Genomic DNA, 115,343 nt, shown 5'->3' with positions numbered 1-115,343 from the left:
TAATGAAGAAATTCAAATAAACAAAAAACAAGAAAAATATCATCAGCAAAATTTATTTGAATTTTAAAAGCGGTTTTAGGGGATTGTAACCCCGCAGAGTCCCGCAAACTCTTTATTTTAGTCCCTTTTTAAATTTCTTATGAGATTATAGCATAATTTTTGCTATTTTTCATGAAAAAACCCCGAAATTTTCATTATCTGGTAAATATCTATTTTACCATAAAGAAATTTAAAAAGGGACTAAAACTAATCACTTGGCGGTTGTGGATAGGGGTAGATTTTACCATAAAGAAATTTAAAAAGGGACTAAAACTGAGTTACCAAGATTAAAACTTCCTATGAATTTTACCATAAAGAAATTTAAAAAGGGACTAAAACGAAAAAGGGTATAAAACTGATGGAGCAAGTATTTTACCATAAAGAAATTTAAAAAGGGACTAAAACGAATTTCCAGCATTTACATTTCCTATTTCAATTTTACCATAAAGAAATTTAAAAAGGGACTAAAACAATTAATCCATATAAATTCCCTACCATCAAATTTTACCATAAAGAAATTTAAAAAGGGACTAAAACTCTCTTGCTATTGTCTTGGCTCTACGATTTATTTTACCATAAAGAAATTTAAAAAGGGACTAAAACCTGGAAATACATCTATCCCTGGAGTAACTAATTTTACCATAAAGAAATTTAAAAAGGGACTAAAACAACCGCCAAGCTCTTTTAAAAACTGCCATAATTTTACCATAAAGAAATTTAAAAAGGGACTAAAATAAACCCTAGTGGATTGAAACTCCGCTAGGGCTAATTACTCCACTAAAAGGAGGTTGCAAATTTGAAACTTATTGAAATTTAGGGTTGATTAAAATCGAAATAAAATTATTTAAATAATTTTAAGGCATAAAGATAATATCCACTAAACTTTCATTTTCTAAAATTTCACATTCTTTTGGCACCACCATAAGGGCAGCTTTATTGTTAAGATTGTTTATAATCGCACTAGAGCCTTCTTTTTTGCCTTCAAGATTGGCTAAAATGCGTCCATTTTCAAACTTTATGTTACAAGCGACAAATTCCAAATAAGGTGTTTTTTTCTTGTAACTTCCTTGTAAAAAGGCTTTGCAAATATAGTCTTTAGGCTGAAGTAACCAAGAGTTTAAAATCTCTCTTGCGTAAAGATTAAACATTACCATAGCCGAGTAAGGAAAACCTGGTAAGGCGATGATGAATTTTTCATTAGCCTTAGCTATTTTGATATGTCTACCTGGTTTTATGTCGGCTTTATCGATGATGATTTCGTATTCTTTGATGGCTTTTTTTAAAAAGTCAAAATCTCCCATAGAAACCCCACCCGTTGTAACCAAAATATCACAACTTTGCAAAGCACTTTCAAGGGTGGAAAAAGTGGCTTTCTCATCATCTTTTAAAAGAGGAAAAACCCTTGTATCGCAATTTAAATTTTTAGCTAAATTAGCTATGGCGATATGATTTGAAGAGCGGATTTGAGCAGGATTTTCCAAGGCTTCTCCTAGATCTTTGATCTCACTTCCACTACTTAAAACCCCTACAATAGGCTTTATAAACACACTAATGTGAAAAAATCCAAGTTCAGCTAAAAGAGCTATCTCGCTATAATTTAACCTTGTGCCTTTTTTGAGCAAAATTTCATCTTTTTTATAGTTTTCTCCTACTGCACGCACGGCAAAAGCTTGGGGAACTTTTTTTTCTATAAAAAGAGTATCATTTTCTACGCGTACATTTTCAACAGGGACTAAAGTATCACTTCCCTCGCTCATGAGTGAGCCCGTAAAGGTTTTTACACAAGTACCATTTTGCACGCTAAATTGTGGCATAGTACCCGCAGGTGTGAGGCCTAAAATTTTTAAAGGCTTGTCTTGATCTTCAAATTTGATCGCATAACCATCCATAGCCGAGGTTGGAAATTCAGGCTGATTTTTAAGGGCTTTTATATCTTGAGCTAAAATGCGTCCTAAACACTCTGTAAGAGCTATTTTTTCAATCTTTTCATAAGTTTTGATATGAGAATGTAAAATTTTTAAACTTTCTTCATAAGACATTAGCATTTTTTATCCTTTTAAAAGTCCTGCACCGCAAAGCTTGGTTGATCTTTCTTTGGCATAAATTCTTTCTTTGTTTATCACATCATACTTCCAAATGGGCGCACTTGCTTTAAAATCTTCAACAAATTCATTAAGAAGTTTAAGTCCTAATTTTCTTTGTTTGCTTAAAATTCCTGCAAAATACGAGCTTTCATGAACCGCCACATCGCCTATAGAGTGAGCAAAAAGCAAGCTAATACCATCAAAATCTACTCTTTTTTGCCACTCATCAAACCATTTTTTTAAAAGCGATTCATAAATATCAAAACTAAGTGCCTCAATACCTCCTTCTTCACGCACAATACCACAAAAAGTCAGTAAAGCACCGCAGTTTTTATCCTTGGAAAATTCATACCATTGGCTATAAATTTTAGGAATATCTAAAGAGCCTTGATAAAGTGTAAAATGTTTCATTTAGCCTCCACAAACTGGCGGTAAAAGTGCTATTTTATCACCATCTTTTAACTTGGTGTTTTCATCAAAAATGATTTCATCATTTAAAGATATGGCACAAAGTTCTAGCCATTCTTTTAAACTCTCATCTTTTTGCAAAATTTCTTTTAATTCTTTTAAATTTTTTACTTCAAGTTCTAAATTTTCTTTATTTATAGGGCCTAAAAATTCCACTTTTACCATTTTATTCCTTTACTTCTAAATTTCCCATCATTCCTAAATCTTCATGTTCTAAAATATGGCAATGATACATTCTAAGTCCTTTAAAATCTTGTTTCATTCTAAGTCTTAACTCTTCATTAGGACGCACATTTATAGTATCTCTTAAGGCTCTAAATTCGGCTTTTTGAACTTTGCCATTGAGTTTTGATGAGATGAGTTCAAATTGCGTGCCATGTATATGGAAAGGATGATCCATGTGAGATTTGTTTATCACTATCCAGTCTTCAACTACTCCAAGTTTGGAGCTTAAATCAATGCGTTTTAAATCATAGCTTTTGCCATTGATTAAAAACATAGACGCAAGAGCGATTTTTAATTCGCCTTCACTTTTTCCCATCATACCATGCATTTGCATATGATCTTCACTCATGATTATTTCTTTAAATTCCTTAGGTTCTTCTGAAGGTTTGAAAATTTTTAAATTTTTTGGAAGTTCTACATTTTCTTTTTTTAGGTTAATATTGGCTAGAAATAGGGTATTAGGTTCTTCTTTTACCATCATTTTATCCCTATCATAATAAGCACTTTCTAGTCTAAATTCCCCATCTTTTGGAGCATCGATTAAAACTTCTACACGAGAAGCAGGACTTAAGAAAAGTTCTTCTTTATAAATAGCTTTTTCTATAAGTCCACCATCAGTACCAACAAGTATAAACTTAGCTCCTTGTATGCGTAAATTTAAATATCTTGCCGCAGTAGCATTATAAATGCGTATGCGTTCGTTTGTGGCGAGTTTAATTTTAGGTTTAAATTGTCCATTAATGAGTACAAATTCTCCTTCTCTACCATTAAGCCAATCATTTAGGTTGTTGTTTGGAATTTGAGCGTTTTCATCAAGACGTAAATCGCTAATCATCAAATCTCTTTCTTTTAAATGACTTAAAGCATCTTTTTTCGCTTTGATCACAAAAGCCCCAGCTAAACCCATAAAGACTTGTTTAGAAGTGGTATAATGAGGATGCGGATGATACCAGTAAGTTCCTGCGCTATCTTGAGGAATTTCAAAACGATATATTCTTTCTTCTCCTGCTAAGATAGGATCATGTGGGCTTCCATCTTGATCAGGTGGTACAGGAACGCCATGCCAATGTATAGTTGTAGCTTCTTTGAGTTTGTTTTTGACTAAAATTTCAAGTTTATCTCCTTCAAAAACTTCTATTTTTGGAGCAGGCACGAGGCCATTGTAAGTATAAAATAAGGTTTTTTTACCTTTGATAAGTTCTATATGATTTTCTTTGATTTCTAGGGTAGCACGAAAAATATTTTTTTCTTTACTTTCATTTTTGAGTAAAGGCAAGGCTTTTAAAATTTCTCCTTGGGGGAATTGTTTTGGATCTAAAAGCTTTAAATTTTTTGGAGCAAAGTTTATAAAAGAAGTATCTAAGTCATGATTTATAGAATGATTTTTATGCATGGAGTGCATATCGTGCATAGGATTTGCATAGGCTACACCCATACTTGCTAGAGTAAGTGCATTAAATTTTAAAAAATTTCTTCTATTCATTAGTTTTTCCTTTTGCTTGATTTTTTGTATTATAGTCATTATTTTTTAACTTTTAGTAAATATTTATTTTGAAAATTTGGTTTAATTTTGTTATGATTTTAGCAATTTAATCAAGGAAAAATAATGTTTTATGAAAAAATTCAAACTCCAGCTTATATTTTAGAAGAAGATAAATTAAGAAAAAATTGTGAGCTTTTAGCAAGTGTTGGCGAAAAAAGCGGAGCTAAAGTGCTTTTAGCTTTAAAAGGTTTTGCTTTTTCAGGAGCTATGAAAATTGTCGGAGAATACCTAAAAGGTTGCACTTGTAGCGGACTTTGGGAAGCAAAATTTGCTAAAGAATACATGGATAAAGAAATTCATACTTATTCGCCTGCTTTTAAAGAAGATGAAATAGGTGAAATAGCCAGTTTATCTCATCATATAGTGTTTAACTCTTTAGCTCAATTTCATAAATTTCAAGCTAAAACACAAAAAAATTCCTTAGGTCTTCGTTGTAATGTTGAATTTTCTCTAGCCCCAAAAGAACTTTACAATCCTTGTGGAAGATACTCAAGACTTGGAATTCGTGCTAAAGATTTTGAAAATGTGGATTTAAATGCTATAGAAGGACTTCATTTTCACGCACTTTGCGAAGAAAGTGCTGATGCTTTAGAGGCTGTTTTAAAGGCTTTTGAGGAGAAATTTGGTAAATGGATAGGGCAAATGAAATGGGTGAATTTTGGAGGAGGACATCACATCACCAAAAAAGGCTATGATGTTGAAAAACTTATTGCTTTGTGTAAAAATTTCAGCGATAAATACGGTGTGCAAGTTTATCTTGAACCAGGTGAAGCAGTGGGTTGGCAAACAGGAAATTTGGTTGCTAGTGTAGTAGATATCATAGAAAATGAAAAACAAATTGCTATTTTAGATACTTCAAGCGAAGCACATATGCCAGATACTATCATCATGCCTTATACAAGTGAAGTTTTAAATGCTAGAATTTTGGCCACAAGAGAAAATGAAAAAATTTCAGACTTAAAAGAAAACGAATTTGCCTATTTACTTACTGGAAATACTTGTTTAGCAGGTGATGTAATGGGAGAATATGCCTTTGATAAAAAGCTTAAAATCGGCGATAAAATTGTTTTTTTAGATCAAATTCATTACACCATTGTGAAAAACACAACTTTTAATGGCATAAGACTTCCAAATCTCATGTTTTTAGACCGTAAAAATGAACTTCAAATGATAAGAGAATTTTCTTATAAGGATTATTCTTTAAGAAATTAGTATTATTTATAATTTGCATAAAATGTTAATTTTATTTGGAAGAGAATCAAAGATATAAATTTTTATGCAAAGTATTTTATTTTTTCAAATATAAAATCAACTCAAATATCTAATTTTCAATACTTTGGTATGATTTTTTTAAGATTTTAAATCCTTGTGGAATTTTATTGAAATTCAGTGATTTTTAAATCAAATAGTATTAAGATAAATCGATTTAAAAATCGGCTTTAAAATGAATATTAGGTATATTTTGCATAATATTCATTCAAGCAAAATTTAAAGCTATTTTTGAAAATTTTGAATGCATGGGGGCTTTAATGGATTTGGAAAAATTAAGATTAGCTAGAAGTCTTTATTATCAATGTCTAGGAGAGCTTTTTGTTTTTTCATTTTCTGAAGAAAGATTGTCAAAATTACAAGAGTATTTAAAGACAATGCAAGAATGTTTATTTGATGAAAATTTAAAATCAAATTTTGATATCTTGCTTAAGCATTTAGATGATGAAAATTCTATACAAGCATTTTTTAAAGAATATGATTTGCTTTTTTTAAGTCTTAAAAATAGCATTCCAACGACTTTTTCTTACATAGAAGAAGGTTTTGAAAATTCAAATCCTTTACTTTGCGTGCGTCAAATTTTAGTCAAAAGTAAAATAAGACGCAATGAAAAATTTTTTAAAGAAAGTGAAGATAGTGTTGGATTTTGTTTATTGTTGATGAGTGAATTTTTAAGGCAAAATGAAGATGATTTAGCCAAAGAGCTTTTTGAAAAAGTGATCAATAAAAGCATTGATGAGTTTTTAGGCGATGTTTTCATGAATAAAAATGCGAATTTATATAAGGAAATTGCAAGTATTGCATCGGCTTTTATGGAATTTGAAAGACTTTGCTTTGAAGTGGAAAAACCTGCAAAAATAAATTCTAAAAAAGTGCAAAACGATCTATCGCGTTCAGAATTTTTAAGAAGAGAAGCAAATAAACAAAGGAGGACTCGTGAAAAATCGCAGGGAATTTCTTAAAAAATCCGCTTTTGCCTTAGGGGCTGCTGGAGTGCTTGGTAGCACAACTTTAGCTCTAGCTAAAGATGAAGAAAGAAAAGATTTAGTTAAAGGTAAAAGTAAGAAAAAAGAAGTGCTTTTTCAAAGAAGTGCTAATTGGGAAAATTATTATATAAAGGCTGAGTAATGTCAAGTGTAGGTGAAAATATCAAGCTTACGCGTCGTTCTTTTCTTAAAATGGCAGCACTTTCAAGCCTAGCAACACCGTTGCTTGCTAGAAGTGAAACTTTAAGAGAAGCGAGTGCTGATGAGCTTAAAGAAGCTTATGAAGGTAGTAAAAAAGTAAAAACAGTTTGTACAGCCTGTTCTGTAGGCTGTGGGATTATTGCAGAAGTGCAAAATGGTGTTTGGGTGCGTCAAGAAATCGCTCAAGATCATCCTGTGAGTTCAGGTGGACATTGCTGCAAGGGATCTGATATGATCGATATGGTGCGTTCACATGTGCGTTTAAAATATCCTATGAAAAAAGAAAATGGAGAATGGAAACGCATAAGTTATGAGCAAGCTTTAAGTGAGATCGGAGAAAAACTAGCTGCTTATCGTAAAGAAAATCCTGAAAGTGTTATGTTTTTAGGTTCTGCAAAACTTAATAATGAACAAGCTTATTATATAAGAAAATTTGCAGCATTTTTTGGAACGAACAATGTAGATCATCAAGCTAGAATTTGACACAGCGCAACAGTCGCCGGTGTGGCGAATACATTTGGTTATGGCGCTATGACAAACCATCTTGGAGACATCCAAAGAAGTAAATGTATCATTATCATTGGAGCAAATCCAGCGGTAAATCACCCTGTGGGTTTTAGACATTTCTTAAAAGCAAAAGAAAAAGGTGCAAAGCTTATCGTTGTAGATCCTAGATTTACAAAAAGTGCAGCAAAAGCGGATATTTATGCAAGAATTCGTCCAGGAACTGACATTGCTTTCATGTATGGAATGTTAAAAATCATTTTTGATGAAGGCTTGGAAGATACAAAATATCTTGATGAAAGAGTTTTTGGAATTGATAAAATTCGTGAAGAAGCAGCAAAATGGACAGCTGAAGAAGTGGAAAATGTTACAGGGATCTCTAAAGAACTTTTGGTGCAAATCACTCACGAAGTAGCTAAAAACAAACCAACTACGCTTATTTGGGCTATGGGTTTAACTCAACATACTGTAGGAACTTCAAATACACGTTTAGCACCTATTGTGCAAATGGTACTTGGAAATATAGGTAAATTTGGTGGTGGAGTTAATATCTTACGCGGACACGATAATGTTCAAGGTGCTTCAGATATGGCTTGTTTGAGCGAAAATTTACCAGGTTATTATCCTTTAAATGAAGCGACTTGGAGATACTATGCCAAAATTTGGGGTGTGGATTATGAGTGGCTTTTAGGAAATTTTGTAAGCAAAGATTGGATGCATAAAACTGGGCTTTCACTTGCTAGATGGTGGGCAGCGGCTTTAAATGGAAAAGATGGAAATGATGCTATCGATAATGCAGGAACGCCTTTAAAAGCTTTAGTAGTTATGGGAAATGGTATTACTTCGACTGCACAACAAGTAAAAGTTAAAGAAGGTTTGGAAGCTTTAGAGCTTTTAGTTTTAGCCGATCCTTTTGTAAATGAAGCAGGGATTATTGCAGAAAGAAAAGATGGAATTTATCTTTTACCTGCAGCAACACAGTTTGAAACAAGCGGAAGTGTAACAGCAACAAATCGTAGCGGACAATGGAGATTTAAAGTTGTAGATCCACTTTATGAAAGCATGGAAGATCAAGAAATTTTATTTGAGCTTGCTAAAAAATTAGGTTTTTATGAAGACTTTACCAAGACTTTACGCGATGAAAAAGGTGAGATTGTTTGGCCTGAAAATGCAACAAGAGAAATTGCAAAAGCAGTTAGAAGTATAGGGCTTAATGGTTGGAGTCCTGAAAGGCTTAAAAAGCATACTTTATACTGGGATAAATTTGATGAGGTAACTTTAGAAGGAAAAGACGAAGTTGCTGGCGAGTATTACGGGCTTCCTTGGCCTTGTTGGAGTGATAAGCACCCAGGTTCTCCTGTGCTTTATAATACCGACATTGAAGTAGCAAAAGGTGGTATGGGCTTTAGAAACAATTTTGGACTTGAATATGAAGGAGAGAGTTTACTTGCTAAAAATGCACCTTTAAATTCACCTATTGATACAGGTTATCCACAAATTACTAAAGATAATATAGAAAAAGTTTTAGGTATTACTTTAAGTGCTCAAGAAAAAGAAAAAATGGGATCAACTTGGTCTTATGATGATAGCAATATCATAGCAACTAAATGTATAGAAAAAGGCATAGTTCCTTATGGAAATGCTAAAGCTAGAGCTGTAGTTTGGACTTTTAAAGATAAAATTCCACTCCACCGTGAGCCTTTACATTCTCCAAGAAACGATTTGGTGCAAAAATATCCAAGTTTTGAAGATCAAAAAGCGCTTTACCGCGTGGATACTAAATTTGTTTCTGTGCAACAAGCTAAGGATTATTCTAAAGAATTCCCGCTTAATCTTGTTACTGCAAGACTTGTGAATTTAAATGGTGCAGGTATGGAAAATAGAGCATCTATGTATCTAACGCGTTTAACGCCTGAAATGTTTTGTGAGATCAATCCTCAATTAGCAAAAGAGCAAGACATTAAAGCAGGAGATATGATTTGGGTGCATTCTCCAGAAGGTACTAAAATTCATGTAAGAGTGAAGGTTAATCCAGGTGTAGCAAAAGATATGATTTTCTTGCCTTTCCATTTTACAGGAGTTATGCAAGGCGTGGATTTAACGCACAATTTCCCAGAAGGAACTAAGCCTTATGCAAGCGGAGAAAGTGCTAATACGGTAACAAATTATGGTTATGATATCATGTGTCAGATTCCAGAGACTAAAGGTGGACTTTGTAGAATCAGTAAGGATGGAAAATGAGTAAGGTAAATTTTGCAAATTTAGAAAAAGAACGCTTGAAATTCTTTTGTGATAATGAGCGTTGTATTGATTGTAATGGTTGCGCGGTAGCTTGTGATGAAGCACATGAGCTTCCTATTCATATTCGCCGCCGCCGTGTGATTACTTTAAATGAAGGAATTCAAGGAAAAGAAGTTTCAACTTCTATTTCTTGTATGCATTGTGATGATGCTCCTTGTTCTATCGTTTGTCCTGTGGATTGTTTTTACATCCGTGCTGATGGTATTGTTTTGCATGATAAAGAAATTTGCATAGGTTGTGGATATTGTCTTTATGCTTGTCCTTTTGGTGCACCACAATTTCCAAAAGATAGTGTTTTTGGAAATAAAGGCATTATGGATAAATGTACTATGTGTGCAGGTGGCCCTGAAGCAACGAATTCAGAAAAAGAAAGAGAACTTTATGGTCAAAATCGTATCGCAGAAGGAAAAGTCCCTGTATGTGCTGCGATGTGTTCGACAAAAGCACTTTTAGTAGGTGAAAGTTCTAAAATAGAAGAGATTTATCATAATAGACTTATGAATAGAAATTATGGCATTCCAAATCCTTCGGAAAGTTTGGAATGGAAGATTGCTTACACAGGAAAGGAACGCTTATGAGAAAAGTATTTGTAACGCTTTTATTAAGCGTAGTGAGTTTATTTGCTTATGGTAGCGAGAGAATGGGACAAGATACTCAAATTTGGGATTTTCATCGTATTACAAATATCCCAAATTATGATACTTTTGGCAAACTTTGGACAACTTTGCAAGGTGAATATATAGCTACTATAGCTTTAATCGCTGTTATTGCGGTATTGTCTGCATTTGCTTTGCATTATATGGTTATAGGACCTAAGCAATTTTCACACGATGGAAAGAAAATTTATGCTTTTACATTATTTGAAAGACTTTTTCATTTTATCGCGGCAATTTCTTGGGTGATTTTAGTGCCAACTGGTTTTGTGATGATGTTTGGGGCGACTTTTGGAGGCGGACTTTTTGTAAGGGTTTGTAAAAATTTACATGCTTTTGCAACGGTTTTATTTATCATCTCTATAATCCCTATGTTTTTATGGTGGATTAAAAGAATGCTTCCTGCAAGTTATGATATCAGATGGATGATGATAGTAGGTGGTTATTTAAGCAAAGTAAAACGTCCTGTACCTGCAGGTAAGTTTAATTTTGGTCAAAAATCTTGGTATTATATAGCTGTATTTGGTGGATTTTTGATGATAATTACAGGTGGATTTATGTATTTTCTTGATTTTAATTCCACGGCAATTCAAGGTCTTTTTGGTTTAACTCACATTGAACTTTTAAGAATTTCAGCTATAGTGCATAATTTCTTGGGTATAGTGTGTGCAGTGTTTTTTGGTGTGCATATTTATATGGCAGTATTTGCAATCAAAGGCAGTATCCATTCTATGATTAGTGGTTATAAAGAAGAAGAAGAGGTTTATATTTTACATTCTTATTGGTATAAAGAATTAAGCAATAAAAAGCAAATTGAACCTAGTTTTTCTTATGATCCTAATGTAAAAATTTAATCTTTAACCGCTATGTTATTACATAGCGGTAGTTTTAAGCTTTTTTGAAATAAATAGAACGAATTTTCTTTTATAAGTTGAATCTAAAATCTATTTTTCCATATGTGAATTTGTTATTTATGTTTTTTTGATATAATATTATTTAAAGATATTTAAAGGATAAGGTATGGATCCGTTATTTACAACTCAAATTTTAAAATATAAAGGCAATGAATCTTTTACATGCGATGATACTTTAGTGCGTGAAATTAAGCTTGAAATTTTTATTAATGATGAAAAAGTAGGTGCTTTAATGGCAACTCCTGTAGATGAACAGGCATTAGCAATAGGATATTTAATGAGTGAAAATATCATTGCGAAAGTAAGCGATATTGAGAGCATAGAAACAAAAGATGATGGTATGAGTGTGCATATTAAAGCAAAGATTGATAAAGAAAATTTAGCAAAGCTTAATGCTGAAGGTGTAGTTATAAGTGGTTGCGGTAGAGCACATACTGCAAATATCGATCCAGAAGCCATTGAAGCGAGTAAAATTAGTTCTGATGCAAAATTTAGCAAAGGTGAAATTTTAAAACAAATGAGTACTTTTTATACTCAATGCGAGCTTTACGAGAAAACAGGCTGTGTGCATACGGCTAAGCTTTTTGTAGATGAGAAAACTTTTTTTATAGGTGAAGATATAGCTCAACATAATACCATAGATAAAGCTTTAGGAAAAGCACGTTTAGCTGGGGTTGATTTAAGTCAATGTTTTTTAATGGTTAGTGGAAGGCTAAGTTCTGAAATGGTAGCTAAAGCAGTTATGCATAAAATTCCAGTGCTTGTTTCACGCACGGCTCCTACTTGTTTAGGGGTTATGATAGCAAGAAAATTTGATTTAACGCTTTGTGGTTTTGCTAGAGAAAATAAGATCAATATTTATAGTGGAGAATTTAGAATTCATGGATAAAAATCAAGAAAAAGAAATCATCTCATATATGAGAGAATTGTTAAATAGCAATGAAAAATTAGATTGTGGTACGGCTTTTAAAATTGCAAAGAAATTTAATATAAATATAGAAAAAATCGGACAATTAGCCGATGAAAATCACATGAGAATTGATAATTGCGAGTTGGGGCAATTTGGACATTTAGATTTTGAAAAAGCAAAGATTGAAGTGCTTAAAAAAATAGAACCTAGTTTAGATGAAAAGCGTAGAATTTTTTGTAAAGATGCAAGAGATATTGCTAAAGAAGGTTGTGGACTTAAAAGTATGCGTTCAGCTTTAAAAACTTATAAGGTTGATGTAAAGTATTGTCAACTTGGTTGTTTTAAAGAAAAAAAAGGTAAGCAATTTATAGTAAGAACAAAAACTTGGATTGAAAATGCGGATGGAGATTTGCTTTTTGGTCGAGGAAAAACAGAACTTTTAGAACTTATCGGACAAACAGGTAGTTTATTACATGCTTCTAAACTTATGGGGATTAATTATAAAAAAGCTTGGATGCATTTACAAACCTTACAAAAAAATTCTCAAGAAATTTTAGTTAGCACAAGACAAGGACGCTCTAAAGAATCAGGAACAAAACTTACTCCTAGAGCTATGGAATTGATGGAAAATTACTCTATTTTGCAAAAAGACATAGAAGAATACGCTAATAAACGCTTTAAAGAATTGTTTTTAAAAGGAAAAAAATAAATCTTCTATCAAAAAATACTAATACATAATTTTTTTATAATTAATTAATATTATTTTTTTAAAAATATGTTAAAATTAGAATCTAAATTTTTTATTTTAGGAGTTATAAGATGTTTAAATCTTTAAATATAGGTTTAAAACTTATTTTTTCTGTGGCAGCTGTTGTTGTTATTGGACTTGTTATTTTAATTTCATTAATCACAAAACAAGTAAGTCAAAATATTACCAAAAATACAGAAGATATTCTTGCTTCTATCACGAAAGAATATGCTACTCAAACTCAAGGAATTTTTGGGGAAATGATCGCTTTAAATAAAAGTATTTCAGGTACTTTAACAGAAATGTTTAGATCAACCTCTAAAGAAGATTTAGATATAGACAATATAACAAATATTATAACCAATACTTTTGATAATAGTGCTTATTCTAATTTTACTTATTTATATCTTATTGATCCGCCAGAATACTTTAAAGAAGAGAGTAAATTTTTTAATACTCAAAGTGGAAAATTTGTTATGCTTTACGCTGATGAAGAAAAGGATAATAAAGGCGGAATAAAAGCAATACAAGCTAGTGATGAAATAGCTAATCTGCAAGTTGTGCAAGATATATTAAAAAAAGCAAAATATGGGGAAAATAAAGTATATATAGGCCGTCCTATTAAGATGAATTTAGAAGGTCAAGATTTTGATGCTGTAAATGTTGCTATGCCTATTTTTGATCGAAAAAATCAAGTTGTAGGTGTCATAGGCATGACTTTAGATTTTTCAGATATTGCTACTTATCTTTTAGACCCTAAAGGTCAAAAATATGATGGTGAATTAAGAGTTCTTTTAAATTCAGATGGTTTTATGGCGATACATCCAAATAAAAATCTAGTTTTAAAAAATTTAAAAGATATCAATCCTAATAAAGGTGCACAAGAAACTTATAAGGCCATAAGTGAAGGAAAAAATGGAGTTTTTAACTATATAGCTTCTGATGGTGATGATTCTTATGCTGCGATTAATAGTTTTAAAGTGCAAGATAGTTCTTGGGCAGTTTTGGTAACTGCTCCTAAATATTCAGTATTTAAACCCTTAAAAAAATTACAATTAATTATTCTTGGTGCATCTTTTATTTTTATTTTTGTTGTTTTAGGAGTGGTTTATTATTGCGTAAGAAAAATTGTCGCATCTAGATTGCCTGTGATTCTTAGTTCTTTAGAATCATTTTTCCGTTTTTTAAATCATGAAAAAATTGAACCTAAGGCTATTGAAATTCGTGCTAATGATGAGCTAGGAGCAATGGGAAGAATCATAAATGAAAATATTGAAAAGATTCAAATATCTTTAGAACAAGATCAAAATGCTGTAGATGAATCGGTGCAAACTGCTAGAGAAATCGAAAAGGGTAATTTAACTGCAAGAATTACTAAAAATCCTATAAATCCTCAATTAGTAGAACTTAAAAATGTTCTTAATAGGATGCTTGATGTTTTACAAAGTAAAATTGGTTCTAATATGAATGAAATTAATAGAGTTTTTGATAGTTATAAGGCTCTTGATTTTAGTACAGAAGTATTTAATGCTAAAGGTGAAGTTGAGATTACAACTAATATTTTAGGCAAAGAAATTAAAAAGATGCTTTTGGCTTCTTCAAATTTTGCTAAAGATTTAGCCAATCAGTCAGAAGAGTTAAAAAATTCTATGCAAAAACTTGCTGATGGCTCTAATGCACAAGCGAGTTCTTTAGAACAATCGGCTGCAGCTGTGGAGGAGATTAATTCTTCTATGCAAAATGTAAGTGGAAAAACAGTTGAGGTTGCTTCACAAGCTGATGATATAAAAAATATTGTCAATGTGATTAAAGATATCGCTGAGCAAACGAATCTTCTTGCTTTAAATGCAGCTATTGAAGCTGCACGTGCTGGAGAACATGGGCGTGGTTTTGCAGTTGTTGCAGATGAGGTAAGACAGCTTGCGGAAAGAACAGGAAAATCCTTATCTGAAATCGAGGCAAATATTAATATACTTGTTCAAAGCGTAAATGAAGTAGCAGAATCTGTAAAAGAACAAACAGCAGGAATCACACAGATTAACGATGCTATAGCACAACTTGAAACTGTAACTAAGGAAAATGTCGAAGTTGCAAATGTTACCAATAATATAACAAATGAAGTCAATCAAATTGCTGCGGCAATTCTTGAAGATGTGGATAAAAAAAGATTTTAAAAAAAGCTCATTTTTGAGCTTTTAAATTTTTTCTATATTATTTAAAATTTTTAAACACAAAACAAGTAATAAAATAATATTATTTTTCAAAGCTAATATCAAGGAAAAATAATGAAAATTGATTGTCGCAATCTTTCTTGTCCTCAGCCTATAGTTGAAACAAAAAACGCTCTTGAAAAACTTCAAGAAAATGAAATTTTAGAAATTGTTTTAAATTCTATTATTTCAAAAAATAATGTTGTAAAATTTCTTAGCTCTTTAAGTTTAAACCCTGTTGTAGATGAAAATGCACAAGAGTTTTGCATCAAAGTACAAAAAAAGAATTTTAATTCTAGTGAAGTAAATATTCACGATTATAATGTTTTATTTTTAAAAACCGACAAAGTGGGTGAGGGTGAATTGGGACAAAATTTACTTGTAGGATTTTTAAGTACCTTAAAAAATTTAGATCATGCTCCAAGTAAAATTCTTTGCGTAAATGAAAGTGTTTTAATCAATGTTGATGAAAATCATAAAGCACATTTAGCTATGAAAGAACTTGAAAATTTAGGTATTGAGATCATAAGTTGTGGAGCTTGTCTAGAATTTTTTAATAAAAGCAAAGAACTTAAAATAGGAAATATAGGCAATGCTTATGAAATTTTAAACGAGCTTTTTGGTAAAGCAAAAATCATTACTCTATAAGGAAAAACACTGCAATATAAAAATCAAAATTTAACTCATTTTGTTAAAGCAGCAGGTTGAGCAGCGAAATTAAGCCCGGGTGGTCTTAAAACAATTTTAAATTTCATGCAAAAAACTCCTGCTTTACTTAGTGATATCGGAAATAATGAAGATGCAAGCGTATATCAAATCAGCCGCGATTTAGCTTTGGTGCAAACGCTTGATTTTATCACTCCTATAGTAGATAGTGCTTATCATTTTGGTGCTATTGCTGCAGCAAATGCTTTAAGCGATGTTTTTGCTATGGGTGCAGAGGTAATTAATGCCTTAAATATAGTAGGTTTTGATACTTGCAATCATGATTTAAACATCTTAAAAGAGCTTTTAGAAGGTGCAAATGATAAGGTTCAAGAATGCAATGCTTTAGTTGTGGGTGGCCATACTATAGAAAGCACTGAGCTTTTTTTTGGACTTAGTGTTACAGGAAAAGTACATCCTAGTAAATTTATTGCTAATAATACGGCTAAAGTTGGAGATTGTATCATTTTAACCAAGCCTTTAGGAACAGGAATTTTAAGTACAGCTTTAAAGGCACAAATGTTAAATCAAAAACATTTAGATATAATGCTTAAAAGTATGATGGAGTTAAATTATAAAGCCAGTCAAATTGCTCTTAAATTTCATCCAAATGCCATGAGTGATGTCACAGGTTTTGGACTTTTAGGACATTTAAAAGAAATGCTAAATAAAAATATTTCTTTTGAAATTTTTGAAAGTGAACTTCCTTTTTTAGATGGAGTAAAAGAGTATTTTAATATGGGTTTAATTCCTGCTGGAGCTTATAAAAATTTAGAATTTATAAAAGAACTTATCCCTGATTTAAATGAAGAAAAATTATTACTTTGTGATCCGCAAACTTCAGGAGGACTTTTAATTTCTATAAGTGAAAAAGAATCCTTAGAATGTTTAAAAAAACTAGAAGATGAAAATATTCAAGCTAAAATTATTGCCAAGGTTGTAAATAAGCAAGAAAATGATATTATCATTTCTTAATTTTTGTTACTTATATACCCATTAAAATTTTTTTTTATCATTTTTTATACATTTTCTATGATTTAAAATATTATTTTTTATCTTATTTATATATTATTTATTAAAATTTATTTTATCTTAGGAGATACGAAATGATACAAAAAGCTTTAGCTTTAGCTGAAGAATTGCAAGGACAAATAGAAGCCAATATTTCAAATTCTGAAAAAGAATTTCATGCTAAAATGCAAAAACTTCTTAATAATCCCAAAAATAAAGTTATGCTTATAGAACTTTTAGATCGTTCTTTTAGATGTAAAGATAAAAATGCAAGTTTTGAGCTTATAGAATATACTTTGAGTAAATATGGCATAGCGGATTTTTTTAGCACTTTTGAAAAATTCCTACTTTTTAGCTTTTTAAATTTTGGCAAATTTGCTCCTAATTTAAGTGTACCTTTTTTTGTCAAATATTTAAGAGAAGATACTAAAGCTATGGTTCTAGATGCAAATCCTAGTGTTTTAGAACCACATATTAAGAAAAGAAAAGAGCAAGATAAAATTACCTTAAATGTGAATTTAATCGGCGAAGAGGTTTTAGGTGAAGCTGAGAGTAAATATCGTATGCAAAAATACGAAGAAGCCTTAAAATCAAGCTATATCACTTATATTTCCATAAAAATTACTACTATTTTTTCACAAATTAATATTATAGATTTTAATTATTCCAAAGAAGAGGTCGTAAAAAGACTAGATTATCTTTATGCTTTAGCCTTAGAAGAAGAGAAAAAACAAGGTGTATCTAAATTTATCAATCTTGATATGGAAGAATTTAGGGATTTAGAGCTCACCGTTGCAGCTTTTATGGAAAGTGTGGCTAAATTTGATATTAAAGCAGGGATTGTTTTGCAAGCTTATATTCCTGATTCTTATAAGTATCTTAAAAAACTTTTTGCTTTTTCAAAAGAGAGGGTTTTAAAAGGTATGAAGCCTATTAAGATCCGTTTTGTTAAGGGTGCTAATATGGAAAGTGAAGAAACCATTGCGTCTCAAAAGGGTTGGGAGCTTCCTACTTTTTACAAAAAAATAGATACTGATAGTAATTATAATAAAATGCTTGATTTTATTCTTGAAGGAGACAATTATAAATACATCAACATAGGAATTGCAAGTCATAATATCTTTGAGATTGCTTATGCTTATACACGTATAAGTGAAGTGGGTGCTTTGGATTCTTTTACTTTTGAAATGCTTGAAGGTATGAGTTTGCAATGTTCTTATGAATTATCTAAAATGCATGATCTAATCCTTTATGCCCCAGTTTGCGATGAAGCACATTTTAACAATGCCATTGCTTATCTTGTAAGACGCCTTGATGAAAATACAAGTGAAGATAATTTTATGCGTTATTTTTTCAATCTTAAAGTAGGAGATAAAAACTGGAATATCCAAAAAGAACTTTTTTTAAAATCTTTAGAAGGCATAAAAACTCTTGATAATACTACACATCGTAAGCAAGATAGAAATAAAGAATCAAATATCATAAGTTCTTATGAAAGTAAAAAATTTAGCAATGAAAGCGATACGGATTTTATTTTAGCACAAAATAGAGCGTGGGCTAAAGAAATTAAAACTAAATATGAAAATTTAAAAGATTATGATGTTTATCCTGTTATAGGCGAACTTGATTTTAAAGCAGAAAATTTAAATGTTTTAGAAGTTAAAGATAAGATCGAAGATAGAGTTATAGGAAAGGCTTATTTAGCAGGAGAAAAAGAAATCAAACAAGCTTTAGAAGTAGCTAAAAATTCCAAATTTACACAAAAAAGTCATGATGAAATTTATCAAATTTTAGCCAAAAGTGCAAAACTGATGAGAGAAAGAAGAGGGGATTTGATAGGTTTGGCAGCTTTAGAAGTGGGCAAAACCTTTTTAGAGATCGATCCTGAAGTAAGTGAGGCTATTGATTTTATAGAGTTTTATCCGCACTCTTTAGAAGAGCTTAAAAAACAAAATCCAAAAGTTACATTCACACCTAAAGGTATAGGGGTTACCATAGCTCCTTGGAATTTTCCTATAGGAATTTCAGTAGGTACTATAGCTGCACCACTAGCCGCAGGTAATGTGGTGATTTACAAACCTTCTTCACTTTCAACTCTAACAGGTTATATGCTTTGTAAGTGTTTTTGGGATTCGGGTATTCCAAAAGATGCTTTGATTTTCTTACCTTCAAAAGGAAGTGATATTTCTAAATATTTACTTATTGATGAAGCGATTAAATTTTCAATTCTTACAGGAGGAGAGGATACTGCTTATGCTATGTTAAAAGCTAATCCAACCTTGCTTTTAAGTGCTGAAACTGGCGGAAAGAATGCGACTATAGTTTCTAAATTTGCTGATCGTGATAGTGCGATTAAAAATATCATTCATTCTGCTTTTAGCAATAGCGGTCAAAAATGTTCAGCTACTTCTTTGCTAGTCTTAGAAGAAGAGGTTTATCATGATGAAGAATTTAAAAAGACTTTAGTGGATGCTGCGAGTTCTATGGCAGTGGGCAATCCTTTTGAATTTAAAAATAAATTAGGTACTTTAGCTGATAAGCCAAGTTCTAAAGTTCAAAAGGCCTTAGATGAATTACAACCTTATGAAGAATGGGCATTAAAACCTAAGTTTTTAGAGGATAATCCTTATTTGATGACTCCAGGCATAAAATATGGCACTAAAAAGGGTGATTTTACTCATATGAATGAACTTTTTGTACCGATTTTAAGTGTGATGAAGGCTAAAGACTTAAAAGAAGCTATTGATATAGTAAATTCCACAGGTTATGGTTTAACTGCAGGTTTTGAAAGCTTAGATGAAAGAGAATGGGAGTATTTTCACACTCACATAGAAGCAGGAAATATTTATATCAATAAACCAACCACAGGGGCTATAGTGCTGCGTCAACCTTTTGGTGGGATTAAAAAATCAGCTATAGGTTTGGGTAGAAAAGTTGGAATTTATAATTATATCACTCAATTTTTAGAGATTAAGCAAGAAGATTTTGATGATCATTTAATTGAAGATAAATTTTCAAAAAAATTAGCACAAATAGATTTAAAAGAAGCACAAGATTTTATAAACAATTTAATTAAAATGTCTCAATCTTATGCTTATCATTATAAAAACGAGTTTAGTGTTTCAAAAGATTATGTCAATATTCGTGGAGAAGATAATCTTTTTTCTTATACTAAAATAAAGAATATGGTTTTAAGACTTTGTGGAAATGAAAGCTTAAAAGATGTTTTAGGTGTGGTTTTAGGTGCAAATATTGCAAATATTGATCTAAGTATCAGTTATGATGAACAAGATGTTAGTATGATAGAACGAATTGTTCAAAGCATAGGAGCAAAAGTATTGTTTTTAAAAGAAAATAAAGAAAATTTTATCAAGAGTATTAAAGAATATGAAAGAGTGCGTTATTTAGCAAAGCCAGATGTAAATGATGAGATTTACAAAGAGGCTGCAAAGCTTGCTAAAATCATTATAAGAGAAAAGCCATTATTAAATGGTCGTTTTGAACTTTTAAATTATTTTAATGAAAAAGCTTTAAGTATATCTTTTCATCGTTATGGAAATTTAGGCATTAGAGCAATATCTTAATGATCAAGGAGAGATTGATGGAAGTGGTTCAAATTAATACCCCAATAGCAGTGATGTTTGTAGCTTATGCCTTATTAATGCTTTATATAGGTTTTTATTTTTATAAGCAAAATAAAAATTCAGAGGATTATTTTCTAGGTGGGCGTACTATGGGGCCTGTGATATCTGCACTTAGCGCAGGGGCTTCTGATATGAGTGGTTGGCTTTTAATGGGTTTACCGGGAGCTTTATATGTAAGTGGTTTTATAGATTCTTATATTGCAATTGGGCTTACTATAGGAGCTAGTTTAAATTGGATTTTTGTGGCAAAAAGACTTAGAATTTATACCAGTGTGATTGCAAATTCTTTGACTATTCCTGATTATTTTGAAACTCGTTTTGATGATGATAAACATATACTGCGCATCGTATGTGCGGTGGTAATTTTGATATTTTTTACCTTTTATGTTTCATCAGGGCTTGTAAGCGGAGCAAAACTTTTTGAAAGTACTTTTGGTATCAGATACGATTATGCTTTAACTACTGGAACGATTATTATTGTTGCTTATACTTTTTTAGGTGGATATAAGGCGGTTTGTTGGACGGATATGATACAAGGGCTTTTAATGATGATGGCTTTAATTATTGTACCTTTGGTTATGCTTTATCATTTAGGTGGTTTTGGTGAAGCGATGAATATAGTAAGAGAAATAAAGCCACAAGCTTTATCTATGGGCGAAGGAGTAGGAATTGTAAGCATTATATCTGCACTTGCTTGGGGTTTGGGTTATTTTGGTCAACCACATATTTTAGTGCGTTTTATGTCGATTCGTTCTACTAAAGATATTCCTATGGCCACTTTTATAGGTATTGCTTGGATGGCGGTTTGTCTTTTAAGTGCTTGTATGATAGGTATTTTAGGTATAGCTTATGTGCATAAATTTGAATTAAGTTTGCAAGATCCTGAAAAGATTTTCATCGTGATGTCGCAGCTTTTATTTAATCCTTGGATAGCAGGTATTTTACTCAGTGCTATTTTAGCAGCTATTATGAGTACAGCAAGTTCACAATTGCTGGTTTCAAGTTCTACTATAGCGGAAGATTTTTATAAAAAGATTTTTAGAGAAGATGCGCCAAGTCATGTTGTATTAAATTTAGGTAAATTAGGTGTTTTATTGGTAGCTGTAATAGCGTTTTTGATTTCTACTGATAAAAACTCAAGTGTTTTGAGTATAGTTTCTTATGCATGGGCCGGATTTGGAGCTTCTTTTGGTTCTGTAATGCTTTTTTCTTTATTTTGGAGTAGGATGACAAGAGTAGGAGCAATCTTAGGTATGATAACAGGAGCTGCTACTGTGGTACTTTGGAAGAATTTTGCAAATTCGGGTCTTTATGAAATAGTTCCAGGGTTTTTAGCAGCTTCGGCGGTGATTATTATTGCAAGTTTGTTTACAAATGTAAGATCTGGAACTAAAGCAGCTTATGAAAAGATGTTAAAAGAGCTTTGAGAACAAAAGCCTTTTTTAAGGCTTTTGTATTAAAAATCTTAGCGTGGGTCCACTTTGATCGATTTCAAGCACTTTAAAACCACGGTTTTTTGCATCTTGAGGTATGGAATTGATACTTTGTGGACAATCACAAAGTACTTCTAAAATTTCTCCACTTTTAAGCTTAGGTAAGACATCAAGTGTTGCTATAGCAGGATAAGGGCAAGCTTCACCTTGCAAATTTAAACTATAAGTAATTTTCATTGTTTATCCTTTAAGTTGATTTTTAAAGAAGTGTTTTTTGTAAAATACTACAAAAACAAACATTAAGATGAATAAAATAAGGTTGATAAAAAATCCATTTAAATTGCCAAATTCAGTTAAAAGATTGATTTTTATACCTTCTTTAAAAGCTTTTGGTAAAAAGTCATAACTTAAAGCTAAAATCATAGTTCCTATTATATTTGCAATTCCTACTATTATAAAATGACTTTGTCCTTCAAAGGCACGATAAGTCCAACCACACTCGCAACCTCCGGCAAAAACTATACCAAAACCAAACAAAAATGCTCCCACAGCTACAGCAGGAGAAAGTTCTATGAGTTTGCTAGTATGACCTTGCAAGATAAAAGCAAAAGCGATTAAAGAGGCGATAATCATACCGATTAATGCGCCTTTTATAGCATTATCTCTACCAAATAAAAATAAATCTCTAAAGCAAGAAGTAAAACAAATTTGCCCTCTAGAAATAACAAAGCCAAAAACAAAACCAAAAATCAGTGCTAAAGCTAGAAGACTTTGTTTGTTTTGTGTGCTGATATTGCCATTTGTAAAAACAAGATAAAACACCCAAACTAAAAAGGCTATGAAAAGCAATATGCCTAAGTTAAAATATAATTTTGTACGCAAACTTTGCTTGTTTAACGGCAAGTTTTCTTTATTTACACGTTCTAATTTAGCTTTAGGTTTAAAAAAGGAAGTGTTGCAAATTTTCACTCCTAGATAAATTCCTAAAACCATAAAAACAGTAAAAAGCCAAGTGTGTAAAGAAAAATAAGGTAAACCTGTAAAAAAATTAGCTAAATTGCATCCAAATGCAAGTCTTGCTCCATATCCTGAAAGAATTCCACCTACTATTGCTTGAAAAATTCTTATATTGCTAGCAGGTAGACGAAATTTGACTTTGTTAGCTAAAAGTGCGGCTACTAAACAACCTATAAACATACCTATGAGCATAATACCATCAGTTCTTGTTAAAGGGGTTCCATTTAAATTTTGCTTTTGGTAATAAGAATATCCATCTAAATTCATACCTAAAAGCTCTAAAAACTCGCCACCCCAACGTGTCATTTCTCCAGTAACAGCCCAAACGCCACCAAAAATCCCAAAATACACTGCACTTAAAATTCCAAGTGCAATCATAGAACGGGAATTGTCCCAAAAATTGATTAAATATTTTTGTTTAAAAGAATTCAAAGAAAGATCCTAAAAATGTAATCATCAAAACTTGATGCTAAAAAAGAGTGAGATTATAGCTTAAATTTAATATGAAGTCAAAAAGAATATTGATAAATTTATTTTGTTTTTCATTAAAAATCGCTATAATTATCACTTTGGAAGATTAGCGTATCTGGTGATCGCCACTGACTTCAAATCAGATGAAAGGATAGTTGACTATTCTTTGGGGAGTTCGATTCTCTCATCTTCTCGCCAATATTAAGTAAAATCAAGGAAATTTTTATGAGCAAAGCAGATATTATTGTCGGCATTCAATGGGGCGATGAAGGAAAAGGTAAGGTAGTTGATAAATTATGTGAAAATTATGATTTTGTTTGCAGAAGTGCAGGTGGACACAATGCAGGACATACGATTTGGGTAAATGGTGTAAGATATGCGCTTCATCTTATGCCAAGTGGAGTTTTGCATCCAAGATGTATTAATATTATCGGAAATGGAGTTGTGGTTTCTCCTGAAGTATTGATTGCTGAAATGGCTCAATTTGAAAATTTAAAAGGTAGATTATATATCAGCGATAGAGCTCATTTAAATTTAAAACATCATTCTTTAATAGACATTGCAAAAGAAAAGCTCAAAGGCAAAAATGCCATAGGAACAACAGGTAAGGGTATAGGACCTTCTTATGCAGATAAGATTAATCGTACAGGACATAGAGTTGGAGAGCTTTTAGAACCACAAAGACTTTGTGAGGCTTTGATAAAAGATTTTGAAGCTAATAAAACTTTTTTTGAAATGCTTGAAATTGAAATTCCAAGTGCTGAAGAATTGCTTGCTGATTTAAAACGCTTTAATGAAATTTTAACTCCTTATATTACAGATACTACAAGAATGCTTTGGAAGGCTTTAGATGAAGATAAAAGAGTACTTTTAGAAGGAGCTCAGGGCTCTATGCTTGATATTGATCATGGAACTTATCCTTATGTTACAAGCTCAAGTACTATTTCAGCAGGCGCTTTAACAGGACTTGGGTTAAATCCTAAAGAAGCGGGAAATATTATAGGTATTGTAAAAGCTTATACAACGCGTGTGGGAAATGGAGCTTTTCCTACTGAGGATAAGGGTGAAGATGGAGAAAAAATTGCGCAAATTGGAAAAGAAATTGGCGTAAGCACGGGACGTAAAAGACGCTGTGGATGGTTTGATGCAGTTGCTGTAAGATATACAGCAAGACTTAATGGTCTTGATGCTTTATCTTTGATGAAGCTTGATGTTTTAGATGGTTTTGAAAAGATAAAAATTTGTCGTGCTTATGAATATAAGGGCATGGAAATCGACTATATACCAAGCGATTTAGAAAATGTTCAACCTATTTATGAAGAAATGGATGGTTGGGATAAAGTTTTTGGTATAAAAGATTATGATTTATTGCCAGAAAATGCTAAAAAATATATAGCAAGACTTGAAGAGCTTGCAGGGGTTAAGGTAAAGTATATTTCTACTAGCCCTGAAAGAGATGATACTATCATCTTATGAAAAGTAAATATAATTCTGTTGTAAAGGTAAGAAAACAACAACTTGATAAAGCAGAATCAAATCTTAATCAAGCCAAACAAAGACAGCTTGAACATGAAAAAGCTTATGAACTTTCACGCCAAGAGTGTGAAAGTTTAGGCGTATTGCCAAAATCAGGATCTATAGCAGAGTTAAGATCGAATTTAAGTATGGCACAAGTAGGACGCGAGGCTTTGGCAAGAGCTAAGGAGAAAGTAGAACTTTCTAAAAAAGAAATGAATCATTATCAGTTTTTATATCAAAAAGCACATTTAGATTATGAAAAAATGAAGGTTTTAGAAGCCGAGGAAATTAAACAAAAGCAAAAAGAACTTGCCAAGGCTGAAGAAAAATTTTTAGATGAAATTGCAATCAGTCGTTTTTTCAAAGGAGAAAAAGATGATTAAAAAATTTATATTGTTAGTTTTTATTTCAAGTGTAGTTTTTGGAGCTGAACAAGATTGTGAGCAGTATTTTGAAGCTAGAAAAGCTCAAATTGAATTGCAAACTAGAGAATTTGATGAAGCAAGACAATCTTTAGAAGCTTATAAAGCCTCTTTTGAAGCTTTGCAAAAAGAAAGGCTTGAAAATTTAGAAAAAAAAGAGGCTGAGGTTAATGCAACTTTGGCAAAAATTGAAGAATTAAAGCTTGAAAACGCAAGGCTTGTAGAAAAACAACAAAAGATTTTAAATTCAATCAATGATAAAACTCAAGGTAGGGTTAAAGAAATTTATTCCCAAATGAAAGATGCAGCCATTGCAGATGTTTTAAGTCAAATGGATGCAGAGGATGCAAGCAAAATAATGCTTTCTTTGGAATCGCGTAAAATTTCAGGTGTTTTATCTAAAATGGATCCAAAAAAAGCTAGCGAGCTTACTTTGCTTTTGAAAAATTTAGATAATAATGCTAGTAATTAGGTGATTAAAATAATGAAAATTTTTCATTTTTAACATTCTTTTACCAAAAATAAGCTATTATTTCAAACATTATCAAATAAAAGGTTTTTAAGATGCGTATAAAATTACCACATACTCCTTATATCGCAAATAAAATGATGTTAGATATAGCTAATTCTTCTTTTGTAGAAATTAAAGATCAATTAGAAAAGCTTAAGGTATGTATAATAGAAGTTTTAGAGAAAGATATTCTAAATGAAAGAAAATTAGATGAAAGAGTAAAAGAGCTTTTGGAGCAACAAGAAGATGAAATGGAGCTTATGCAAGTAGATCGTAAAAATATGTTTTGGCTTGTGAAGAAAAAGTTAGCTCCTGAATTTAATGTGATTTTAGATTCTGAAGATAGACATAATCATCTAGCGCATCAAATTTTAGAAGAACTTGTAGAGAATGATTATATTAATTTTATAGTGAGTGAAAATAGAGTTAAGAATTTAATCTTTTCAAGCATAGAGTCTTATCTTAAAATTTATGAAAAACTTGAAGATGAGGTTTATGAGAAAATTAGCAATTATAAAACAAAACCTATTCCAGGTAGCGAAGAATACGATCTTATCTTTGAAAAACTCTATCAAGAAGAGCTTAGAAAAAAAGGTATGTTTTAATGAAGGCTTATATTTATTTAGAAAATGATATTTTTTTAAGTGCCAAGGCTTTTGGAAAGAGCGGTACTTTTTTTGGAGAGCTTGTATTTAACACTTCTTTAACAGGGTATCAAGAAATTATTTCAGATCCTTCTTATGCAGGGCAATTTATCGTATTTTCCATGCCAGAAATTGGTATAGTGGGAACCAATGAAAATGATAATGAAAGTAAGGAAATTTTTGCAAGTGGTGTTTTAATGCGTGAATTAAGTTCCAGTTTTTCAAATTTTCGCGCTAAAGAAAGTCTGCAAGATTATCTTGAAAAACATGGAAAAATAGGAATTTATGAACTTGATACGAGATATCTAGTAAAAATGATAAGAAATAATGGCAATTTAAGAGCTGTAATTTCAACTGAAATTTCAGATAAAGAAGATTTAAAAATCGCCTTAGAAAAATCAGCAAAAATTGATGAAGTAAATTTTGTAAAAGAAGTTAGCACTAAGAAAAATTATTCTCATAAACAAGGCGTTTGGAACGCTAGTTTTCAAAAATTTAATGATGCTAAAAGAAGTGAGAAAAAAGTTGCTGTTATAGATTATGGTGTTAAAACAAATATCTTAAATGAACTTGTAGAAGTAGGTTTTGAAGTAGAAGTTTATCCATATAATGTTAAAGCAGATGAGTTGATTACTCTGTATAAAAAAGGTGAAATTCAAGGCGTGTTTCTTTCTAATGGTCCAGGTGAGCCAAGGATTTTAAAACAAGAGATTGCAGAGATTAAAAAACTTGCAGAAGCTAAAATTCCTATGCTTGGAATTTGCTTAGGTCACCAGCTTTTAAGTAATGCTTTTGGATATGAAACTTATAAAATGAAATTTGGACAACATGGAGCAAATCATCCTGTGATCAATCTTGATACAAAAACGGTAGAAATTACCGCACAAAATCATAATTATAATGTTCCAGAAGAATTAGCTCAAGTGGCTCATATCACTCATAGAAATTTATTTGGCGATAATGTTGAAGGAGTAAGATATAAAGACTATCCTATTATTTCAGTGCAACATCATCCAGAAAGTTCTTCAGGTCCTCATGAAAGTAAGTATATTTTTAAAGAATTTATGAATTTGATGTGAGTATAGATTTTTTAGCTATTATCAGCGTTGCTTTTTTATCTAGTTTTGGACACTGCTATTCTATGTGTGGTGGTTTTAATTTACTTTTTATAAATTTGAATTCAAAAAGCAATAATTTATTTTTATTAACTTTTATTTATAATTTGTTTAGAATTTTTGCTTATATTGTTTTAGGGATAATTTTTGGGACTTTTGGGAATATCTTGGCAATCAATGCTAAGGTTCAAAGTTTGTCATTTTTTATTCTTGGTATATTTATGATGATTTTGGGTTTCGCTCTTATTTTTAGAGGCAATATGTTATCTTTTATTGAAAATAATGTTTTTTTTGATAGTTTTGTAAAGAAAATTATTAAAAAATCTAAAAATTTTAAAGGATTAAAATCAGCCATATTTTTAGGATTTTCAAATGGTTTTGTTCCTTGTGGATTGGTGTATTTTTTTATAGCCAATGCAATGAGTAAGCAAAATATTTTTGAAGGTATTTTGGTAATGATGATTTTTGGAATATCAACTTTACCTGCGATGTTATTTTTTTCTAAAATTTCACAGTTTTTTAGTGATTTTTTGAAAAATTTATTTAATTATTTATCGTATGGCGTTATTGTTTGTTACGGTATAAATCTTGCCTATATAGGTTTTAAGGCTTTTCAATGAAAGATTTTTTTAAAGATCAGTTTTTTAAAGCTCTTGAAAAAAATACAATTTTTTCAAGAGCTGATGTTCAAGGAAATTTAATTTTTGTCAGTGATAAACTTTGTCAAATAAGTGGATATAGTAAAAAAGAGCTTATAGGAAAAAAACATTCAATATTTAAACATCCAGATGTTGAGGAATGTTATATTGAAGAACTTTTAAAAAAACTTTCATATAAAAAACCTTATCAAGTTATTTTTAAAAATATTGATAAATTAGGCAAAACTTTCTATCTTGAAACTTTATTAATCCCCATATTGGATAAAAATAATGAATTAATAGAAATAGTAGCATTCTCTCATAATGTTAGTAATTCTTTTAAGCTTAATGAAGAGCTTGCTCTAAATCACGCTAAATTAAGAGAATTAAGTATTAATCTTGAAAATACAGTTAAAAATCACCAACAAGAATTTATACAGTTAGGTAAAAAATTTGAGAAAAAAATGCAAATTGCCTTGGAAAAAAATGAAAAAGATATTAAAATAGCATATGAAGAGATTTTGAAATCTTCATTAGAACAAATGATTAGCGATATAGCACATCAATGGAGACAACCGTTAAATGAGCTCGGTATTGCCATGTTTCAAATGAAGCAAAATCTTAAAGATGAAAAAGGATTTGCTGAAATTTACTCACAATCAAAAGATATGATTAAAAATATGTCAGAAACAATTGATGTGTTTAGAACTTTGTTTAACAAAGGAGTAGAGCAGTGTGTATTTATAAAAGAGACTTTAAATAAAGCCTTGGAAATTGCTTTTGAAACTATAGAAAAAAATCATGTAAATATTAATATTGTTTCGAAAAGTGATTATGAAGTTTTGGCATATGAGAATGGTTTAATAAGAGTTTTTCTTAATTTGATTTTAAATTCAATAGAAGCATTTAAAAACAAAAAAAGAAAAATCATAACAATAAATTTTTCAAAATTTGGAAAAAATTATCTGAAAATTACAATAAAAGATAATGCTGGTGGGATTGATAAAGAAAATTTAGATAAAATTTTTCAACCTTATTTTACAACAAAACATCCTAGTCAAGGTATAGGAGTAGGACTTTATATAAGTAGACAAATTATCGAAAGTTTCCAAGGAAAAATAAAAGTTAAAAATGGAAAAGACGGGGCTTGTTTTGAGATATTTTTAAAACTAAAAGAGAGGGTAGAGTAGAAATGTCACAAGAATGTAAAGAATTGATAATATTAGTAGTTGAAGATGAGGTTAAGGCTAGAGAATCAATGATTAATATATTAAGCGAACGCTTTAGTAAAGTAATCGGAGCTCAAAATGGAGATGAGGGGCTTAAAAAATTTAAAAAATTTAAGCCAGATTTAGTTATCACAGATATTGCTATGCCTATTATGGATGGACTGGATATGGCAAGAGAGATTAAAGAAATTTCAGATGATGTCCCAATTGTTGTTCTTAGTGCGTATTCAGAGAAAGAGAGACTTTTGCGTTCTATTGATATTGGTATAGATAAATATTTGATTAAACCTGTTGATATAGAAGAGTTGTTTAAAGTTTTAGATTATCTGATAGGTGAAAAAATTGAAGCAAATATGCTTGTAAAAATTTCCGAAGAATATCAATTTAACAAAACTAAACGAACTTTGATTTACAATGGTGGAGAAATTGTTTTAACTAAAAAAGAATTAGCTTTTATTTCTTTGCTTTTAAAGCAACCTGGGGCTTTGGTTTTGCATGAAGATATTAAGAAAAATGTTTGGATAGGTGAACATGTGAGTGATACTGCTGTTAGAACTTTTATAAAAAGAGTAAGAGATAAAGTGGGTGAAGATTTTATAAAAAATGTGCCAAGTTTAGGTTATAAGATAAATATCAATAAATAAGACTGATTTAGCCTTAAAATATAAAACATAACAAATGATTAACAAAATTATCATTTTTAAGAAAAAATGTATAATTAATATTCTATAATATTCTCTTGTTATCAAAAATTTTAAGGAGAAAGTCGATGCATCCAGGTAATGTATTAAATTACGACTATACGGTTGCAAGATATTTTATGTTTGCGACCATATTGTTTGGCATTGTTGGTATGGCTATAGGAACTCTTATAGCTTTTCAAATGGCATATCCTAATTTAAATTATTTAGCAGGAGAATATGCCACTTTTTCAAGACTTAGACCACTTCATACTTCAGGTGTGATTTTTGGTTTTATGCTTTCAGGGATTTGGGCAACTTGGTATTATATAGGTCAGCGTGTTCTTAAAGTGAGTATGGCTGAGTCAAGATTTTTAATGGCTGTTGGTAAGCTTCATTTTTGGCTTTATATGCTTACTATGGTTTTAGCTGTTATATCTTTGTTTATGGGTGTGACTACATCTAAAGAATATGCAGAGCTTGAGTGGCCTTTAGATATTCTTGTTGTTCTTGTTTGGGTTTTATGGGGTGTAAGTATTTTTGGACTTATTGGAATTCGCCGTGAAAAAACCCTTTATATTTCTCTATGGTATTATATAGCTACATTTTTAGGTATAGCTATGCTTTATCTTTTTAACAACATGGAAGTACCAACTTATTTTGTTACTGGAATAGGTAAATGGTGGCATAGTGTATCAATGTATGCAGGAACAAATGATGCTTTAGTACAATGGTGGTATGGACATAATGCTGTGGCATTTGTATTTACTGTGGGTATTATTGCTCAAATTTATTACTTCTTGCCAAAAGAAAGTGGTCAGCCGATTTTCTCTTATAAACTCTCTTTATTTGCATTTTGGGGCTTAATGTTTGTTTATCTTTGGGCAGGTGGTCACCATTTGATTTATTCAACTGTACCCGATTGGATGCAAACTATGGGTTCGGTTTTCTCTGTAGTATTGATTTTACCTTCTTGGGGTTCAGCGATTAATATCTTGCTTACTATGAAAGGTGAGTGGAGCCAGCTTCGCGAGAGTCCGTTGATTAAATTTATGATTTTGGCATCAACTTTCTATATGTTCTCAACACTTGAAGGGCCAATTCTTTCAATTAAATCTGTTAATGCTTTAGCACACTTTACAGATTGGATTCCAGGACATGTTCATGATGGAACATTAGGTTGGGTAGGATTTATGACTATGGCTGCGCTTTATCATATGACTCCTAGAGTTTTCAAAAGAGAGCTTTATAGCAAATCTTTAATGGAAGCTCAATTTTGGATCCAAACTACAGGTATAGTTCTTTATTTTGCTTCAATGTGGATTGCAGGTATTACTCAAGGTATGATGTGGAGAGCGACAGATGAGTATGGTAACTTGCTTTATAGCTTTATTGATACCGTTGTGGCTATTGTTCCTTATTATTGGATTAGAGCGATTGGTGGATTGTTGTATCTTATCGGTTTCTTTATGTTTACTTATAATATTTACAAAACAATTGCTTGTGGAAGAGTGCTTGATAAAGAACCAAAAAGCGCTTCGCCTATGGCAGCATAAAAAGGAGAAAATATGTTTAGTTGGTTAGAAAAAAATCCATTCTTTTTTGCTGTAGCTGTTTTTGTAGTGATTGCTTATGCAGGCATAGTTGAAGTTTTACCAAATTTTGCAGAAAATGCAAGACCAATTGAAGGTAAAAAACCTTATACGGTTTTACAACTTGCAGGGCGTGCAGTATATATTAAAGATAGTTGTAATGCTTGTCATTCACAGCTTATTCGTCCATTTAAATCAGAAACAGACCGTTATGGTATGTATTCTGTAAGTGGTGAATTTGCTTATGATAGACCTTTTCTTTGGGGTTCAAAAAGAACAGGACCTGATCTTGCTCGTGTAGGAAATTATAGAACGGCTGATTGGCATGAAAATCATATGTGGGATCCTACTTCTGTTGTTCCAGATTCTATTATGCCTTCATATAAGCATATGTTTAAAAATAATGCAGATATTGAAACTGCTTATGCTGAGGCTTTAACTGTGAAAAAAGTTTTCAATGTTCCTTATGATGCAGAAAATGGAACAAAACTTGGTTCTTGGGAGGATGCACAAGCTGAAGTAAAAGCTGAAGCTCAGGCTATAGTTGATCAAATGAAAAATCAAGAAGTAAAAGATGCTTTTGCTAAAGGTGAAATCAAAGAAATAGTTGCTTTGATCGCTTATTTAAATAGTTTAAAGTAAGATGATGGAACATTTATCAATAGTTTTTGATGTGATTAAAAATTTAATCACATTTGATTTAGCAACAGTTCAAAAACATGAGTGGGAGATTTTCCAAGGTTATGGTTTTTTTGCACTCGTGATGTTTTTGTCAATAGTATTATATGCGTATTTGTATCATTTATATAGAACAGAAAAAAAAGGCGAGAGAAATTATGAAAATTATGCAAACCTTGCCTTAAAAGATGATATTGATGATAGTGTATTAGAAAGTAAAAGGAGTGCTTAATGCAATGGTTAAATTTAGAAGATAATGTTAATCTCTTATCTTTAATTGGAGCTATTCTTATCATTTTAATCACACTGGTTATTGTGGGTAGAATGTTTAAGCAAATGAAAGAAAAGAAAGGCGAGTCAGAGCTTAGTGAACATAGTTGGGATGGAATAGGAGAGTATAAAAATGCTGTTCCTACTGGTTGGGCTGTGGTATTTTTCCTGACTATTGTTTGGGCTATTTGGTATTTTCTATGGGGATATCCTTTAAATTCTTTTTCAAGTATAGGTCAATATAATGAAGAAGTAGCAACTCATAATACAAAATTTGAAGAAAAATTTAAAAATTTATCTCCTGAAGATAAAATAGCAATGGGTCAAAATATCTTTTTAGTTCAGTGTTCGGCTTGTCATGGAATTACAGGAGATGGTATCAATGGTAAAGCTCAAAATTTAAATATTTGGGGTAGTGAAGAAGGTATAATCAATGTAATTAAACATGGTTCAAAAGGTATGAATTTTCCAGGTGGAGAAATGCTTGGTGCTGCTGATTTAGGTGTAGCAGAAGAAGATATCCCTGCTATTGCTGCTTATGTAGCAAAAGATCTTTCAGCTATTAAGAAAACTGCAAATGAAAATTTAGTAGCAAAAGGTAAAGAAGCTTATGCAACTTGTGCAGCATGCCATGGAGAAGATGGAAAAGGTCAAGATGGAATGTTCCCAGATCTTACAAAATACGGTTCTGCAGCTTTTGTAGTAGATGTTTTACATAGTGGTAAGGCTGGTTTTATAGGAACAATGCCGAGTTTTCCAACACTTAATGATATTCAAAAAGAAGCTGTTGGCGAGTATGTAATTTCTCTTTCAAGGAGTGAATGATGGAAAATAATAATAGATGCGTGTTTTCTCTTTCAGGTGTTACAGGTATGTTAATTGCTACGGTTTTGTTGCTTGCTATCTTAGCAGTTTTAACTATTTGGGGTCTTAAAGCTCAGCAAGAAGTGATGCAAAAGCCATATAGTCTTAAAGATGTACAAAGTGTAAAGATGTTTGGTTCAAAAGAACAAGATCATAGAAGTATAAAGGAAGCACAATGAGTAAGGCTTTGGAATATTTAATTGTTATTGGTTTAGTTGTTGCTGCTGCAATCACCGCTTGGTCGGTTTTGACCGTAAATCATCTTCATATAGGATGAAAAAAATATTACAAGATGGCTTTTTTTTAGCTATCTTCTTCTTTGTTTTATTGCCTTCTAGGGTTTTTGCTCTTGATGCTGTACTTTTTAATGAAAATATTTTAAGTCAAAAAGTAAGTAACGAGATTAATCTTATAGGAAAAGAGCTTTACCAAAAAAGTAATATTTTTATCGGCGTTATGGTTGGTGATAAAACTGAAATTGAAACTTTATTAAATAAACAAAAAGAACTTCCTCAATCTTATATATTGCTTCTTTTGTCAAAAAATTCTCACAAAGTTGATATAGTGGGCTCAAAAGGTGCTTTAGCTTTGATTGATAAAGAAGCTGTGCTTAGTCCTTATCCTGGAACAGGATCTATTTTGCCGATATTAGCTACAAATAAAGGTGATATTTATAATGCTGCTATACTTAATGGTTATGCAGATATTGTAGATCGTGTGGCAAAATCCTTGGGATTACAATTAGAACATTCTATAGGTAATGCAAATCGTGATACTATCAATATTTTAAGAATACTTATCTATGGATTTATTTGCTTTGCATTGTTATACTATGCACAAAGAAGAATAAAGAGGAAAAAAAATGTTAGAAACTAAAAAAAGTTTTTGGCCTTATGGTATTTTGCTTTCACTTTTGGCTATAATTATTGCTTGTATTGTAACGATTTTTATAGCAAGTCACCATCCTGTGTATGAGGATGATTTTTATTTTGACTCTTATCAAAATGTTGAAAATAATTACAATCAAATACAAAAACAACAAGTAAATTTTGATAAATTTTTTAAAGTAAATTTTCAAAATGATAAAATCACTTTTATAGGTAAAAGAAAAATTCCTAGTTATGAAGTGGATCAAAATTCCTATGTTGCAAATTTTAAAATTTCTGCATTACAAAATATAAATTCTAATGATTTAAAAGTTCAAGTTCTTCTTACAAGACCATTCACTAAAAATTTTGATCAAAAGTTAGAAGGACAAGTTAAAAATGGAATTTTAAGTATCGCTTTACCTAAATTAGATAAAGGTAGATGGGAGCTTAAGCTAAAGTTTTATGCAAATCAAGAAACAGTGGGTTTTTTTAGCTACGAATTAAATGCTCAATGAAATTAAGAATTTTTAGCTCTTCAAGGCAAATTAGAGAATATTATAATCAAAAAAAACAGCAAAATGCTTTATTAGATAGTGCTATTCATATAGGTGAATTTTTAGATAAAGTTTGTTTGAGCAATTTTCATAAAGCAAGTTCTTATGAAAGTTTGCTTTTAATGCAAGAAGCTTGTCTAAAAAGTAAGGATTTAGAAAAAAAACTAGGAATTTCGGTAGAATTTTTTGCTTTTTTGAAAAATAACGAATATCTTTTTTCTTTTTTTAAAGAACTGAGTTTGGAAAAAAAAAGCATAGAAGATCTTAAAAACAATGATTATTATGCCACCTATAATGAACATTTGGAAATTTTAGATGAGGTATATAAGAATTATCTTGCTTTGCTTGAAAAGAATTCTTTTTATGATGATCTTTCTTTACCTAAAAATTACACTCTTAATAAAGATTTTTTAGATGAGTATGAAGCTATAGTTTATGATTTGCAAGGTTTTTTAAGTAAATTTGAAGAAAATTTATTAAGTGAAATTTCTCAGATTAAAGAAGTGGTTTTAAGTTTTAAAACGAGTAAATTTAATCTTGAATATCTTTTAAAACTTGATTTTTTAAAAATATTTGATTTAAAAATAAACACTCATTATGAAATCAATCTTTCAAAACAAGAGATCTTAAAAGAAGAAATTTTTAAAACAAAAAATTCAAAAATGAAACTCAAATCTTTTGAATTAAGGGCTTTGCAATGTGCTTTTGTTATGGATGAAATTTCACATTTTGTACGCAAAGGTTTAAAGCCTGAAAATATTGCAGTTATAACTCCAGATGAAAGTTTTTGTGAGTTTTTAAGACTTTTTGATAAAGACAATATGCTTAACTTTGCAAGTGGAATTAGTATTAAAGAGAGTTTGTTTTATCAAAAATTTCAAGCACTTTATGAAAGTGCTAGTAGTGCTTCTTTTGTCTATAAAAATCAAGAGGATTATTTTGAAGACACGCGGATGATGTTTGATTATCACAATACGCTTTTACATTCTTTAAAACTTGATTTTATAGAGTTTAAAAAGTATTTTGATGAGAAATGTGATTTTGAATATTTTGAAAAATTACTTGCTTTGTTTTTAGAAAATGAAAAGCAAGAGCTTATTTATTTGATACGAAAAGAACTTTATTTTATTAAAGATTTATTGAAAAATCAGTCTTTAACTCTTAAAGAGTTGATCCATCTTTTTTTCATGCAAATTTCACAACTTTCCCTTAGTGATGTAGGTGGAGGTAAGGTTACGGTAATGGGACTTTTAGAAAGTCGTGGGCTTTGTTTTGATGGAGTGATTTTGGTTGATTTTAATGAAGAATTTATTCCTAAAAGAAGTGTTAATGAGCTTTTTTTAAACAATGAAGTGCGTAAAAAAGCAGGATTGATTAGCTATGATAGAAGAGAAAATTTACAAAGATTTTATTATGAAAGCTTGATGAAGAATGCTTTAGAAGTAAGTATTTGCTTTGTGGAAAATGAAGAAAAAAGCAAATCACGTTTTTTAGATGAACTTGATTTTGACTTTTTTTATGAAACTCATATCCACCAAAAAGCTTATCTTAATGCTTTAAAATTAGACTATGAAGGCATAAAACCTAATCTAACTCCTATAAAAGCTCCTATTTTAAAGCATAATCCTTTCGAGTTTCCGCTTTCTTTTAGTCGTTTTAATTTATTGGAAAATCAAAAAAGAACTTATTATTATCGTTATATTTTAAATTTAGCAGAACCTAGGGTTTTAAGCGAGGAAAGCAAAGCGAAAAATCAAGGAAATTTTATCCATAAAATGCTTGAAATTTATTATAAAAATTATGCAAATAATGATTTTGATATAAACGTTTTTGCAAATTTATTGGATAAAGAATATCAAAAATACAATATCAGTGAACTTGATCTTGAAGTATTTAAATTAAAATTTATACAATTTGCTAAAAATGAAAAAGAGCATTTTTCAAAAGGCTTTTATGTCGCACATACAGAGCTTGAGTTAAACAATATTTTAAAGCTCGGAACAGATAGTATAAAACTTAAGGGTACTATAGATCGTATCGATAGTTCAAAAGAAGGTAATTTGATTATTGATTATAAAAGTGGAAAAGTGCCAAGTAATTCTTATCAACTTGCTTTTTACCAAGCTTTATATGATGGAAATGCAAGCGTGGGTTTTTATGATTTAAATAGTATGCAAATATTGCATCAAAAAGCCAAAAGTTTAGATGAGCTAAGAGAAAGACTTAAAGATTTAGTTCTTATGAGTAAGGAAGAAATAGAGTTTGAAAATGAACAAGATGAGTATTGTCCTTATAAACTCATTTATAAAAAGGAATTAAAATGAGTCAATTTGAGCCTTTTTTAGCATTAGAAGCGAGTGCAGGAAGCGGAAAAACCTTTGCCCTGAGTGTGCGTTTTGTAGCACTTATTTTAAAAGGAGCTAGGATTAATGAAATTTTAGCTTTGACTTTTACCAAAAAAGCTGCTAATGAAATGCAAAAAAGAATTATTGAGACTTTTTTAAACTTAGAAAAAGAAAATAAAACCAGTGAATGCAATGAACTTTGCAAGCTTTTAGGTAAAGATAAAGAAGAGCTTATTTCTTTAAGAGATGCTAAAAAAGAAGAATTTTTAAGAACAGAGTTAAAAATCAGTACTTTTGATGCTTTTTTCGGAAAAATTTTGCGTGTTTTTGCTTTAAATTTGGGCTTAAGTAGTGATTTTACAATGAGTGAAGAGAGGCTTGATGTAAGAGAGATTTTTTTAAAACTTCTTAAAAAAGATGAATTAAAAGATTTGGCTTATTATATTAATTTAGTTGATGAGAAAGAAAATTTTTTTAACGAGCTTGAAAAATTTTATGAGAATGCTTATTTTCAAAATCGTCCTAAAATTCTAAATCCAACTAAAGCTTATATCAATAAAGCTTATAGTGAGTTAAGAAGTTATTGTTTGGGTCTTACTCATGTAAAAAATTATAAAAATTTGTGTGACAATTTCAAAAGTGAAGTTTTAGATTTATCCGTGTTTATGCAATCAAGTTTTATGACAAAATTTGAAAGTACAAAATATTTACAAGATTTAGAAAGTACTAACCTGCATTTTAGTGCAAAAAGAATGGAGCTTATAAATGCTTTAAATACCTATGCCATAGAGCTTGAAAATTATAAAATTGCTAATTTAATGAATCTTTTAAATCATTATAGTGAAGCTAAAAATATATTTCATAAAGATAAAAATACCTTAAATTTCCAAGATGTGAGTAAAAAAGTTTATGAGTTAATAACCAGTGAATTTAAGGATATGATTTATTTTCGTTTAGATGGTTTTATTTCGCATTTGCTTATTGATGAATTTCAAGATACAAGCGTGATCCAATATCAAATTTTACGCCCTTTGATCGCTGAGCTTGTTTCAGGAGAAGGGGTTAAGAAAAATCGCACTTTTTTTTATGTAGGAGATAAAAAACAAAGTATTTATCGCTTTCGTAAAGGAAAAAAAGAATTATTTGATTTGTTAAAACAAGAATTTAGTCAAATTAAAAGTGATAATTTAAATACTAATTATCGTTCTAAAGAGCTTTTGGTTGATTTTGTTAATGAAACTTTTAAAGAAAAAATCAAAGATTATAAAGAACAATTTGCCTTAGAAAGTAAAAAAGGCGGTTTTGTGCGTATTGTGGAGTCTAAGGAACAAAAGGTTAAAAACCAAGCCCAAGAAATTAAGGAAAAGACTTTAGAAACTTTATTTGAGCAAATTAATTTTTTAAGATCTAAAAATATTTCTTATGATGATATTTGTATTTTGTGTTGGAAAAATAGTGATGCAGATATGGTTTTGGATTTTTTAAGAGAGCAAAATATTCCTGCATTTACTCAAAGCAATGTTTTACTTGAAAATAAAGCAAGTGTAAGACTTGTTTTAGAATATGCTAAATATTGTATTTTTGGTGATGAGTTTTACTTGGTATTTTTAAAGGAACTTTTAGGTTTTGAGCCGAGAAAAATCACCCTTGATTTTTCAAAAAATGCTATGGAAAATGTACTTTTTTTAATAAAAGAATTAAAACTTGATTTAAATGATATCGCTTTAATACAATTTATCGAATATGCTAAAACTAAGGAGAATTTTTTAAAGCTTTTATTTGAGCCTTGTGCTTTGAAAATAGTAAGCGAACAAAATATGGGAATTAGTATTATGAGTGTGCATAAATCTAAGGGTTTGGAATTTGATCATGTGATTTTACTTGATAGTTTATCTAAAAACAATTCAAACAATGAAGATATCATGCTTGAATATGATATCAATCAAGGTTGGCAACTCCATATTAAAGATAAAATTCGAGAGCTTACTAAAGAGCCTATTTATACTCTTTTTAAAGAAAATATTACAAGAGCAAATTATGAAGATGATATTAATAAACTTTATGTGGCTTTTACAAGAGCTAAGGAAAGTTTGATCATCATAAAAAGAAATGAAGAAAGTGTAAATGGAAATTATCCAAGTTATTTTAAGGGGGGATTTTTAAATATACATTCTCAAGAGAGAGGTTTTTTAGAAAGCAAAGAACAAATTTTAAGCGTTAAAAAAGAAAGCATTCAAACTTTGCAAAAATTTGAAAAAATTACCTTGCAAGAAATTCAAAGTGAAGAAAGGCTTGATAGTAAAGAACTATATTTTGGAAATGCTTTTCACTTTTTTATGCAAAATTTAAAACTTCCTAAGGGTGAAAATTTTCAAATACTTACTCAAAGATGCAAGAGTAAATTTAGACATTTTTTAGATGAGAGTGATTTTGAAAAGCTTTTTAAAAGAATTGAAATTTTACTTAAAAATATTCAATTTCAAAATTTGATTGGTGATGGAAAGCTTTTAAAAGAACAAGCTTTGAGTTTTAATGGAGAAATTAAACAATTAGACTTGCTTGCTTTAAAAGATGAAGAAGCTTTTATAATTGATTATAAAACAGGTCTTGCTATGCAAGATAAACATAAAGAGCAGGTAGGAACTTATAAGATCGCCATTAGTGAAATTTTGCAAAAAGATAAAGTGCGTGCTTTTATAGTTTATTGTTTGGAAAATGAAATTCAAATTTTGGAAATATAAACTTTATTTTTACTTAAATTAAGTAAAAATTAATATTATTTTTTATACAATCACATTTTAAATTTTTGGCAAAGGTAAAAATTATGACAAAGATAACAAAGCCAAACGAAGTAAAACGAGAATGGATTGTTTTAGACGCAGAAGGCAAACGCTTTGGTCGTCTTTTAACTGAAGTAGCAACAATTTTGAGAGGTAAAAACAAACCTTGCTTTACTCCAAATGTTGATTGTGGTGATTATGTAATTATCATCAATGCTTCAAAAGCTGTATTTACAGGTGCTAATAAAGCAGAAGATAAGCTTTATCATAGACATTCAGGATATTTTGGAAGTGTAAAAAGCGAAAAATTTGGTGATTTACTTGAAAAAAATCCTGCAAAATTATATAAATTAGCAGTTAGAGGTATGCTTCCTAAAACAAATTTGGGCAGAGCTATGCTTAAAAAATTAAAAATCTATGCGGGTAGTGAGCACCCACACACTGCACAAATTGCTAAAGAAGGAAAATAATCATGGCAACAACATACGCAACAGGTAAGAGAAAAACTGCTATCGCAAAGGTATGGGTAAAACCAGGTAGTGGTAAAATTAGTGTTAATGGTGTTGATTTAAACACTTGGCTTGGTGGACACGAGGCGATTAAGCTTAAAGTGGTTCAACCTTTACTTGTGACTAAACAAGAAACTTCAATGGATATTAAAGCAACTACTTTAGGCGGGGGCTATAGTGCTCAAGCTGAAGCTTTAAGACATGGAATTTCAAGAGCTTTAGCAGCTATGGATGCTGATTTTAGAGCCTTATTAAAACCTAAAGGACTTCTTACTAGAGATAGTAGAACTGTTGAGCGTAAAAAATATGGACGCCGCAAAGCAAGAAGAAGCCCACAATTCTCTAAACGTTAATATTTTTGGTGGGATTTTCCCACCTTTCTACAATTTTTTATAAAACTCATCCTTTTTTCTATCATTTATGTTATAATTGCAAAATTTAAATTTTTATTTTATAACACAATGAAAGGTTTTTTCTATGAAAAAAATATTCTTATGTTTAGGTTTGGCAAGTGTTTTATTTGGTGCTGATAACAATGTAAAATTTGAAATCACTCCAACTTTAAACTATAATTACTTTGAAGGTAATTTAGATATGGATAATCGTTATGCACCAGGGATTAGACTTGGTTATCATTTTGACGATTTTTGGCTTGATCAATTAGAATTTGGGTTAGAGCATTATTCTGATGTTAAATATACAAATACAAATAAAACTACAGATATTACAAGAACTTATTTGAGTGCTATTAAAGGTATTGATGTAGGTGAGAAATTTTATTTCTATGGTTTAGCAGGTGGAGGATATGAGGATTTTTCAAATGCTGCTTATGATAATAAAAGCGGTGGATTTGGACATTATGGCGCGGGTGTAAAATTCCGTCTTAGTGATTCTTTGGCTTTAAGACTTGAAACTAGAGATCAAATTAATTTCAATCATGCAAACCATAATTGGGTTTCAACTTTAGGTATTAGTTTTGGTTTTGGTGGCAAAAAGGAAAAAGCTGTAGAAGAAGTTGCTGATACTCGTGTAACTCCACAAGCAAAATGTCCTGTTGAACCAAGAGAAGGTGCTTTGTTAGATGAAAATGGTTGCGAAAAAACTATTTCTTTGGAAGGTCATTTTGGTTTTGATAAAACTACTATAAATCCAACTTTTCAAGAAAAAATCAAAGAAATTGCAAAAGTTTTAGATGAAAATGAAAGATATGATACTATTCTTGAAGGACATACAGATAATATCGGTTCAAGAGCTTATAATCAAAAGCTTTCTGAAAGACGTGCTAAAAGTGTTGCTAATGAACTTGAAAAATATGGTGTAGAAAAAAGTCGCATCAAAACAGTAGGTTATGGTCAAGATAATCCTCGCTCAAGCAATGACACTAAAGAAGGTAGAGCGGATAATAGAAGAGTGGATGCTAAATTTATTTTAAGATAATGAATAAAACTATTTTATTTGATTTAGATGGCACTTTAATTGATTCTACTGATGCTATTTTAAATTCTTTCCAAGGAGCTTTTAAAGCCCTTGGATTAACTTCTAAAAATAATGAAGAAATCAAAAATCTCATAGGTTATCCTTTAGAGCAAATGTTTAGAATGCTTTATCCAGATAAAGTAAATTTAAGTAAAGAATTTGTATTAGCTTATCGTGAAATTTATGCACAAATTTATTTAGAACAAACCACTCTTTTGCCTAAAGCAAAAGAAGCATTAGAACTTGGAAGCGAAATTGCAGATCTTGGTATAGTTACAACAAAAGGAGGTAAATTTACTCCGATTCTGCTTGATTATTTGGGAGTTAAAAAATTCTTTAAAACTTTAATTACTCTTGAAGATGTCACAAATCCAAAGCCAAGTTCCGAACCTATAATTTTAGCCTTAAAAGGACTCAATAAAACTCAAGAAAATGCCTATATGATAGGCGATACAATATTAGATATTCAAGCTGCAATTTCTGCTAATATCACTCCTTTGGCCTTAACTTGTGGCTATGGCAATGAAAATGAATTAAAAGCTCATTCTATGGTATTTTTAAATGCATATGAGGCTGTTAATTATATAGCTAGATTAAACTAATTTCAAGTTTTCGTTAAACGCCTTTTAAGAGAATTTATAGTAAATTGATAGTTAAAAAATTATAAAAATTATCAATATAAAGGAAGGTCTCAATGGGTAAAATTATGAAAACTATGGACGGAAATGAGGCTGCTGCATACGCTGCGTATGCTTTTACTGAAGTTGCTGGAATTTATCCTATTACACCTAGTTCTCCTATGGCTGATTATACCGATATGTGGGCAGCTGCAGGAAAAAAAAATCTTTTTGGAGTTCCTGTAAAAATCGTAGAAATGCAAAGTGAAGCAGGAGCTGCAGGTAGTGTGCATGGATCTTTACAAGCTGGGGCTTTGACTACAACTTATACGGCTTCTCAAGGATTACTCCTTAAAATTCCAAATATGTATAAAATAGCAGGTCAATTACTCCCCTGTGTAATCCATGTAGCAGCGCGTTCTTTGGCTGCTCAAGCTTTGTCTATCTTTGGTGATCATCAAGATATTTATGCAGCAAGACAAATTGGTTTTGCTATGCTTTGTTCGCATTCTGTGCAAGAAACCATGGACTTAGCTGGTGTAGCACATTTAGCTGCAATTAAGGGAAGAGTGCCATTTTTACATTTTTTTGATGGTTTTAGAACAAGCCATGAAATTCAAAAAGTTGAAGTAATGGATTATGCGCATTTTGATAGATTATTAGATAGAGAAGCTTTGCTTGAATTTAGAAATAATGCTTTAAATCCAGAAAATCCAAAAACACGTGGAACAGCACAAAATGATGATATTTATTTTCAAACTAGAGAAGTAAGCAATCGTTTTTACAATGCTTTACCTGATGTTGTTAATGAATATATGCAAGAAATTTCAAAAATTACAGGTAGAGAATACAAACCATTTACTTATTATGGTCACAAAGAGCCAGAGTGTGTGATTGTTGCTATGGGTTCTGTAACTCAAGCACTTGAAGAAGTGGTGGACTATCTTAATGCCAAGGGTGAAAAGGTAGGGATTTTAAAAGTTTATCTTTATCGCCCATTTAGTTTAAAATATTTCTTTGATGTTATGCCAAAATCAGTGAAAAAAATCGCGGTTTTAGATAGAACCAAAGAACCAGGAAGTCTCGGAGAACCACTTTATCTTGATGTAAAATCAGCTTTCTATGGAAGAGAAAATGCTCCTGTTATAGTGGGTGGAAGATACGGACTTTCTTCAAAGGATGTTGATCCTGCTCAAATGATAGCAGTATTTGAAAATCTTAAACTTGATAATCCAAAAGATGGCTTTACTGTAGGTATAATTGATGATGTAACTCATACTTCACTGAGTACTGGAGAGAAAATTTCACTTGGAGATGAAAGTACGATCGAATGTTTATTTTACGGACTTGGTGCTGATGGAACTGTGGGCGCAAATAAAAACTCGATTAAAATCATCGGAGATAAAACGGATTTTTACGCTCAAGCTTATTTTGCTTATGATTCTAAAAAATCAGGGGGTTATACAAGAAGCCATTTAAGATTTTCTAAAAAACCTATCCGTTCAACTTATCTTGTTTCAACTCCGCATTTTATCGCTTGTTCGGTAGCGGCTTATTTGGAAATTTATGATGTTTTAGCAGGAATTCGCAAAGGAGGAACTTTCCTTTTAAATAGTATTTGGAATGCTGAAGAAACCATAAGACAACTTCCAGATGCAGTAAAGAAAACTTTAGCTGAAAAAGAAGTAAATTTTTATATCATCAATGCAACCAAACTAGCTCGTGATATAGGTTTGGGAAATCGTACAAATACCATTATGCAATCAGCCTTTTTCAAACTTGCAAAAATCATTCCTTATGAAGACGCACAAAAATACATGAAAGAGCTTGCGTATAAATCTTATAGTAAAAAAGGCGATGCTATTGTAGAAATGAATTACAAGGCTATTGATGTGGGTGCTGATGGACTTGTAAAAGTTGAAGTGGATCCAAATTGGAAAAATTTAGAGCTTAAAGAAAAAGAACAAACCAATGCCTATAAAGGTACTGAATTTGTTGAAAAAATCGTAAAACCTATGAATGCGGCTAAGGGTGATGATTTACCTGTTTCAGCCTTTTTAGGTTATGAAGATGGAAGTTTTGAACACGGCACAACCGAATACGAAAAACGCGGTGTTGGGGTTATGGTACCAAGATGGATAGAGGCAAATTGTATCCAATGTAATCAATGTGCTTCAGTTTGTCCGCATGCTGTTATCAGGCCATTTTTGATTAATGATGAAGAAATGGCAAATGCACCTCGCGGTGTAAAAGATCATGCTTTAGAAGCTAAAGGAACCAAAGGAGAAAAATTAAGCTTTAAAATTCAAGTTTCTCCACTTGATTGTACAGGCTGTGAGCTTTGTGTTCATGAGTGTCCTACTAAAGAAAAATCTTTGGTTATGGTACCACTTCAAGAAGAGATGGATTTTGGTGAGCAAGAAAATGCGGATTATTTATTTAAAGAAATCACATACAAAGATGATATTTTAAATAAAGAAACTACAAAAGGAGCACAATTTGCCCAACCTTTATTTGAATTCCATGGAGCTTGTCCTGGATGTGGAGAAACTCCTTATATTACTTTAATTACAAGATTGTTCGGTGAAAGAATGATTGTGGCTAATGCGACAGGTTGTAGTTCTATTTATGGGGGTTCAGCTCCATCAACTCCTTATAGAAAAAGTGTGAAAAATGGACACGGTCCTGCTTGGGGAAATTCACTTTTTGAAGACAATGCTGAGTTTGGTTTGGGTATGAAAATTGCAACTGAAAATACAAGACACCGCATTGAACATATCATGAATGAAAGTATGCAAGAAGTTCCAAATGCTTTATCAGCTCTTTTTAAAGATTGGATTGCAAATAAAGACAATGGTGCTATGTCTGTGGAAATTAAAGATAAAATGATCCCTATTTTAGAGCAAAATAAAAATATTAAAGCCGTACAAGATATATTAGAGCTTAAACAGTATTTAAGTAAAAAATCTCACTGGATTTTTGGTGGTGATGGTTGGGCTTATGATATAGGCTATGGTGGACTTGATCATGTTTTAGCAAGTGGAGAAAATGTAAATATTTTAGTGCTTGATACAGAAGTTTATTCTAATACAGGCGGTCAAAGTTCAAAATCTTCTAGAACAGGAGCTGTAGCACAGTTTGCAGCAGCAGGCAAACCTATACAGAAAAAAGATCTAGGTCAAATTGCTATGACTTATGGTTATATTTTTGTAGCGCAAGTAAACTCAACGGCAAATTATACTCATCTTATCAAAGCTATCACTGCAGCTGAGGCCTATGATGGACCATCTTTGGTGATTTGTTATTCTCCTTGTATAGCTCATGGTATTAAAGGTGGGCTGGGTTACTCAGGAGAGCAAGGTGAGCTTGCTACAAAATGTGGTTATTGGCCACTTTATACCTTTGATCCTCGTTTAGAAGAGCAAGGAAAAAATCCTTTAACTCTAACAGGAAAAGAACCTGATTGGGATTTATATGAGCAATTTTTGATGAATGAAGTGCGTTATAATTCACTTAAAAAAGCAAATCCTGAACACGCTGCTGAGCTTTTTGAACGCAATAAAAAAGACGCTCAACGTCGCTATAGACAGCTTAAGCGTATCGCTATGGCTGATTATAGCAATGAGGTCGAAAGCTGATAAAATATATTTTTAGTGCTACATTGTGTTTTAGCACTTTGTTTGCACAAGATAATTTTGAAGAGTATTTTAAACTTATAGATAAAGAAAATCGTATAAATTTTAATACTCTTCAAAACCCATTTGTGAATCCTACTTTTGAAAAATTAAGACATATTAAAATTACTGCAATTATGCTTGATAAAGTAAAAATTTATGATCGATGGTATAAAAAAGGTGATATGATTGATGATGCTATAATATATGAAATAAATACTAAAGAGATTAAATTCCAATATGATAATTTAGAAATTGCAATCCAAATAAATAAAAATGATAAGATTAATATTAATTAACATTCTTTTTTGCCATTATCTTTATGCTTTAGATTGTCAAAAGCGTCTTTTTGATATCAGTATTAATGAAAAATTAAGCATACAAGAAAGTCTTGATGAGCTTGCAAAATATTGTTCTTTTAGTATTATTGTTAAAGATAAAATTGCCAAAGAAAAATTAGAAATATTGCAAAACTCTGTCAATATTCATCAAATGAGTTTAGACGAAATTTTTAATTTTTTTATCAAAGAGCATGATCTTAGCTATGATTTTGATGGTAAAATTTTAAGAATTTCAGGCATTAATACGAAGATTTTTAAGATAAGTTATATCACTTCTATCAGAGAAGGACAAAGTATAACTAAAGCGTCTGTAGACGCTAAACCAAGGCAAAGTGAATATAGCGGTAGTTTTGATGACGCAGAAGACAATATGATTAAAAGTATGGAAAAATTTGATTTTTGGCAAAATATAGAAAAAGAGATTATTGTATTATTAAAAAATTCTCATGAAGATTATGAGGCTAAAACTCCCATTATAAATCCCAATGCAGGTCTTATTATAGTAACTGGAACAAATTCTCAGTTAAAAAGTGTGAAAAATTATTTGCAAAAACTAGAAAATCGTCTTAAAAAACAAGTTATTATCGATGTTAGCATACTTGCTGTGAGTTTAAATGAAAACCATTCTAGTGGGATTAATTGGCAAAATTTTAATATAGGTTTAAATTCGCAAGTAAATAATGAAAATTCTTTTATTCAGTTTCAAAATGGGCAAGGTTTTGTTAAGAATTTGGGTTTAAGGGCGAATTTAAATTTTGATTCTATTATTAACTTTCTTTCTCAAAATGGAAAAACTAGCGTGCTTTCTAATCCAAAGCTTATGGCTTTAAATAACCAACAAGCCATTATTTCTGTAGGTGATACTATAAATTATCAAGTTAAAGAAAGTTCTAAAGGCACTGAAAATGGGACTACTGTTAGTGAAAGTTATAACAATTATTCTATTTTTGTAGGCATTTTACTCAATATCTTGCCTGAAATTTCTGATGATGGAAAAATAATGCTCAGGATTAATCCAAGCTTAAGTGATTTTAAGTATCCAGAAGATAATAAACGACAAAAAGAACCAAGAACTATTGCTCCTGATACCATACAAAAAAAGCTTTCTAGTGTTGTGCAAGTAGAGAATAATCAAACTTTAATTTTAGGTGGATTGATTTCTCACGATAAATCTAATGAGAAAAATTCTATCAATTTTCTATCAAAAATTCCAATCCTAGGTTCTTTGTTTAAAGGAGAAGTTTTAAATTCTAAAGCAACTGAAATTGTTTTTATTATCACTCCAAGTATAGTAGATAGTGTAAATGCTCCAAGTCTTAAAGATCTAGGATTTAAGCATTATGAGTAAAATTATTCCATTTAGAGAAGAAATTTTTCATCAAATCAATCAAATTTTAGAAAGCCAAAAAGCTTTTATTTTTTTATGGGGAAAAAGTGGTAGTGGTAAAAGTGTATTGTTGCAAAGATTGGCAAAAAAATATAATGTTGATTTTATTAATGAAAATTTTAAAGATCAGAGTTTCTTAAAAGAAAAAATTGAGTTTTTGATTTCACAAGGTCAGAGTTTAATCATTCTTGATGAAGTGGGAATGTATGATTACGCAATGCTAGAAAGCATCAGGATTTATAGTGATTCTATAAGTTTTGTTTTAAGTTCTCATAAAAAGTTAAATATACTTAAAAAAGAGCATTTTAAAAGTCGTTTAAGTGCTTGTTTTAAATTGAAAAATATTAGTCTTTTAGAACTTGATGATTATATTAAATTGAAATTCGGAATGAATTTTTCAAATAAATGTCTTAAGTTTTTACAAAAAATTTCTCAAGGAAATTTAAGATATATTGATAAAACTTTAAAAAGTTTTTATGAGATAAATAGTTTTTTTGATAAAAACAAAAGTCAAGAGTATATTTTAAAGCTTAGTGCTTTAGAGAATGGCTTATTAAGGTAAGATATGCAAGAAAGAATTAAAGAGCTTGAGCTTAGGTATAAATACTTTTTACTTAAAAAATATTTAAAATATTTATTATTAATTATTCTAATATCAGTAATAGCATTTTGTTTTTTTGTGCTAATGCAAAAATATAATAAGCAAAAAAATATTTATTTGCAAGCTATTGAACATAAAAAGCATTTGGAGCAAAAGATTCTTCAAGCGCAAATTTTACAAGAAAAAAATAAGATTTCTAGGGAAAAGTTATATAAAGAACTAGAAGAAGTTAAAGCGGTGCAGGAAAATACACATATTAGCAAGATAGAAATTGATTCTAAAATTTTAAATATTTCTGATTTAAAAAAATCTTTTTATCAAAATCCAAGCTATGAAAAGGCATTAAATTTAGCTAAGAAGTATTTTGATATTAAAGCTTATCAAAAGACAATATTTTGGGCTTTAAAAGCCAATGAACTTGACAAGCAAAAACAAGATTCTTGGCTGATTTTTGCTCAGGCTAAAAGAGCTTTAGGCGAAGAAAAAGAAGCTCAAAGTGCTTTAGATGCTTATATAAATTATTATGGTTTAATGGAATTAGATGGAAAGTAGAATGGATAAAATTTTTCAAGCTTATATTGATAATGAAATAAGTCTTGATGAAATTTGCACTAAATTTAATATCACTTCTTGGGATTTTTTTAAAAAATTAGCAAATTTTTGTAATTTGCATTTTGTTGATTTAGATGAAGATAATGATTTTATTTATGAAGGTATACCTTTTTCTTTACTTTTAAAATTTAAATTTCTGCTTATTAAAAACAATGACGGCTTTATGATTATTAGATCCAAACCTTGTTCTTTAGAGCTTTTAGAGCAAGTTAAGACTTTTATGATTTGTGAAAAAATCGACACTGCAATTGCCGATGAATTAAAGATAGCTAAAATTTTAAATCAAATTCGCATTCAAGAGGAGATTAAAAGATTAAGCATTAAGCTTAGACTTGAATGGCAAGAAAATCACAAAAGAGATGATCAAAGTTGCATCAGTCAAATTTTTGATTTTTTATTACATGAAATTTTATCTTTTCATGCGAGTGATATTCATATAGAAGCAAGGAATGATGATGCTTTGATTAGGTTTAGGGTTGATGGAATTTTGCGTGAATTTGCTATTTTTGAGAAGGATATTTATGAAGCTTTGGTTTTTCATGTCAAATTTTTAGCTTGTTTGAATTTAGCTGAATCAAGAAAAACGCAAGATGGAAGTTTTGAATTAGATTTTGAAAATGAAAGATATGATTTTCGTGTTTCATGTTTGCCTTTGATTTATGGCGAAAGTGTTGTTATAAGAATTTTAAAACATGATAAAGAAATTTTGGATTTGCATAAACTAAATCTTGGAGATAAAAATTTAAAAATTTTAAAAAAGATTTTACATCGTCCCAATGGAATGATTTTATTAACCGGTCCTACAGGTAGTGGTAAAAGCACAACTTTATACGCGTGTTTAAATGAGTTGAAAAGTATTGAAAAAAAGATTATCTCCGCAGAAGATCCTATAGAATATAAAATTCCTTTAGTGCAGCAAATTTTGCTTAATTCAAAAGTTGGAGTCGAGTTTAATAGTGTTTTAAGAGCAATTTTAAGGCAAGATCCTGATATTATCATGATAGGAGAAATTCGCGATGAAGAAAGTTTAGATATTGCACTTAAAGCTTCTTTAACAGGTCATTTGCTTTTAAGCACCTTGCATACTAATGATGCTTTTAGTACCATTGATAGGCTTTTGGATATGCAAGCAAAAAGTTACTTGATAGCATCGGCTTTGAGTCTTGTTATAGCACAGCGTTTGGTTAGAAAACTTTGTCCTTGGTGTAAGCAAAAAAGCAAAAAACATTATATTGAATTTGAAGGTGAATTTTTTGAACCAAAAGGATGTGAGCGTTGTCATCATAGTGGATTTTTTGGCAGAGAATTAATCGCTGAGTGCTTAGAGATCAATGAAGATTTATCTTGTGCAATTAGGGAAAATCAAGATAAAACGATTTTAATGGAGCTTGCAAAAAAATATGGCTTTCAAACTATGTTTGAACAAGGTTTAAAAAAAGCCAAAGAAGGTCTTACAAGTATAGATGAGCTTTTAAGGGTTGTAAGATGAAATTTTATGAAGTGGAATTTCTTAAAAACAATCAAAATTATACAAAAACTATAAAAGCTGAAAATTTAAATACAGCACAAGCAAAAGCCTTATCAAAGAATTGGAAAATCATTGATATAAAAGAAATTCAAAAATCTAATTTTCAGAGATTAAAAGATGAAAATTTTATACTCTTTTTTAAAGAGCTAGCTTTGTTGTGTGAAGTTGGATTAAGTGTTCAAGAAGCGATTAGAGAATTATATCTTATGCACTCTTGCAAGATTATGAAAAAAATATTAGACAATTTAATTTTAGCCCAAAATCTAAATCAAGCTTTTGAAAATGCTAATTTTGGATTAAATCGTGCGGAGTTAGCTTTGATTAAAACGGCTGAAAAGACAGGAAAAATCAGTGAAGTGTTTAGTCAAATTTCTAAACTTCGAGAAAAAAGCTTAGAGAGTCAAAAACAATTAAAAAAGGCTTTTAGATATCCTACTTTGGTTTTTTTAAGTATTATCGGAGCATTTTTGTTTTTAATGCTTTTTGTAGTGCCTAATTTTAAAGATTTATTTGAAAATTTAGGCGCGAGTTTGCCTTTTATCACGCATGTAATGTTAGAAATTTATAATTTTTTAGATGACTATGGAATTTTTTGCATATTTTTGTTTGTTATTTTTATTGTTATGCTTATTTTAGCTTATAAAAATTTTCATTCTTTTGCTTTTTCTTGCGATTTTTTATTTTTAAAAGTACCTTTGATTTCTCGTTTGATTATTTATAATCAAAATTATTATTTTTTTATGGTTTTTTCTTTGCTTTTAAAAAATGGAATTTCAATATCTAAAGCTTTTGATTTAGCTATTATAGGGCTTGAAAATAAATTTTTAATTTTTCAGTATAAAAAACTTTTTAGTTTTATAGATTCTGGTCTTGAGTTAAGTCAGGCTTTTAAAAAGATTGATATTTTTGATTCTTTGGTGTTTTCTATGCTTAGTGTTGCGATGAAAAGTGGAAGACTTGAAGTATTAAGTGAAGAAATTGCCAAATATTATCAACAAAAAAGCGAAAATTTGATGGATAGATTTTTGATTTTTTTAGAGCCTATGATGACTTTATTTGTAGCGCTTTTAGTTTTGTTTTTGGCTTTAGGTATATTTTTACCTATGTGGGAGCTTAGCTCAGGGGTCAATTTTAACTAAAATAATCCCAAGCTACTTTAATAATAGTAGCTCCTACAACGATTAAAAATAAAGTTTTTATAAACTTTCCATTAGTTTTTAACACAAGTTTTGAACCCAAATAAGCTCCTAAAACTTGTCCTACACCCATAAGCAAACCTACAGCCCATAAAAGTTCATATTGCCATAAAAATATAGCAAGAGCAATGATGTTGCTTGTGAAATTTAAAATTTTAGTATTAATGCTCGCTTTTCTCATATTAAAACCTAGTAGCATCACACAAGCAAAAATCCAAAATGAACCCGTTCCAGGCCCTAAAAATCCATCATAAAATCCTAAAGTTAAGCCACAAATTAAATGAAAAATTTTGATATTTTTTATTTTAGGTTCGCTTTCGTGTTTGCCTAAGTTGGGACGTAAGGCTGTATATAAGAAGGTAAGAGTTAAAAAGATTAAGATAATAAGCTTTAATTGCTCATCTTTTACAAAAAGAACACTATAACTTCCTATAGCTGCTCCTAAGGCTGTGAAAAAAACACCCCAAGCAAGATGAGGTAGAGTGGTGGATTTAAAATAAGTTAAAGTAGCCGTAAAAGAACCAAAGACGCTTTGGAGTTTGTTTGTTGCTAAGGATAAATGCGCAGGAATTCCACAGGCTATGAGTGCTGGTAGAGTAATAAGTCCTCCTCCACCTACAATAGAATCTATAAAACCAGCAAAAAGAGCTACAAAAAAAAGTATGAAATAATAAATCGTATTTAAGTGCTCAAAACCCATTCTTCACTCCTTAAATTTGTCAATTTCCTTACTTTGCCCTAAACGATAGAGTGCAAAGTCATATTTTATGGGATCATTTGCATCTAATTTTTTTAAATTTTGTGTGAGTTCTAAAACACTTTTATAATCATATATTTTACGCTTTAGAAGTCCTAAAGTCAAGGAAATTTTATGTGCATGTGTATCAAGTGGAATTAAAAGATCTTTGGTGTGAATTTTGGTAAAAAGTCCAAGATCAAGTTCATCTTTTCTAACCATCCATCTTAGATACATATGATAGCGTTTAAGAGGTGAAGTAGGAGTGTTTTGCCAAATTTTTCCAAAGAAAAAATCATATCCATAACTTGAATATGAATTTAAGGTTTTGATTTTTTGCATAAAAGCTAAGATGGCATCTGTGGTATTTTCTCTTTCTTGATAGGCTTGATAAAAAAGTTCGTAGAGTGAAATTTCATTTTTCAGCCTTGAAAGAGTGATAAAAATTTCTTGTATATCTTTTTCATTTTGGAAGCGGTATTTTAAATTTTTAAGTTCTTTTTTTATTTGTTTTTCTTGAAGGTTTAATAAAGAAAAATCAAGTTTCTTTAGAAAATTTACTATATTTTTAGCATTTCCATAGGCAAATAAAGCACAAATTAAGGCAATAAATTCATCATTGTGAATTTTAGCAATTTGCAAAGGATCTGGAGTTTCAAAAAGGGAATGATTGGTATTTTTTTGATTGGCTAAAAAATCGAGCTTAGCTTTAAGATGGATAAAATTTTTCATTTGATATTACTAGAGCTTAAGATTTAAGCCCTAGTAAGGTATCAAGCATTTGATCTACGGTTGAGACGATTTTTGCTGCTGCACCGTAACTTGATTGATATTGTATAAGGGCGGCTAATTCTTCATTTGTATTTACGCCACTTTTAGATTGGTACTCGCTATAAACAGAATTATAAAGAGTTTCATTGCTTGAATTGACGACATTGTTATTTTCACCATCTGAGGCTATTTTACCTGTAAGTTTGCGGTAATATTCTTCCATGGTAAGATTATCAATAGTGCCATCTTCATTATAAAAATTAACTTTTTCATATTGAAGTTGGATGATTTTATTTGCCATGTCATTGCCACTATCAACCCCATTTAAGCTTGCTCTTACTGTACTTGGATCATTTAAGATGGAATCTTTTACTTTCATGCCACTTGCATCAGTTCCGCTGAAAAAACCGCCTATACTAAACGCACCTGCGAAATTTGTGCCCTTATCTTCAATGGCTACCTTAAAACCTGATTTTGCATTGATTTGAAATAAACCATCTCCAGTTTTTGCATCGTAGCTAAAACTTGCATTGATATGATCATCAACATCATCGTTTGAATTTTTATTGTTATTATCATCTGTATTAGCATTGATTTGACGCATGATATCATTCATGGTTGTATTTACATCTATGGTGATGGTTTTGGTGAGTTTTTTATCGCCTTTATCATCATAAATGACTATATCAAAACTTCCTGGTTGTATGGTTCTGTCGTAATTAACTAAAGGAATATCTCCCTTAAGTCCAGATAGATAATCAGAAGTAACATAACTTTTCGCAGAGCTCGCATAAAGATTGTTAGTTTCATTGATCATGGTCTTAGCAAAAGTATCTAAAGAATCCATATAACCTTGGATAATTCCATCTTCATATTTTCCTTTGCTTTTGCTATAGTTTCTACCGCGTAAGTCAAGTTGAGCACCAAGCTGTCCACCGTTAATCTTTGCAGTAAGATCGCGAACTTTTTCATCAGGAGTTTCATAATAAATGCTATAAGATTTATTTTTATCATCATAATCAAGCTTTAAAGGATGAAAATTTATCCCATCTACTATACTAAAACCTTCTATACTTAGATTGTATTGATGTCCTGGATCAGTGATGGTTGTATCAAGGCGATTGTCTTGATTGATTTCATTTTTGCTTGCAACTGCACTAACTAGCTTTGAAAGGGTAAGTTCAAGTTCATCTCTTCTATCCCTAAGCTCATTTGCGTGTTCTGTTGGTAAGGCTTCTTGTCCATAAATTTGTTTATTTATAGTAGCAATTTCTTCACCGATTCTATTAATCTCATCAACTGTATTTTTAATATCATCATTTACTTTTTTTTGGATTTTATCCAAGGTTGCAAAAGTGTTATTAACGCTTTCTGTTAAGGTTTGAGAAGCTTTTACAAGGGCTATTTTTGTGGCATTTTCATTGGGGTTAGATGCAAAATCATTCCAAGCTTTGTTATAATTTTCTAAATCTTTCAAAATTCCAGTATTTTGTAAGTCTGGAAAACGCTGAGCGATTTCTTGTAAGGTTGAAGCCATATATTTAGTGTATTCTAGTTGGTTTGATGCACCTTTTAATTTATAGTAAGAATACTCATCATGCAAACGCACTATACTTTCTATAGCAGTTCCTGTGCCTACTTGAACTCCACCTGTGGTAATATACCCATTTGTAGTTTGCACTACTCTTTGGCGTGTATAAAAAGTTGCATTAGCATTTGAGATATTGTTTCCAGTTGTTGCGATTTGAACTTCACTTGCCTTTAAGCCTGTAACACCTGTGTATAATGTTCCAAAAATACCCATTATAAATCCTTATACATTGATCTTGAAAATTGACTCTGGATTTGTCTTTTTATCTCCATAAGCATTATTTGTTCCATCATTGATATCAAACATTTTATTTACTAAGCCATCAAGAAAATCTTTGACAATAAGAACAAATTTAGCATACTCTTTGTTTTTACTATGAAGGTTTTGAAGATTTTTTTTAAGTAGATCTAGTTTTTGTTTATCTTCATCATCTAAGAGTTCACTAAGCCCTTTTGTAGAGCTATTATTTAGCTCAACCAAGGCAACATCAAGTTGTTTTTTAGCTGTAATAAATTCGGCGATAAGTTTGTTTTTTTCTTCTACACTTGGCGTTACACTCTCATGTTTAGCCACTTTGATATTTTCTATATCTTCTTCGGTTAAAGCAATAAGTTTTGCTAAGATAGCATTTACTTCATCAAGTCTTTGTTTAAGCATATTTTCTCCTTTTCTCTCTCAAAAAAAGGAGAATGAAAGTTTTAGATTAAAGAGTCGGCAATCGCAGAAGCCGTAGCTTTTGTATCGATTTTATAAGTACCGTTTTTAATCTGCTCTGCGATTTTACTCGCTTTATCATTTTCCGTTTTTTGAGTATCGTTTGTTTTAGTTTCTTTATCTATTCTATTTGTATTTAATGTGGTATTTGCCACATAACTTTGTTGTATAGGATTGATCATTTCTGCCTCCTTGATCTTAGTTATAATCCTCTACAAACCATATCGACCCAAATTTAAAAAACTTAACCCCTTTCTTTTAAAAAATCGTATAATAATTTTGAAAAACCCATACCTCCACTTAAAGCTTTACTCATGGTATCGTTATACATGGAAGAGTATATTTCATCGCTGGCATCTTTTCCAAAGAGTGAATTTTGACTTTTTAAAGATACGTCTAAAACTTGCTTTAAAAAAAATGCTTCAAAAGTATCCGTTTGTTCTTTTAAGGCTTCATCTTCTTTGCTCTTTATAACTATATCATTGTCATTTATTTTGATGCTTGATTCTAAACTTCTTGCTTTGGCTGCACGATCAAGTAAAGTGCTATTCATATTATAAGTATTTAAAAAATTATCCATTTTCATTAGATGATCTCCAAATCCGCGTTAATTGCACCTGCGCGCTTTAAATTTTCCATAATAGCGATAATGTCATTTGGGGTTGCTCCAAGCTTGTTAAGCATTCTAGCTATATTTGCAACTGTACTTTTTGCATTGTTGATTCTTAAGGTATTTGAACTTGGATCTACAAAACCACCATCTTTCATATCGATTTCATTTTGATTAGCTACTGCGTTATTGTTTGGATCTATTTTTATAGTGATATCTTTATGAGTGATTAAAACAGGTTCTACCTCTACATCAACTCCAGCAATCACTGTTCCTGTTCTTTCATCGATGATAACTTTGCTTTGTGGTTTATAAGCTATATCTTGTTCTAAAACTCTTGCCATAAAATCAACATTTGAAAGATCTTCAGGTTTTTTGAGTTTTACTGTGCGAGAGTCGATGGCTTTAGCTACTTCTTCGCCAAAGACAGTATTTAAAACTCTTTCTATATCGTTTGCGGTTTTAAAATCCGCTACTTTTAAACTTAAGGTTAGATCATTGTTTTGGCTAAAATTTTGTGGAATTTCTCTTTCTACATTAGCTCCGCCCATTACAGTTGCAGCAGTTGAGTGAGAACCTGTTCCTCCTGGTCTAGGTGTTAAACCTCCTGTTGAGATAGAGCCTTGTGCTATAGCATAAATTTCACCATCAATCCCACGAAGTGCAGTCAGTAAAAGTGTTCCACCTTGTAAAGATTTTGCATCACCCATAGATGAAACGGTAATATCAAGTTTATCTCCGCTTTTTGCAAAGGCTGGAAGTTTGGCTGTAACCATAACAGCTGCGGTATTTTTTGATTTGATATCATTAGGATCTACTTTGATATTCATACCTTGCAAAAGGTTTGAGATAGATTGTAGTGTAAATTTAGAGCTTGTTCCATCGCCGCTTCCATTAAGCCCTACAACAAGTCCATAACCTATAAGTTGGTTATCTCTTACACCTACAGTATTTGCTACATCCTTGATTTGCACTGCAAAAATGCTTGTCATAAAGAGTAAAAATATCGTTAAAACTCTCATGGATTCTTCCTTTAATCTATTGTTGATGATAGATCAAGCAAAAAGTGTTCCAAGTGAGTTAAGAAGAGTAAAAACTTAAGCTAGTTGATCCAAATTTCTTTTCTTTAACTTTTTGAAAATTTTGGATTTTTTCGGGAGTTTTTATGGTTGAGTGGTATTCAAAAATGATTAAATTTAAAGTCTTTAAATCTAAATTTTCTAAAAAATGATAAATTTTTTCATAAATATCACTAAAACCTTCTCTGATATCAAAAGGTGGGTCAAGATATAAGATGATTTCATTTTTTGAATTTTCTATGAGTTTAGGTAAAATTTCAAAAGTATTTGCATGGATCACTTCTAAATTTGGATCTATGTTTTTAGCATTTTCTAAAGCAATTTTATAAGCTTTTATATCAAGTTCTATAGCATAAGCTTTTAAAGCATAATTACTTAGTGCTTCAGCCGCTATTAAAGCACTTCCGCCAAAGGCTTCAATGAAAATTTTACTTCTTAAATCTTCTCTTATTACATTAAAAACACAACTTTTGACTATGCTTTTAGTACTTCTTGTTGTTGTAAGACTAGGTAAAAGTAGTTTTTTCCCTTTGTATTTACCACTTTCTATATTTGTATAAAGCTTTGTTTCTTTAGTTTTTTTTGTTTTTTCTTTAGGAGGTTTAATTTCTTGTTTTTGAAGAAATTTTTTTCTTTTTTCATTGTGATTAAAAAAGTCTTTAACGCTTATAAATTCATCATTCATCATTAAGTGCTTTTACGAGTTTGTTTTTAAGATCTTTTATGGCAAGATCGATTTTATTTTCATAATCTTTTTTAAATTCCAAAGCAATAGCGTCAATTTTTTCTTCAAGCAGTCTTTTTTGTTCAAGTGCAAGTTGCAAAGCTGCTGCTTTTAAGGCATTGTCAAATTCATTTAAAGACTCAAACAAGGTTTCTTTGCTAAATGGTATGCTTAAAAATGGAGAGTTTTTAGAGATGATAAATAAGGGTTTTGCGGTATGAATTTTTTCATCGCTAATGATGAAATCACAATTTTTTTTCATTACCAAATGATCTTTTAAAAAAAGTTCTAAAGTTTTTTCTATGATGAGATCTTTGCATTCTAAAGAGATTTTCATATCAAACTAACCTTTAAAGTGTGATTTTTTAATGATGGAGCTTGTATGCCTTCGATAAGGGCTAAAAACTCAAAACGGCTCAAAATATAAAAGTCTTCAAATTCCCTTCCACTTGTTTGCATAAGTTTTTTAGCACAAGTATCAAAAAGATAAAAATCTTTTTCTTCTTTTACTACCATAAAATCAGCCCCGCTATCATAAGCGTCCAAAACAATATCTGCGGCTATTTTATAGCTTAGCGTAGGATTTAGATTAAGCAAGCTAAAGCCATTATTTTTTATACTGTTTTCATAGGAAATAAATTTAGCCTTAAGTTTGGATTTTAAGGTATCGCAAGCATTAAAACCATAAAAAGCTATATTGAAATCTTTAAAATTATGTTTAATTTCTTTAAGTTCTTTGATCTCATTATCAAAAGCATTGGTTTTAGGTAAATCAAAGTGTAAAATATTTTTATCAAAAAGCCCTAAATTTAAAATTTCATTTTGTAGGTTTTTGATCGTTGTTTCTAAAATTTCATTTTTGCTTTCAAGATGATAAAAAATACCCTTTTCTTTATCTGCTAGAGTTTTTAAAATTTCTATCTTTTTTTCAGGATATTTTTCTATCATTTTTGAAGCCAAATAAAACACTCCATCGCCCATATATTCAGGAAGATAGTCTAAAATTTCACTTGCATAATATAAATAATCATATTTTGCATAAAGTTTTTTATCCTCTTCATCACCAAATTTTTCAAGATATTTGTATTTGTCTAAAAAATCATTTTTATCGATGATAAGATCTTTAATGGCTCTTTTTGTGCTTAAAGGCTCGATACAAAGACTAAAATCAAATTCTTTTGCTATTTTTTCTAAAGGTGTAAAAAGTGGTATGATTTGCTTATTTACAACTATGTAAGTATCTTCATCTTTATCAAAATCAAAATAAATATCATCATCTTGAACTTGCAAAAGCAGATCATAAAAACTTGCAAAATTTTCATAATTATCATAAATATAAGGTTTATAATAAGCCTCATAATCCTTGGTTTTATCAAATCTAAAAATTCTTAATTCTAATTTTTTCATGGTTTTTCCTTAAATATTTTTATATTATATAAAATTATTCTAAAATTCACTAGAATTTAAAAGGAAATTTTATAAAATCACGCATTATGAACAAAGAAGATTTTATTATCAAAGCTTTTTTAAATGAAAAAAATGGCGATGATGGAGCTATTATTGATGATTGGTGTTTTAGTAAGGATTTGTTTTTTGAAAATGTGCATTTTAAAAGAGAGTGGTTTAGCTTAGAGCAAATTGCTACAAAAGCAATGCTTGTTAATATCTCAGATGCTATTTCAATGAATGCTGTACCAAAATACGCACTTTTAGGACTTGCTTTACCAAAAAATTTAAGCGAAAATGAGATCAAAGCCTTGCAAAAAGGTTTTTTAAAAACAGCTAGGAAATTTAATATAAAAATCATAGGCGGTGATACTATAAGCAATGATAAAATAGACATTAGTCTTACTATCATTTCAAAGATTAACGATAAAGCTGTTTTTAGAAAAGGTTTAAAAAAGGGGCATTTACTTGCTTATACGGGAAAATTAGGACGAAGTTTAAAAGGGCTTGAAATTTTACAAAATGGGGGCACTTTAAAACCAAACCATGTATTTATAAAGCCAAAATTAAGAGCTAGTTTTTTTTATGAAATCGCACCTTTAATTTCTTGTGCTATGGATATTTCAGATGGTTTAAGCAAGGATTTATCAAGACTTTTAGCCTTAAATAAATGCGGTATTTCTTGGTTTAAAAAACTTGATGATTATACGCTTTATAGCGGAGAAGAATATGAAATTTTGTTTGCTTTTGATGAAAAAGAGCGTCAAAATATAAAAACAATAGCCAAAAAACACGGCGTGAAATTAAATATCTTTGGAAAAGCAGTGAAAGGAAAATATGAATTTAGAGGAAGAGAACACCATTTTTAAGCCTTTGTATAGTTTAAAACACAGTCCTATTAATGCGTATTTTAGTAAAAATAGCGATGATTTTGTAGTGCGTGAAAGGCCTTTGTATGAATTTAGCGGTAAGGGTGAACATCTTATTTTGCATATCAATAAAAAAGATTTAACCACAAATGAAGCTTTAAAAATTTTAAGCGAAACAAGCGGGGTTAAAATAAGAGATTTTGGTTATGCAGGGCTTAAAGACAAGCAAGGATCAACCTTTCAATACCTTTCTATGCCTAAAAAATTTGAGAGTTTTTTGTCAAATTTTTCTCATCCTAAACTTAAAATTTTAGAAACTTTTATCCATGAAAACAAGCTAAGAATAGGGCATTTAAAAGGAAATACTTTTTTCATACGCTTAAAAAAAGTTTTACCAAGCGATGCTTTAAAACTAGAACAAGCTTTGATGAATTTGGATAAACAAGGTTTTACGAATTATTTTGGTTATCAGCGTTTTGGAAAATTTGGGGATAATTACAAAGAAGGGCTTGAAATTTTGCGTGGTAAAAAGATGAAAAATGTAAAAATGAAAGAGTTTTTAATTTCAGCTTTTCAAAGTGAGCTTTTTAATCGTTATTTGAGTAAAAGAGTGGAGTTATCACATTTTGCAAATGATTTTAGCGAAAAAGAATTGATCCAAATTTATAAAATCTCCAAAGAAGAAGCTAAAGAACTTAAAAAACAAGAACAATTTTTTAAGCTTTTAAAAGGCGAGGTTTTAGGGCATTATCCTTTTGGAAAGTGTTTTTTATGCGAGGATTTAAGTGCTGAGCTTGGGCGTTTTAAGGCAAGAGATATAAGCGCCATGGGGCTTTTAATCGGTGCTAAGGCTTATGAAACAGGAGAAGGTTTGGCCTTAAATTTAGAAAATGAAATTTTTAAAGATACTTTGGAGTTTAAGGCTAAAATGCAAGGTTCAAGACGCTTTATGTGGGGATATTTAGAAGAGTTAAAATGGCGTTATGATGAAGAAAAAGCTCATTTTTGTATAGAGTTTTTCTTGCAAAAAGGCTCTTATGCTACTGTGGTTTTAGAAGAAATTTTGCATAAAAATTTGTTTGAGTGAAATAATTATGAGTTAAATTTTTACGTGATTTTTACTTTAGAATTTATTGCAAAAATGATATTTAAATTTTAAATTTAGGTATAGTTATATTAATTTAATTTTAAAACTAGGAGCAAAAATAATGAAAAAGATTTTAACAAGTGCTTTGGCTTTAGGAGCTATGACTTTGATTATAGGTTGTGGCGATGGCGATTTAGTCGAGTAAAAAAACAATGGCAACGATCAAGCTATGTTTGATTTAGGTAATCAAGAGATTATGAAAAAATATCCAAATCATAAACTTTATGATTATACTTCAGTCAGAACAATTAGTGATATTAACAATCCAGAAGGCAAAATTAAAGAAATGAAGCGTGATTTAGAAATAGATAAAACTCCATACTCAAACTATGTTTTCTTATTAAATCCAAACGATAAAAAGACTATAAAGTTGTGAGTGTTTATTGCGATAAAGATTTTAAGAAAAGAGTTTATTGTTCTGTGAATGATGCTCTTAGGTTTTATGCAAGATAATAAAACAAGCGGGAAAATCCCGCTATCTTTCTAATTTTTTTATACCGACATTTTGCAGAAATTACTTATTTTTAAGCCTGTTACTCCGCTTTTAAGGCAATTAAAACGCCTTCTATCATTTTTTTGATATCCCCATCAAGGATATTATCCACTTGAGAAAAAGCTTCTCCGCTGCGATTGTCTTTGACTTGCTGATAAGGGAAAAGCACATAAGAACGGATTTGATGCCCCCAACCTATCTCGCTTTTTTCTCCAGTATTAGCACTATCTTGTTGTTTCATGAGTTCAAGTTCATAAAGGCGAGATTTTAGCATTTTAAAAGCGGTGGCTTTGTTTTTGTGCTGACTTCTGTCATTTTGGCATTGTACGACTATGCCGGTTGGAAAATGCGTGATTCTCACAGCCGATTCTGTTTTATTGACGTGTTGTCCGCCTGCACCGCTTGCTCTGTAATAATCTATTCTTATGTCTTTTTCTTCGATTTCAATTTCTATATCATCATCAAGTTCAGGGCTTACCATAACACTTGAAAAGCTTGTATGACGGCGTCCTGCACTATCAAAAGGAGAAGTTCTTACCAAACGATGGATACCATTTTCAGCTTTTAAATAACCATAAGCATTTTCTCCTTTAACTAAAAAGCTCACATCTTTAAGTCCTGCTTCTTCGCCTTCTTGAAAGTCTAAAGTTTCGACTTTAAAACCTTCTCTTTCACAAAATCTTAAATACATTCTATAAAGTATGCTTGCCCAGTCATTACTTTCCGTTCCACCTGCACCTGGGTGAATGGAAACAATGGCATTTTTACCATCATTTTCCCCGCTTAAAAGCATGGAAATTTCAAGACTTGTGATGGTATCTTCAAGTTTTGGTGCGTCATTAAATAAAGCTTCAAGTGTTTCTGTATCGTTTTCGCTATTGGCCAGATCGAAAAGTTCGCTTGCGTCATTTAGAGCATTAAAAGCATTTTCATAGTTTTTAAGTAGATTGGTGATTTTAGTTTTTTCTTTACCTATGATTCCTGCTTGTTTAACATCACTCCAAAAAGAAGGAAAATTTTCAAGCTCTTCGATTTCTTTAAGCCTTGTTTGGATATTTTCAGGCTTGATGATGGAGGCTATGTTGCCGACTTTGTTTTTTAAAGTTTTTAAAAGTTCACTAAATTCGTAATTATCCATAAAATTTCTTTGCTATAATTATATTTTTAAAGTCAAAAATTATATCAAAAGAAAACTTTAATATAGGAAAAAAATGTCAAAACTTTATCTTATGTCTTTAGGTTGTAATAAAAATTTAGTCGATAGTGAGATCATGCTAGGGCGCCTTAGTGCTTATGAACTTTGCGATGAACCAAGCAAAGCTGATGTTTTAATCGTAAATACTTGTGGTTTTATCGATAGTGCAAAAAAAGAAAGTATTAATGCGATTTTGGATTTGCACGAACAAAGAAAAAAAGATTCTCTTTTGGTGGTTACGGGTTGTTTAATGCAGCGTTACCGCGAAGAACTTATGAAAGAACTTCCTGAGGTTGATCTTTTCACAGGTGTGGGTGATTATGAAAGAATCGATGAAATGATACTTAAAAAAACAAATTTATTTTCAAATTCGACTTATTTGCAAAGTGAAAATTCTAAACGTATTATCACAGGTTCAAATTCCCATGCTTTTATAAAAATCGCCGAAGGTTGTAATCAAAAATGCTCTTTTTGTGCTATCCCAAGTTTTAAAGGCAAGTTAAAATCTCGCGAGATAAGTAGCATTATAGCTGAGCTTAAAGATTTGGTAGCTAGAGGTTATAAGGACTTTTCTTTTATTGCACAAGATACGAGTTCTTATTTGTTTGATAAGGGTGAAAAAGATGGGCTTATACGCTTAATCGATGAGGTGGAAAAAATCAAAGGCATAAGAGCGGCTAGAATTTTATATCTTTATCCTACGAGCGCGAGTGAAGCTTTGATCAAACGCATTATAGCTTCTGAAATTTTTGTAAATTATTTTGATATGCCTTTGCAGCACATAAGTGATAATATGCTTAAAATCATGAAGCGTGGGGCAAATAGCACAAGACTTAAAGAAATGCTAAATTTAATGAAAAGTGTGCCAAATAGCTTTTTACGCACGGGCTTTATCGTAGGGCATCCAGGTGAAAGTGAGGCAGATTTTGAAGAGCTTTGTGAGTTTGTTAAAGACTTTGGTTTTGATAGGGTGAGTGTTTTTGCGTATTCTAAGGAAGAAGATACAGCCGCTTTTGATATGGAGCAAGTGCCTTTTAAAGTGATCAATAAAAGACTTAAAATCATAGAAAAAATTGTTGATGAAGTGATAGAAAAAAGTTTTGAAAAAGAAGTAGGGCAAAAGCGTTTAGTAGTTTGCACAGGAGAAAGTAGTGAGGGAGAGTTTTTTATCGCAGCTAAAGATTTAAGATGGGATAGAGAGATTGATGGGGAAATTCTTATTAATGAAAGCGAATGTGGAAATTTGGAAATGGGGCAAATTTATGAATGTGAAATTTTACAAAACCTTGATAAAAAACTCCTTGCTAAGGCTTTAAGAAAAGTAGATGCAAATTAAAGATGAAATTTTAGCCCTTTTAAAAAGGGGTAAAAATTTACTCGCTTTTTCTTATGGAAGTGATTCTAGTGTGCTTTTTTATCTTTTAATGCAAGAAAAGATCGACTTTGATCTTGTGATGATAAATTACAAAACTAGAAAAAATAGTGATTTAGAAGAGTTAAAAGCCAAAGAACTTGCTTTAAAATTTCATAAAAAAATTTTCATAAAACACGCTCCTAAATTTCAAAGTAACTTTGAAAAAAAAGCCAGAGATTTTCGCTATGATTTTTTTGAAAAAATTTGTCTTGAGCAAGGTTATGACCATCTTATCTTAGCCCATCATTTAAACGATCAATTTGAATGGTTTTTGATGCAACTTTCACGAGGCGCAGGTTTGGCTGAAATTTTAGGTATGCAAGAGTGTGAAAAACGCTCAAATTATACACTTTTACGCCCTTTACTCTTTATAAGTAAAGATGAAATTTCATCTTTTTTAAAAGAAAAAGATATTTTTTATTTCCATGATGAAAGTAATGAAAATGAAAAATATTTTAGAAATTATATAAGAAAAAATTTCTCTAATGCCTTTGTGAGTGAATTTCATCAGGGTTTAAAAAGAAGTTTTTCTTATCTTGATGAAGACAGGAAAAAACTTTATGATTTTGAAAATATCAAAGAAATTCAAGGACTTCTTATTTGCCCTAAAAATGAAAGCTTGATTGCTAGAGCGGTGAAAATGAAAGGTTTGCTTTTAAGCACGGCACAAAGAAAAGAGCTTTTAAAGGGTGATTGTGTTTTAGGTGGTAAAATAGCACTTGCATATAAAAACGAACAAGCTATTGTTTTTGAGTATGAAACTTGTCAAAAATTACCTAAAAATTTCAAAGAAGAGTGTAGAATAGCTAAAATTCCAAGACTTTTAAGAGCTTATTTATACAATCACAAAATCGATATTTCAAGCCTTAGCTTTTAGTTTTAAAATTCTTTGATAGCTTAAATGTGTGAGAAAAATCACAAAAAATACTTGCAAAAAAAGTCCTAAAAGTGGTACTGATGAGAGTAGATAAAAACAAAGAGTGCTAAATTTAAACTCTAAAGGCGAAAAATCAGAATGAAAATTTTTAAAACTTTCTTTGTCTAAAATCGTGCTTGTAACATCAATCATTAAAAGTTTGTGAAAGAGATAATAAAAAGCAAGATAATATACAAAAATATTTATAAAAGGTAAAAATAAAGCCAAGGTGCAAAGCAATAAAATCCCTATAAATTTTATAAATATTTTAAAAATTTCAAAGATAGTTTTTAAGGTTGAAACTTCGTTTGTATTATCATAATGGTAATATTTTTGGTTGATTTCTTTAGCGATAAAAGGAGTAAGAAAAGAAGTGATAAAAAGGGCTAAAAAAACCGAAGCAAAAACAACAATAAAACCTGAAAATAAAAAACTTATGATGGTGATTAAAATTTGTACAAAATGAAGGGCATAAAACCACGCCCAAAACGAATCTTCTCCAACGCTAAATAAAGAATTAAAATAATCCAGCAAAGCCGAAAAGCCAAGTACTCCTAAAAAAAGCATCAGTATAAGGCTAAAAATCAAAGGAATTAAGGCAAATTTTAAAAATTTAAGACTTAAAAAATCTTTGATTGCAAGTTTTAAAATATCCAAATTATGCCTTTTTATAGCATTCTTCTAGTTTTTTATAAATAGTATCAAAATCAAGCTCTTGTTCTAAAATTTGAGCTAAAACTTCATTGTCTTCTTTGCCATTCCAAGTTTTTTTATAGCTGCCATCTTTGTAACCATTGTTTTGTCTAAAAATATTTAAAACATTTTTACCTATGTAGGTTTTATAAAGAATTTCAAGATTAAGCCCACATTTAATAGCTAAAGTAAAATATATTGAAAGTAATTCTTCAAGATTAAATCCAAAACCACTGCATTTATGGATAATAAGCTCTATATCATTTAAAATGCCATAAATATCACTCTCATTAGGATGCTCTTCTTCTTTACAAAAATCTTGAAACACACTTACAGCATTAACTTCTGTGGCTATAGCTTTCAAATCTTTTCCATTTTTATCGCGATACTCTTCAAGCAAAAGACTTAAAATAAAATGCCAAATATCGACAATCTCTATACGCACATTTTCCCAATTTGTCGGATTTGAAATGTTTTTCCAATGTTTCCATGCAAAAGAGTCTATAAGTTCTGCACATTCCATATAAATACAGCGTCTCCAACTGATCAGTTTTCCTTCTTTGGTGTAGCCATTTTCCCAATTTAAGCCGTTTGTTTCGTCGTTAAGTTTTTGTTGGAGTTTGAGCATATTTTCTAAAATTTCGATATTTGTCATTTAAAACTCCTTGATAATTTTTAATATTATATGATTTAAGCGTAAAGATTTAAACTATCATCTGTCTTATCTTGATTTTCCTTGGCTTTTTCTTGTTGTTTTTCAAGTTGTTTTTTCATTTGTTCTAAAACTTCATCAAGAAGTTTTTTGCTATCTTCAAGCATAGAAGTATTGATATCTTTATCATTTGTTTGATTTTGTTTTAGCAAATCACTGAGTTTATTTGTAAAATTATTCATAATAGCATTTTGATGGTTTTTATCATTTGGAGTTGGTAGAACATTTGCCATTTGCATAGCTGATTCGATAATTTCTTTTGGCTTTAACTCTCCAACTTTAGAATTTGCTAAAAAATCTTTGATCATAGGTTCAACTTCTTTCATAGCATTTTTAATCTCATCAAGATCATTTTGTGTGAGTTTAGAGCCTTCAAAAGTAAAGCTAAAACCATACTGACGCTTAAGATTAAGAGTTTTACCTTCTTCATTATTTGTATAACTTATGCTTTGATTGTCATACATAGATAAGGCTAAGTGTTTGCCACTTTTTGTTGTATAATCCATCGAAAAACTTTGGTTTTTACTAGCATCAATTTGCATTTCTTCCCCTTATATTTATAGTTTAAATCAAAAATCGGTTATTTTTAAAAATATTTTAGTATAATTTTTATAATATGGATGAAAGAATTTTAGAATTTATAAAAAATGAGCAGCTTTTATCTTGGGCTATGATTGATGAAAAAGGTGTTTATACGGCTAGTGCTTTTTATGCTTTTGATGAAAAGAATTTAGCTTTTATTATCGCTTCTCATGAAGATACTAAGCATATAAGATTAGCCAGTGAAAATTCAAGTATAGCACTTAATATAGCTAAAGAAAATAAAATAGCTTTTTTAAAAGGTGTGCAAGCTAAGGCCGAGTTTAAAATCGCAAACAAGGAACAAATGAAAATTTATTTTTCTAAATTTCCCTTTGCTAAGCTTGATAAAAGTGCAAAAATTTATGCTTTAGAGCTTTTTTGGCTTAAATTTACTAACAATGCTTTAGGACTTAGTAAAAAGCTTGAATTTTGTAAAAAATAAATTTTTATGATTTTATTTAAAAAAATGAGTTATGATTATAGTTTATGTAAATTGTTAGGTATAGAAAATAAATGTTAAATGTAATTCACGCTTTATTTTTTAGAGAGTTAAAAACTAGATTTGGAAAAAATAGGTATCTTGGATATATATGGGTAGTTGGAGAGCCTATGAGTGTTGTGCTTTTGGTGACTATTATAGGAACTGTTATTAGGGAATATCATCATCAAGTTATGCCTGAAGGAATTTCTATTTTTATGTTTTTGATTTCAGGCATTATGCCTTTTTTTATGTTTAGAAGTATAGTAACTCAGCTTATGAATGGAATAGGGGCAAATTTATCTTTGTTTGCCTATAAACCTGTAAAACCTATACATGTATTTATTGCTAGAACTTTGCTTGAATTTTGTATTTATTTTGTGATTTTTATCACTGTGCTTTTTTTTGCAGGGTGGTTCTTTAGACTCGATGTATTTCCTGTTCATTTACTTGGAGTTTTATTTTGTATTTTTTTACTCATATGCTCAGCTTTTGCTTTAGGGATTTGTTTTGCTATTGTTTGGCACTTTGTAGAACCTTTAAGAACTTTATTAGCTTATTTTAGTATAGTATTTTATTGGAGTTCTGGGATTATATTTCCCACTTGGTTAACTCCTCGTCCTTTACTTGATATATTTTATTACAATCCTTTGCTTCACATAATGGAGCTTTTAAGATTTAATTTTTTTGAAAATTATCCTTTGCAAGATGAATATAGTTATTTTTATGCTATATTTTGGATTTTACTTGTTTTATTTATAGGGCTTTTTATTTACTACTATAATAGACAAGCTCTAACGGCGGCAAAAAAAGAATGATAAAGCTAATTAATCTAACTAAATCTTATCCTTTATTTAGTGGTGGAAGGCATTATGTTTTTAAAAATTTTACTTTTGAATTTCCTGAAAATTGTAGCATAGGTTTAATGGGATATAATGGCGCAGGCAAGTCCACTCTCATGAGACTTTTAAGCGGAGCAGAGCTTCCTGATAGTGGCAAGATAATTACTAATAAAAAATTATCTTGGCCTTTGGGTTTAAATGGAGCTTTTCAAGGTTCTTTAACAGCTAGAGATAATGCTAAATTTGTAGCTAGAGTATATGGTTATAAAGGAAAAGAACTCCAAGAAAAAGTAAAATTTGTGGAAGATTTTGCAGAACTTGGGAAATTTTTTGATGAGCCTATGAAGACTTATTCTTCGGGAATGAGTGCTAGGATAGCTTTTGGACTTAGTATGGCCTTTGATTTTGATTATTATTTGATTGATGAAGCAGGAGCTGTTGGAGATCCTGCTTTTAGGGAAAAAAGTGTGAAATTATATAGAGAAAGATTAAGCAAATCAAAAGTGATTATGGTATCTCATAATGTAGCTGAAATTAAAGAATGGTGTGATAAAATAATTTATATGAAAAATGGACAAATTACGGTTTATGATGATGTAGATGAAGGAATAGCTGTATATCAAGGAAAAGTTTAATGGAAGAAAATAAAACTTTATTAGAAAAAATCAAAGATTTAAGTATATTTGATTCTTTTAAAATTGTTTGGTTTATAATGATTTTTGTTGTGATTTATTATACATTGATTGCAGCACCAAGATATGTAAGCACGATGATTTTAGATGTTAGATCAACAAGTGGAGAAAGTGCTCAAACAAGTGGAATCTTGTCTTTGCTTAGTAGTACTTCTACAGCAAGCGAAGATTTAAATTATCTAAAAGGTTATATAGAATCAAGTGATATGTTAAAGATTTTGGATGAAAAAATCAAACTTAAAAATCTTTATCAAGAGCAACATATAGATTTACCTTTTAAAATTTGGGATTCAAGCTCGATAGAATCTTATCTTAAATACTACCAAGCAAGAGTTAAGGTTCATACGGATGAAACCACTAAACTTTTAAAAGTTGAAGTAGAGGGTTTTACACCTAAATCAGCTCATTTGATTGCTCAAGCTATTATGCAAGAAAGCGAAAAATTTATCAACGAAATCTCTCATAAAGCAGCTAGAGAGCAAATGGCTTTTGCTGAAAATGAAGTGCAAAAATACAAAGAACGTTATCAAAAAGCACAAAATGATTTGATTGCTTTTCAAAATAAATATGGAGTTTTTGATCCTTTAAAACAAGCTGAAACTAAAGCAAGTTTAGTTGCGCAAATTGAGGCTAATTTAGCTCAAAAAGAAGCTAAACTTTTAACTTTACAAAGCTATATGAATGATGCAGCACCTGAAGTAGTAGCACTTAAAGCAGAAATTGAAGCGATTAAAAAACAGCTTTTAAGGGAAAAATCTAAAATTTCAGCTAACAATTCTTCTCAAAAGCTTAACGATTTGGCTGCTAAATTTCAGGATTTAACTATAGAAGCTACTTTTGCGCAAAAAGCTTATGAAGCAGCTTTAAAAGCTTATGAAAGTGCTAGAATAGAAGCATTAAGAAAAATAAAACAACTTGTCATCATCCAAAGTCCAGATATTCCAGAAAGCGCAAAATATCCTGAAAGAATTTATGATATTTTAACAGCATTTATTGTATTATCTTTGATTTTTGGGATTGTTAAATTTATTAAAATGATAATAGAGGAGCATAAGTATTAAAATGAAAAAAATATTAATTTTACTTTTTAGTTGTATTTTATGTTTTGGAGCTGTGGATGTTTCACAAATCATTTCAGCAGAGGATCAAGGTTCTGCTACAACTAGCATAGATCAAAATTTAAGCTCAAATTATGATATAGCAAATAAAGAAAATAATCTTACAAAAATTCATCAAATTTTAGTATTTGGCGCTCATCTTTTTAATGGAAATTTTAAAAATTACAATCAAAGAGTTTATAACCCAGATTATAAGATTGCAGTTGGTGATCAAATCAGTCTTAAAATTTGGGGAGCTGTTGAGTTTTCGCAAGTTTTAGTGGTGGATTCTCAAGGAAATATTTTTATCCCTAAAGTAGGAGCTGTAAATTTACTAGGTGTGAAAAATAGCGCCCTTGTAAGTGTTATAAAAGCACGTGTTAATAAAATCTATAAAAGCAATGTTTTTGTTTATGCAGATATGAATGCTTATCAAAATGTCAGTGTTTTTGTAACAGGAAACGTTAATGCTCCAGGACTTTATCAAGGACTTAGTTCGGATTCAGTGATCCAGTATCTTGATAAAGCAGGGGGTATAAATTTAGAATATGGAAGTTTTAGAGATATTCAAATTTTGCGTAATAACAGCGTGATAAAAAATATTGATTTATATGATTTTTTACTAAAGGGGCAAATGGATCTTTTTCCTTTTAGAAGTGGAGATGTTATTTTAGTAGGAAATGTTCAAAATTACGCTTTTGTTAACGGTGATGTGCAAAGACCTTTTCGTTTTGAACTTTCAAATGATATTAAAACTTTAGCTGACTTAGCTAGAGTATCAGGTGCTAAACCTATCGTAACTAATGCTATCGTAAAAAGTTATGGTGAAGATCATAAACTTGATGTCAGTGCTTATAATAAAATGCAATTTTCAAAAGTTTTACTTAGAACGGGAGATGAGGTAGAATTTCACCCTGAGTATGTTTCTGAAAATATAACTATAAGTGTAAATGGCGAGCATAATGGTTTAAAAACTTTAGTTGTGGGTAAAGGAACGACTTTAGAAGATATTTCTAAATTAATTAAAGCTAATCCACAATCAAACATGCAAGCTTTACAAGTGTTTAGAAAAAGTGTAGCTAGAACTCAAAAAGAACTTATCAATGCTCAGCTTAAAGAGCTTGAAACTCTAGCTTTAACTAGTGGTTCTGTTACAGCTCAAGGTGCAGCTATAAGAGCTCAACAAGCAAAAACGATTTTAGAATTTATCCAAAGAGCTAAGCAAGTAGAGCCTAAGGGTCAAATTGTCATTGATAATCCAAAGTCTTATAATTCGGTTATTTTAGAAGATGGTGATACTATTAATGTACCAAGTAAGAATAATCTCATCATAGTTCAAGGTGAGGTTTCTTTACCTGGAGCTTTTGTGTATGATAAGGGCAAAGATTTAAGATATTATATCAATCTTGCAGGAGGTTATGGAGAAAGAGCGGATACTTCAAAAGTTTTGGTGATACGAAGCAATGGAAAAGCTGAAAAATATCATAGTGGTATAGATATGAAACGAGGCGATTCTGTGTTGGTATTGCCAAAAGTGGATAGTGAGAATTTACAAATTTTTTCAATGTTGACTCAAATTCTTTATCAAATTGCTATCGCAACCAATGTTGTGCTTAATCTTTAAGGTTTAAATAATGAATACTCTTGAAATAGCCAAAGAAGTTTTTGAAAAAGAAGCGCAAGCTATTTTGGATTTGGCTACAAATTTAGATGAAAATTTTAATCAAGCTGTAAATTTGATGTTAAATACCAAAGGGCGTTGCATAGTTAGTGGTATGGGTAAATCAGGTCATATAGGCGCTAAGATAGCAGCTACTTTAGCAAGCACAGGAACACCAAGCTTTTTTATCCATCCAGGAGAGGCTTTGCATGGAGATCTTGGAATGTTAACTTCCGAAGATGTTTTAATTGCTATTTCAAATTCAGGAGAAACTGAAGAAATTTTAAAAATCATTCCTGCTATAAAAAAGCGTGAAATTCCACTTATAGTAATGTGTGGTAAAAAAAATTCTACCCTTGTAAAGCAAGGCGATATATTTTTAAATATAGCCGTGGAAAAGGAAGCTTGTCCTTTGCAGCTTGCTCCTATGTCTTCGACAACAGCAACTTTAGTTATGGGGGATGCTTTAGCGGCTGCTTTGATGAAGGTAAGAAATTTCAAGCCTGATGATTTTGCCCTTTTTCATCCAGGGGGAAGTTTGGGACGTAAGCTTTTAACCAAGGTAAAAGATCTTATGGTTTCAAGTAACCTTCCTATAGTGCATCCTGATACCGAATTTAACGATCTTGTTGATGTGATGACTAGTGGCAAGCTAGGGCTTTGTGTGGTGCTTGAAAATGAAAAATTAGTGGGTATCATCACTGATGGGGATTTGCGTCGTGCTTTAAAAGCAAGCGATAAACGAAGATTTGATTTTAGGGCCAAAGAAATCATGAGTACAAATCCTAAAGTAGTCGATGCTGATGCTATGGCAAGTGAAGCAGAGGAGATCATGCTAAAACATAAAATCAAAGAAATTGTTGTATCTAAAGAAGATAAGGTTGTAGGCATTATTCAACTTTATGCGATAGGAAATGTGTGAAAGTTATGCCTTTGTTATCAGTTGTTATTCCTTTTGGATTAAGCAAGGAACGTTCTTATATAGAAGAAAGGGTTCTTCAAAAAGCTAAATCTTTTCAAAGCGATGAGAATATAGAATTTATTTTCGTTGAAGGATATTCATCTAAAGATCACGAACTTAAAAATTTTATCCAAGCAAACCATCATATTTATCTTAAAGATATTAATCAAAAAGTTTTTTCTCAAGGAAGATGTAGGAATTTAGGAGCAAGTTATGCGCATTCAAATGTTCTTTTGTTTTTGGATGTGGATTGTTATATTTCTTTGAATAATTTTGAAAAAATTTTAAAACTAATTCAAATTAAAAATATTTCTCAAAATATCAATGCTTTGATAGTTTTACCCGTAGTGTATCTTAACAAAGAAGCTAATGAAAAATTAAAACAATACGATGAGAAATTTTGGGATATTTTGATACAAGAGGATTTATTTACAGCAAAAAATACTTGGGTAAAATTTTTCGCCCCAAGTTCTACTTCAAGTATTGTGATAAATAAATATCAGTTTTTAAGATTGGGTGGAAATGATGAAAATTTTATCGGACATGGTTATGAGGATTTTGATTTTTTTGCTAGAGTTTTAAAAGCTTGTGTGAGTTTTGAAAAAATGCCTACTAATTTAAGTTATGATGCTAGAAATTGGAATTTTTTTAACTTTAAAGGTTTTAGATCTTGGTTTTCATTGCTTGGTTATGAGGCTTGCTTTTATGGAATTTATATGTATCATTTTTATCATATAGAGCCCAATCAAAATGCTTATATGCAAAATAAAGATAAGAACCATCAGCTTTTTTATAAGCATTTAAAAAATATCAAAAAACATGATTTAAAACCTTTGAAAGTTTTTAAAGCTAAAGATGAAAAAGTTTTAATGCTTTTTAAAGATCAAAATTATGATTTTAAGGATATTAGTGTTTATGTGGGAGAAATCATTTATAAAAATATAAGTGATTTTTTCATAGATAAAGAGTTAAAATATGAACTTTTGTTGGATTTTTTACAACAAGAAAACATCACTAAAACATTTTTAGATGCAAGTATAAAACTACAATTTGATGATATAGATTATTGTGATATTTTTTATTTTCAAAAAGGAATTTTACCTCATTCTTGGTTTTTTGCAAAAAATTTAGATTTAGATTATAAACAAGATTTAAATTTAAGCGAGCAAAAACTTTATCAAGTTAAAGAATATTTTTTAACTTTAAAGAAGGATGAAAAAAAAGTCATCTTGGATTTTTTAAGCCAAAATAATGATGATAAGTGCGATTTGTATGAAATGCTTTATTATTTGATTAACGAGCTTTATAGTTTTGAGCATGATGGGATTTTTTATCAAATCATCATTGATAAAGAAAAAATGCTGATGGCACAAAAACATGATAAAAGCTTTTATCCTTTAAGATCTTTTGTTTATAAACCTTATTTGCATGAGCTTAAGAGTATAAGACCTTTTTCATTTTTGATGAAAATTTTAGGTTTAGAGTATCTTGGTGCTATGATTTCACATACTAAATTTTATCGCTTGGCAAGAAAATTGTTTTTTAATCCTAAGGGATTTTTTGAGGATTTGAGAATTAAAAAGGCTAGAAATTGATATGTTGTTAAAAGCAAAGTATAAAAAAAATATATCTTTCTTCTTTAAAAGTTTGCTAATTTCCCTAGAAAATTTTCTAAAACAATTTAAACCTAAAAAATACAAAGCCTATAATAAATATGTCATAGTTTCAGCGGTTTATAATGTGGAAAAATATTTAGATGATTTTTTTAAGTCTATAATTAATCAAAAATTGGATTTTAAAAGTAATATTCATCTAATTTGCGTTAATGATGGTTCTACTGATAATTCAGCCAATATCATTAAAAAATATCAAAAAAAATACCCAAAAAATATTATCTATCTATACAAAGAAAATGGCGGTCAGGCAAGTGCGAGGAATTTAGGTTTAAAATATTTAAAAGAAAATGATTTAAATATTCTTTGGGTAACCTTTACTGATCCTGATGATTTTTTAGATAGGGATTATTTTTACGAGGTAGATAGTTTTTTAAAAAAACAAAATAATATAGCTATGGTGGCTACAAATATTATTTTTTATAGAGAAAAAAGAAAAATTTTATATAAAGATACTCATGCTTTAAATTTTAAATTCAAAAGACAAAAAAGTGTTTATGATAATATAAAATTAAATGAAAATATTCAACTTTCAGTTGCATCATGTTTTTTAAGATGTGATTATCTTAAAGATACTTTTTTTGATGAAAATTTGACCTTAAATTTTGAAGACGGAAAATTTATTAATATTTATTTATTTAAAAATTTAAATCTAAAATCTGTATTTTTAAAAAATGCAAGATATTTTTATAGAAAAAGATTTGATAAAAGTTTTTCTTTAAATAAAAAAAATGAAAATAAAATTTACTATTTGGAAATTTTAGAGAAAAGATATTTAGAGCTTTTAAATTGCGTAGCACAACAAGATAAAATTCCTACTTTCATACAAAATGTTATTTTGTATGAAATATTTTGGCAGACACAAGAACTGGTTAATCATCCTGAAAAATTGTCTTTTATGGATCAAGTTAAAATTCACAAATATCTTGATTTGCTTGATAAAATTTTTTATTTTATCAATATACAGAGTATAATGAAATTTAATTTCAATTCTTTTTTGTTTTTATACAAAATGGGATTTGTATATTGTTTTAAAAAAGAAAAAGTGCCTATAGACAAAGTTTTTATTGAGCAAATAGATGATAAAAATGATGAAATTTTGATTAAATTTTATACGGCAGATGTTAACGATGAAATTAAAATGCTTTTTGACGATAGATTAGCCAAAATCATTTGTTCAAAAATCAGACAATATGATTTTTTAAACCGAGTTTTTATCTATGAAAGAAGAATTTGGCTTAAATTTTTTATAAATGCTAAAAATATGATTTGTTTTATTAACGATAAAAAGGTTGATATAATCTATCAAGAAAAAAAGTGCACTTTTTATGATATTTTTTATGAGATTAAAAAGTTAAAAAAAAGAAGAGCTAAAAATAAATCATTATGGCTTTTTGCTGATATGTCTTATAGGGCTGATGACAATGCTGAACATTTATATCGCTATGTTATGAAAAATCATCCTGAGAAAAATATCGTCTTTGTCCTTAGAAAAAATTCTCATGATTATAAAAGACTAAAAAAAGAAGGTTTTAAACTGGTTGATCCAAAAAGTTTTAAATTTAAATATTTGGTTTTTAAAGCTGATAAACTCATTTCATCACATATTGATAGGTATTTTTTTGAAGCTTTGGGAGAAAATACTTTAAAGACTAAAGATTTTGTATTTTTACAGCATGGAATTACTCAGAATGATTTATCTTCTTGGTTGAATCAAAGACAAATTGATTTATTCATTACTGGAATGCAAGATGAATATGATTCTATAGCAGGAGATTTTAATCGTTATAAATTTACCCCCAAAGAGGTAAAATTAACAGGATTTCCTAGATGGGATGCTTTGCTTAAAAATAATCAAATAAACACTAAACAAATTATTATTATGCCTACTTGGAGAGAATATATAGTAGGTTCTTATAGTAAAAAATTAATGAAAAGAAGATTTAATCCAAAATTTTATGAGAGTGAGTATTTTTATAGATGGGGTTCTTTTTTACATAGTAAAAAATTACAAGAATTGCATGAAAAATATAATTACAAAATAGTTTTTAATCCTCATCCACAAATTAGACCTTATTTAGAAGATTTTAATTTACCAAATTATATTATAATCCCTTCTGTTGAAATGAGTATGCAAAAGCTTTTTTGTGAATCCTCTTTAATGATAACGGATTATTCAAGCGTAGCTTTTGAAATGATTATTTTAAAAAAACCTGTAATCTATTATCAGTTTGATCAAGATTATTTTTTTTATAAGCACTTTTTAAAAAGGGGGTATTATAATTACAAAAAAATGGAATTTAGTTATTTAGTTAATAATCAGAAAGATTTAATTTTTTACATAGAGTTTTTATTGGCTCACAAAATATAAAAATAATTTAAAAAGGTTAATTGACGATGAAAGTAATAATTTTAGCTGGGGGTTTGGGAACGAGATTATCAGAAGAGACAGATTTAAAACCAAAACCAATGGTTGAGATAGGAGGAAAACCGATATTATGGCATATTATGAAAATTTATAGCACTTATGGTTTTAATGAATTTATAATTTTGACTGGATATAAAGGTCATATTATTAAAAATTATTTCATTAACTATTATACTCAATATAGTGATCTTACTGTTGATATGCAGAAAAATACCGTAGAGTTGCATTCAATTAAACAAGAGTCTTGGAGAGTAACTTTACTTTATACTGGACAAAATTCTATGACAGGTAGTCGTATATTACAAGCTCAGCCTTATGTAAATAATGAAACTTTTATGCTTACTTATGGAGATGGTTTGGCTAACATTAATTTAAAAAAATTGCTTGATTATCATAGGAAACATGGTAAAGCAATAACTATGACTTCAATTTTACCTGAAGGAAGGTTTGGTTTATTAAATATAGATTGTAATAATCAGGTTTTTAATTTTATGGAAAAACCAAAAGGAGAGATATATAATAATAGTGGTTGGGTTAATGGTGGTTTTTTTGTTTGCGAGCCTAAAGTTTTCGATTTTATTGATAAAGGAGATAATATTATTTTTGAGCAAGATCCTCTTAAAAAATTGGTATCGCATGGAGAGCTTTACGCTTATAAACATAAGGGTTTTTGGAAATGTATGGATACTTTAAAAGATAAAAATGATTTAAATCGTATGTGGTATGATAATAATGCACTTTGGAAAATATGGAAGGATTAATATTTATGAGCAGTAATGAATTAAAAAGAAATGAAACTGAATTAACTGGAATTATAGGGGTTGAAAAAATTGATCATTTGGAAAGTATAAAAGATTCGATTAAATGGCGTGATTATAGAAAAAAATATAGACAGGCGGCTAATTTAGAAAAAATTTTAGAGCATCCTATTCAAATTGATTTTGAATTAAATGCTACTTGTAATTTGAAATGTCCAATGTGTCCATTATCGACAGAAATAAATAGTGAGAAAAAAAAATATTTATTTCCTTTTGAACTTTTTTGTAAAATTATTGATATTGGAGTCTCTAAGGGTCTTAGAGCTATTAAACTTAATTATTTAAATGAACCTTTATTGAGAAATGATTTGGAAGAATTTATTTGTTATGCAAAAAAAGCAGGCATTTTAGATATTTACTTTTCAACCAATGGAATGTTATTGGATGAGAAAAGGATTTATTCTTTAATTAAATCTGGTCTTGATAGAATACAAATTTCTATAGATGCTTTTAGCGAAGCCACTTATAATAAAGTTCGTCCAGGCGGTAACTATATAAAAATAAAAAATAATATTCTCAATTTAATTAAAATAAAGAAACTTACAGATAGCTTAACTCCACTTGTAAGGATTAATTTTGTTAGAACGGAATTAAATGAACATGAATTAAAACAATTTATTGGTTTTTGGAAAGATAGAGTTGATATGATAGGAATTCAAGAGATGGTTAAACCTCCGAAAACTACTCAAGTTTTTGGTTCTAAAACTACTACGCAAAAATCATCTTTTTCTTGTTCTTTTCCTTATAAACAACTTGTTATTAATGCGCAAGGAGATGTTCTGCCTTGTTGTACATTTTATGGAGAAGAGTTAGTTTTGGGTAATATTTTTGAAATTTACAAAAAAACTGGTAATTGTGATTTAACTCAATTTTGGAATGCTGAAAAAATTAATAGTTTGAGAGCTCTTCATAAAACCGGACGTTTTTATGAAAATCCTATTTGTTCTAAGTGTATTAGTGGAGCATTATTGGTATAATGGATTATTTTGTTGTTGGTGCTGGTATTACTGGAAGTGTTATTGCTAGACATTTAGTTGATAAAGATAAGAATAATAAGGTTTTTATTATTGAAAAAAGATCACATATTGGTGGCAATATGTTTGATTATGTGGATCAACATGGAATTAGAGTTCATAAATATGGTCCACATACTTTTCATACAAATTCTTTTAAGGTGTTTTGTTATGTTAATTTATTTTCAGAATGGATTCATTATAAATCTTGGTGTATGGCCGTAATTAATAATAAATTTACTCCATGTCCTTTTAATTATCAAACCATTGATGATTTTTATAGTTTTAAAGATTCTGAAAGTTTAAAAAAGAATATAGAGTTAATGTTTCCTAAAAAGAAAAAAGAAACTATTATAGATCTTTTAAAATCAGAAAATTATAAAATCAGGGAATATGCTTTATTTTTATTTAATCAAGATTATAAACTGTATACCTCTAAGCAGTGGGGTATTGATGCTGAAAAAATAGATATTAGTGTTCTAAAGAGAGTTCCTGTAAAATTTTCCTATGATAAATATTATTTTGATGATAGATTTCAGATTTTACCTAAAAATGGTTATGAATACTTTTTTAAAAATCTTTTAGAACATAAGAATATAAAAATCATTACAAATGAAAATTTTTTAAATAATATTAAAATTAATTTTGATTCTAATGATATGTTATTAGATGGAAGAAAAATGAAGTATAAATTAATTTATACAGGACCATTGGATGAATTATTAGATTATCGTTTTGGATCATTACCTTACCGGTCTTTAGAATTTAAATGGAATTATGAAAATATACACTTAAAACAACCCGCGCCAATAGTAGTTTATCCTCAGGCTAAAGATTTTACTAGAATTGTCGAATATAAGCAAATGCCGAACCAAAATGTTCAAGGTACAAGTTATTCTATAGAGTATCCTACTCAATATGTACCAAAATCAAACGAGCCTTATTATCCTATTTTAACAAGTGAAAGTTTAAAATTATATCATAATTATAAAAATCTTGCTAAAAAAATAAATAATTTATATTTTTTAGGAAGATTGGCAGATTTTAAATATTATAATATGGATCAAGCAATAAAAAGAGCTTTGTTATTTTGCTCCAAGTATTTTTAATTTTAAGGATGTTAATGTATCATATTTTTTTAAATTCTTCAAATGCATATATTAAATATGCAAGTGTTTTAATTTATAGTATTATTTTAAATACAAAAAAAAATAAAAATTTTGAACCCTATTGTTTTCATATTATTACTTCAAATTTAGAAATATGTAATTTTGAAAAATTGAAAAAAATGGAAAATATTTTAAATTTACAATATCCAACAAAGATTTGTATTCATGAGGTTGATGAAAAACAGTTTCAAAAATTACCTCCATGGTTTGGAAGCAGAGCAACATATTTTATTTTATTATTTGAAAACTTTCTTCCAATTGAAACTTCGAAATGTCTTATTATGGATATAGATATGTTGGTCTTGCAGGATTTGAGAGAGTTGTTTTCTTGCGAGTTAAAAGAATGCTTGTTAGGGGCTGTTTATGATTATTCTTATTATAAGGAGCCTAGTATATTGTTACCTAGGAAGAGTGTTGAAGAATGTAATAAAAAAGATTTTTATTTTAAATATCCAGAGAAATATTTTAACGGAGGTTTATTATTAATTAATGTAAAAAAGTGGAAATTATATGATGTTACAAATAAAATGTATAACTTTTTCTCAAAATACAATGCTAGGGTTGCAATGCAGGATGCTATGAACGCTGTGGTAGATGGAAATATTTTAAAATTACCAATATCTTGGAATTTTTTTCCAAATAATTTATTTATAGAAAAAACTTTTAATAATGATCCTATTCCATTTAATTTTAATTATACAGATAAAGAATATTATTCATCAGAAAAAGATATAAAAATTATTCATTTTGCTTATGATTCTATAAAACCTTGGGGTGGATCAGATTCTAAAAGAATGGATTCTTTTGGCAAAATTATAAATTATCCATATTATAAAGAGTGGTGGGATGTTGCTTTGAGAACGCCAGTGTTTTCAGATGAATTAAAAGAGTTAAGGCAAAATTTATTTTATCAAAGTCTATTAGATTATTCTGAAAATATGTCATGCATAATAGAAAGAATGTTAAGTAGTATTGATAAAACAAAGATTAAAATTGATTATGTTGAGCAAGTTAAAAATCATTTGTCTTTTCAATTAGGACAACATATTCTAAGAAAAAAAAATTTTTTAGCAAAAATAATATTGCCATTCACTCTTTTTTTAATTTATATAAAATATAAATTAAAAAAAAATAAGCAAAGAAACAGTTATATACCACAAGATTCTTTGGACTATATTGATGTGTTGAAAATTAAAAATAGTAAAGAATATCAGCTAGGTGGGATTATAATCGGCAAAATGTCTTTATATTTAAAAATTAAAAAAATTATTAGGATGTTAAAAGAATATGAAAAAAGATAAGTTAATAGGCATAATTATTCCAGTATATAATGTTGAACAATATATTAGACAGTGTCTAGATAGTATACTTGAGCAGGATTATCAAAATTATATAGTTCTTTTGGTTGATGATGGTAGTACAGACTTAAGTGTTAATGCAATTGAAGAGTATTTGAAAAAAGACAAAAGGTTTGTTTTAATAAAAAAAAGCAATGGTGGGTTGAGTTCTGCTTTAAATGCTGGAATAAATTATTTTTATCAACTTGAAAAAGATAATTTAAAAATTGATTATTTAATATTTTTAGATGGGGATGACTATTGGGATAAAAATTGTTTGAGTCAGTGTGTGTGTAATATGGAGGGAGTTCAAGCTGTTTGGTTTGATTATCGATATATTTTTGATGGAATTAAGCCATATGATAATGATTGTACAAGAATGGATTACTTAGGTTATAAAAAAGAACAAATTATAACCCCTATGGATTTTTTTAAAAGAGTATTTATTACAAAAGAATGGCATGCTTTTGCAAAAATGGGTATGATAAATTTCGACTTTTTAAAAAGTATCAAGCTAGAATTTAAAGAAGGGTTGTTTTTAGAAGATCATTTGTTTGGAGTAATTTTCTTTGCTAGTTCTCATAAAATTAAAGTCTTGCCATTAAAACTTTATAATTATAGAATTAGAGCAAATTCTCTTTGCAATTATAATAAAAATAAAAATAGTACTTTTATGCCTGCTTATTTTCATAAAAAATATAATAGTATTCTTTATGATCAAAAAAAATATGATGAGTTGGGATCTAAGTTAACAATAGGTTTAGAATTAGAGAAGTTTATTTATGATTATCCAAATAAAAAAATAAATTTTTTGATAAAAAATTTTTTAATTGAATATTATTTTCAAGAATCATCCGAATTACTACTTTTTCCAGTAGATCCATTAGATTATAGTTCAAATTTATTAAATAGACCAAGTGTGAGTGCAAAAAGAATTATTAAAGAAAGTTTAGAATATAGAATAGGATATGTGTGTAAAAATATTAGAAATTTTACTAAATGTTTTAATTTGTTAAAAAATGCAAATCAAAAATCAAATTATGATTTAACAGTGTGTACAGACTATCAAGAATCACTAAAATTAAAAAATCATTTGAACTTTATTCTTGGAAAAAATATAATTATGATATATAATAAAATAGAGAGATTGTTTATTTTATTATACCCGTTAATTTTTATTTATTCATATTGTGAATTTATTTTTAAAAAAAAATATAAACCAATAGCAAATAATTTAAATAAGATTGATAATATATCTTTTGCTAAATTTAATGATTTATTAAAAATGGTTGAAATTACAATTTCAAAATATATACATCAATATAATGATGCGGTGTGTTTGGATTTAAATGTAAAAGAAGGTTTCTTGTTAGAAGAATTAAAACATTATAATATAAAAATATATGGTTATGAATATAACGAATATTTTTATTTTACTTTAATAGCCAAATATGCTAATTATAATAATATTTTTTTATCCAAAGAATTGGTAATAAATCATGAAATATCATTAGAAAGTTTAGACTATACAACAAATGATGATGGTTATGGTATCTATATTGATGATGATTCTCTTGAAGAGAGAAAATGTATATTTTTGGAGAATATTTTTAATAAATATCAGCATATCTTTATATTGAGTATATATTTGGATTTTTATAATTATAAGATATTGTCTCAAATTTTTAAAAATGAAAAAAAAATACTTTATATTATCTGTTTTGTAGATAAGTTTTTTAAAGAAAGTGAAGAGTTTAAAAAAATTTATAATCAATTTAAACATAAAAATATTTTTTTTATTGATTATAGTGAAATGAAAAATAAAGGAAAAAAATGAAAATAGGAATTATAGGTGCTGGTATATCTGGAATGTCTATTGCAAGGCTTTTAAAAGATGATTTTGAAGTTGAGGTTTTAGAGAAATTGCCTGTTGTAGGTGGTATTGCAAGAACTAAAGATGTAAATGGTATGGCTTATCATATCAATGGAGGCCATTGTTTTGATTCAAAATATCAAGACGTCAAAGATTTGGTATTCAATAAAATATTATCTAAAGATAGTTGGAATTATATTACAAGAAAAGCTCAAGTTTTATTCAAAAATAATTGGATAAATTATCCTATAGAATTTTCAATCAAAGAAATAGATAAAATCGATTCAAGTTTAGCATTTAATATTACAAAAGAAATGTTTAATGCTTCGTATGAGAAAGGAAGTAATCTTGAAGAATGGTTTATAAATCATTTTGGTCAGACTTTAGCAAAAGAGTATTTTATACCTTATAATTCTAAAATTTGGGGAATTGAGCCAAAAAATATGGATAATGTATGGATAGAAGATGAAAAGCAAATGAAATTACCTGTACCAACTAAAGAAAATTTTTATTATTCAATTTTAAACAAAAAAGAAAATTTTGATAATATGACTCATAGACATTTTTACTATCCAAAAACAAATAATCAAAATACTTTTATAGAGGCTATAGGAGAGGGTGTTAATATTCTTACAAATTATGAAGTAAGGGAGATTAAAAAGGAAAATAACCAATGGCTTGTTAATGGTGAAAAAAAATATGATATATTGATAAACACAAGTCCTTTAGATTTTATTCCTAAAATTTTGAAAGATATCCCTGTTGAGGTTTTAAATTATTTTAAAAAACTCAGATATAATAAAGTTACAAATATTTTTTGGGAGACAGACGGAAGTTTAGATATTACTTGGGGTTATATTCCAGATCCAAGCATAGGTTTTCATAGGATTTCTAATACAGGTTCCATAGTTCAACCAAAGGGAAAATTTTGCACCACAGAAGCTATAGGTGAGATTTCTTATAATAAGCTAGTGCAAGAAGGACAAAAAATACCATTTTTAAAAAAACCACTTGACTATAATGTTACAGAGCATGCATACGTATTTTTTGATTTAAATTATTCTAAATCAAAACAAAAAGCGATCGATTATCTTAATTCTATCGATTTAATTTCTCATGGTCGTTTTGGTGAATGGGAGTATTATAATATGGATGTGTGTATTAAAAGGTCTATTGATTTAGCTAAAGTTATAAAAGAAAAATATAAAGGAAAATAATGGCAATAGAATTTGACATACAAGAATCAAAAATTTTAAAAGGAGTGTATATTATAACTCCTAATAAATTTAGAGATTTAAGAGGTGAAATTTGGACAGCTTTTACAAGTGAAGCTATAGATAATCTTTTGCCAAATGGATTAAAATTTATACACGATAAATTTATACATTCTAAACATAATGTTATCCGCGGTATCCATGGTGATGTAAAAACTTATAAGCTTGCAACTTGTGTTTATGGGGAAATTCATCAAGTTGTGGTTGATTGCAGAAAAGATTCGCCAACCTATTTAAAGTATGAAAAATTCATCATAAATCAAGATAATCAGCAAATCATCTTAGTGCCAGCAGGTTTTGGAAATGCACATTATGTTAGTAGTGAAAGTGCAGTTTATTACTATAAATGTGCTTATAAAGGAGATTATGTGGATGCGCCTGATCAATTTACTTATGCATGGAATGATGAAAGAATCGGTATAGATTGGCCAACAAATTCTCCTATTCTTTCAGAACGTGATATTTTAGCAACTAAAAATAAAGGATAAATATGGAAAAATTATTACAAGAGTTAAATGCTAATATTAAATTTAGCAATCAATTGTCCTATCAAATTTTAATGTCAAACATTATTTCGAATTTAGATATTGATAAAAAAGATAAAGAAATTTTACTTTTATTATTACAAGCAAGAGATAGAAATTATATTCGCATAAATAACAATGAACAATGTTATCAAAATATCATAAATTATTTAAATCTCATTCGACCTTTGGAACTGCCTTTGTGTGATTTGCTAAGAATTGGTGGTAATGGAGATGGTGGTTATGTAATGTATAATGCGGGGGGGGGTATATGAGCAATATTGATGCGAAAGCTCTTTCTTTAGGTGTTTCGGATAGTTCTCCTTGGGATCTAGAAATGGCTCAAAGAGGATTTAAGGTGATAGAATATGATGCTAGCATAGAAAAATGTCCCTATAACCATGAAAATATTGTTTTTCATAAAAAATTTATAGGTAATGTAAATAATGAGAATACAATTACTTTAGCACAAGCTTTAAAAGATAATAATTTAGATGATAGTAGACCAAATATTTTGCAATGTGATATTGAAAATTGCGAATGGGATATGCTTGAAAATGTTGATATAAGTATTTTAAATAAATATTTTTCACAAGTTATATTTGAATTTCATGGGTGTAATCCTGAAGAGCAAGATGGAGTTGAAAAAAGAATAAGTTTACTAAAAAAACTGAATGAATATTTTATTCCAATACATACACATTTAAATAATCACGGAAAGATTTTTTATTCTAAGGGATTATTTTTTAGCACTACCTTAGAAGTAAGTTATCTAAGAAGAAATGAGTTAAATTTAATGCAGGGTTTATATTACAGAAAAGAATGCGGAAATTTGCAAAATTTAGATTTTCCAGTTTGGCCATCTAATCCTGAAATTCCATTAAGATTTCAAGGATAAATGATGCAAAAAGATTCTAAAATTTATATAGCAGGGCATGGCGGCACTTTAGGAAAAACTCTTTATAATACGCTCATAGATGAAGGTTTTAATAATATTATCATAAAAACAAGAAAAGAATTAGATTTAGTAGATCAAAAAGCCGTGGCGGATTTTTTTGCAAAAGAAAAACCACAATATGTTTTTTTATGCGCTGCTAAGCTTGATACTTTAGGGCTTTTTACTCCAGCCGATGTAATTTATGAAAATAGCGTACTTCAAGCAAATATCATTCATTCATCTTATCAAAATAATGTTAAAAAGCTTGTTTTTTATGGATCTGCTTGGGCTTACCCTCAAAAAGCTATAAATCCTATTAAAGAAGAGAATTTATTAGATGGAAAGCTAGATTTAAAAGCCATTGCATATGGTTTGCCAAAAATTATAGGAACAAAAATGTGCGAAAGTTATAATTTGCAGCATGGAACAAATTTTATTACCTTATATCTTGCAAACCTGTATGGAGAGACAACCGAGTTTGATTTACAAAAAGCAAAAGTTTTACCGGCTTTACTTCGCAAATTTCATTTAGCAAAACTTTTAGATGAAAATAAAATTGATGAGGTTTTAAAGGATTTGCAAATGAATTCCTTAGAGCAAGCAATGGAATATTTACAAAAATTTGGTGTAAGTAAAGATAGCGTAGAAATTTGGGGTGGCGGTAGTGTAATTAGGGAATTTATTCATGCAAAAGATTTAGCCGATGCTTCTATTTATGTGATGAAAAATATAGATTTTAAAGATATTGTTTCATCTAATGAACCGCATCTTAATGTAGGAAGTGGGGAATTTTTAAGTATCAAAGAACTTGCTTTTTTGATTAAAAATATTGTTGGATTTAAGGGTGAAATTGTGTTTAACAATTCAAAACCAGATTCTACAATGGATAGAATGTTAGATAGTTCAAGATTGCAAAATTTAGGCTGGAAACATAAAATTGATTTAGAAAAAGGAATTCAAATGATGTATGAATGGTATAAGAATAACAATGGGGGGGGGGTATTAAACTTTGAATACTCCATCTTTACAAATATCAAGTCTCTTTTTGCAAATAATATTCGTAGTTTTGCAAATTCTACAAAAAGGGTTTGCAATGCTTAAAGATTCTAAAATTTATATAGCAGGGCATAGGGGTTTAACAGGTTCGGCAATTATCAAAAATTTACAAAATAAAGGTTATAGTAATTTAATTTTTAAAACTCATTCAGAGCTTGATTTAACAAATCAAAAAGCTGTGGCTGATTTTTTTGTAAGAGAAAAGCCAGAATATGTTTTTTTATCTGCAGCAAAAGTTGGTGGAATTGGAGCAAATAATACCTATAGAGCAGATTTTATTTACCAAAATTTAATGATACAAAACAATGTTATTCATCAATCTTATTTAAATGGGGTTAAAAAGTTATTATTTTTAGGGACTGCTTGTATTTATCCTAGAGAATGTCCGCAACCCATAAAAGAAGAATATCTTTTAACAAGTAAATTAGAATACACAAATGAACCTTATGCCATAGCTAAAATAGCAGGTCTTAAAATGTGTGAAAGTTATAATTTACAGTATAAGACTAATTTTATTTCAGTTATGCCTTGTAGTTTATATGGAGCAAATGATAATTTTAATTTAGAAACATCACATGTTTTACCAGCCTTTATAAGAAAAATGCACTTAGCTAAAGTATTGCAAGAAGAAGGTATTGCTAAAGTGCGATATCTATTAAATTTCAATGATGAAAGTGAAGTTAAAAATTGTTTGAATAGATTTGGTATTACAGAAAATTCAGTTGAAATTTGGGGTAGTGGGAAGGCTATGAGAGAATTTTTACACGCTGATGATATGGCTGATGCTTGTGTGTATGTTATGGAAAAAGTAAATTTCAATGATTTATATAAAAACAATGAAGTTGAAATTAGAAATACACATATAAATATAGGCTCAGGCAAAGATATAAGTATTAAAGATTTAGCAGAACTTGTTAAACGCATTGTTGAATATCGTGGTAATTTAGTTTTTAATACAAATAAACCAGATGGAACAATGAAAAAATTAGGAAGTTGCAAGAAGATTAATTCTTTAGGCTGGAAGGCAAAAATCAAGCTTGAAGATGGCATTAAAATGATGTATGAATGGTATTTAAAAGAGCAAAATATAAGACAATAGGATAAATCATGAAAAAAACAGCGTTAATTACAGGATTTACAGGGCAAGTTGGTTCTCAAATGGCGGATTTTTTGCTAGAAAATACAGACTATGATGTTATAGGAATGATGCGTTGGCAAGAACCTATGGACAATATCTATCACTTAAGCGATAGGATTAATAAAAAAGATAGAATCAGTATTTTTTATGCAGATTTAAATGATTACTCTAGTCTTCAAAAACTTTTCGAGAGTCAAAGGCCTGATGTGATTTTTCACCTAGCAGCCCAATCTTATCCAAAAACTTCTTTTGATATACCTATAGAAACATTACAAACAAATATCATAGGCACAGCAAATATTTTGGAAAACATTAGAATTTTAAAGGCAAAAGATGGATATGACCCTGTAGTGCATATTTGCTCTTCAAGTGAAGTTTATGGCAAAGCAAAAGCAGGTGTTAAACTTAATGAAGAAACAGCTTTTCACGGTGCAAGTCCTTACAGTATAAGCAAAATTGGCACTGATTATTTGGGAAGATTTTATGGCGAAGCTTATAACATTCGCACTTTTGTTACAAGAATGGGAACACATAGTGGCCCAAGACGTTCTGATGTGTTTTTTGAAAGCACAGTTGCAAAACAAATTGCTTTAATTGAAGCGGGTTATCAAGAGCCTGTTATCAAGATTGGAAATCTCTCAAGCGTAAGAACTTTTCAAGATTGTCGTGATGCTATAAGGGCTTATTATCTACTTTCTCTTGAAAGTGAAAAAGGAAAAGTTCCTTGTGGGGAAGCTTTTAATATAGCAGGAGAAGAGGCTTTTAAGCTCCCTGAGGTTATTGATATACTTTTAGGTTTTTCTATAAGAAAAGATATTAAAGTAGAGCAAGATGAGCAAAGACTACGTCCTATTGATGCGGATTATCAAATGTTTGATAACACAAAAATCAAAAGTTTTATTAACTGGAAGCCAGAAATTGCAGCTAGAAAAATGTTTGAAGATTTGTTAAATCATTGGAGAGATGAGATAAAAAAAGGAAGGATTCCGTTGAATAGATGAAAACCATACGCACGCAAACTCCTCTCCGCCTTGGTTTAGCAGGTGGGGGGACTGATATAAATTTATATTGTGATAAATACACAGGTTATGTTTTAAATGCGACTATATCTTTATACATACATTGTACTTTGATCGAAAGAGAAGATGGAAAAATCATTTTTGATTCTCCTGATACAAATTCTTACTCTGAGTACGAAAGTAAAGAATTCTTAGGAGATGATGGAAAATTAGATATTTTTAAAAGTATTTATAATCGCATTGTAAAAGATTTTACAAAAAAACCTTTGAGTTTTTCTTTGCACACTTATTCAGATGTACCAAGTGGTAGTGGATTAGGTGGAAGTTCAACCTTAGTTGTAGGTATTATAAAAGCTTTTGCAGAGTGGCTTAATCTACCTTTAGGGGAATATGAAATCGCTAAACTTGCTTACGAGATAGAAAGAGAAGATTTGGATATAGTAGGTGGAGCACAAGATCAATATGCCGCAACTTTTGGTGGTTTTAATTTTATGGAATTTTATGATAATAAAAGAGTCATTGTTAATCCTTTGCGTATTAAAAACTGGATAGCTAGTGAGCTTGAAGCTAGAACTGTGCTTTATTTTACAAATATCACAAGAGAAGCAAAAGATATAGAAGAGCATAAAAAAGGAAAACTTGGAGATGAAAAATCCCTCGAAGCTATGCACGCTATAAAACAAGATGCTATAAAGATGAAAGAAGCTTTATTTAAGGCGGATTTTGATACTTTGGCGCAAATTTTAGGTAAGTCTTGGCAGTCAAAAAAAATCATTTCAGAAATCGTTAGCAATGATGAGCTTGAAAGAATTTATAAACTAGCTATAGATAATGGAGCTTATAGTGGTAAAACTAGTGGAGCAGGAGCTGGTGGATTTATGTTTTTCCTTGTAGATCCTACTAAAAAATACAACCTAATCAAAGCTTTAAGCAAAGAGCAAGGCTGGGTGCAAGATTTTTCATTTACAAAAGAGGGGGTTAAATCATGGAGAATTTAAATTCTTATATAAAAGAACATTTTCGAGAATCGATTTTGGTAAAAGAGCAAATTTTAAAAGATAAGAATTTGATAACTCTTATTAAAAATGCTTCATTAGAAGTCATAAAAGCTTATAAAAATGGTAACAAAACTTTGCTTGCAGGAAATGGTGGTAGCGCAGCTGATGCACAGCATATTGCAGGGGAATTTGTAAGTAGGTTTTATTTTGATAGACCAGGGATCGCAAGTATTGCACTTTCAACGGACACGAGTATATTAACTGCTATTAGCAATGATTATGGTTATGAAAATTTATTTGCTAGACAAGTACAAGCTCAAGGAGTTAAGGGAGATGTTTTTATAGGAATTTCTACAAGCGGAAATAGTAAAAATATCTTAAAAGCTTTAGAGCTTTGCAAGCAAAAAGGAATTATAAGTATAGGCTTAAGTGGAGCTAGTGGTGGAGCGATGAATGAACTTTGTGATTATTGTATAAAAGTGTCTTCAACTTGCACGCCAAGAATTCAAGAAGCACATATTTTAATAGGGCATATTATTTGTGCTATTGTCGAAGAAGAGCTTTTCGGTAAAGGTTTTTCTTGCAAGCAATAATACTTTGTGGCGGCTTAGGAACAAGACTTAAAAGCGTTATAAAGGACATTCCAAAGCCTATGGCACCAATAAATAATAAACCTTTTTTAGAATTTATTTTTGAGTATCTTAAAAAACAAAGCGTAAAAGAAATTATCTTAGCAGCATCATACAAGTATGAGGTGATACAAGAATATTTTAAAGATGAGTTTTTAGGTATAAAAATAAAATATAGTATAGAAAAAGAACCTCTAGGAACAGGTGGAGCTATAAAAGAGGCTTTGAAATTTATAAAAAACGAGGCTTATGTTTTAAATGGTGATACTTTTTTTGACATAGATTTAAGTAAATTAAAGCTAGATGAAAGTAAAATTTGCCTTGCTTTAAAGCAAATGAATGATTTTGATAGATATGGCACAGTAAATGTTAATGAGCAAGGTTTTGTGATTTCCCTTGAGGAAAAAATATTTAAAAAGCAAAGTTTAATCAATGGTGGAATTTATCTTTTAACTAAAGATATTTTTAATGAATTTGATTTAGAGAAAAAATTTTCTTTTGAAGAGTTTTTACAAGAAAATTGTGAAAAATTAAAGACTAGAGCTGAAATTTTTAATGATTATTTTATAGATATTGGCGTGCCTGAGGATTATAAGAAATATTTGGAATTAAATACATAAGGAAAAATATGTTATATTGGAAAGATGAAGATTTAGTTGATATTAATTTTACAACTCAACAATTAAACAATACTACTAAAATAATTTTAAATTCTTGCGAAGAATTGGAATGTATGTATTTAAAAATAAATAAAAATTCGGTTTTAAATGTATACTATCAAGGAGAAAATGCAAAAGAAAAATATAAGATTGAAGATGAAAAAATTATTAAAAACAACGAGGAAATAATTTTATTTTTACAAGAAAATATTAAAACAGATGTATTTATTATAGAGCATGATTATTCAATATTAAATATTAGACTATTGAAGAGAGCATTTAAAGGATTGATAATATCAGCAAGATACGATGCTTTCGGAGCAAGAATGATGTCTTTGTTGAATACTATATATTTATCAAGATTAATAGGTTTTAAATTCGGTTTTATTTGGGATCATAAAATATGTCAAAATGCAAAAGATCAATATATGTCTTTAGATTCAGCTGATAAGATTTTTGATATTACATTTTGTAATCAGCATGATTATACCTACAATAACTTACCTCATACTCAACCAGATCTTAATGATTTAATTGGGTTTAATGCAATTGAAGATGGAGATAAAAAACCTTTTTATGAAAATTATGGTTATAGAAATTTATATGCTTATTATTTGCATTTAAGATTTAAAGAAATTAAAAAAGATGAGTATTTTCAAGCTTTAAAAGATTTGTATCACAATTTACCTTTTTCTCAAAGATATCAAAATATTATCGAAAAAACCAATTTAATATATAAAAATATTGGAAATTTTATTGGTATGCATTTTAGAGGAGCTGATGTAGTAAATGATTTAGATATAAGGGTTTATGCATTAACATCTTTATCCCCTTATATTTTTCCATTAGAATTGGCAATGGAGATAATAAAGAAAGAAAGTTATAAAACAATTGTATTATTTAGCAGCTGTAATATTGTTACTAACTTTGTAAAAGAATATTTCAAAAAGAATAATTTTAATAAAATAATTTATATTGCCAATGATTTTTTAGATAATACTTTCTCTTACGCAGAGCGTGATTTTTTTAATTTTTCTCTTATGCAGCACGCTGATATTTTATATGGCTCCAATGAATCTATGTTTAGAGCATTGGCTGCAAATATTTCTTATCGAAATATTCAGAATAACCTTGTTGATCATGTTTTTGATTTGCAATCTCAATATGAAATAATTAGCTCAAATATTGATAATTATAATATTGATAATTTATATAAAAGTGCATCTTGTATTTATTTATTTATAGTGGCTAGTCGATTGAATTTGGATAATAAAATAAAATTATTTTGGTTGCAGAAAGGATATAAATATGATCAAGAAAATTTGTCTTATGGAATTTTAATTATAGAAAATTTATTATTACAAGGGCATTTTAATGAAGCTGAAACTGAATTGATAAATATTTTTCATTCTAAATTTAAATTTTTTTTTCAACTTTTATTTAGCCATTTTCACAAAGATGAATTTTTTTATCAACGAAAAACTTTTTTACAATATACATATATCAATAAGCCAGCTTTATCTTTGATGATATATTTAGTATCATTAAAAGAGGGTAGCTCTTCTGATATTACATATTTTTTATATCACATACTGCAAAAAGAAATGCATGGAAAACAAAATATATTACCATTAAACCATATTGAATATATACACAGACAACTTCCATATCGTTTAGGAAAATATATAGTAAAAAATTCTCATTCTTTATACGGTTATTGTAAAATATTTCTAAAATTAGTTTACATGATAAAAACATATAAAAATTTAAGTTTTCTTTACGATGAAGATGAAGTTAAGAAGTTTAAAAAAGAAAAAAAGAAAAATTTATTTTATAAAATCGGATTGATTTTTATGAAGGCTGATAAAAATTGGTATAAATTGGGATATATTAAATTTTATTTTGTTTTTAAAAAAATAATGAAAAACAAAATTGAAGTGTAGTATGAAAGGAAAAGATATGTTTAATCCAAATTGTGCAGTTGATAGAGTGAAAAATCATCTTGCTTATAAAATTGGTTCATGTGTTTTAAACAATAAAACAAAAAAGTCCCCCTTTTTTATTTTATTGTTTAAATTATATAAGATTAAATTGGAACATTATAAAGAATTAAAAAATTATCAAATTTTTATAAAATTATTTCCAAGTTTAAGATATCCTAAATTAGAAGAATGTCATGATTATAGAGAATGCGTTAAAGTCAAATTTCATTTATCTTATATGTTAGGACAGACTATATTAGAAGCAGATAAAAATAAATTCAAGGGAGGATATTTTAGATTATGGCATGATATTAAGCAAGTAAACCAGGAATATAAAAATATTAAAATATTTTTACAGCAGTATGATTTAATTATAGAGAAACTTAATAATATTGAATTTCAAAATATTGACTTGCTAATAAAGAATTTTCATAGTGTATTTTATATATTAAATTTTCATAAAGATTATCAGGAAATAATAAATATTATAATTGATAATTTTGATTATTTTTTAAATAATTTTGATGTAATAGAAGAATGGTTATTATCAGATGATTTTAATGAAAAATATAAAAAAATATCCCACCCCTATCCCCCACTTTTAGATCCTATAGAATTAAATGCAGACAATAAAATTAACTATCAATCTTTAGGGGGGGGGGATATTGCTTGGAAGTTAAATCTACCTCTTCCTAGTAAATATAAATTTATTTTTTTATTTAATGGTTGTAGTGGAAGTGAGGCTATGCAGCACTTTTTAATGTTGTGTGGAGTGGAAACTAGAGCATGGGCTTGGTTTAATCCAAGAGATATTTTTAAAATAAATTATCAGAATTTGCTAAATGAAAATATTGCAGCTCCATGTTTACCATCAATTACCACTGGGGATTATGAAAAACTTTTTTATCTAGTTGATGGTGGTTTTGATATTGTTGCTATTATGAGAGATCCTATTTCTGTTTTAAAAGCAGGTTTAAATCATATTGAAAGCTATAAAATATCATTAGAAATTTTAAACTATTGTCGTAATGTGGAATGTTATAATAGGGATTTTAAAAATTTATTTCCGGAAATTTGGTATGCATATTCCGGTTCTACTAAGGTTAATATAGAAGATCTCGAAAAGTTATTAGATAATTCAGAATATTATTTTACTTTTAACAAAAGAATAAATATGTTAAAAAATAAAGATAATGTTGTTTGTATAAATTTTGAAGATATAAATTCTCAAAATATTATTAATACTATGAATAATTTAGCAAATAGATATAACTTGAAAACTCCAAAAAAAGAGCATGAAATTATTTTAACCTCTCGTATTAATTTGCATCAAGGTTTATTGCACTTGCCTGTAAATATTAATTGCAAAATGTTTCAAATAATTATTACAACGCCATATTTAATTAGCTTGGAAATAGAAGGAATGGATAGATATGTTAATATCACAAATAAAATATTTAATAACGATATTATAATGGAAAGCATAATTATTGTATGTCTCCAAGATCAATATGATGTATTAATGAAAAATCAAGAATGGAGTCAAATTAAAGAATATATAGAAGAATATATAGGATCTTTGAGACTATATATACAAAATTGTAAAAATAATTTAGTTACAGAAAAAGATATTTTAGTATATTTAAGAAAAAATAGCAATTTAAGGTTAAAATTTTTAAAACATATCGAGGAAAATATAAAATACATAAGAGAAAATTATCCAGAGTATTTGGAAACTTGGACATATTATCAAGAATTTGAAAAAATGTGCAAGGAGTTGGATGGTAATATTTAGGAAAAAAGGTTTTTAAATTAAATAAAAAAAGATATAATTGCATTTTAATTTAGAGAAAGGAATCAATATGAAACAAGGGGATTTTACAGAGGTTGCAAAGCATTATCATAATAGACCTGCTTATAGTCCATTTTTACTTGAAAAACTTGTAGCTTGTATCAATGATAAAAATAAAAATTTAAAAGATTTAAATATTGTTGAAGTAGGAGCTGGAACTGGAAAACTTACTAAGATGTTGGGAGAAATGTTTGGATGCCAAATTAGTGCTGTGGAACCAAACGATAATATGCGTGAAGAAGGGCAAAAATTTACACAAAATTTATCAAATATTTCTTGGCATAAAGGGAGTGGCGAAGAAACCTGCATGAGCAATAATCAAGCTGATTGGGTCATCATGGCTAGTTCTTTCCATTGGACAGATCCTAAAAAATCTCTCCCAGAATTTAATCGTATATTGACAGGGGGGGGGTATTTTACTGCGATTTGGAATCCTCGCCACATTGTAGAGGGTTCGGTTTTTGATGAAATTGAAAAGGAGATTAAACATATTGTTCCAGATCTTGCTCGTGTAAGCAGTGGCACTCAAAATGTTAAAAAATGGGAAGAAATTCTTGTTTCAACAGGAGATTTCATAGACTGCTTTTTTATGGAGTGTGACTATAAAGAGTTTTGGGATAAAGAGCGTTATCTTGGAGCTTGGCATTCTGTAAATGATATACAAGCACAAGCAGGTGAAAAAAGATGGAAGGAAATTTTAGAGATGATAGAAGCTAAAATTTCTCATATGCAAAGTATAGAGATTCCTTATAAAATAAGAGCATGGACAGCTAGAAAAGCATAAAATACCTCCTTTTTTTCATCAAGCTTGTCAAAGATGAAAAAAAGGAAATAAAATGCAAAAACTAGTAGAACAAGTGTGGGATTATACCAAGCATGCTAAATTTTATAGCTATAGACCAAATTATGCTCCAAAAACTATAGATATGCTTATTAGCTTAGTTGGAAAAAAAGATATTAAAGTCGCTGATATCGGTGCAGGAACTGGAAATTTAAGCATTATGCTTTTAGAAAGAGGATGTAAGGTAGTATCTGTAGAACCAAATGATGCGATGCGTGAGATCGGGATAGAAAGAACCAAGGATCAAAAGATTGACTGGGTTAGAGCAACAGGCTTAAACTCAACACTCCAAAATAGTGAATTTGATTGGGTGACTTTTGGTAGTAGTTTTAATGTAATGGATAGAAATGAAGCCTTAGAGGAAGCGCATCGCTTATTAAAATCAGAGGGATATTTTTCTTGTATGTGGAATCACAGGGATTTAAACGATCCTGTGCAAAAAATAGCTGAAGATACTATTGTAGAATTTGTACCAAATTATACAAGGGGAACAAGAAGAGAAGATCAAAGACCAATTATAGAGAGTCGAAAGGATCTTTTTGATAATATTGTTTATATTGAAGAGGATTTTTATTTTCATCAAAGCATTGAAAATTATATTAATGCATGGAAAAGTGTTAAAAATCCTTACTGGGATTTGGAGACTGATGAAGGAAGTGAACTTTTTAATAAAATTAGTAATAAAATTTCACAAAGACTTCCTAAGGAATTTAGCATAAAATATACCACTCGTTGTTGGAGTGCTAAAAAAATATAAAACTAAGGAAAAACATGGCGGAGTTAAAATTTAAAACCAAAGCACAAAATTTAAAAAATTTACAAACAAAATTAAAAAAAGCAAAAGTTCTACCTTTGGTTTTAACTTCGCTTGAAGAATTAATATCAAATGAAGATAAAGTTTTACAGGACATTCAAACCTTAAAGGCTAATAGACTCATTATAAGAAGTTCTTCTTTAAGTGAAGATAGCATGAAAAACTCCAATGCAGGTGCTTTTCTTTCTTTGGCAAATATTAAAGCTGATTCTAAAGATGAGTTATTAAAAGCTTTATATGAAGTTGCCAATTCTATGCCATCAAAAAGTGATGAAATTTTAGTTCAACCTATGCTTGAAAACATTACTCTTTGTGGAGTTGGTTTTAGCGTTGATAAAGATAATTTTTCCCCTTATTTTTGTCTTCAATATGATGAAAATGGTTCAAATAGCTCTATTACAGATGGAAGCAGTAAGAGTGCAAAAACTTACTATCATTACAGAAATTATTTAGAATTTAAAGATATTAGACTTCAAAAAATTATAGAACTTATAAAAGAATTAGAAGTTTTATATGATTGTCATTTTTTAGATGTTGAATTTGCATTTGCTATTCAAGATGATAAGGAAGAACTTTTTTGCTTACAAGTGCGTCCTTTGGTTATGCATGAAAAAAATAATTTATTTCATTCTTTACCAAAAGAAGCTTTATATAGATTTTATAAACGTTTTGAGTCTTTAAAAGAATCAAGATCTAGAGTTTTGGGAGATAAAGCCATTTTTGGGGTAATGCCTGATTGGAATCCAGCTGAAATCATAGGGTTAAGACCTAAGCGTTTAGCTTTTAGTTTATATAAAGAAATCATTACGGATAATATCTGGGCGTATCAAAGAGATAATTATGGTTATAGAGATCTAAGATCCCATCCTTTAATCCATTCTTTTTTAGGCATTCCTTATGTGGATGTAAGATTATCTTTTAATTCTTTTATACCAAAAAAATTAGATGAAAATATCGCACAAAAACTTGTCAATTTTTACTTAGATAAGCTTAATAAAAATCATGAATTGCACGATAAGATTGAATTTAATATTGTTTATTCTTGTTATGACTTTAATAGTTCTAAAAAATTAGAAGAACTTTTAAATCATGGTTTTAATGAAAATGAAATCAAAAGATTAGAATTTTCATTATTAGAACTTACAAATAAGATTATTAATCCTAGATCAGGGCTTTATTTAAAAGATATACAAAAAGCTTATAAGCTAAAAGAAAGATATGATGGTATTATTAATTCTAATTTTTCTTTAATTGATAAAATTTATTGGCTTATTGAAGAATGCAAGCGTTATGGAACCTTGCCTTTTGCGGGAGTGGCTAGGGCTGCATTTGTAGCAATGCAACTTTTAAATTCTTTAGTTGAGATTGATTTTATAACTAAAGAGGAAAAAGATGATTTTTTAAATTCACTCAATACAGTGAGTAAAAATTTAAGCAAACAAACAAACCATCTTAATTTTCACAACAAAGATCAATTTTTGAAAGATTTTGGACATTTAAGAGCAGGAACTTATAATATTTTATCGCCAAGGTATGATGAAGATTTTGAGCTTTATTTTGATGTGGATCAAAAAGATAGTAAAGTTTATTTACAAGATAAAGCTTTTGTTTTTTCAGAAGAAAAGACAAAAGCTTTAAATGCCTTACTTAGAGAACATGGACTAGAGATTAATGCTTGTGAATTTTTTGATTTTTTAAAGCAGGCTATCGAGGGTAGAGAGCTCGTTAAATTTGAATTCACTAGATTGCTTTCTAAGGCTATAGTTTATATAGAAGAATTAGGCAAATATTATGGTATTGAAAAAGAAGATTTGGCTCATCTTGATATAAAAAGCATTTTAAATCTTTATTCTAGTCTTTATTCTATAAATCCAAAAGAGCAGTTTGTAGAAGAAATTAATCGCAATAAAAAAGAATATGAACTTACACAAGCTATAAAACTTCCTTCTTTACTTTGCAATGCCGATGAAATTTTTTCTTTTTATAATCATAGTATTATTCCAAATTTCATTACACAAAAGAACATCACTGCATTTACGGCGAAGGAAAATGATAAAGATTTAGAAGGAAAGATTGTTTTAATTTATGCAGCAGATCCTGGATATGATTATTTATTTACAAAAAATATAGCAGGACTTATTACATGTTATGGGGGTGCTAATTCACATATGGCCATTCGTGCCTCAGAACTTGGAATGCCTGCTGTTATAGGAGTTGGAGAAGAAAATTTTGAAAAATATTTAAAAGCTAAAAAAATAAATATAGAATGTGAAAGTGAGCAAATATTTTGTTTATAGGTATTACTCAAAGGCTTATTTGCAACGAAAGTTATCATGAAGAAAGAGAATGTTTGGCTTTGGATTGGGGAAAATTATTTAATAAAGATTTATTTAAAAATTTTACTCCTCTTCCTCTTAGCTATGAAATAGATTTTTCTCATTATAAACATCTAATAAAAGCTGTGATATTAAGCGGTGGCAATGATTTAAGTTTTTATAGTCCTAATGTTTTATCTAAAAAGAGGGATTTATATGAAAAGCAAGTTATAGAAATTTGTTTAGAAGAAAAAATACCACTTTTAGGAATTTGCAGAGGGGCTCAGATGATAGCTCATTATTTTAACAGCCATATAAGTCCTTGTGAAAATCATATAGGCAAACATGAAGTATTTTTCTCAAAAGAAAAATTTATAAGCAATTCTTTTCATAATTTTGCTATTGAAAAATTAGGCGAAGATCTTGTAGAACTTTGCTTAGCAGAAGATAATACCATAGAAGCTTTTAAACATAAGTATGAAAATATTTTTGGTATAATGTGGCATATTGAAAGAGAAAATGGGCTTAATAATATTCAAATTTTAAAAGAGTGGTTTAGTTTAATCAAGGAATAATATGAATGCAATTATCTTAGCAGCAGGTTTTGGATCAAGGCTGATGCCTTTAACAAAAGATCAACCAAAATGTATGGTTGAGTATAAGAATAAAAAAATAATAGATTATGAAATCGAAGCTTTAAAATCAGCAGGTATAAATGAAATAGCTGTCGTGGGTGGATATTTAAACGATGTGCTAAAAAATTATCTTAATAAATATGATATTGAGCATTTTTTTATTAATTCAAAATATGATAAAACCAATATGGTTCATACTTTTTTTTGTGCTAAAGATTTTATGTTAAAATGCATCAAAGAAAAACAAGATTTGATTGTTTCTTATGCAGATATTGTTTATTTCCAAGATTGCGTGCAAAAGCTTATAAATATCAAAGAAGAACTTGCTATAGTAGTTGATAAATCTTGGCGTAAGCTTTGGAGCAAACGCTTTGCAAATCCTTTAGAAGATGCTGAAACATTAAAAATGACAAATGGTTATATTATAGAACTTGGAAAAAAAGCTAATGCCTATGATGAGATAGAAGCTCAATATATAGGACTTTTTAAATTTTCTTATCAATTTCTTTCCGAAGTTATTGCTTTTTATGAAATGCTTGATCGAGATATTTTATATGATAATAAAAATTTTGAAAATATGTACATGACAAGTTTTTTACAAGCTTTAATTGAAAAATACAACAACGCAAAAGCAGTGGAAATTGATGGCAATTGGTGTGAAATTGATTTTATGAGTGATTTAGAGGTGCAAATTGATAAATAGTCCTTATATTATTTGGCTTACTGGTTTAGCTGGAAGCGGAAAAACAACTATAGGTCAAGCTTTGTATGAAAAATTAAAGCTAAAATATAAAAATCTTATTTATCTCGATGGAGATGAGTTAAGAGAAATATTAGGACATTATGCATACGATAGACAAGGTCGCATAGATATGGCTTTGAAAAGAGCTAAATTTGCAAAATTTTTAAACGATCAAGGTATGATAGTTATTGTCACTACGATTTCAATGTTTAATGAGATTTATGATTACAATAGAAAGCAATTAAAAAATTATTATGAAATTTATATAGAATGCGATATGCATGAATTAATGCAAAGAGATCAAAAAGGGCTTTATACTAAGGCTTTAAATAAAGAAATTAATAATGTAGTTGGTGTTGATATAGAATTTGATAAACCAGAGGCTGATTTAGTGATCAATAATTCTTGTCGAAATAATTTAGAAGAAAAAGTTGAACTTATAATAAAGAAATTGGCATTGTGAAGTATTACTCAACATCAAAAAAACTTATCGCTAATGTTGGAAATTTTTACAGCATTTTTTTATATAAGAGAAATTTAAAAATCAACAAAGATGATCTTTTCTTTGGCTGGGGGCGCAAAAAATCAGGTTTAAAAGCTATGAATTTGGCAAAAAAACATAAGGCTAAATTCATACTTTTAGAAGATGGATTTATCCGCTCATTAAACTTAGGGGTTGAAAATAGCCCAAGTTTTTCTATGGTTAAAGATGATATAGGCATTTATTATGATGGAACAATGCCCTCAAAGCTTGAAAATCTTTTAAATACTTATGAATTTAAAGATGAAGAAATCAAGCAAGCTAAAAAAGCTATAGAGCTTATCAAAAAATATAAAATTAGCAAGTATAATAACAATCTTGATATCCCAGATGATTATTTTCAAAAAGATGAAAAAAGGGTTTTAATCATCACTCAAACAGCCAATGATGCCTCGCTTGGATTTGGGCTTGCTAAAGATTTTAAAACTGTCGATATGATAAAAGATGCCATAAAAGAAAATCCTGATTCTAAAATTTATATAAAAATCCATCCTGATGTTTTAAGTGGTAAAAAACAAAGTGATTTAGATATAAATTCCTTGCCTAAAGAATGTATTTTAATCACTGAAAATTTTAATCCCATAGCCTTGCTTGAGTTTTTTGATAAGGTTTATACCAAAACTTCTGGTATGGGTTTTGAAGCTTTGATGCAAGAATGTGAGTGTATTTGTTATGGCATGCCTTTTTATGCGGGCTGGAGTCTAACAAAAGATAAATTAGAGTGTAAAAGAAGGATGCAAAAAAGAAGTTTAGAAGAAGTTTTCTATGCTGCTTATATACTTTATAGCGAGTATTTTAATCCTTGTTTAAATCAAAAAAGTAATATTTTTGATACTATTCAAACTTTAGCAAAATATAAAGATATAGAAAAGGTAAATTCTAACAGGCTTTTTATGCTAGGCTTTACCTTATGGAAAAGGCATTTTATCAAGCCTTTTTTTAAGGCTAAAGATAATGAAATTATTTTTTTAAATTCTTTAAAATCTTTAGCTAGATATAAACTTAAAGAAAATGATAAATTTTTCATTTGGGGTAAAAGGATAGATTATAACGCTCTTAAAACTACTCTTATAAAAAAAGCGCAAGATGAGAATTTGCTCCATTTTACTCCCAAAATTTCTTTAGTTGAAGATGGATTTATTCGCTCAATCTCTTTAGGTTCTGATCTTACGCGCCCTTTTTCTTTAATTGTTGATGATAAAGGACTTTACATAGATCCAAATAAAGCAAGTAAATTAGAAGAGCTTTTGCAAAACGAAATTTTTGATGAAAATATGCTAAATAGGGCAAAAAATATTATAAAAATCTTACTTGAGAACCGCTTTTCAAAGTATAATGGTTTAAAGCATGAAAATTTAAAGATCAATGCCAAAATAGGACAAAAGATTATTTTAATCCCTGCTCAAGTTGAAGATGATGCTTCGATGATTTTAGGAGGTTTTGGCTTATCTACTCTTGATTTGCTTAAGGAGGTGCGTGCTAAAAATCAAGATGCTTATATCATCTTTAAGCCACATCCTGATGTGTTAAGTGGTAACCGTGTGGGTTTAAAAGATGAAAAGCTTATCTTGGAATTTTGCGATGAGATTGTAAAAGATTGCAGTATTGATAGTGCTATAAAAATTGCTGATGAAATTCACACTATTACTTCTACAAGTGGTTTTGATGCTCTTTTAAGAGCTAAAAAAGTTTTTACTTATGGTATGCCTTTTTATGCAGGCTGGGGTTTAACAAAAGATAAACATAAATGCGAAAGAAGAACAAGAAAACTAAGCCTAGAAGAGCTTGTAGCAGGTGCTTTAATCACATATCCAAGATATATAAATCCTAAAACAAAAATTTTATGTGAAATTGAAGTTTGTTTAGATATAATGCTAAATTTACAAAAAGATTATTTTTCTAAATCTTATCTTAAAATAATTATAGATTTAAGAAATTTTTTATTAAGACGTATGAGACGCATTGTTGAAAATATCATAAAATAATACGGACGGGGGGGGGGATTACGAATTTATGAAAATTTCTAAAAAATTGCAGCAAGAATTTACTAGTAAAAATGTTTTACTCTTGCAAGGGCCTGTGGGAAATTTTTTTCATCATCTTGCAGTGAAAATGAGAAAAAACCAAACCAAAGTTTTTAAACTCAATTTTAACGGCGGAGATTTTTTTTTCTATCCTAGTGGAACGAGGTGTAAGTGTGATGAAAAAGATCTTGAAAATTTCTATAGAGATTTTTTTCAAAGTAAAAAAATCGATGCTATTTTAATGTATAATGATTGTCGTATTATCCATGCTAAGGCTATTAAAGTGGCTAAAGAACTAGGAATTGAAATATGGATTTTTGAAGAAGGATATTTAAGGCCTTATTGTATTACTTTGGAAAAAGATGGAGTGAATGCAAATTCTTCTTTACCGCGTGATAAAAATTTTTATCTTTCTCAAAATATTTTTACCAAAGAAAGCATAAAAGAAATTCCAGGTGGATTTAAATTTATGGCTTTTGATGCTTTTTTGTATTGGTTGTTTGCTTTTATTTTGGCTCCATTTTTTAACAACAAACTTCATCATCGCACTTTATATCCTTTTGAATTTTTATTTTGGTTTAGATCATTGTATAGAAAGTATCTTTATAAGATTACAGAAAAAAAACTAAATGAAAAGATTTATAATTTAGAAAAAAAGTACTTTTTGGCGATTTTACAAGTTTATAGCGATACGCAAATTAAATATCATTACAAAAAAAGCATAGAGCACTTTATAGAGGAAACCATACTTTCTTTTGCAAATCATGCAAGAGCTAAATCTTATCTAGTTTTTAAACACCATCCCATGGATAGGGGTTATAAGAATTATTCTAAACTCATAAACGATTTAAGTCAAAAATATCATGTAGAAGGAAGAGTTTTATATATTCATGATACCCACTTGCCAGTTCTTTTAAGAAAGGCTTTAGGTTGTATTACTATAAATTCAACAGTAGGCCTTAGTGCTATTTTAGAAGGCTGTCCGACTAAGGTTTGTGGCAATGCTTTTTATGATTTTGAAGGCTTATCTTATCCAAAAAAACTTCAATTTTTTTGGCGTGAAGCTCATGCTTATAAACCCAATCCTGTTTTGGTATGTAATTTTAAAAAATATCTTTTAAAGACAACACAATTCAACGGCAATTTTTATAAAAATTTCTTTTTAGACAAATAAGACTAAAAAGCTTTGATTAAGAGAGCTTTTAAAGCAAAGTTGTTATAATTAAAAGCAAAAAAGAAATATTGTATGGATAGGGAAGTATTTTATATAGCAGGATATGATCCTAAAAGTTATAGATTTTATTATGATTTATTTAAAAAAAACCTAAAAGATTATTCTCATGCTTTTAACATTAAGACTGATTTAAATAAAATTGAAAAAAATGAGCAATTTCCTTTTTTTCAAATTTCGTGCGAAGGAGTGGAAACTAAATATCATTTTTTAACATGGAATGATATTGTTAAAAAAAATTGGTCAGAAAATTATAAAGATGCTTTGGCAGATTGTTATAGTTTTTTTAGAATTTATACTATCACAGGACTTTTTATCAAATTTGGTAAAGAGTCGATTTATCAGCTTATCACAGGTTATTATCCTTTTTTTTATGTGTTATTTTCTTTACTATTTTCTTTGGTTTTGGCTTTTGGAAGTTTTGCTTTTTTGCAAAATTATATGCATTTTTCCTTAGCTATCATTATAGGGTGTTTTTTAGGATTTTTACTAAATCATTTTTTATTTAAATTAGGTAAGAAATTAGCTGTATTTTGGATAGCAAGAATTTGTGCTTTTTGTGCTACTTGGCAAGATAAAAAAACAGGCATTATGCAAGAAAGAATCAAGCTTTTTGCAAATACTATAGTAGATAAGCTAAAACAAAACGAAAGCAAACAAGATTATGAACTTATTTTAGTAGCGCATAGTGTTGGAACTATAGTTTGTATAGAAGTTTTGGAGTGTATTTTAAGACAAAATTTAGATTTATCTTTACTTCGTAAATTAAAAATTCTTACTCTAGGAGAATGCATTCCTTTAGTGAGTTATCAAAAAAAAGCAGGTGAATTTAGAAAGAAGCTTGAATTTGTTTCAAGGTTTGATTTAAAATGGTATGATTACACATCGATTATTGATGGAGCATGTTTTCCTCAAGTGGATTTTTTCCGCACGAGTGGCGTAAATGCTAAATTTACACCCCCATTTTTAAGTGCTAAATTTCACACTTTATATGAAAAACATGAGTATAAAAAAATAAAAAGAGATAAAAACAAAGCGCACTTTTTATATCTTTATAGTATTAGTGTTAAAGGTGATTATGATTTTTTTTCTTTCATCATAATGCCTAAATTTTTAGAAGAAAAGGTAAAAATATGAGTGAATGTCCCTTTTTTCCAAAGCCTTATAAAAATAAAGCTTCTACACTTTTAACTTTTTTGTTAAAGCGTAGATCTTGGCTTGATGGCCTTTATGAGCGTAGTTATAAAATGCAAACAGGCTATGTGAAGATGCCAAATTTTGATCTTTATGTTATAAATGACACTAAAGAAGTTAAAAGAATGATGGTTGATGAGGTTAGAGAATTTCCTAAAAGTGCATTTTTGCATGAGCTTTTAAGTCCGCTTTTAGGAGAGAGCATTTTTACTACAAATGGTGAAGTTTGGAAAAAGCAAAGAGAGCTTTTGCGTCCAAGTTTTGAAATGACTCGTATCAATAAAGTGTTTAATCTCATGAGTGAAGCTGTGGCAGATATGATGGATCGTTTTAACAAGTATCCAAATCATGCTATTATCGAAGTAGATGAAGCTATGACTTTTATTACCGCTGATGTGATTTTTCGCACCATTATGTCTTCAAAACTCGATGAGGAAAAAGGTAAAAAAATCTTAAATGCCTTTGTGACTTTTCAAGAGCAAAGTGTGCATACAGCCATGCGTCGTATGTTTCGTTTTCCAAAATGGCTTTCTTATGTGTTAGGAGATTGTAAGCGTGCTAAGGCCGGAGATGTGATCAGACAGGTTTTAAGTGACATCATAAAACCAAGATATGATATGGCAGATAATGCAGAATTTGAAGATATTTTAGGATCTTTGCTTTTAGTAGTGGATGCGGATACAAATAAGCGTTTTTCTTTTGAGGAAATTTTAGATCAAGTGGCTATGCTTTTTTTAGCAGGACATGAAACCACAGCAAGTTCTTTGACATGGACGCTTTATTTGCTTAGTCTTTATCCTAAGGAGCAAGAAAAAGCTTACGAGGAGATTATTCAGGTTTTACAGGGCGGAGCCATTGAAATTTCGCATCTAAGACAGTTTAAATACCTAACAAATATTTTTAAAGAATCTTTAAGACTTTATCCTCCTGTTGGGTTTTTTGCAAGAGAGGCAAAAAAAGATACCCAAGTTAGAGATAAGCTTATTAAAAAAGGTTCTGGGGTGGTGATTGCTCCTTGGCTGATACACAGACATGAAGAATTTTGGACAAATCCGCATGGGTTTAATCCTTCTCGTTTTGAAGGAGAATACAAAAAAGATGCTTATTTGCCTTTTGGGGTAGGGGAGAGAATTTGTATAGGACAAGGTTTTGCTATGCAAGAAGCGATTTTGATTTTGGCTAATATTTTAAAAACTTACAAACTAGAACTTGAAGAAGGTTTTGTACCTGATGTAGTAGGGCGTTTAACAGTGCGTTCGGCTAATGGTATGAGGATAAAATTTAGCAAAAGAAAGCTATGAAAAGAGTTAGAACTAAAATTCGCGCCAATTTTCGTCGTCGTGTAAAACGCACTTTAAAAGGAAGCTTAAAAGAAAAATTAGCAGGGACTATTCTGCTTTGTGCAATAGTACCTTTAGCAGTTTTAGGATATCTTTTTATCGTGATTATAGGAATTTTTTTTAATACCGCACGAGCAAGACAGGGTGTTAGAGCCTTAGATCATTTTGTAAATGCAAGCTTGTTTAATGGCTATGCTTGGGAGAGCGTTTCTTCTCATGCGTGGCGTGAAAGAAATCGCAAAAAATGGGCAAGGATTGTTATAAAAATCACAGATTTTTTTCAAAAAGATCATTGTAAAAGAGCAAACAAAAGAGAACAACCTGTGGTGGATTTCATACTTTCAAGAAATTTAGACAAGCAAACTATAGGAAAATAATCAAACTACAGCCACTATGGCTATAGCAAAACCATTATCATGAGAAATACTTAGGGAAGTTTGAGTGATATTAAAATCTTTTGTAATTTTTTGAGAATATTTTAATTTAGGCGCGTTTCTTTCATCTTTTGATATTTCAATATCAAAAAAATTGCATAATTCACAAATTCCAACACCTAAAGCCTTGCTAGCGGCTTCTTTAGCAGCCCAAAGACCTGCTAGAGTTGCTGGATTTTTAATGAGTATTTGTTCTTTTGGGCTTAGAAATTTATCCAAAAAATTTTTGCCATGTCTAGAATGAATTTTTTCTATCCTAGAAATGGCGATGATATCACAGCCTACACGCATTTAAGAAACTACAAAATCCGTAAAATAAACATTTTTAATAAAGCCATCGGTTAAAATTTCATTGATTTTTCCAACTAGCTCATCTTTTAAACGTTCTTTGCCTTTTTGTGTACTTACTTCTTCAAAGGTTTTAGCTGTTAATGTACGAATAATAATATCACGAATCACCGGGACTTTTTTATCAAGTTCAGGTTTTAAAAGTTCGCTATTTTGTTCTAGTTCTATAGTGCATTTTACATATCTTGATCCGCTATCGCTAAGTAAATTTAGGGTAAAAGGATCAAGTGGATACATAGGACCTATATTGGCAAAATCACTACCTCGCTGAGTAGGAGCTGAAACTTTAGGTTTATCGGCTTTTGCTTCTTCTTTTGGAGCTTCTTTGACTTCACTTTCATCACTTGAGCTGCTTGAAATAAGCCAAGCAATCACTCCCATAATACTAAGAAGTAAAACAAAAAGTAAAATAACAATAATAATTACAAGTGAACCGCCTTTTTTCTTTTTCGTTTCTTCGTTTTCTAATTCTTCATCCATAAATTTTCCTTCATTTAGTGAAATTAATGTAAAATTGTAGCAAAAATTTCTTTTCTATCCAAATTTGCTTTAGAAAAACGATAAATTTAGGTCAAAGAAGAGATGAATTTGAAGGAAAAAAATGTTAGATGTGATTTTTAGAGAATATGATATAAGAGGGCTTTATGGCAAAGAACTGAATGAAAAAAGTGTTAAGGCTATAGGTTTTTGCTTAGGACAAACCATGCTAAATAAAGGCTGTAAAAATGTAAGTGTGGGCTATGATGCAAGATATAGTGCAAATGAACTTTTTAATTATCTAGTGAGTGGACTTAACAAAGCGGGAATAAAAATCTATGATATAGGGCTTGTACCAACTCCATTGGGATATTTTAGTCTTTATGAGGGCTTGAAATTTGATGCAAATGTTATGATAACAGGCTCTCATAACCCAAAAGATTATAATGGTTTTAAAATCACTATCAATAAAGAAAGTTTTTTTGGCGTGGAATTAAAAGAGTTTTCAAAAGAAGTTTATAAGCATTTAGATGATGAGATTGAAGAAAATTTAGAAGTAGAAAAATACGATATTTTAAGCCTTTATGTGAAATTTATGTGCGAGCAATTTAGCTTTTTAAAGGATTTTAATTATAAATTTGGTGTTGATTGCACAAATGGTGCAGCTGGAGTGGTGATAGAGCTTTTAATTAAAGCTTTAAATTTAAAAGCTCATGTAATGTTTTCAGAGCCTGATGGACAGTTTCCAAACCATGCTCCAGATCCTACAGAAGAAGAAAACTTAAGTGCGATTAGAGAGTTTTTAAATCAAAATCAAGATTATTCTTTAGCTTTTGCTTTTGATGGGGATGCTGATAGAATGGTTGCTTTGAGTAAAACTCATGTATTTTGTGGGGATGAGCTTTGTTATTTGTTTGCTAAAAATATTCCTAATCCACGCATTTTGGGTGAGGTAAAATGTTCTAAAAATCTTTTTGATGAAGTGGCTAAATTTGGAACTATTTTTATGGGAAAAACAGGACATTCTAATATCAAAAAAATGATGAAAGAAAAAGATATTGATTTAGCAGCTGAAGTGAGTGGACATATTTTCTTTAAACACAGATATTTTGGTTATGATGATGGAATTTACGCATTTTTAAGAGTCTTAGAACTTGTTTATAAAGGTTTTGATTTAGAAAGTATGATTAAGGCTTTACCAAAACTTTATACTACACCTGAAATTAAAATTCCTGTAAATGAAGAAGAAAAATTTAAACTTGTGGAAGAATTTCAAAAAGAGATTGAAAAAGGAGCTTTAAAAGGTGTTAAAAGTCTTTGTGAAATCGATGGAGCTAGGATAGATTTTGGCGATGGATGGGCTTTGCTTCGTGCATCTAACACCAGCCCTTATCTTATCACACGCTTTGAAGCAACTTCTTTAGAAAGAGCAAAAGAGCTTGAAAGTACGGTATTTAGTTTGTTTAATGAGATAAAAGCTAGGCTTAAGAATTGATGAGATAATATTTCGCGATTTAAATTTATTTTAAAAAGGAATTAAAAATGAAAAAAATACTTGTTCTACTTTTGTTATGTGCGTTTGCTTTTGGCGCAAGTGAATGTGATAGAAAAATTGATCGTATCAATAAAGAAATCAGTTTTTCTAAAGCGCATAATGATACAGCTAGAACTTTAAGCTTAGAGCTTGCTTTAAAACAAGTACAAAATGATTGTGCTAAAGATCCTATGTTTTATGATAAAAAGTTAGAAGCTAAAAAACTTAAAGAACAAGAAGTAGAAAAAATCGAAAAAGAACTTGATGCTTTAAAAGAACAAAAAGATTATATGAGTAAGGCTGAGTATAAAGCTAAAAAAGAAGCTTTAAAAGAACAAAAAGAGAAAATCAAAAAAGAAATTAAAGAATATATTGATAATCTCTAAAAATTAAAAGGCTAATTAAATTTAGCCTTTTTAAACCCTACCTTTTTTAAGATTTTCTAGTAATTCTTCTATATTATAAATTCCTCTGTGTTCTGGTGTTAAAAGATGGATTAAAATATCACCAAGATCAATCACACTCCATTCTTCGCTACTATCTATGTTTAAAAATTCCTCACCTTTGGCTTTAAGTTGTGTTTTAAGCTCATCGATCAAGGATAGAGCGTGTCTTTCTCCTAAAGTAGCTGCGATAATGACATATTTTACAAAGTATTCTTGCTCGCTCATGTCAATGGTTTTGATATCTTCAGCTTTTTTTTCATCTAAAATTTTAACGATTAAATCTATTCTTTCTTGCATTATTGTCCTTTAATTTTTGAAATTGTATCAATTTTTTTGTAATTTTTCATAATATTTTTTTACTTCATCTTTAATTTCTTCGCAAACTTCATTTGTATTTAAAGTGTTGCGTATGAAAGAAGAAGCGATTTTTTTATCGGTTTTTAAATCTTTAAAATTCTTAGGAATTTCTATATCATTGCGATTAGCAATAACAAATTCTACTAAAGAATTAAGTTTTTCAAAATCATGCCAAAGATGAAGTTTTTCTAAATGATCTGCGCCGATTAAAAGATAAAATTTACTAGGATTATAAAGCTTATAAAGATACTTAACACTTTCTATGCTAGGAACAGGGCGTTTTTGCTTGGTTTCAAAATCACAAATTTCAACTTTTGGAAAATGTCCCCAAAGTTTTTTAACCCATAAGAATCTTTGCTTTTCATCAGCACTAAAGTTTTGTTTAAAAGGGTTGATATAAGTAGGCATAATAATAAGCTTATCAATATCTAATTTTTCCAAAGCCTCTAAAATAACGCTATTGTGTCCATTATGTGGTGGATCAAAACTGCCACCAAAAAGTGCTATCTTCATTAAAATTTTAACCTTTTTTTTGTAGAATATTAGCATTATATTTTGCAAAAGGAAATTAAATGGCTGTAAAAGTTGCTATAAATGGTTTTGGACGCATAGGCAGATGTGTTGCAAGAATCATCTTAGAAAGAAATGATATTGAGCTTGTGGCGATAAATGATACTACGGATATTGAACTTACAAAATACCTTTTTAAATACGATACAGTACATGGTGAATTTAAAGGCAGTGTTGATAGTGAAGGCGATGATTTAGTGGTAAATGGTAAAAAAATCAAAGTATTTAAAAGTCGCAATGTAAAAGATCTTGACTTTGCAAAACACGGCGCACAAATTGTTTTAGAGTGCACAGGAGCGCATTTAACTATGGCAAAATGTCAAGAATTTATAGATATGGGAGTACAAAAAGTGATCATGAGTGCTCCTGCAAAAGATGATACTCCTACTTATGTTTTAGGAGTAAATTCAGAACTTTACAAGGGTGAAAGCATTATTTCTAATGCAAGTTGTACAACAAATTGTTTAGGTCCTGTTTGTCGTGTTTTACAAGATAATTTTGGCATAGAAAAAGGACTTATGACAACAATACATGCTTATACAAATGGACAAAGTATTATTGATGCTAAAGCTAAAGATAAACGCCGTTCTCGTGCTGCAGCGCAAAATATCATTCCAACTTCTACAGGCGCAGCAAAAGCTATGAAACTTGTTATGCCTGAACTTAATGGCAAGCTTCATGGACAAAGTATGCGTGTGCCAGTGATTGATGTATCAAGCGTGGATTTAACTGCACAACTAAGCCGTAAAGTTAGCAAAGATAAAATCAATGAAGCTTTCAGAAAAGCTGCAGCTACAAATTTAAAAGGCATTTTAATGGTAGATGATGATGAAAGAGTTTCAAGCGATTTTATCACTTGTTCTTATGGAGCTATTGTAGCAAGTGATTTAACTCAAGTGATTGCGGATGATTTTATCAAGGTAATTGCTTGGTATGATAATGAATGGGGCTATTCAAGTCGTCTAGTAGATATGGCAGTATATATTGCAAATAAGGCTTAATCATGAGTGATATTATTTCTATAAAAGACATTGATTTAGCTAAGAAAAAAGTTTTTATAAGATGTGATTTTAATGTTCCTCAAGATGATTTTTTAAATATCACTGATGATAGACGCATAAGATCAGCTATTCCTACGATAAGATATTGTTTGGATAATGGTTGTAGTGTGATTTTAGCCTCTCATTTAGGGCGTCCAAAAGAAATTAGCTCTAAATATTCTTTAGAACCTGTGGCTAAGCGTCTTGCTAGACTTTTAGATAAAGAAATTGTTATGGCAAAAGATGTTATCGGCGAAGATGCAAAAACCAAAGCTATGAATTTAAAAGCGGGTGAAATTTTACTTCTTGAAAATTTGCGTTTTGAAAAAGGCGAAACTAAAAATGATGAAAATTTAGCCAAAGAACTTGCTTCTATGGTTCAAGTTTATATCAATGATGCTTTTGGAGTATGCCATAGAGCACATTCTAGTGTAGAGGCGATTACTAAATTTTTTGATGAAAAACACAAAGGCGCAGGATTTTTACTCCAAAAAGAAATTGATTTTGCAAGCAATCTTATCAAACATCCAGCACGTCCTTTTGTCGCTGTTGTTGGAGGTTCAAAGGTAAGTGGAAAACTTCAAGCATTGACAAATTTATTACCAAAGGTAGATAAATTAATCATAGGCGGAGGTATGGCATTTACTTTTTTAAAAGCTTTAGGTTATGATATAGGAAATTCACTTTTAGAAGAAGAACTTTTAGAAGAAGCTAATAAAATTCTTACCAAGGGTAAAAATTTAGGAGTGAAAATTTATCTTCCAGTAGATGTTGTAGCCGCTCCTGCGTGCTCACAAGATGCGCCGATGAAATTTGTTCCAGCGCAAGAAATTCCAAATGGTTGGATGGGTTTAGATATAGGACCTGCGAGTGTGAGACTTTTTAAGGAGGTGATTTCTGATGCGCAAACGATTTGGTGGAATGGACCTATGGGTGTTTTTGAAATTGATAAATTTTCAAAAGGTAGCATTAAAATGAGTCATTATATCAGCGAAGGACATGCAACTTCTGTTGTTGGAGGCGGTGATACGGCTGATGTGGTTGCGCGTGCAGGTGATGCAGATGAAATGACTTTTATTTCTACTGGAGGTGGTGCTTCTCTTGAACTTATAGAAGGCAAAGAACTTCCAGGTGTAAAAGCTTTAAGATCTAAGGAAAATGAATGATCTTTGCTGCAAATTTAAAATGCAATCACACAAGAGCAAGCTTTAAAATTTATGCTAAAATTTTAAATAAAACTATGGGGGTAAAATGCGATGATATTATCGTTTTTCCACCTAGTATAGCATTTTTAGAAAATGAAAATAACTTCATACAAGGAGCGCAAAATTTTTATCCTTGTGTTAATGGTGCTTTTACAGGCGAGCTTGGAAAAGAACATTTGGACGAATTTGGGATTAAATGTGTCTTAATCGGGCATTCTGAAAGAAGAGCTTTAGGAGATGAAGAATTTATTAAGGCTAAATTTGATTTTGCTAAAGAGCATGGTTATAAAATTGTTTTTTGTATAGGTGAAAATTTAGATACAAAAAATTCAGGCAAGACTTTAGAGTTTTTAAAAAAACAACTTGAAATTATTGATTTAAATTATGAAAAACTCATCATCGCTTATGAGCCTATTTATTCTATAGGAACGGGAGTGAGCGCACAAAGTACAGATATCGCTAAAGTGCTTGAATTTTTAGCGAGTTTAACCAAAGTACCTTTGCTTTATGGTGGAAGTGTGAATGAAAATAATATCAAAGAAATTTTAAGTGTAAATCATTGTGGTGGAGTTTTGATAGGCTCTGCAGCTTTAAAAGTAGAAAATTTTATAAAATTAATCAAAGGATAAAAGATGATTATGAAGGGTAAAAAAGGCCTTATTGTAGGGGTTGCAAATAATAAATCTATTGCTTATGGCATAGCAAAAGCATGTTTTGATCAAGGAGCCGAGCTTGCTTTTACTTTTTTAAATGATGCTTTAAAAAAACGCGTAGAACCTATAGCACAAGAGTTTAATTCTAATTTTGTTTATGAGCTTGATGTAAATAATAACGAGCATTTAGATTCTATCGCTGAAAAAATCAAAAAAGATTTAGGCGAGATTGATTTTGTAGTGCATGCGGTTGCTTTTGCTCCAAAAGAAGCTTTAGAAAATTCTTTTTTAGAAACTTCAAAAGAAGCTTTTGATATAGCTATGCAAACTTCTGTGTATTCTTTACTTTCTTTAACGCGTGCAGTTTTACCTATTTTAAAAGATAAGGGTTCGATTTTGACTTTAAGTTATCTTGGAGGGGTTAAATATGTGCCTCATTATAATGTTATGGGTGTAGCAAAAGCTGCACTTGAAAGTTCTGTGCGTTATTTGGCAAGAGATTTAGGGGTAAAAGGAATCCGTGTTAATGCTATTTCAGCAGGTCCTATTAAAACTTTGGCAGCAAGTGGAATAGGGGATTTTAGAATGATTTTAAAATACAATGAAATCAATTCTCCTTTAAAACGCAATGTTAGTATAGAAGATGTAGGAAATTCGGCTATGTATTTACTTAGCGATTTGGCAAATGGTGTTACAGGTGAAATACATTATGTCGATGCAGGATATAACATCATGGGTATGGGTGATGTTGAAAAAAATGAAGAAGGGCAAACTGTTCTTTGTTGGGATAATCAAAAAGGATAAAAAATGGCAAA

At 29.7% G+C, this 115,343-nt stretch carries 111 protein-coding genes, 1 tRNA gene, 3 pseudogenes and 1 CRISPR repeat array (2 of these 116 only partly in view); of the genes and pseudogenes, 91 read left to right on the top strand and 24 right to left on the bottom strand.

Translation table 11 applies throughout. The features are described 5' to 3' along the window. Positions 1–67 carry the final stretch of a CRISPR-associated endonuclease Cas2 gene (gene cas2, locus FBF11_RS07330; protein WP_002797817.1) on the top strand. Its footprint begins 365 nt before the window's first position, so the window shows 67 of its 432 coding nt (coding positions 366–432); its start codon lies off the left edge, out of view; the stop codon is at positions 65–67. Between the two features lie 144 nt (positions 68–211). Next, positions 212–774: a CRISPR direct-repeat array (repeat unit 36 nt; unit sequence ATTTTACCATAAAGAAATTTAAAAAGGGACTAAAAC). A gap of 119 nt (positions 775–893) precedes the next feature. Here cas2 and FBF11_RS07325 read toward each other — a convergent pair. Genes FBF11_RS07325 through cueO form a run of 4 tightly spaced genes read right to left on the bottom strand, consistent with a single transcriptional unit; the run spans position 894 to position 4,299 of the window. Next, positions 894–2,084, bottom strand: coding sequence for a molybdopterin molybdotransferase MoeA (locus tag FBF11_RS07325; RefSeq protein ID WP_168977474.1), 1,191 nt, complete (start codon positions 2,082–2,084; stop codon positions 894–896). 3 nt (positions 2,085–2,087) lie between these two features. Then, the gene (locus FBF11_RS07320) at positions 2,088–2,534 is read right to left on the bottom strand and encodes a molybdenum cofactor biosynthesis protein MoaE (protein ID WP_168977473.1); all 447 of its coding nucleotides are present in this window, start codon (positions 2,532–2,534) and stop codon (positions 2,088–2,090) included. Beyond that, positions 2,535–2,756, bottom strand: a complete 222-nt coding sequence (locus FBF11_RS07315; RefSeq protein ID WP_002781225.1) for a MoaD/ThiS family protein — start codon at positions 2,754–2,756, stop codon at positions 2,535–2,537. It abuts the gene before it with no gap. A gap of 1 nt (position 2,757) precedes the next feature. Then, positions 2,758–4,299: a multicopper oxidase CueO gene (gene cueO / locus FBF11_RS07310; protein WP_069284954.1), complete on the bottom strand. Its 1,542-nt coding sequence runs from the start codon at positions 4,297–4,299 to the stop codon at positions 2,758–2,760. Positions 4,300–4,422: 123 nt separating this feature from the next. Between cueO and nspC the strand changes: the two genes are divergently transcribed. The 13 genes from nspC to putP all read left to right on the top strand — a co-directional run bounded on the left by nspC (position 4,423) and on the right by putP (position 21,842). After that, entirely contained in the window at positions 4,423–5,571 is a 1,149-nt protein-coding gene (gene nspC, locus FBF11_RS07305; protein ID WP_002912468.1) for a carboxynorspermidine decarboxylase, read from the top strand. A gap of 305 nt (positions 5,572–5,876) precedes the next feature. Continuing rightward, complete coding sequence (locus tag FBF11_RS07300) at positions 5,877–6,590, top strand: molecular chaperone TorD family protein (protein WP_002851502.1); 714 nt, start codon at positions 5,877–5,879, stop codon at positions 6,588–6,590. Continuing rightward, positions 6,565–6,756, top strand: a complete 192-nt coding sequence (locus tag FBF11_RS07295) for a twin-arginine translocation signal domain-containing protein (RefSeq protein ID WP_002851537.1) — start codon at positions 6,565–6,567, stop codon at positions 6,754–6,756. The genes FBF11_RS07300 and FBF11_RS07295 overlap by 26 nt, the downstream gene beginning before the upstream one ends. Further along, the gene (locus FBF11_RS07290) at positions 6,756–9,560 is read left to right on the top strand and encodes a formate dehydrogenase subunit alpha (RefSeq protein WP_079263690.1); all 2,805 of its coding nucleotides are present in this window, start codon (positions 6,756–6,758) and stop codon (positions 9,558–9,560) included. The genes FBF11_RS07295 and FBF11_RS07290 overlap by 1 nt, the downstream gene beginning before the upstream one ends. Continuing rightward, positions 9,557–10,198 carry a formate dehydrogenase FDH3 subunit beta gene (gene fdh3B / locus FBF11_RS07285; RefSeq protein ID WP_002851264.1) on the top strand — a complete coding sequence of 214 codons (642 nt, stop codon included), beginning with the start codon at positions 9,557–9,559 and terminating at the stop codon, positions 10,196–10,198. Before FBF11_RS07290 ends, fdh3B begins: the two co-directional genes overlap by 4 nt. After that, the gene (locus FBF11_RS07280) at positions 10,195–11,127 is read left to right on the top strand and encodes a formate dehydrogenase subunit gamma (RefSeq protein WP_002874623.1); all 933 of its coding nucleotides are present in this window, start codon (positions 10,195–10,197) and stop codon (positions 11,125–11,127) included. Before fdh3B ends, FBF11_RS07280 begins: the two co-directional genes overlap by 4 nt. A 166-nt stretch (positions 11,128–11,293) precedes the next feature. Further along, a complete protein-coding gene (fdhD, locus tag FBF11_RS07275; RefSeq protein ID WP_002869208.1) occupies positions 11,294–12,076 on the top strand; it encodes a formate dehydrogenase accessory sulfurtransferase FdhD in 783 nt (260 codons plus the stop codon). After that, positions 12,069–12,806, top strand: a complete 738-nt coding sequence (locus FBF11_RS07270; RefSeq protein WP_002822570.1) for a winged helix-turn-helix domain-containing protein — start codon at positions 12,069–12,071, stop codon at positions 12,804–12,806. Before fdhD ends, FBF11_RS07270 begins: the two co-directional genes overlap by 8 nt. Positions 12,807–12,916: 110 nt before the next feature. After that, positions 12,917–15,019, top strand: a complete 2,103-nt coding sequence (gene ccaA, locus FBF11_RS07265) for an aspartate chemotaxis receptor CcaA (RefSeq protein ID WP_002868032.1) — start codon at positions 12,917–12,919, stop codon at positions 15,017–15,019. A 111-nt stretch (positions 15,020–15,130) separates the two neighbouring features. After that, positions 15,131–15,703: a sulfurtransferase-like selenium metabolism protein YedF gene (gene yedF, locus FBF11_RS07260; protein WP_002868033.1), complete on the top strand. Its 573-nt coding sequence runs from the start codon at positions 15,131–15,133 to the stop codon at positions 15,701–15,703. Between the two features lie 9 nt (positions 15,704–15,712). Continuing rightward, the gene (gene selD, locus FBF11_RS07255) at positions 15,713–16,735 is read left to right on the top strand and encodes a selenide, water dikinase SelD (RefSeq protein WP_079254727.1); all 1,023 of its coding nucleotides are present in this window, start codon (positions 15,713–15,715) and stop codon (positions 16,733–16,735) included. A gap of 131 nt (positions 16,736–16,866) precedes the next feature. After that, positions 16,867–20,355: a proline dehydrogenase family protein gene (locus tag FBF11_RS07250; protein WP_002868218.1), complete on the top strand. Its 3,489-nt coding sequence runs from the start codon at positions 16,867–16,869 to the stop codon at positions 20,353–20,355. Between the two features lie 17 nt (positions 20,356–20,372). After that, a complete protein-coding gene (gene putP / locus FBF11_RS07245) occupies positions 20,373–21,842 on the top strand; it encodes a sodium/proline symporter PutP (RefSeq protein WP_002868219.1) in 1,470 nt (489 codons plus the stop codon). Between the two features lie 15 nt (positions 21,843–21,857). On the opposite strand, the gene yedF (FBF11_RS07240) is transcribed toward putP, so the two are convergent. Together yedF (FBF11_RS07240) and yedE are read right to left on the bottom strand one after the other, a co-directional pair. Beyond that, positions 21,858–22,085 (bottom strand): sulfurtransferase-like selenium metabolism protein YedF, encoded by a 228-nt coding sequence (gene yedF, locus FBF11_RS07240; RefSeq protein WP_002855447.1) that lies wholly within the window; start codon positions 22,083–22,085, stop codon positions 21,858–21,860. Between the two features lie 3 nt (positions 22,086–22,088). Next, positions 22,089–23,297: a selenium metabolism membrane protein YedE/FdhT gene (gene yedE / locus FBF11_RS07235; protein WP_002851361.1), complete on the bottom strand. Its 1,209-nt coding sequence runs from the start codon at positions 23,295–23,297 to the stop codon at positions 22,089–22,091. Between the two features lie 139 nt (positions 23,298–23,436). On the opposite strand from yedE, the gene FBF11_RS07230 reads away from it, so the two are divergent. The 30 genes from FBF11_RS07230 to FBF11_RS07085 all read left to right on the top strand — a co-directional run bounded on the left by FBF11_RS07230 (position 23,437) and on the right by FBF11_RS07085 (position 51,929). Next, positions 23,437–23,534, top strand: a tRNA-Sec gene (locus FBF11_RS07230). Between the two features lie 27 nt (positions 23,535–23,561). Further along, positions 23,562–24,812, top strand: a complete 1,251-nt coding sequence (locus tag FBF11_RS07225; RefSeq protein WP_002868220.1) for an adenylosuccinate synthase — start codon at positions 23,562–23,564, stop codon at positions 24,810–24,812. Continuing rightward, entirely contained in the window at positions 24,809–25,237 is a 429-nt protein-coding gene (locus FBF11_RS07220; RefSeq protein WP_002797496.1) for a flagellar export protein FliJ, read from the top strand. Before FBF11_RS07225 ends, FBF11_RS07220 begins: the two co-directional genes overlap by 4 nt. Then, complete coding sequence (locus tag FBF11_RS07215) at positions 25,230–25,748, top strand: MotE family protein (RefSeq protein WP_002855458.1); 519 nt, start codon at positions 25,230–25,232, stop codon at positions 25,746–25,748. The genes FBF11_RS07220 and FBF11_RS07215 overlap by 8 nt, the downstream gene beginning before the upstream one ends. A 92-nt stretch (positions 25,749–25,840) precedes the next feature. Beyond that, positions 25,841–26,392: a DUF507 family protein gene (locus FBF11_RS07210; RefSeq protein ID WP_002868221.1), complete on the top strand. Its 552-nt coding sequence runs from the start codon at positions 25,841–25,843 to the stop codon at positions 26,390–26,392. Beyond that, positions 26,392–27,510, top strand: coding sequence for a glutamine-hydrolyzing carbamoyl-phosphate synthase small subunit (gene carA, locus FBF11_RS07205; RefSeq protein WP_057096939.1), 1,119 nt, complete (start codon positions 26,392–26,394; stop codon positions 27,508–27,510). Before FBF11_RS07210 ends, carA begins: the two co-directional genes overlap by 1 nt. Further along, positions 27,507–28,166: a sulfite exporter TauE/SafE family protein gene (locus tag FBF11_RS07200; protein ID WP_002851528.1), complete on the top strand. Its 660-nt coding sequence runs from the start codon at positions 27,507–27,509 to the stop codon at positions 28,164–28,166. Before carA ends, FBF11_RS07200 begins: the two co-directional genes overlap by 4 nt. Beyond that, entirely contained in the window at positions 28,163–29,374 is a 1,212-nt protein-coding gene (gene bumS / locus FBF11_RS07195; protein WP_002868222.1) for a butyrate sensor histidiine kinase-like phosphatase BumS, read from the top strand. The genes FBF11_RS07200 and bumS overlap by 4 nt, the downstream gene beginning before the upstream one ends. Before the next feature lie 2 nt (positions 29,375–29,376). Next, positions 29,377–30,057: a butyrate response regulator transcription factor BumR gene (bumR, locus tag FBF11_RS07190; protein WP_002868223.1), complete on the top strand. Its 681-nt coding sequence runs from the start codon at positions 29,377–29,379 to the stop codon at positions 30,055–30,057. A gap of 125 nt (positions 30,058–30,182) precedes the next feature. Continuing rightward, positions 30,183–31,649: a cytochrome-c oxidase, cbb3-type subunit I gene (gene ccoN, locus FBF11_RS07185; protein ID WP_002868224.1), complete on the top strand. Its 1,467-nt coding sequence runs from the start codon at positions 30,183–30,185 to the stop codon at positions 31,647–31,649. Positions 31,650–31,661: 12 nt separating this feature from the next. Next, entirely contained in the window at positions 31,662–32,327 is a 666-nt protein-coding gene (gene ccoO / locus FBF11_RS07180) for a cytochrome-c oxidase, cbb3-type subunit II (RefSeq protein ID WP_002851187.1), read from the top strand. 4 nt (positions 32,328–32,331) lie between these two features. Beyond that, complete coding sequence (locus FBF11_RS07175) at positions 32,332–32,595, top strand: cytochrome c oxidase, cbb3-type, CcoQ subunit (RefSeq protein WP_002804842.1); 264 nt, start codon at positions 32,332–32,334, stop codon at positions 32,593–32,595. Continuing rightward, the gene (locus tag FBF11_RS07170; RefSeq protein WP_057096941.1) at positions 32,595–33,458 is read left to right on the top strand and encodes a cbb3-type cytochrome c oxidase N-terminal domain-containing protein; all 864 of its coding nucleotides are present in this window, start codon (positions 32,595–32,597) and stop codon (positions 33,456–33,458) included. The genes FBF11_RS07175 and FBF11_RS07170 overlap by 1 nt, the downstream gene beginning before the upstream one ends. Next, a complete protein-coding gene (locus FBF11_RS07165; RefSeq protein WP_002858873.1) occupies positions 33,455–33,676 on the top strand; it encodes a DUF4006 family protein in 222 nt (73 codons plus the stop codon). The genes FBF11_RS07170 and FBF11_RS07165 overlap by 4 nt, the downstream gene beginning before the upstream one ends. Further along, positions 33,673–33,774 (top strand): hypothetical protein, encoded by a 102-nt coding sequence (locus FBF11_RS07160; protein WP_002858872.1) that lies wholly within the window; start codon positions 33,673–33,675, stop codon positions 33,772–33,774. Before FBF11_RS07165 ends, FBF11_RS07160 begins: the two co-directional genes overlap by 4 nt. Then, positions 33,771–34,373, top strand: coding sequence for a hypothetical protein (locus FBF11_RS07155; protein ID WP_002851454.1), 603 nt, complete (start codon positions 33,771–33,773; stop codon positions 34,371–34,373). The genes FBF11_RS07160 and FBF11_RS07155 overlap by 4 nt, the downstream gene beginning before the upstream one ends. Continuing rightward, the gene (locus FBF11_RS07150; RefSeq protein WP_002851150.1) at positions 34,360–34,881 is read left to right on the top strand and encodes a FixH family protein; all 522 of its coding nucleotides are present in this window, start codon (positions 34,360–34,362) and stop codon (positions 34,879–34,881) included. The genes FBF11_RS07155 and FBF11_RS07150 overlap by 14 nt, the downstream gene beginning before the upstream one ends. Then, on the top strand, positions 34,878–37,244 hold the full coding sequence (locus FBF11_RS07145) for a PD-(D/E)XK nuclease family protein (RefSeq protein WP_057096943.1): 2,367 nt from the start codon (positions 34,878–34,880) through the stop codon (positions 37,242–37,244). Before FBF11_RS07150 ends, FBF11_RS07145 begins: the two co-directional genes overlap by 4 nt. Further along, on the top strand, positions 37,241–40,006 hold the full coding sequence (locus FBF11_RS07140) for a RecB-like helicase (protein WP_002851192.1): 2,766 nt from the start codon (positions 37,241–37,243) through the stop codon (positions 40,004–40,006). Before FBF11_RS07145 ends, FBF11_RS07140 begins: the two co-directional genes overlap by 4 nt. 83 nt (positions 40,007–40,089) lie before the next feature. Beyond that, the gene (rplM, locus tag FBF11_RS07135; RefSeq protein WP_002779321.1) at positions 40,090–40,515 is read left to right on the top strand and encodes a 50S ribosomal protein L13; all 426 of its coding nucleotides are present in this window, start codon (positions 40,090–40,092) and stop codon (positions 40,513–40,515) included. Between the two features lie 2 nt (positions 40,516–40,517). Beyond that, entirely contained in the window at positions 40,518–40,907 is a 390-nt protein-coding gene (rpsI, locus tag FBF11_RS07130; protein ID WP_002851459.1) for a 30S ribosomal protein S9, read from the top strand. 124 nt (positions 40,908–41,031) lie between these two features. After that, positions 41,032–41,991, top strand: coding sequence for a fibronectin-binding outer membrane protein CadF (gene cadF, locus FBF11_RS07125; protein WP_057096945.1), 960 nt, complete (start codon positions 41,032–41,034; stop codon positions 41,989–41,991). Continuing rightward, positions 41,991–42,632, top strand: a complete 642-nt coding sequence (locus FBF11_RS07120; RefSeq protein WP_002851542.1) for an HAD family hydrolase — start codon at positions 41,991–41,993, stop codon at positions 42,630–42,632. The genes cadF and FBF11_RS07120 overlap by 1 nt, the downstream gene beginning before the upstream one ends. A gap of 92 nt (positions 42,633–42,724) precedes the next feature. Beyond that, positions 42,725–46,285 (top strand): pyruvate:ferredoxin (flavodoxin) oxidoreductase, encoded by a 3,561-nt coding sequence (nifJ, locus tag FBF11_RS07115; RefSeq protein ID WP_002868227.1) that lies wholly within the window; start codon positions 42,725–42,727, stop codon positions 46,283–46,285. A gap of 23 nt (positions 46,286–46,308) precedes the next feature. After that, complete coding sequence (locus FBF11_RS07110) at positions 46,309–46,620, top strand: hypothetical protein (RefSeq protein ID WP_002855438.1); 312 nt, start codon at positions 46,309–46,311, stop codon at positions 46,618–46,620. Then, positions 46,598–48,010 carry a pilus (MSHA type) biogenesis protein MshL gene (gene mshL, locus FBF11_RS07105; RefSeq protein ID WP_002856543.1) on the top strand — a complete coding sequence of 471 codons (1,413 nt, stop codon included), beginning with the start codon at positions 46,598–46,600 and terminating at the stop codon, positions 48,008–48,010. The genes FBF11_RS07110 and mshL overlap by 23 nt, the downstream gene beginning before the upstream one ends. After that, on the top strand, positions 48,003–48,611 hold the full coding sequence (locus FBF11_RS07100; protein WP_002851464.1) for an ATP-binding protein: 609 nt from the start codon (positions 48,003–48,005) through the stop codon (positions 48,609–48,611). Before mshL ends, FBF11_RS07100 begins: the two co-directional genes overlap by 8 nt. Before the next feature lie 3 nt (positions 48,612–48,614). Beyond that, complete coding sequence (locus FBF11_RS07095; protein WP_002851370.1) at positions 48,615–49,202, top strand: membrane protein; 588 nt, start codon at positions 48,615–48,617, stop codon at positions 49,200–49,202. Next, the gene (locus tag FBF11_RS07090; RefSeq protein WP_032597243.1) at positions 49,192–50,751 is read left to right on the top strand and encodes a GspE/PulE family protein; all 1,560 of its coding nucleotides are present in this window, start codon (positions 49,192–49,194) and stop codon (positions 50,749–50,751) included. Before FBF11_RS07095 ends, FBF11_RS07090 begins: the two co-directional genes overlap by 11 nt. Beyond that, entirely contained in the window at positions 50,748–51,929 is a 1,182-nt protein-coding gene (locus FBF11_RS07085; RefSeq protein WP_002868229.1) for a type II secretion system F family protein, read from the top strand. Before FBF11_RS07090 ends, FBF11_RS07085 begins: the two co-directional genes overlap by 4 nt. On the opposite strand, the gene FBF11_RS07080 is transcribed toward FBF11_RS07085, so the two are convergent. The 10 genes from FBF11_RS07080 to FBF11_RS07035 form a co-directional block, all read right to left on the bottom strand. Then, on the bottom strand, positions 51,922–52,686 hold the full coding sequence (locus tag FBF11_RS07080) for a TSUP family transporter (RefSeq protein ID WP_002855821.1): 765 nt from the start codon (positions 52,684–52,686) through the stop codon (positions 51,922–51,924). The genes FBF11_RS07085 and FBF11_RS07080 overlap by 8 nt on opposite strands. 3 nt (positions 52,687–52,689) lie before the next feature. Continuing rightward, a complete protein-coding gene (locus FBF11_RS07075) occupies positions 52,690–53,454 on the bottom strand; it encodes a TIGR02757 family protein (protein ID WP_002868230.1) in 765 nt (254 codons plus the stop codon). 16 nt (positions 53,455–53,470) lie between these two features. After that, a complete protein-coding gene (gene flgK, locus FBF11_RS07070; protein WP_057096946.1) occupies positions 53,471–55,297 on the bottom strand; it encodes a flagellar hook-associated protein FlgK in 1,827 nt (608 codons plus the stop codon). Positions 55,298–55,306: 9 nt separating this feature from the next. Then, the gene (locus FBF11_RS07065) at positions 55,307–55,741 is read right to left on the bottom strand and encodes a flagellar protein FlgN (RefSeq protein WP_002779263.1); all 435 of its coding nucleotides are present in this window, start codon (positions 55,739–55,741) and stop codon (positions 55,307–55,309) included. A 41-nt stretch (positions 55,742–55,782) separates the two neighbouring features. Then, positions 55,783–55,980, bottom strand: a complete 198-nt coding sequence (gene flgM / locus FBF11_RS07060) for a flagellar biosynthesis anti-sigma factor FlgM (RefSeq protein ID WP_002855791.1) — start codon at positions 55,978–55,980, stop codon at positions 55,783–55,785. A 62-nt stretch (positions 55,981–56,042) separates the two neighbouring features. Next, entirely contained in the window at positions 56,043–56,384 is a 342-nt protein-coding gene (locus FBF11_RS07055) for a hypothetical protein (RefSeq protein ID WP_057042188.1), read from the bottom strand. Further along, complete coding sequence (locus FBF11_RS07050; RefSeq protein WP_002868233.1) at positions 56,384–57,430, bottom strand: flagellar basal body P-ring protein FlgI; 1,047 nt, start codon at positions 57,428–57,430, stop codon at positions 56,384–56,386. The genes FBF11_RS07055 and FBF11_RS07050 overlap by 1 nt, the downstream gene beginning before the upstream one ends. Positions 57,431–57,488: 58 nt before the next feature. Next, entirely contained in the window at positions 57,489–58,172 is a 684-nt protein-coding gene (locus tag FBF11_RS07045) for an RsmD family RNA methyltransferase (protein WP_002851338.1), read from the bottom strand. Then, on the bottom strand, positions 58,165–58,548 hold the full coding sequence (locus tag FBF11_RS07040) for a hypothetical protein (RefSeq protein WP_002851272.1): 384 nt from the start codon (positions 58,546–58,548) through the stop codon (positions 58,165–58,167). The genes FBF11_RS07045 and FBF11_RS07040 overlap by 8 nt, the downstream gene beginning before the upstream one ends. Then, positions 58,545–59,618, bottom strand: coding sequence for a DUF5644 domain-containing protein (locus FBF11_RS07035; protein WP_002872345.1), 1,074 nt, complete (start codon positions 59,616–59,618; stop codon positions 58,545–58,547). The genes FBF11_RS07040 and FBF11_RS07035 overlap by 4 nt, the downstream gene beginning before the upstream one ends. An 86-nt stretch (positions 59,619–59,704) precedes the next feature. Between FBF11_RS07035 and FBF11_RS07030 the strand changes: the two genes are divergently transcribed. The 3 genes and pseudogenes from FBF11_RS07030 (at position 59,705) to FBF11_RS07020 (ending at position 62,049) form a co-directional block, all read left to right on the top strand. Next, positions 59,705–60,526, top strand: a complete 822-nt coding sequence (locus tag FBF11_RS07030) for a thiamine-phosphate kinase (protein WP_002867254.1) — start codon at positions 59,705–59,707, stop codon at positions 60,524–60,526. Beyond that, positions 60,495–61,613 carry a tRNA pseudouridine(13) synthase TruD gene (truD, locus tag FBF11_RS07025; RefSeq protein ID WP_002779255.1) on the top strand — a complete coding sequence of 373 codons (1,119 nt, stop codon included), beginning with the start codon at positions 60,495–60,497 and terminating at the stop codon, positions 61,611–61,613. The genes FBF11_RS07030 and truD overlap by 32 nt, the downstream gene beginning before the upstream one ends. 121 nt (positions 61,614–61,734) lie before the next feature. Continuing rightward, positions 61,735–62,049: pseudogene (locus tag FBF11_RS07020) on the top strand (hypothetical protein). 157 nt (positions 62,050–62,206) lie between these two features. On the opposite strand, the gene prfB reads toward FBF11_RS07020, so the two are convergent. After that, positions 62,207–63,304 carry a peptide chain release factor 2 gene (gene prfB / locus FBF11_RS07015; RefSeq protein WP_057042187.1) on the bottom strand — a complete coding sequence of 366 codons (1,098 nt, stop codon included), beginning with the start codon at positions 63,302–63,304 and terminating at the stop codon, positions 62,207–62,209. A 73-nt stretch (positions 63,305–63,377) separates the two neighbouring features. Here prfB and rimO point away from each other — a divergent pair, with 73 nt between their 5' ends. Continuing rightward, positions 63,378–64,697, top strand: a complete 1,320-nt coding sequence (rimO, locus tag FBF11_RS07010; protein WP_002894112.1) for a 30S ribosomal protein S12 methylthiotransferase RimO — start codon at positions 63,378–63,380, stop codon at positions 64,695–64,697. Next, the gene (gene tilS, locus FBF11_RS07005; protein WP_002858852.1) at positions 64,687–65,652 is read left to right on the top strand and encodes a tRNA lysidine(34) synthetase TilS; all 966 of its coding nucleotides are present in this window, start codon (positions 64,687–64,689) and stop codon (positions 65,650–65,652) included. The genes rimO and tilS overlap by 11 nt, the downstream gene beginning before the upstream one ends. On the opposite strand, the gene FBF11_RS07000 is transcribed toward tilS, so the two are convergent. The 3 genes from FBF11_RS07000 to ciaI are packed head-to-tail and all read right to left on the bottom strand — an operon-like array spanning position 65,635 to position 67,638. After that, on the bottom strand, positions 65,635–66,348 hold the full coding sequence (locus FBF11_RS07000; RefSeq protein WP_002819467.1) for an EI24 domain-containing protein: 714 nt from the start codon (positions 66,346–66,348) through the stop codon (positions 65,635–65,637). The genes tilS and FBF11_RS07000 overlap by 18 nt on opposite strands. Position 66,349: 1 nt before the next feature. Further along, positions 66,350–67,039 (bottom strand): dUTPase, encoded by a 690-nt coding sequence (dut, locus tag FBF11_RS06995; protein ID WP_002874987.1) that lies wholly within the window; start codon positions 67,037–67,039, stop codon positions 66,350–66,352. A 35-nt stretch (positions 67,040–67,074) separates the two neighbouring features. Then, on the bottom strand, positions 67,075–67,638 hold the full coding sequence (gene ciaI, locus FBF11_RS06990; protein ID WP_002874989.1) for an intracellular survival protein CiaI: 564 nt from the start codon (positions 67,636–67,638) through the stop codon (positions 67,075–67,077). A 74-nt stretch (positions 67,639–67,712) separates the two neighbouring features. On the opposite strand from ciaI, the gene FBF11_RS06985 reads away from it, so the two are divergent. The 35 genes and pseudogenes from FBF11_RS06985 to FBF11_RS06810 all read left to right on the top strand — a co-directional run bounded on the left by FBF11_RS06985 (position 67,713) and on the right by FBF11_RS06810 (position 107,841). Next, the gene (locus tag FBF11_RS06985; RefSeq protein WP_002818956.1) at positions 67,713–68,120 is read left to right on the top strand and encodes a hypothetical protein; all 408 of its coding nucleotides are present in this window, start codon (positions 67,713–67,715) and stop codon (positions 68,118–68,120) included. A 71-nt stretch (positions 68,121–68,191) separates the two neighbouring features. Beyond that, a complete protein-coding gene (kpsM, locus tag FBF11_RS06980) occupies positions 68,192–68,974 on the top strand; it encodes a capsule polysaccharide transporter KpsM (protein WP_002871866.1) in 783 nt (260 codons plus the stop codon). After that, the gene (locus FBF11_RS06975) at positions 68,971–69,633 is read left to right on the top strand and encodes an ABC transporter ATP-binding protein (protein ID WP_002851179.1); all 663 of its coding nucleotides are present in this window, start codon (positions 68,971–68,973) and stop codon (positions 69,631–69,633) included. Before kpsM ends, FBF11_RS06975 begins: the two co-directional genes overlap by 4 nt. Beyond that, positions 69,633–70,751: a capsule polysaccharide transporter gene (locus FBF11_RS06970; protein WP_002851300.1), complete on the top strand. Its 1,119-nt coding sequence runs from the start codon at positions 69,633–69,635 to the stop codon at positions 70,749–70,751. Before FBF11_RS06975 ends, FBF11_RS06970 begins: the two co-directional genes overlap by 1 nt. Before the next feature lies 1 nt (position 70,752). Beyond that, the gene (locus FBF11_RS06965) at positions 70,753–72,411 is read left to right on the top strand and encodes a polysaccharide biosynthesis/export family protein (RefSeq protein WP_002851485.1); all 1,659 of its coding nucleotides are present in this window, start codon (positions 70,753–70,755) and stop codon (positions 72,409–72,411) included. 10 nt (positions 72,412–72,421) lie between these two features. Beyond that, positions 72,422–73,369 (top strand): KpsF/GutQ family sugar-phosphate isomerase, encoded by a 948-nt coding sequence (locus tag FBF11_RS06960; RefSeq protein ID WP_052784006.1) that lies wholly within the window; start codon positions 72,422–72,424, stop codon positions 73,367–73,369. A 5-nt stretch (positions 73,370–73,374) separates the two neighbouring features. After that, positions 73,375–75,003 (top strand): galactosyltransferase-related protein, encoded by a 1,629-nt coding sequence (locus tag FBF11_RS06955; protein WP_032596478.1) that lies wholly within the window; start codon positions 73,375–73,377, stop codon positions 75,001–75,003. 1 nt (position 75,004) lies between these two features. Next, positions 75,005–77,452, top strand: coding sequence for a CDP-glycerol glycerophosphotransferase family protein (locus tag FBF11_RS06950; RefSeq protein WP_057096948.1), 2,448 nt, complete (start codon positions 75,005–75,007; stop codon positions 77,450–77,452). A gap of 26 nt (positions 77,453–77,478) precedes the next feature. Further along, entirely contained in the window at positions 77,479–78,270 is a 792-nt protein-coding gene (gene rfbF / locus FBF11_RS06945) for a glucose-1-phosphate cytidylyltransferase (RefSeq protein WP_002874157.1), read from the top strand. 5 nt (positions 78,271–78,275) lie between these two features. After that, on the top strand, positions 78,276–79,304 hold the full coding sequence (locus FBF11_RS06940) for a radical SAM/SPASM domain-containing protein (protein WP_002874158.1): 1,029 nt from the start codon (positions 78,276–78,278) through the stop codon (positions 79,302–79,304). Continuing rightward, complete coding sequence (gene glf / locus FBF11_RS06935) at positions 79,304–80,449, top strand: UDP-galactopyranose mutase (RefSeq protein WP_002874159.1); 1,146 nt, start codon at positions 79,304–79,306, stop codon at positions 80,447–80,449. The genes FBF11_RS06940 and glf overlap by 1 nt, the downstream gene beginning before the upstream one ends. 14 nt (positions 80,450–80,463) lie before the next feature. Next, on the top strand, positions 80,464–81,810 hold the full coding sequence (locus FBF11_RS06930) for a glycosyltransferase family 8 protein (RefSeq protein ID WP_002874160.1): 1,347 nt from the start codon (positions 80,464–80,466) through the stop codon (positions 81,808–81,810). Next, positions 81,797–83,683, top strand: coding sequence for a glycosyltransferase family 2 protein (locus tag FBF11_RS06925; RefSeq protein WP_002874161.1), 1,887 nt, complete (start codon positions 81,797–81,799; stop codon positions 83,681–83,683). The genes FBF11_RS06930 and FBF11_RS06925 overlap by 14 nt, the downstream gene beginning before the upstream one ends. Further along, entirely contained in the window at positions 83,680–84,936 is a 1,257-nt protein-coding gene (locus tag FBF11_RS06920) for an NAD(P)-binding protein (protein WP_002874162.1), read from the top strand. Before FBF11_RS06925 ends, FBF11_RS06920 begins: the two co-directional genes overlap by 4 nt. After that, positions 84,936–85,481: a dTDP-4-dehydrorhamnose 3,5-epimerase family protein gene (locus FBF11_RS06915; protein ID WP_002874163.1), complete on the top strand. Its 546-nt coding sequence runs from the start codon at positions 84,936–84,938 to the stop codon at positions 85,479–85,481. Before FBF11_RS06920 ends, FBF11_RS06915 begins: the two co-directional genes overlap by 1 nt. A 2-nt stretch (positions 85,482–85,483) precedes the next feature. Next, positions 85,484–86,415: pseudogene (locus FBF11_RS06905) on the top strand (hypothetical protein). A 3-nt stretch (positions 86,416–86,418) separates the two neighbouring features. Further along, positions 86,419–87,555, top strand: coding sequence for an NAD-dependent epimerase/dehydratase family protein (locus FBF11_RS06900; protein WP_168977472.1), 1,137 nt, complete (start codon positions 86,419–86,421; stop codon positions 87,553–87,555). Next, positions 87,548–88,609, top strand: a complete 1,062-nt coding sequence (locus FBF11_RS06895; RefSeq protein WP_052784009.1) for a GDP-L-fucose synthase — start codon at positions 87,548–87,550, stop codon at positions 88,607–88,609. Before FBF11_RS06900 ends, FBF11_RS06895 begins: the two co-directional genes overlap by 8 nt. A gap of 8 nt (positions 88,610–88,617) precedes the next feature. Next, positions 88,618–89,649: a GDP-mannose 4,6-dehydratase gene (locus FBF11_RS06890; RefSeq protein ID WP_002874657.1), complete on the top strand. Its 1,032-nt coding sequence runs from the start codon at positions 88,618–88,620 to the stop codon at positions 89,647–89,649. Further along, positions 89,646–90,665, top strand: a complete 1,020-nt coding sequence (gene hddA / locus FBF11_RS06885) for a D-glycero-D-manno-heptose 7-phosphate kinase (protein WP_002874658.1) — start codon at positions 89,646–89,648, stop codon at positions 90,663–90,665. The genes FBF11_RS06890 and hddA overlap by 4 nt, the downstream gene beginning before the upstream one ends. Beyond that, positions 90,653–91,258: a D-sedoheptulose 7-phosphate isomerase gene (gmhA2, locus tag FBF11_RS06880; protein WP_002874659.1), complete on the top strand. Its 606-nt coding sequence runs from the start codon at positions 90,653–90,655 to the stop codon at positions 91,256–91,258. The genes hddA and gmhA2 overlap by 13 nt, the downstream gene beginning before the upstream one ends. After that, positions 91,246–91,914 carry a nucleotidyltransferase family protein gene (locus FBF11_RS06875; RefSeq protein ID WP_057042367.1) on the top strand — a complete coding sequence of 223 codons (669 nt, stop codon included), beginning with the start codon at positions 91,246–91,248 and terminating at the stop codon, positions 91,912–91,914. The genes gmhA2 and FBF11_RS06875 overlap by 13 nt, the downstream gene beginning before the upstream one ends. A gap of 8 nt (positions 91,915–91,922) precedes the next feature. Then, the gene (locus FBF11_RS06870; protein WP_057096950.1) at positions 91,923–93,896 is read left to right on the top strand and encodes a hypothetical protein; all 1,974 of its coding nucleotides are present in this window, start codon (positions 91,923–91,925) and stop codon (positions 93,894–93,896) included. 16 nt (positions 93,897–93,912) lie between these two features. Then, positions 93,913–95,730 carry a DUF2972 domain-containing protein gene (locus tag FBF11_RS06865; protein WP_157796334.1) on the top strand — a complete coding sequence of 606 codons (1,818 nt, stop codon included), beginning with the start codon at positions 93,913–93,915 and terminating at the stop codon, positions 95,728–95,730. A gap of 67 nt (positions 95,731–95,797) precedes the next feature. After that, a complete protein-coding gene (locus FBF11_RS06860; protein WP_002874664.1) occupies positions 95,798–96,571 on the top strand; it encodes a class I SAM-dependent methyltransferase in 774 nt (257 codons plus the stop codon). Positions 96,572–96,623: 52 nt separating this feature from the next. After that, positions 96,624–97,385 carry a class I SAM-dependent methyltransferase gene (locus FBF11_RS06855; protein WP_002859690.1) on the top strand — a complete coding sequence of 254 codons (762 nt, stop codon included), beginning with the start codon at positions 96,624–96,626 and terminating at the stop codon, positions 97,383–97,385. 14 nt (positions 97,386–97,399) lie between these two features. Next, positions 97,400–99,739, top strand: a complete 2,340-nt coding sequence (locus tag FBF11_RS06850; protein ID WP_002874665.1) for a PEP-utilizing enzyme — start codon at positions 97,400–97,402, stop codon at positions 99,737–99,739. Then, positions 99,730–100,332 (top strand): gamma-glutamyl-CDP-amidate hydrolase, encoded by a 603-nt coding sequence (locus FBF11_RS06845; RefSeq protein ID WP_057042301.1) that lies wholly within the window; start codon positions 99,730–99,732, stop codon positions 100,330–100,332. The genes FBF11_RS06850 and FBF11_RS06845 overlap by 10 nt, the downstream gene beginning before the upstream one ends. Before the next feature lies 1 nt (position 100,333). Then, a complete protein-coding gene (locus FBF11_RS06840; RefSeq protein WP_002856271.1) occupies positions 100,334–101,095 on the top strand; it encodes a CTP:phosphoglutamine cytidylyltransferase in 762 nt (253 codons plus the stop codon). After that, the gene (locus tag FBF11_RS06835) at positions 101,085–101,597 is read left to right on the top strand and encodes a cytidine diphosphoramidate kinase (protein ID WP_057042300.1); all 513 of its coding nucleotides are present in this window, start codon (positions 101,085–101,087) and stop codon (positions 101,595–101,597) included. Before FBF11_RS06840 ends, FBF11_RS06835 begins: the two co-directional genes overlap by 11 nt. Then, positions 101,594–103,660 (top strand): capsular polysaccharide biosynthesis protein, encoded by a 2,067-nt coding sequence (locus FBF11_RS06830; RefSeq protein ID WP_057096954.1) that lies wholly within the window; start codon positions 101,594–101,596, stop codon positions 103,658–103,660. Before FBF11_RS06835 ends, FBF11_RS06830 begins: the two co-directional genes overlap by 4 nt. Before the next feature lie 28 nt (positions 103,661–103,688). Beyond that, positions 103,689–104,873, top strand: a complete 1,185-nt coding sequence (kpsS, locus tag FBF11_RS06825; protein ID WP_002855724.1) for a capsule polysaccharide modification protein KpsS — start codon at positions 103,689–103,691, stop codon at positions 104,871–104,873. A 72-nt stretch (positions 104,874–104,945) separates the two neighbouring features. Next, positions 104,946–106,067 (top strand): hypothetical protein, encoded by a 1,122-nt coding sequence (locus FBF11_RS06820; RefSeq protein ID WP_002855346.1) that lies wholly within the window; start codon positions 104,946–104,948, stop codon positions 106,065–106,067. Then, on the top strand, positions 106,064–107,425 hold the full coding sequence (locus FBF11_RS06815; RefSeq protein ID WP_002855843.1) for a cytochrome P450: 1,362 nt from the start codon (positions 106,064–106,066) through the stop codon (positions 107,423–107,425). The genes FBF11_RS06820 and FBF11_RS06815 overlap by 4 nt, the downstream gene beginning before the upstream one ends. After that, positions 107,422–107,841: a hypothetical protein gene (locus FBF11_RS06810; protein WP_002780440.1), complete on the top strand. Its 420-nt coding sequence runs from the start codon at positions 107,422–107,424 to the stop codon at positions 107,839–107,841. Before FBF11_RS06815 ends, FBF11_RS06810 begins: the two co-directional genes overlap by 4 nt. On the opposite strand, the gene acpS is transcribed toward FBF11_RS06810, so the two are convergent. After that, the gene (acpS, locus tag FBF11_RS06805) at positions 107,842–108,189 is read right to left on the bottom strand and encodes a holo-ACP synthase (protein WP_002856648.1); all 348 of its coding nucleotides are present in this window, start codon (positions 108,187–108,189) and stop codon (positions 107,842–107,844) included. It abuts the gene before it with no gap. Then, positions 108,190–108,726: a flagellar basal body-associated protein FliL gene (fliL, locus tag FBF11_RS06800; RefSeq protein WP_002855429.1), complete on the bottom strand. Its 537-nt coding sequence runs from the start codon at positions 108,724–108,726 to the stop codon at positions 108,190–108,192. A gap of 102 nt (positions 108,727–108,828) precedes the next feature. Between fliL and pgmL the strand changes: the two are divergent. Together pgmL and FBF11_RS06790 are read left to right on the top strand one after the other, a co-directional pair. Continuing rightward, positions 108,829–110,218: pseudogene (gene pgmL / locus FBF11_RS06795) on the top strand (phosphoglucosamine mutase PgmL). 47 nt (positions 110,219–110,265) lie between these two features. Further along, the gene (locus FBF11_RS06790; protein ID WP_002855539.1) at positions 110,266–110,643 is read left to right on the top strand and encodes a DUF1090 family protein; all 378 of its coding nucleotides are present in this window, start codon (positions 110,266–110,268) and stop codon (positions 110,641–110,643) included. A gap of 30 nt (positions 110,644–110,673) precedes the next feature. On the opposite strand, the gene rsfS is transcribed toward FBF11_RS06790, so the two are convergent. Continuing rightward, positions 110,674–111,000 (bottom strand): ribosome silencing factor, encoded by a 327-nt coding sequence (rsfS, locus tag FBF11_RS06785; RefSeq protein WP_002855339.1) that lies wholly within the window; start codon positions 110,998–111,000, stop codon positions 110,674–110,676. A gap of 27 nt (positions 111,001–111,027) precedes the next feature. Beyond that, positions 111,028–111,573 carry a nicotinate (nicotinamide) nucleotide adenylyltransferase gene (nadD, locus tag FBF11_RS06780; RefSeq protein WP_002855470.1) on the bottom strand — a complete coding sequence of 182 codons (546 nt, stop codon included), beginning with the start codon at positions 111,571–111,573 and terminating at the stop codon, positions 111,028–111,030. A gap of 59 nt (positions 111,574–111,632) precedes the next feature. Between nadD and gap the strand changes: the two genes are divergently transcribed. The 5 genes in view from gap to FBF11_RS06755 are tightly spaced (at most 3 nt apart) and all read left to right on the top strand, a layout consistent with a single transcriptional unit that may run on beyond the window. Next, entirely contained in the window at positions 111,633–112,631 is a 999-nt protein-coding gene (gap, locus tag FBF11_RS06775; protein ID WP_057096956.1) for a type I glyceraldehyde-3-phosphate dehydrogenase, read from the top strand. Positions 112,632–112,633: 2 nt separating this feature from the next. Then, positions 112,634–113,836 (top strand): phosphoglycerate kinase, encoded by a 1,203-nt coding sequence (locus FBF11_RS06770; protein WP_002855324.1) that lies wholly within the window; start codon positions 112,634–112,636, stop codon positions 113,834–113,836. Beyond that, positions 113,833–114,504 (top strand): triose-phosphate isomerase, encoded by a 672-nt coding sequence (locus FBF11_RS06765; RefSeq protein WP_002855528.1) that lies wholly within the window; start codon positions 113,833–113,835, stop codon positions 114,502–114,504. The genes FBF11_RS06770 and FBF11_RS06765 overlap by 4 nt, the downstream gene beginning before the upstream one ends. A gap of 3 nt (positions 114,505–114,507) precedes the next feature. Next, entirely contained in the window at positions 114,508–115,332 is an 825-nt protein-coding gene (gene fabI, locus FBF11_RS06760) for an enoyl-ACP reductase FabI (protein WP_002780456.1), read from the top strand. Between the two features lie 3 nt (positions 115,333–115,335). Beyond that, a protein-coding gene (locus tag FBF11_RS06755; RefSeq protein WP_057096960.1) for a hydrogenase small subunit crosses the window boundary here: on the top strand, positions 115,336–115,343 show its 5' end (the start). The gene runs 1,486 nt beyond the window's last position; only the first 8 of its 1,494 coding nucleotides appear in the window; it begins with the start codon at positions 115,336–115,338; the stop codon falls past the right edge of the window.

It is taken from the genome of Campylobacter sp. CFSAN093224 (assembly GCF_012897395.1).
GTDB classification, from domain to species: Bacteria; Campylobacterota; Campylobacteria; order Campylobacterales; family Campylobacteraceae; genus Campylobacter_D; species Campylobacter_D jejuni.
Note: the sequence above shows the minus strand (reverse complement) of the source record. Positions and strands in the feature narration are given on the sequence as shown.

Bases quoted from the DNA above. Each gene is read 5' to 3' on its own strand.
- FBF11_RS06915 (WP_002874163.1), top strand. From the start codon at position 84,936: ATGGCAATAGAATTTGACATACAAGAATCAAAAATTTTAAAAGGAGTG.
- FBF11_RS07270 (WP_002822570.1), top strand. From the start codon at position 12,069: ATGGATAAAAATCAAGAAAAAGAAATCATCTCATATATGAGAGAATTG.
- ccoO (WP_002851187.1), top strand. From the start codon at position 31,662: ATGTTTAGTTGGTTAGAAAAAAATCCATTCTTTTTTGCTGTAGCTGTT.
- FBF11_RS06765 (WP_002855528.1), top strand. From the start codon at position 113,833: ATGATCTTTGCTGCAAATTTAAAATGCAATCACACAAGAGCAAGCTTT.
- FBF11_RS07035 (WP_002872345.1), bottom strand. From the start codon at position 59,618: ATGAAAAAATTAGAATTAAGAATTTTTAGATTTGATAAAACCAAGGAT.
- FBF11_RS07325 (WP_168977474.1), bottom strand. From the start codon at position 2,084: ATGCTAATGTCTTATGAAGAAAGTTTAAAAATTTTACATTCTCATATC.
- FBF11_RS07175 (WP_002804842.1), top strand. From the start codon at position 32,332: ATGGAACATTTATCAATAGTTTTTGATGTGATTAAAAATTTAATCACA.
- FBF11_RS07320 (WP_168977473.1), bottom strand. From the start codon at position 2,534: ATGAAACATTTTACACTTTATCAAGGCTCTTTAGATATTCCTAAAATT.
- tilS (WP_002858852.1), top strand. From the start codon at position 64,687: ATGCAAATTAAAGATGAAATTTTAGCCCTTTTAAAAAGGGGTAAAAAT.
- FBF11_RS06970 (WP_002851300.1), top strand. From the start codon at position 69,633: ATGGAAGAAAATAAAACTTTATTAGAAAAAATCAAAGATTTAAGTATA.
- hddA (WP_002874658.1), top strand. From the start codon at position 89,646: ATGAAAACCATACGCACGCAAACTCCTCTCCGCCTTGGTTTAGCAGGT.
- FBF11_RS07160 (WP_002858872.1), top strand. From the start codon at position 33,673: ATGAGTAAGGCTTTGGAATATTTAATTGTTATTGGTTTAGTTGTTGCT.
- FBF11_RS06820 (WP_002855346.1), top strand. From the start codon at position 104,946: ATGGATAGGGAAGTATTTTATATAGCAGGATATGATCCTAAAAGTTAT.
- FBF11_RS06925 (WP_002874161.1), top strand. From the start codon at position 81,797: ATGAAAAAAGATAAGTTAATAGGCATAATTATTCCAGTATATAATGTT.
- FBF11_RS07085 (WP_002868229.1), top strand. From the start codon at position 50,748: ATGAAATTTTATGAAGTGGAATTTCTTAAAAACAATCAAAATTATACA.
- cueO (WP_069284954.1), bottom strand. From the start codon at position 4,299: ATGAATAGAAGAAATTTTTTAAAATTTAATGCACTTACTCTAGCAAGT.
- FBF11_RS06965 (WP_002851485.1), top strand. From the start codon at position 70,753: ATGAAAAAAATATTAATTTTACTTTTTAGTTGTATTTTATGTTTTGGA.
- truD (WP_002779255.1), top strand. From the start codon at position 60,495: ATGAATTTAGAGGAAGAGAACACCATTTTTAAGCCTTTGTATAGTTTA.
- FBF11_RS07215 (WP_002855458.1), top strand. From the start codon at position 25,230: ATGATTAAAAAATTTATATTGTTAGTTTTTATTTCAAGTGTAGTTTTT.
- gmhA2 (WP_002874659.1), top strand. From the start codon at position 90,653: ATGGAGAATTTAAATTCTTATATAAAAGAACATTTTCGAGAATCGATT.
- rpsI (WP_002851459.1), top strand. From the start codon at position 40,518: ATGGCAACAACATACGCAACAGGTAAGAGAAAAACTGCTATCGCAAAG.
- FBF11_RS07250 (WP_002868218.1), top strand. From the start codon at position 16,867: ATGATACAAAAAGCTTTAGCTTTAGCTGAAGAATTGCAAGGACAAATA.
- nadD (WP_002855470.1), bottom strand. From the start codon at position 111,573: ATGAAGATAGCACTTTTTGGTGGCAGTTTTGATCCACCACATAATGGA.
- cadF (WP_057096945.1), top strand. From the start codon at position 41,032: ATGAAAAAAATATTCTTATGTTTAGGTTTGGCAAGTGTTTTATTTGGT.
- flgK (WP_057096946.1), bottom strand. From the start codon at position 55,297: ATGGGTATTTTTGGAACATTATACACAGGTGTTACAGGCTTAAAGGCA.
- FBF11_RS06870 (WP_057096950.1), top strand. From the start codon at position 91,923: ATGTTATATTGGAAAGATGAAGATTTAGTTGATATTAATTTTACAACT.
- FBF11_RS06815 (WP_002855843.1), top strand. From the start codon at position 106,064: ATGAGTGAATGTCCCTTTTTTCCAAAGCCTTATAAAAATAAAGCTTCT.
- FBF11_RS06975 (WP_002851179.1), top strand. From the start codon at position 68,971: ATGATAAAGCTAATTAATCTAACTAAATCTTATCCTTTATTTAGTGGT.
- FBF11_RS06850 (WP_002874665.1), top strand. From the start codon at position 97,400: ATGGCGGAGTTAAAATTTAAAACCAAAGCACAAAATTTAAAAAATTTA.
- FBF11_RS06900 (WP_168977472.1), top strand. From the start codon at position 86,419: ATGCAAAAAGATTCTAAAATTTATATAGCAGGGCATGGCGGCACTTTA.
- FBF11_RS07120 (WP_002851542.1), top strand. From the start codon at position 41,991: ATGAATAAAACTATTTTATTTGATTTAGATGGCACTTTAATTGATTCT.
- ccaA (WP_002868032.1), top strand. From the start codon at position 12,917: ATGTTTAAATCTTTAAATATAGGTTTAAAACTTATTTTTTCTGTGGCA.
- rsfS (WP_002855339.1), bottom strand. From the start codon at position 111,000: ATGCAAGAAAGAATAGATTTAATCGTTAAAATTTTAGATGAAAAAAAA.
- dut (WP_002874987.1), bottom strand. From the start codon at position 67,039: ATGACAAATATCGAAATTTTAGAAAATATGCTCAAACTCCAACAAAAA.
- FBF11_RS06955 (WP_032596478.1), top strand. From the start codon at position 73,375: ATGCCTTTGTTATCAGTTGTTATTCCTTTTGGATTAAGCAAGGAACGT.
- FBF11_RS07030 (WP_002867254.1), top strand. From the start codon at position 59,705: ATGAACAAAGAAGATTTTATTATCAAAGCTTTTTTAAATGAAAAAAAT.
- FBF11_RS06810 (WP_002780440.1), top strand. From the start codon at position 107,422: ATGAAAAGAGTTAGAACTAAAATTCGCGCCAATTTTCGTCGTCGTGTA.
- yedF (WP_002855447.1), bottom strand. From the start codon at position 22,085: ATGAAAATTACTTATAGTTTAAATTTGCAAGGTGAAGCTTGCCCTTAT.
- putP (WP_002868219.1), top strand. From the start codon at position 20,373: ATGGAAGTGGTTCAAATTAATACCCCAATAGCAGTGATGTTTGTAGCT.
- FBF11_RS06855 (WP_002859690.1), top strand. From the start codon at position 96,624: ATGCAAAAACTAGTAGAACAAGTGTGGGATTATACCAAGCATGCTAAA.
- FBF11_RS07155 (WP_002851454.1), top strand. From the start codon at position 33,771: ATGAAAAAAATATTACAAGATGGCTTTTTTTTAGCTATCTTCTTCTTT.
- FBF11_RS07055 (WP_057042188.1), bottom strand. From the start codon at position 56,384: ATGAAAATGGATAATTTTTTAAATACTTATAATATGAATAGCACTTTA.
- FBF11_RS07100 (WP_002851464.1), top strand. From the start codon at position 48,003: ATGAGTAAAATTATTCCATTTAGAGAAGAAATTTTTCATCAAATCAAT.
- carA (WP_057096939.1), top strand. From the start codon at position 26,392: ATGAAGGCTTATATTTATTTAGAAAATGATATTTTTTTAAGTGCCAAG.
- bumS (WP_002868222.1), top strand. From the start codon at position 28,163: ATGAAAGATTTTTTTAAAGATCAGTTTTTTAAAGCTCTTGAAAAAAAT.
- FBF11_RS06890 (WP_002874657.1), top strand. From the start codon at position 88,618: ATGAAAAAAACAGCGTTAATTACAGGATTTACAGGGCAAGTTGGTTCT.
- FBF11_RS07045 (WP_002851338.1), bottom strand. From the start codon at position 58,172: ATGAATGATGAATTTATAAGCGTTAAAGACTTTTTTAATCACAATGAA.
- rimO (WP_002894112.1), top strand. From the start codon at position 63,378: ATGTCAAAACTTTATCTTATGTCTTTAGGTTGTAATAAAAATTTAGTC.
- FBF11_RS07075 (WP_002868230.1), bottom strand. From the start codon at position 53,454: ATGAAAAATTTTATCCATCTTAAAGCTAAGCTCGATTTTTTAGCCAAT.
- FBF11_RS06865 (WP_157796334.1), top strand. From the start codon at position 93,913: ATGTTTAATCCAAATTGTGCAGTTGATAGAGTGAAAAATCATCTTGCT.
- nifJ (WP_002868227.1), top strand. From the start codon at position 42,725: ATGGGTAAAATTATGAAAACTATGGACGGAAATGAGGCTGCTGCATAC.
- FBF11_RS06950 (WP_057096948.1), top strand. From the start codon at position 75,005: ATGTTGTTAAAAGCAAAGTATAAAAAAAATATATCTTTCTTCTTTAAA.
- FBF11_RS07065 (WP_002779263.1), bottom strand. From the start codon at position 55,741: ATGCTTAAACAAAGACTTGATGAAGTAAATGCTATCTTAGCAAAACTT.
- FBF11_RS07140 (WP_002851192.1), top strand. From the start codon at position 37,241: ATGAGTCAATTTGAGCCTTTTTTAGCATTAGAAGCGAGTGCAGGAAGC.
- FBF11_RS06860 (WP_002874664.1), top strand. From the start codon at position 95,798: ATGAAACAAGGGGATTTTACAGAGGTTGCAAAGCATTATCATAATAGA.
- nspC (WP_002912468.1), top strand. From the start codon at position 4,423: ATGTTTTATGAAAAAATTCAAACTCCAGCTTATATTTTAGAAGAAGAT.
- FBF11_RS07300 (WP_002851502.1), top strand. From the start codon at position 5,877: ATGGGGGCTTTAATGGATTTGGAAAAATTAAGATTAGCTAGAAGTCTT.
- FBF11_RS06985 (WP_002818956.1), top strand. From the start codon at position 67,713: ATGGATGAAAGAATTTTAGAATTTATAAAAAATGAGCAGCTTTTATCT.
- FBF11_RS07050 (WP_002868233.1), bottom strand. From the start codon at position 57,430: ATGAGAGTTTTAACGATATTTTTACTCTTTATGACAAGCATTTTTGCA.
- FBF11_RS06960 (WP_052784006.1), top strand. From the start codon at position 72,422: ATGAATACTCTTGAAATAGCCAAAGAAGTTTTTGAAAAAGAAGCGCAA.
- FBF11_RS07225 (WP_002868220.1), top strand. From the start codon at position 23,562: ATGAGCAAAGCAGATATTATTGTCGGCATTCAATGGGGCGATGAAGGA.
- FBF11_RS07040 (WP_002851272.1), bottom strand. From the start codon at position 58,548: ATGAAAATCTCTTTAGAATGCAAAGATCTCATCATAGAAAAAACTTTA.
- FBF11_RS07210 (WP_002868221.1), top strand. From the start codon at position 25,841: ATGCGTATAAAATTACCACATACTCCTTATATCGCAAATAAAATGATG.
- fliL (WP_002855429.1), bottom strand. From the start codon at position 108,726: ATGGATGAAGAATTAGAAAACGAAGAAACGAAAAAGAAAAAAGGCGGT.
- ccoN (WP_002868224.1), top strand. From the start codon at position 30,183: ATGCATCCAGGTAATGTATTAAATTACGACTATACGGTTGCAAGATAT.
- kpsS (WP_002855724.1), top strand. From the start codon at position 103,689: ATGAAAATTTCTAAAAAATTGCAGCAAGAATTTACTAGTAAAAATGTT.
- glf (WP_002874159.1), top strand. From the start codon at position 79,304: ATGGATTATTTTGTTGTTGGTGCTGGTATTACTGGAAGTGTTATTGCT.
- mshL (WP_002856543.1), top strand. From the start codon at position 46,598: ATGATAAGATTAATATTAATTAACATTCTTTTTTGCCATTATCTTTAT.
- FBF11_RS07220 (WP_002797496.1), top strand. From the start codon at position 24,809: ATGAAAAGTAAATATAATTCTGTTGTAAAGGTAAGAAAACAACAACTT.
- fabI (WP_002780456.1), top strand. From the start codon at position 114,508: ATGATTATGAAGGGTAAAAAAGGCCTTATTGTAGGGGTTGCAAATAAT.
- yedF (WP_002868033.1), top strand. From the start codon at position 15,131: ATGAAAATTGATTGTCGCAATCTTTCTTGTCCTCAGCCTATAGTTGAA.
- fdhD (WP_002869208.1), top strand. From the start codon at position 11,294: ATGGATCCGTTATTTACAACTCAAATTTTAAAATATAAAGGCAATGAA.
- acpS (WP_002856648.1), bottom strand. From the start codon at position 108,189: ATGCGTGTAGGCTGTGATATCATCGCCATTTCTAGGATAGAAAAAATT.
- FBF11_RS07080 (WP_002855821.1), bottom strand. From the start codon at position 52,686: ATGGGTTTTGAGCACTTAAATACGATTTATTATTTCATACTTTTTTTT.
- bumR (WP_002868223.1), top strand. From the start codon at position 29,377: ATGTCACAAGAATGTAAAGAATTGATAATATTAGTAGTTGAAGATGAG.
- FBF11_RS07090 (WP_032597243.1), top strand. From the start codon at position 49,192: ATGGAAAGTAGAATGGATAAAATTTTTCAAGCTTATATTGATAATGAA.
- FBF11_RS06920 (WP_002874162.1), top strand. From the start codon at position 83,680: ATGAAAATAGGAATTATAGGTGCTGGTATATCTGGAATGTCTATTGCA.
- FBF11_RS07095 (WP_002851370.1), top strand. From the start codon at position 48,615: ATGCAAGAAAGAATTAAAGAGCTTGAGCTTAGGTATAAATACTTTTTA.
- rfbF (WP_002874157.1), top strand. From the start codon at position 77,479: ATGAAAGTAATAATTTTAGCTGGGGGTTTGGGAACGAGATTATCAGAA.
- FBF11_RS06840 (WP_002856271.1), top strand. From the start codon at position 100,334: ATGAATGCAATTATCTTAGCAGCAGGTTTTGGATCAAGGCTGATGCCT.
- gap (WP_057096956.1), top strand. From the start codon at position 111,633: ATGGCTGTAAAAGTTGCTATAAATGGTTTTGGACGCATAGGCAGATGT.
- FBF11_RS06895 (WP_052784009.1), top strand. From the start codon at position 87,548: ATGCTTAAAGATTCTAAAATTTATATAGCAGGGCATAGGGGTTTAACA.
- ciaI (WP_002874989.1), bottom strand. From the start codon at position 67,638: ATGCAAATTGATGCTAGTAAAAACCAAAGTTTTTCGATGGATTATACA.
- FBF11_RS06770 (WP_002855324.1), top strand. From the start codon at position 112,634: ATGAGTGATATTATTTCTATAAAAGACATTGATTTAGCTAAGAAAAAA.
- fdh3B (WP_002851264.1), top strand. From the start codon at position 9,557: ATGAGTAAGGTAAATTTTGCAAATTTAGAAAAAGAACGCTTGAAATTC.
- kpsM (WP_002871866.1), top strand. From the start codon at position 68,192: ATGTTAAATGTAATTCACGCTTTATTTTTTAGAGAGTTAAAAACTAGA.
- FBF11_RS07165 (WP_002858873.1), top strand. From the start codon at position 33,455: ATGATGGAAAATAATAATAGATGCGTGTTTTCTCTTTCAGGTGTTACA.
- FBF11_RS06930 (WP_002874160.1), top strand. From the start codon at position 80,464: ATGTATCATATTTTTTTAAATTCTTCAAATGCATATATTAAATATGCA.
- FBF11_RS07315 (WP_002781225.1), bottom strand. From the start codon at position 2,756: ATGGTAAAAGTGGAATTTTTAGGCCCTATAAATAAAGAAAATTTAGAA.
- rplM (WP_002779321.1), top strand. From the start codon at position 40,090: ATGACAAAGATAACAAAGCCAAACGAAGTAAAACGAGAATGGATTGTT.
- flgM (WP_002855791.1), bottom strand. From the start codon at position 55,980: ATGATCAATCCTATACAACAAAGTTATGTGGCAAATACCACATTAAAT.
- FBF11_RS06940 (WP_002874158.1), top strand. From the start codon at position 78,276: ATGAGCAGTAATGAATTAAAAAGAAATGAAACTGAATTAACTGGAATT.
- FBF11_RS07280 (WP_002874623.1), top strand. From the start codon at position 10,195: ATGAGAAAAGTATTTGTAACGCTTTTATTAAGCGTAGTGAGTTTATTT.
- FBF11_RS07145 (WP_057096943.1), top strand. From the start codon at position 34,878: ATGAAATTAAGAATTTTTAGCTCTTCAAGGCAAATTAGAGAATATTAT.
- prfB (WP_057042187.1), bottom strand. From the start codon at position 63,304: ATGGATAATTACGAATTTAGTGAACTTTTAAAAACTTTAAAAAACAAA.
- FBF11_RS06790 (WP_002855539.1), top strand. From the start codon at position 110,266: ATGAAAAAAATACTTGTTCTACTTTTGTTATGTGCGTTTGCTTTTGGC.
- FBF11_RS07150 (WP_002851150.1), top strand. From the start codon at position 34,360: ATGTTAGAAACTAAAAAAAGTTTTTGGCCTTATGGTATTTTGCTTTCA.
- FBF11_RS07170 (WP_057096941.1), top strand. From the start codon at position 32,595: ATGCAATGGTTAAATTTAGAAGATAATGTTAATCTCTTATCTTTAATT.